The 113165-nt window shown below is 64.4% G+C and carries 107 protein-coding genes and 3 pseudogenes (2 of these 110 running past the window's edge); 59 read left to right on the top strand and 51 right to left on the bottom strand.

The features are described from left to right. The 3 genes from ACWV14_RS12130 to ACWV14_RS12120 all read left to right on the top strand — a co-directional run. A protein-coding gene (locus ACWV14_RS12130; RefSeq protein WP_454908846.1) for a LysM peptidoglycan-binding domain-containing protein crosses the window boundary here: on the top strand, positions 1-1318 show its 3' portion. 458 nt of this gene lie to the left of the window's left edge; 1318 of the gene's 1776 nt are visible here — the last part of the coding sequence; the start codon falls outside the window, past its left edge; the stop codon is at positions 1316-1318. A 67-nt stretch (positions 1319-1385) separates the two neighbouring features. Next, entirely contained in the window at positions 1386-1862 is a 477-nt protein-coding gene (locus ACWV14_RS12125; RefSeq protein ID WP_454908845.1) for a hypothetical protein, read from the top strand. 117 nt (positions 1863-1979) lie between these two features. Then, positions 1980-3797 carry an ATP-binding response regulator gene (locus tag ACWV14_RS12120; protein WP_454908844.1) on the top strand — a complete coding sequence of 606 codons (1818 nt, stop codon included), beginning with the start codon at positions 1980-1982 and terminating at the stop codon, positions 3795-3797. Positions 3798-3956: 159 nt separating this feature from the next. On the opposite strand, the gene ACWV14_RS12115 is transcribed toward ACWV14_RS12120, so the two are convergent. The 3 genes from ACWV14_RS12115 to ACWV14_RS12105 form a co-directional block, all read right to left on the bottom strand. Further along, positions 3957-4514 carry a hypothetical protein gene (locus ACWV14_RS12115; protein ID WP_454908843.1) on the bottom strand — a complete coding sequence of 186 codons (558 nt, stop codon included), beginning with the start codon at positions 4512-4514 and terminating at the stop codon, positions 3957-3959. Between the two features lie 106 nt (positions 4515-4620). Continuing rightward, entirely contained in the window at positions 4621-5268 is a 648-nt protein-coding gene (locus tag ACWV14_RS12110; protein ID WP_454908842.1) for a response regulator transcription factor, read from the bottom strand. A 53-nt stretch (positions 5269-5321) separates the two neighbouring features. Continuing rightward, on the bottom strand, positions 5322-5810 hold the full coding sequence (locus ACWV14_RS12105; protein WP_454908841.1) for a MarR family winged helix-turn-helix transcriptional regulator: 489 nt from the start codon (positions 5808-5810) through the stop codon (positions 5322-5324). Positions 5811-5856: 46 nt separating this feature from the next. On the opposite strand from ACWV14_RS12105, the gene ACWV14_RS12100 reads away from it, so the two are divergent. Together ACWV14_RS12100 and ACWV14_RS12095 are read left to right on the top strand one after the other, a co-directional pair. Continuing rightward, positions 5857-7362: an FAD-dependent oxidoreductase gene (locus tag ACWV14_RS12100; RefSeq protein ID WP_454908840.1), complete on the top strand. Its 1506-nt coding sequence runs from the start codon at positions 5857-5859 to the stop codon at positions 7360-7362. Positions 7363-7464: 102 nt separating this feature from the next. Continuing rightward, positions 7465-9117 (top strand): GMC family oxidoreductase, encoded by a 1653-nt coding sequence (locus ACWV14_RS12095; RefSeq protein ID WP_454908839.1) that lies wholly within the window; start codon positions 7465-7467, stop codon positions 9115-9117. 98 nt (positions 9118-9215) lie between these two features. On the opposite strand, the gene ACWV14_RS12090 is transcribed toward ACWV14_RS12095, so the two are convergent. From ACWV14_RS12090 to ACWV14_RS12045, 10 genes are all read right to left on the bottom strand, one after another. Beyond that, a complete protein-coding gene (locus ACWV14_RS12090; protein ID WP_454908838.1) occupies positions 9216-10238 on the bottom strand; it encodes a LacI family DNA-binding transcriptional regulator in 1023 nt (340 codons plus the stop codon). Positions 10239-10362: 124 nt separating this feature from the next. Next, positions 10363-11346 (bottom strand): 2-hydroxyacid dehydrogenase, encoded by a 984-nt coding sequence (locus ACWV14_RS12085; protein WP_454909624.1) that lies wholly within the window; start codon positions 11344-11346, stop codon positions 10363-10365. A 5-nt stretch (positions 11347-11351) separates the two neighbouring features. Continuing rightward, positions 11352-12305, bottom strand: a complete 954-nt coding sequence (locus ACWV14_RS12080) for a sugar kinase (protein WP_422085894.1) — start codon at positions 12303-12305, stop codon at positions 11352-11354. 10 nt (positions 12306-12315) lie between these two features. Beyond that, positions 12316-13065: a sugar phosphate isomerase/epimerase family protein gene (locus ACWV14_RS12075; RefSeq protein WP_454909623.1), complete on the bottom strand. Its 750-nt coding sequence runs from the start codon at positions 13063-13065 to the stop codon at positions 12316-12318. Then, positions 13065-13820, bottom strand: coding sequence for an amino acid ABC transporter ATP-binding protein (locus ACWV14_RS12070; RefSeq protein ID WP_422085892.1), 756 nt, complete (start codon positions 13818-13820; stop codon positions 13065-13067). The genes ACWV14_RS12075 and ACWV14_RS12070 overlap by 1 nt, the downstream gene beginning before the upstream one ends. A 25-nt stretch (positions 13821-13845) precedes the next feature. Continuing rightward, entirely contained in the window at positions 13846-14643 is a 798-nt protein-coding gene (locus ACWV14_RS12065; RefSeq protein WP_454909622.1) for a transporter substrate-binding domain-containing protein, read from the bottom strand. 61 nt (positions 14644-14704) lie between these two features. Next, positions 14705-15358 (bottom strand): amino acid ABC transporter permease, encoded by a 654-nt coding sequence (locus ACWV14_RS12060; protein WP_454909621.1) that lies wholly within the window; start codon positions 15356-15358, stop codon positions 14705-14707. A gap of 27 nt (positions 15359-15385) precedes the next feature. Continuing rightward, on the bottom strand, positions 15386-16057 hold the full coding sequence (locus ACWV14_RS12055; protein ID WP_013540636.1) for an amino acid ABC transporter permease: 672 nt from the start codon (positions 16055-16057) through the stop codon (positions 15386-15388). A 128-nt stretch (positions 16058-16185) separates the two neighbouring features. Beyond that, positions 16186-16722 (bottom strand): cysteine hydrolase family protein, encoded by a 537-nt coding sequence (locus tag ACWV14_RS12050; RefSeq protein ID WP_454909620.1) that lies wholly within the window; start codon positions 16720-16722, stop codon positions 16186-16188. Between the two features lie 22 nt (positions 16723-16744). Further along, entirely contained in the window at positions 16745-18337 is a 1593-nt protein-coding gene (locus ACWV14_RS12045; RefSeq protein WP_454909619.1) for an esterase/lipase family protein, read from the bottom strand. Positions 18338-18804: 467 nt separating this feature from the next. On the opposite strand from ACWV14_RS12045, the gene ACWV14_RS12040 reads away from it, so the two are divergent. After that, the gene (locus ACWV14_RS12040) at positions 18805-19926 is read left to right on the top strand and encodes an MBL fold metallo-hydrolase (protein WP_454909618.1); all 1122 of its coding nucleotides are present in this window, start codon (positions 18805-18807) and stop codon (positions 19924-19926) included. Between the two features lie 28 nt (positions 19927-19954). On the opposite strand, the gene ACWV14_RS12035 is transcribed toward ACWV14_RS12040, so the two are convergent. From ACWV14_RS12035 to ACWV14_RS12015, 5 genes are all read right to left on the bottom strand, one after another. Continuing rightward, positions 19955-20146 (bottom strand): hypothetical protein, encoded by a 192-nt coding sequence (locus tag ACWV14_RS12035; protein ID WP_422085881.1) that lies wholly within the window; start codon positions 20144-20146, stop codon positions 19955-19957. After that, positions 20146-22548 carry a DNA topoisomerase IV subunit A gene (gene parC / locus ACWV14_RS12030; RefSeq protein WP_454909617.1) on the bottom strand — a complete coding sequence of 801 codons (2403 nt, stop codon included), beginning with the start codon at positions 22546-22548 and terminating at the stop codon, positions 20146-20148. The genes ACWV14_RS12035 and parC overlap by 1 nt, the downstream gene beginning before the upstream one ends. A 44-nt stretch (positions 22549-22592) precedes the next feature. Beyond that, the gene (locus tag ACWV14_RS12025; RefSeq protein ID WP_454909616.1) at positions 22593-23495 is read right to left on the bottom strand and encodes a lytic transglycosylase domain-containing protein; all 903 of its coding nucleotides are present in this window, start codon (positions 23493-23495) and stop codon (positions 22593-22595) included. Between the two features lie 19 nt (positions 23496-23514). Continuing rightward, the gene (locus ACWV14_RS12020; protein WP_454909615.1) at positions 23515-23925 is read right to left on the bottom strand and encodes a hypothetical protein; all 411 of its coding nucleotides are present in this window, start codon (positions 23923-23925) and stop codon (positions 23515-23517) included. Between the two features lie 78 nt (positions 23926-24003). Continuing rightward, complete coding sequence (locus ACWV14_RS12015; RefSeq protein WP_422085878.1) at positions 24004-26001, bottom strand: DNA topoisomerase IV subunit B; 1998 nt, start codon at positions 25999-26001, stop codon at positions 24004-24006. 158 nt (positions 26002-26159) lie between these two features. Here ACWV14_RS12015 and ACWV14_RS12010 point away from each other — a divergent pair, with 158 nt between their 5' ends. The 6 genes from ACWV14_RS12010 (at position 26160) to ACWV14_RS11985 (ending at position 31127) form a co-directional block, all read left to right on the top strand. After that, the gene (locus ACWV14_RS12010) at positions 26160-27383 is read left to right on the top strand and encodes an MFS transporter (RefSeq protein ID WP_454909614.1); all 1224 of its coding nucleotides are present in this window, start codon (positions 26160-26162) and stop codon (positions 27381-27383) included. An 18-nt stretch (positions 27384-27401) separates the two neighbouring features. Continuing rightward, on the top strand, positions 27402-27542 hold the full coding sequence (locus tag ACWV14_RS12005) for a hypothetical protein (protein WP_301509025.1): 141 nt from the start codon (positions 27402-27404) through the stop codon (positions 27540-27542). Positions 27543-27570: 28 nt separating this feature from the next. Next, positions 27571-28140 carry a class I SAM-dependent methyltransferase gene (locus tag ACWV14_RS12000; protein ID WP_454909613.1) on the top strand — a complete coding sequence of 190 codons (570 nt, stop codon included), beginning with the start codon at positions 27571-27573 and terminating at the stop codon, positions 28138-28140. 78 nt (positions 28141-28218) lie between these two features. Continuing rightward, complete coding sequence (gene dapA, locus ACWV14_RS11995; protein ID WP_454909612.1) at positions 28219-29109, top strand: 4-hydroxy-tetrahydrodipicolinate synthase; 891 nt, start codon at positions 28219-28221, stop codon at positions 29107-29109. 144 nt (positions 29110-29253) lie between these two features. Beyond that, a complete protein-coding gene (gene bamC / locus ACWV14_RS11990) occupies positions 29254-30345 on the top strand; it encodes an outer membrane protein assembly factor BamC (protein WP_454909611.1) in 1092 nt (363 codons plus the stop codon). A 5-nt stretch (positions 30346-30350) separates the two neighbouring features. Further along, the gene (locus ACWV14_RS11985; RefSeq protein ID WP_454909610.1) at positions 30351-31127 is read left to right on the top strand and encodes an MBL fold metallo-hydrolase; all 777 of its coding nucleotides are present in this window, start codon (positions 30351-30353) and stop codon (positions 31125-31127) included. A gap of 86 nt (positions 31128-31213) precedes the next feature. On the opposite strand, the gene ACWV14_RS11980 is transcribed toward ACWV14_RS11985, so the two are convergent. The 4 genes from ACWV14_RS11980 to ACWV14_RS11965 all read right to left on the bottom strand — a co-directional run bounded on the left by ACWV14_RS11980 (position 31214) and on the right by ACWV14_RS11965 (position 34906). After that, the gene (locus ACWV14_RS11980) at positions 31214-31513 is read right to left on the bottom strand and encodes a hypothetical protein (RefSeq protein ID WP_454909609.1); all 300 of its coding nucleotides are present in this window, start codon (positions 31511-31513) and stop codon (positions 31214-31216) included. Between the two features lie 94 nt (positions 31514-31607). Next, positions 31608-32108 carry a hypothetical protein gene (locus tag ACWV14_RS11975; protein ID WP_454909608.1) on the bottom strand — a complete coding sequence of 167 codons (501 nt, stop codon included), beginning with the start codon at positions 32106-32108 and terminating at the stop codon, positions 31608-31610. Continuing rightward, positions 32105-33247, bottom strand: a complete 1143-nt coding sequence (locus ACWV14_RS11970) for a JmjC domain-containing protein (RefSeq protein WP_454909607.1) — start codon at positions 33245-33247, stop codon at positions 32105-32107. Before ACWV14_RS11970 ends, ACWV14_RS11975 begins: the two co-directional genes overlap by 4 nt. 348 nt (positions 33248-33595) lie before the next feature. Further along, positions 33596-34906 carry a hypothetical protein gene (locus tag ACWV14_RS11965; RefSeq protein WP_454909606.1) on the bottom strand — a complete coding sequence of 437 codons (1311 nt, stop codon included), beginning with the start codon at positions 34904-34906 and terminating at the stop codon, positions 33596-33598. A 409-nt stretch (positions 34907-35315) separates the two neighbouring features. Between ACWV14_RS11965 and ACWV14_RS11960 the strand changes: the two genes are divergently transcribed. The 6 genes from ACWV14_RS11960 (at position 35316) to ACWV14_RS11935 (ending at position 39691) form a co-directional block, all read left to right on the top strand. Further along, positions 35316-35921, top strand: coding sequence for a hypothetical protein (locus ACWV14_RS11960; RefSeq protein ID WP_454909605.1), 606 nt, complete (start codon positions 35316-35318; stop codon positions 35919-35921). A gap of 233 nt (positions 35922-36154) precedes the next feature. Continuing rightward, a complete protein-coding gene (locus ACWV14_RS11955) occupies positions 36155-37792 on the top strand; it encodes a UvrD-helicase domain-containing protein (RefSeq protein ID WP_454909604.1) in 1638 nt (545 codons plus the stop codon). A gap of 17 nt (positions 37793-37809) precedes the next feature. After that, on the top strand, positions 37810-38097 hold the full coding sequence (locus ACWV14_RS11950) for a hypothetical protein (RefSeq protein ID WP_454909603.1): 288 nt from the start codon (positions 37810-37812) through the stop codon (positions 38095-38097). Between the two features lie 21 nt (positions 38098-38118). Further along, entirely contained in the window at positions 38119-38520 is a 402-nt protein-coding gene (locus ACWV14_RS11945) for a hypothetical protein (RefSeq protein ID WP_454909602.1), read from the top strand. A 114-nt stretch (positions 38521-38634) separates the two neighbouring features. Beyond that, positions 38635-39048, top strand: a complete 414-nt coding sequence (locus ACWV14_RS11940) for a hypothetical protein (RefSeq protein ID WP_454909601.1) — start codon at positions 38635-38637, stop codon at positions 39046-39048. 244 nt (positions 39049-39292) lie between these two features. After that, entirely contained in the window at positions 39293-39691 is a 399-nt protein-coding gene (locus ACWV14_RS11935) for a response regulator (protein WP_454909600.1), read from the top strand. 468 nt (positions 39692-40159) lie between these two features. On the opposite strand, the gene ACWV14_RS11930 is transcribed toward ACWV14_RS11935, so the two are convergent. Continuing rightward, positions 40160-41179: a helix-turn-helix transcriptional regulator gene (locus ACWV14_RS11930; RefSeq protein ID WP_454909599.1), complete on the bottom strand. Its 1020-nt coding sequence runs from the start codon at positions 41177-41179 to the stop codon at positions 40160-40162. Positions 41180-41483: 304 nt separating this feature from the next. Here ACWV14_RS11930 and ACWV14_RS11925 point away from each other — a divergent pair. From ACWV14_RS11925 to ACWV14_RS11900, 6 genes and pseudogenes are all read left to right on the top strand, one after another. Further along, a pseudogene (locus tag ACWV14_RS11925) lies at positions 41484-49153 on the top strand (two-partner secretion domain-containing protein); the annotation flags it as partial. Positions 49154-50388: 1235 nt separating this feature from the next. Next, complete coding sequence (locus ACWV14_RS11920; RefSeq protein WP_454909597.1) at positions 50389-51369, top strand: hypothetical protein; 981 nt, start codon at positions 50389-50391, stop codon at positions 51367-51369. Between the two features lie 119 nt (positions 51370-51488). Next, a complete protein-coding gene (locus ACWV14_RS11915; RefSeq protein ID WP_454909596.1) occupies positions 51489-53219 on the top strand; it encodes a ShlB/FhaC/HecB family hemolysin secretion/activation protein in 1731 nt (576 codons plus the stop codon). Positions 53220-53236: 17 nt separating this feature from the next. Continuing rightward, complete coding sequence (locus ACWV14_RS11910) at positions 53237-53971, top strand: hypothetical protein (protein WP_454909595.1); 735 nt, start codon at positions 53237-53239, stop codon at positions 53969-53971. A gap of 64 nt (positions 53972-54035) precedes the next feature. Next, entirely contained in the window at positions 54036-54809 is a 774-nt protein-coding gene (locus ACWV14_RS11905; RefSeq protein WP_454912757.1) for an AP2/ERF family transcription factor, read from the top strand. Between the two features lie 159 nt (positions 54810-54968). Then, a complete protein-coding gene (locus ACWV14_RS11900) occupies positions 54969-55430 on the top strand; it encodes a PaaI family thioesterase (RefSeq protein WP_454909593.1) in 462 nt (153 codons plus the stop codon). Between the two features lie 217 nt (positions 55431-55647). On the opposite strand, the gene ACWV14_RS11895 is transcribed toward ACWV14_RS11900, so the two are convergent. The 4 genes from ACWV14_RS11895 to ACWV14_RS11880 form a co-directional block, all read right to left on the bottom strand. Continuing rightward, entirely contained in the window at positions 55648-55890 is a 243-nt protein-coding gene (locus tag ACWV14_RS11895) for a hypothetical protein (RefSeq protein WP_454909592.1), read from the bottom strand. Positions 55891-55967: 77 nt separating this feature from the next. After that, on the bottom strand, positions 55968-57281 hold the full coding sequence (locus ACWV14_RS11890) for a TrbI/VirB10 family protein (protein ID WP_454909591.1): 1314 nt from the start codon (positions 57279-57281) through the stop codon (positions 55968-55970). A 52-nt stretch (positions 57282-57333) separates the two neighbouring features. Further along, positions 57334-58209: a TrbG/VirB9 family P-type conjugative transfer protein gene (locus ACWV14_RS11885; RefSeq protein WP_454909590.1), complete on the bottom strand. Its 876-nt coding sequence runs from the start codon at positions 58207-58209 to the stop codon at positions 57334-57336. Further along, a complete protein-coding gene (locus ACWV14_RS11880) occupies positions 58206-58934 on the bottom strand; it encodes a type IV secretion system protein (RefSeq protein WP_454909589.1) in 729 nt (242 codons plus the stop codon). Before ACWV14_RS11880 ends, ACWV14_RS11885 begins: the two co-directional genes overlap by 4 nt. A 244-nt stretch (positions 58935-59178) precedes the next feature. On the opposite strand from ACWV14_RS11880, the gene ACWV14_RS11875 reads away from it, so the two are divergent. From ACWV14_RS11875 to ACWV14_RS11845, 7 genes are all read left to right on the top strand, one after another. Continuing rightward, complete coding sequence (locus ACWV14_RS11875; RefSeq protein ID WP_454909588.1) at positions 59179-59418, top strand: hypothetical protein; 240 nt, start codon at positions 59179-59181, stop codon at positions 59416-59418. Between the two features lie 52 nt (positions 59419-59470). Beyond that, a complete protein-coding gene (locus tag ACWV14_RS11870; RefSeq protein ID WP_454909587.1) occupies positions 59471-59971 on the top strand; it encodes a hypothetical protein in 501 nt (166 codons plus the stop codon). Between the two features lie 13 nt (positions 59972-59984). Next, positions 59985-60800 carry a DNA-methyltransferase gene (locus ACWV14_RS11865; RefSeq protein WP_454909586.1) on the top strand — a complete coding sequence of 272 codons (816 nt, stop codon included), beginning with the start codon at positions 59985-59987 and terminating at the stop codon, positions 60798-60800. Positions 60801-60887: 87 nt separating this feature from the next. Continuing rightward, entirely contained in the window at positions 60888-61568 is a 681-nt protein-coding gene (locus ACWV14_RS11860; protein ID WP_454909585.1) for a nuclease-related domain-containing protein, read from the top strand. Positions 61569-61675: 107 nt separating this feature from the next. Beyond that, positions 61676-61972 carry a hypothetical protein gene (locus ACWV14_RS11855; RefSeq protein WP_454909584.1) on the top strand — a complete coding sequence of 99 codons (297 nt, stop codon included), beginning with the start codon at positions 61676-61678 and terminating at the stop codon, positions 61970-61972. A 64-nt stretch (positions 61973-62036) separates the two neighbouring features. Next, positions 62037-62216 (top strand): hypothetical protein, encoded by a 180-nt coding sequence (locus tag ACWV14_RS11850; RefSeq protein WP_454909583.1) that lies wholly within the window; start codon positions 62037-62039, stop codon positions 62214-62216. Further along, a complete protein-coding gene (locus ACWV14_RS11845; RefSeq protein WP_454909582.1) occupies positions 62200-62337 on the top strand; it encodes a hypothetical protein in 138 nt (45 codons plus the stop codon). The genes ACWV14_RS11850 and ACWV14_RS11845 overlap by 17 nt, the downstream gene beginning before the upstream one ends. Positions 62338-62457: 120 nt before the next feature. On the opposite strand, the gene ACWV14_RS11840 is transcribed toward ACWV14_RS11845, so the two are convergent. After that, on the bottom strand, positions 62458-64119 hold the full coding sequence (locus ACWV14_RS11840; RefSeq protein WP_454909581.1) for a hypothetical protein: 1662 nt from the start codon (positions 64117-64119) through the stop codon (positions 62458-62460). Positions 64120-64388: 269 nt separating this feature from the next. Between ACWV14_RS11840 and ACWV14_RS11835 the strand changes: the two genes are divergently transcribed. The 5 genes from ACWV14_RS11835 to ACWV14_RS11815 all read left to right on the top strand — a co-directional run bounded on the left by ACWV14_RS11835 (position 64389) and on the right by ACWV14_RS11815 (position 69401). Then, positions 64389-66296, top strand: a complete 1908-nt coding sequence (locus tag ACWV14_RS11835) for a DNA cytosine methyltransferase (protein WP_454909580.1) — start codon at positions 64389-64391, stop codon at positions 66294-66296. Positions 66297-66468: 172 nt separating this feature from the next. Then, positions 66469-66816 (top strand): hypothetical protein, encoded by a 348-nt coding sequence (locus tag ACWV14_RS11830; protein WP_454909579.1) that lies wholly within the window; start codon positions 66469-66471, stop codon positions 66814-66816. A gap of 7 nt (positions 66817-66823) precedes the next feature. Next, positions 66824-67819, top strand: a complete 996-nt coding sequence (locus tag ACWV14_RS11825; protein WP_454909578.1) for a tetratricopeptide repeat protein — start codon at positions 66824-66826, stop codon at positions 67817-67819. A 137-nt stretch (positions 67820-67956) separates the two neighbouring features. Continuing rightward, positions 67957-68328 (top strand): hypothetical protein, encoded by a 372-nt coding sequence (locus ACWV14_RS11820; protein ID WP_454909577.1) that lies wholly within the window; start codon positions 67957-67959, stop codon positions 68326-68328. Positions 68329-68399: 71 nt separating this feature from the next. After that, complete coding sequence (locus tag ACWV14_RS11815) at positions 68400-69401, top strand: hypothetical protein (protein ID WP_454909576.1); 1002 nt, start codon at positions 68400-68402, stop codon at positions 69399-69401. A 92-nt stretch (positions 69402-69493) separates the two neighbouring features. Here the strand turns inward: ACWV14_RS11815 and ACWV14_RS11810 are convergent, their stop codons facing one another. Beyond that, positions 69494-69997, bottom strand: coding sequence for a hypothetical protein (locus ACWV14_RS11810; RefSeq protein ID WP_454909575.1), 504 nt, complete (start codon positions 69995-69997; stop codon positions 69494-69496). A 533-nt stretch (positions 69998-70530) separates the two neighbouring features. Between ACWV14_RS11810 and ACWV14_RS11805 the strand changes: the two genes are divergently transcribed. Beyond that, entirely contained in the window at positions 70531-70974 is a 444-nt protein-coding gene (locus tag ACWV14_RS11805; RefSeq protein WP_454912756.1) for a hypothetical protein, read from the top strand. A gap of 435 nt (positions 70975-71409) precedes the next feature. Here ACWV14_RS11805 and ACWV14_RS11800 read toward each other — a convergent pair whose 3' ends face one another. The 11 genes from ACWV14_RS11800 to ACWV14_RS11750 form a co-directional block, all read right to left on the bottom strand. Further along, entirely contained in the window at positions 71410-71826 is a 417-nt protein-coding gene (locus ACWV14_RS11800; protein WP_454909572.1) for a copper-binding protein, read from the bottom strand. Positions 71827-71964: 138 nt separating this feature from the next. Continuing rightward, the gene (locus ACWV14_RS11795) at positions 71965-72267 is read right to left on the bottom strand and encodes a hypothetical protein (RefSeq protein WP_454909571.1); all 303 of its coding nucleotides are present in this window, start codon (positions 72265-72267) and stop codon (positions 71965-71967) included. 53 nt (positions 72268-72320) lie between these two features. Further along, positions 72321-72704, bottom strand: a complete 384-nt coding sequence (locus ACWV14_RS11790) for a hypothetical protein (protein ID WP_454909570.1) — start codon at positions 72702-72704, stop codon at positions 72321-72323. Further along, positions 72691-75861 carry an efflux RND transporter permease subunit gene (locus ACWV14_RS11785; protein ID WP_454909569.1) on the bottom strand — a complete coding sequence of 1057 codons (3171 nt, stop codon included), beginning with the start codon at positions 75859-75861 and terminating at the stop codon, positions 72691-72693. The genes ACWV14_RS11790 and ACWV14_RS11785 overlap by 14 nt, the downstream gene beginning before the upstream one ends. Then, the gene (locus ACWV14_RS11780) at positions 75858-77540 is read right to left on the bottom strand and encodes an efflux RND transporter periplasmic adaptor subunit (protein ID WP_454909568.1); all 1683 of its coding nucleotides are present in this window, start codon (positions 77538-77540) and stop codon (positions 75858-75860) included. Before ACWV14_RS11780 ends, ACWV14_RS11785 begins: the two co-directional genes overlap by 4 nt. A gap of 20 nt (positions 77541-77560) precedes the next feature. Continuing rightward, positions 77561-78874: a TolC family protein gene (locus ACWV14_RS11775; protein WP_454909567.1), complete on the bottom strand. Its 1314-nt coding sequence runs from the start codon at positions 78872-78874 to the stop codon at positions 77561-77563. A 136-nt stretch (positions 78875-79010) separates the two neighbouring features. Beyond that, complete coding sequence (locus ACWV14_RS11770) at positions 79011-79442, bottom strand: hypothetical protein (protein WP_454914102.1); 432 nt, start codon at positions 79440-79442, stop codon at positions 79011-79013. A gap of 38 nt (positions 79443-79480) precedes the next feature. Beyond that, the gene (locus ACWV14_RS11765) at positions 79481-80002 is read right to left on the bottom strand and encodes a MerR family transcriptional regulator (RefSeq protein WP_454909565.1); all 522 of its coding nucleotides are present in this window, start codon (positions 80000-80002) and stop codon (positions 79481-79483) included. Positions 80003-80280: 278 nt separating this feature from the next. Continuing rightward, positions 80281-80511, bottom strand: a complete 231-nt coding sequence (locus tag ACWV14_RS11760; protein ID WP_454909564.1) for a GDCCVxC domain-containing (seleno)protein — start codon at positions 80509-80511, stop codon at positions 80281-80283. Beyond that, positions 80508-80786 (bottom strand): cation transporter, encoded by a 279-nt coding sequence (locus tag ACWV14_RS11755; protein WP_454909563.1) that lies wholly within the window; start codon positions 80784-80786, stop codon positions 80508-80510. The genes ACWV14_RS11760 and ACWV14_RS11755 overlap by 4 nt, the downstream gene beginning before the upstream one ends. Before the next feature lie 10 nt (positions 80787-80796). Beyond that, positions 80797-81144 carry a mercuric transporter MerT family protein gene (locus ACWV14_RS11750; RefSeq protein WP_454909562.1) on the bottom strand — a complete coding sequence of 116 codons (348 nt, stop codon included), beginning with the start codon at positions 81142-81144 and terminating at the stop codon, positions 80797-80799. Between the two features lie 74 nt (positions 81145-81218). Between ACWV14_RS11750 and merR the strand changes: the two genes are divergently transcribed. The 3 genes from merR (at position 81219) to ACWV14_RS11735 (ending at position 85316) form a co-directional block, all read left to right on the top strand. After that, positions 81219-81614 carry an Hg(II)-responsive transcriptional regulator gene (gene merR, locus ACWV14_RS11745; protein ID WP_454909561.1) on the top strand — a complete coding sequence of 132 codons (396 nt, stop codon included), beginning with the start codon at positions 81219-81221 and terminating at the stop codon, positions 81612-81614. Positions 81615-81632: 18 nt separating this feature from the next. Then, positions 81633-82844 carry an MFS transporter gene (locus ACWV14_RS11740; RefSeq protein ID WP_454909560.1) on the top strand — a complete coding sequence of 404 codons (1212 nt, stop codon included), beginning with the start codon at positions 81633-81635 and terminating at the stop codon, positions 82842-82844. Between the two features lie 540 nt (positions 82845-83384). Further along, entirely contained in the window at positions 83385-85316 is a 1932-nt protein-coding gene (locus ACWV14_RS11735) for an FTR1 family protein (RefSeq protein ID WP_454909559.1), read from the top strand. A gap of 30 nt (positions 85317-85346) precedes the next feature. On the opposite strand, the gene ACWV14_RS11730 is transcribed toward ACWV14_RS11735, so the two are convergent. Then, the gene (locus ACWV14_RS11730; RefSeq protein WP_454909491.1) at positions 85347-85982 is read right to left on the bottom strand and encodes a cation transporter; all 636 of its coding nucleotides are present in this window, start codon (positions 85980-85982) and stop codon (positions 85347-85349) included. A 185-nt stretch (positions 85983-86167) separates the two neighbouring features. Here ACWV14_RS11730 and ACWV14_RS11725 point away from each other — a divergent pair, with 185 nt between their 5' ends. Next, entirely contained in the window at positions 86168-87403 is a 1236-nt protein-coding gene (locus ACWV14_RS11725; RefSeq protein WP_454909492.1) for a sterol desaturase family protein, read from the top strand. Positions 87404-87415: 12 nt separating this feature from the next. On the opposite strand, the gene cadR is transcribed toward ACWV14_RS11725, so the two are convergent. Continuing rightward, a complete protein-coding gene (gene cadR / locus ACWV14_RS11720) occupies positions 87416-87814 on the bottom strand; it encodes a Cd(II)/Pb(II)-responsive transcriptional regulator (RefSeq protein ID WP_454909493.1) in 399 nt (132 codons plus the stop codon). A gap of 89 nt (positions 87815-87903) precedes the next feature. Between cadR and ACWV14_RS11715 the strand changes: the two genes are divergently transcribed. The 4 genes from ACWV14_RS11715 (at position 87904) to ACWV14_RS11700 (ending at position 93320) form a co-directional block, all read left to right on the top strand. Then, complete coding sequence (locus tag ACWV14_RS11715; RefSeq protein ID WP_454909494.1) at positions 87904-90816, top strand: heavy metal translocating P-type ATPase; 2913 nt, start codon at positions 87904-87906, stop codon at positions 90814-90816. A 7-nt stretch (positions 90817-90823) separates the two neighbouring features. Next, complete coding sequence (locus ACWV14_RS11710; RefSeq protein WP_454909558.1) at positions 90824-91438, top strand: phosphatase PAP2 family protein; 615 nt, start codon at positions 90824-90826, stop codon at positions 91436-91438. Positions 91439-91639: 201 nt separating this feature from the next. Further along, positions 91640-92116, top strand: coding sequence for a signal peptidase II (gene lspA, locus ACWV14_RS11705; RefSeq protein WP_013397107.1), 477 nt, complete (start codon positions 91640-91642; stop codon positions 92114-92116). A gap of 4 nt (positions 92117-92120) precedes the next feature. After that, a complete protein-coding gene (locus ACWV14_RS11700; protein ID WP_454909557.1) occupies positions 92121-93320 on the top strand; it encodes a glycerate kinase in 1200 nt (399 codons plus the stop codon). Between the two features lie 114 nt (positions 93321-93434). Here ACWV14_RS11700 and istB (ACWV14_RS11695) read toward each other — a convergent pair whose 3' ends face one another. Together istB (ACWV14_RS11695) and istA (ACWV14_RS11690) are read right to left on the bottom strand one after the other, a co-directional pair. Further along, entirely contained in the window at positions 93435-94223 is a 789-nt protein-coding gene (gene istB / locus ACWV14_RS11695) for an IS21-like element helper ATPase IstB (RefSeq protein WP_454909556.1), read from the bottom strand. Next, positions 94220-95772: pseudogene (gene istA, locus ACWV14_RS11690) on the bottom strand (IS21 family transposase). The gene istB (ACWV14_RS11695) and the pseudogene istA (ACWV14_RS11690) overlap by 4 nt, the downstream one beginning before the upstream one ends. A gap of 310 nt (positions 95773-96082) precedes the next feature. Between istA (ACWV14_RS11690) and ACWV14_RS11685 the strand changes: the two are divergent. From ACWV14_RS11685 to ACWV14_RS11640, 10 genes and pseudogenes are all read left to right on the top strand, one after another. Beyond that, positions 96083-96439 carry a hypothetical protein gene (locus ACWV14_RS11685; protein WP_454909555.1) on the top strand — a complete coding sequence of 119 codons (357 nt, stop codon included), beginning with the start codon at positions 96083-96085 and terminating at the stop codon, positions 96437-96439. 911 nt (positions 96440-97350) lie between these two features. Then, positions 97351-98868 (top strand): IS21 family transposase, encoded by a 1518-nt coding sequence (gene istA / locus ACWV14_RS11680; protein WP_301505348.1) that lies wholly within the window; start codon positions 97351-97353, stop codon positions 98866-98868. Further along, entirely contained in the window at positions 98861-99652 is a 792-nt protein-coding gene (gene istB, locus ACWV14_RS11675; protein WP_301505346.1) for an IS21-like element helper ATPase IstB, read from the top strand. The genes istA (ACWV14_RS11680) and istB (ACWV14_RS11675) overlap by 8 nt, the downstream gene beginning before the upstream one ends. Next, positions 99649-99846 carry a hypothetical protein gene (locus ACWV14_RS11670; RefSeq protein WP_301512338.1) on the top strand — a complete coding sequence of 66 codons (198 nt, stop codon included), beginning with the start codon at positions 99649-99651 and terminating at the stop codon, positions 99844-99846. Before istB (ACWV14_RS11675) ends, ACWV14_RS11670 begins: the two co-directional genes overlap by 4 nt. 253 nt (positions 99847-100099) lie before the next feature. Then, positions 100100-100801: a hypothetical protein gene (locus ACWV14_RS11665; RefSeq protein WP_454909554.1), complete on the top strand. Its 702-nt coding sequence runs from the start codon at positions 100100-100102 to the stop codon at positions 100799-100801. Positions 100802-101035: 234 nt separating this feature from the next. After that, positions 101036-102097 (top strand): annotated as a pseudogene (locus ACWV14_RS11660) (3-deoxy-7-phosphoheptulonate synthase); the annotation flags it as partial. A 133-nt stretch (positions 102098-102230) separates the two neighbouring features. Further along, a complete protein-coding gene (locus ACWV14_RS11655; protein ID WP_454909553.1) occupies positions 102231-102785 on the top strand; it encodes a hypothetical protein in 555 nt (184 codons plus the stop codon). Positions 102786-102809: 24 nt separating this feature from the next. After that, a complete protein-coding gene (locus ACWV14_RS11650; protein ID WP_454909552.1) occupies positions 102810-103646 on the top strand; it encodes an MqnA/MqnD/SBP family protein in 837 nt (278 codons plus the stop codon). 11 nt (positions 103647-103657) lie between these two features. After that, complete coding sequence (locus ACWV14_RS11645; RefSeq protein WP_454909551.1) at positions 103658-104170, top strand: hypothetical protein; 513 nt, start codon at positions 103658-103660, stop codon at positions 104168-104170. A gap of 126 nt (positions 104171-104296) precedes the next feature. Further along, on the top strand, positions 104297-105520 hold the full coding sequence (locus tag ACWV14_RS11640; protein WP_454909550.1) for a phage integrase N-terminal domain-containing protein: 1224 nt from the start codon (positions 104297-104299) through the stop codon (positions 105518-105520). Positions 105521-105532: 12 nt separating this feature from the next. On the opposite strand, the gene ACWV14_RS11635 is transcribed toward ACWV14_RS11640, so the two are convergent. The 3 genes from ACWV14_RS11635 to ACWV14_RS11625 all read right to left on the bottom strand — a co-directional run bounded on the left by ACWV14_RS11635 (position 105533) and on the right by ACWV14_RS11625 (position 107594). Continuing rightward, entirely contained in the window at positions 105533-106000 is a 468-nt protein-coding gene (locus tag ACWV14_RS11635; RefSeq protein ID WP_454909549.1) for an SET domain-containing protein, read from the bottom strand. A 728-nt stretch (positions 106001-106728) separates the two neighbouring features. Next, a complete protein-coding gene (locus tag ACWV14_RS11630; RefSeq protein ID WP_454909548.1) occupies positions 106729-107313 on the bottom strand; it encodes a hypothetical protein in 585 nt (194 codons plus the stop codon). Then, complete coding sequence (locus tag ACWV14_RS11625; RefSeq protein ID WP_454909547.1) at positions 107310-107594, bottom strand: hypothetical protein; 285 nt, start codon at positions 107592-107594, stop codon at positions 107310-107312. The genes ACWV14_RS11630 and ACWV14_RS11625 overlap by 4 nt, the downstream gene beginning before the upstream one ends. 88 nt (positions 107595-107682) lie before the next feature. Between ACWV14_RS11625 and ACWV14_RS11620 the strand changes: the two genes are divergently transcribed. Together ACWV14_RS11620 and ACWV14_RS11615 are read left to right on the top strand one after the other, a co-directional pair. Next, entirely contained in the window at positions 107683-107850 is a 168-nt protein-coding gene (locus ACWV14_RS11620; protein WP_454909546.1) for a hypothetical protein, read from the top strand. Between the two features lie 14 nt (positions 107851-107864). Next, the gene (locus ACWV14_RS11615) at positions 107865-108797 is read left to right on the top strand and encodes an IS5 family transposase (protein ID WP_454912748.1); all 933 of its coding nucleotides are present in this window, start codon (positions 107865-107867) and stop codon (positions 108795-108797) included. Here the strand turns inward: ACWV14_RS11615 and ACWV14_RS11610 are convergent. Continuing rightward, positions 108757-110415 carry an FTR1 family protein gene (locus ACWV14_RS11610; RefSeq protein ID WP_455342654.1) on the bottom strand — a complete coding sequence of 553 codons (1659 nt, stop codon included), beginning with the start codon at positions 110413-110415 and terminating at the stop codon, positions 108757-108759. The two genes, ACWV14_RS11615 and ACWV14_RS11610, sit on opposite strands and share 41 nt — an antisense overlap. An 80-nt stretch (positions 110416-110495) precedes the next feature. Between ACWV14_RS11610 and ACWV14_RS11605 the strand changes: the two genes are divergently transcribed. Beyond that, positions 110496-110855: a beta family protein gene (locus ACWV14_RS11605; RefSeq protein ID WP_454909489.1), complete on the top strand. Its 360-nt coding sequence runs from the start codon at positions 110496-110498 to the stop codon at positions 110853-110855. A gap of 112 nt (positions 110856-110967) precedes the next feature. Further along, positions 110968-111270: a hypothetical protein gene (locus tag ACWV14_RS11600; RefSeq protein WP_454909488.1), complete on the top strand. Its 303-nt coding sequence runs from the start codon at positions 110968-110970 to the stop codon at positions 111268-111270. 39 nt (positions 111271-111309) lie between these two features. Here ACWV14_RS11600 and ACWV14_RS11595 read toward each other — a convergent pair whose 3' ends face one another. The 3 genes in view from ACWV14_RS11595 to ACWV14_RS11585 are tightly spaced (at most 59 nt apart) and all read right to left on the bottom strand, a layout consistent with a single transcriptional unit that may run on beyond the window. Further along, on the bottom strand, positions 111310-111810 hold the full coding sequence (locus tag ACWV14_RS11595) for a cupredoxin domain-containing protein (RefSeq protein ID WP_454909487.1): 501 nt from the start codon (positions 111808-111810) through the stop codon (positions 111310-111312). 59 nt (positions 111811-111869) lie between these two features. After that, the gene (locus tag ACWV14_RS11590) at positions 111870-112604 is read right to left on the bottom strand and encodes an amino acid ABC transporter ATP-binding protein (RefSeq protein ID WP_454909486.1); all 735 of its coding nucleotides are present in this window, start codon (positions 112602-112604) and stop codon (positions 111870-111872) included. Between the two features lie 9 nt (positions 112605-112613). Beyond that, positions 112614-113165 carry the 3' portion of an amino acid ABC transporter permease gene (locus ACWV14_RS11585; RefSeq protein WP_454909485.1) on the bottom strand. Its footprint extends 138 nt past the window's final position, so the window shows 552 of its 690 coding nt (coding positions 139-690); the start codon falls outside the window, past its right edge; it ends in the stop codon at positions 112614-112616.

Here is a 113165-nt window from a genome sequence, read left to right as displayed (position 1 = left end):
AGGCTTTCACGCACGGCCGGGAACCCGCAAGGAGATATGGGTGGCCGTGAGCAGGATCAATGCGACGGATGGCAGCCAGCCCATACCTGATGCGGAAATCATTCTGCAGAGGGACGGCGGCGAGGAAAGATTGAAGTCGGACGCGACCGGGCGGTTTCCGCCGGTGATTCATCCGGCGGATAAATCAGCAATCCCCGTCAAGGTGATAAGCCCCAAAGCCAAAGAAGCCGTGCAGGTCGGATCAATCGGAGGTGAGACTGGCAAGGACTTCAACCTGCTGGCGAAATTCAAGAAGTGGAAAGGCGTTGCGGGCGCGGAAAAGATCAATAGCTCTTCGCCAGGCAATAAAAAACCGGTGAGCCACGTGATTCAACCAGGAGATAGCCTGGGAAAAATAGCAAAGCTATACCGGACAAGTATTTCATCAATCAAAGAGCGCAATGGATTGGAAAGCGATGTAATTTATACCGGTGATATTCTGATGATCTCCGGAAGCGGCAAGAAAAAATCGCCTGCGCGCAAGCCATCACCCCCTGCACCATCCAGCATCAGGCCATCCGATCAGGAACGATCCAAGGAAGGAACAGGAAAGGTTCTGGCGCTCATCAATCCAATGCCCGGGCGTGCGCCATGGATGCCTATTGCCATCGCAGAAGCGAAGCTCAGACGCGGAGAAGTCGAGACCACACTGCAAAACAAAATCAACTATCACACCGAAATCGGCGACGGTCTCAAATCATTGGAAGGCCGCAACAATGCCTGGTGCGCAGCATTCGTGAATTGGTGCCTGATGCGAGCAGGATATCCCATCGAAAACGCTGGCTATCCGGACCGCAAATCGGACAAGGCCCGGGCGCATGCATTCTACGAAGTGGATGGGCCGAAGGGAAAATCGAAAAAGGAGGTGTCGAAGATCAGGAATCCTTTGTTCGTGGAGCTTGAAAGGCCGATATATGGTGCTATTGCCGTAGAGACCACCAGGCAAGGTCACGGAATACATGTCGGATTCATTTACGCGATAAGCAAATCTGGCAACCCAATTCTGCTCGGGGGAAATCAAAATCAAAGAATAAATTTTTCCCCGTTCACTTCGACCACACCAGAAATTCAGACGCCGCAGGACAAGAAAAATAAAACCATAAAATCCCTGAAAATACCCAAAAATTTTAAATACTTCATTCCTATTTCCTACTTCGAACAATCAAAAAAGGATCTACTAGCACCGGGACTCGAGCTTCAAGACCCAGACAAACTCAACGAATCAATGAATATTGAAAATGAAAAACCCAAGAAATCCGAGAAGCCATCCATCGATTAGATCCAAAAAAATCAGGCCACCTCTGCATCGAATCGTCCGATTTGTTTTATTTTTTCTCTCAAGTGCCTTGAGCATTTCTCCGGCATTAGCGGGATACGTCTACGGCCCCTATGTCGTCTGGGTAAACCTAGACCAATCGGCCAAAGGAAAGTTGGTCGATCAGAAAATCAGAGAATTTTTCAGCGACGAATCAACAACTTGCAACGGCGACTGGATAGTAGGGCAGTCTTGGCTGTACATGAAGAAGCGCCCGAAGAACATCGACAATGATTTGGTGAAGAGAGTATTCCTGGAAAAGGATAGGGCTAGCCAAAAGGATCTGCACAAGATTCTTAGAAATTACAAAGACGAATTAATAGATGACGGCTTCGACGGAATAATCGTCTATCTTCGCAATAAGGGGGAGGCCAAAATGATGGAGATGACCGTTGGAAAGAATAAAATAACCTCGTACACCTTGGCCTTGAGTAATGAACAACCCGAGGACGAGATGATAAAAAATGTATTCTGTGGTTTGCTGCCTCCCAAAACTCGGGCGCCATAGGCCAAGTGCCAAATCAGCATCCGCAAGATTTAAAGCGGGGGGCGTCGAATTCGTTCCCTGCTACTTTTCGATCTCACTTGGACAAGCCCTAAAGTCCCAAGTCCAGGCGAATCCCACATGACCCCTTCCCTCCCCTCCCCCTCCGACACCCAACGCATCTTCGACGTCCAACTCTCCGTCCTGCTGCGCAGCTTCCCATTCGCGTTGGCTGGCTCGGTCATCTCGGCCTGCGTGGTGGCCTACGTGATGCTGGCGGTCGTGCCGCGCACGCAAGTGGTCACCTGGCTCGCGGCCACGCTGGTGGTCGCGGCCTTCCGGTTTGGCGCGATGCTTTACTACGCACGTGCACGCAACCATCCGGGTTCGGGCGAGCGTTGGCTGCGGCAGATGGTGATCGGCAACGTCGCCTCGGGCATTCTGTGGGGGCTGCCGTTCGCCTACTGGACCTTCTTCGTCCCGCTGGAGTACCAGCTCTTCTTCATCGTGGTGCTGTTCGGGTTGGGCACGGGCGCCATCTATTCGAACTACATGGTGCTGTCCGCCGTGTATGCGTTCGTGGTGCCGACTTTTGCGCCGACCTTCATTGCGCTGGCGGTCCAGCCCTCGGCGGTGAACCTGGCGCTGGTTTCCAGCGGCGCAGCCTACCTGGTCGCCACTGTCGCCTTCATCCATCGCATGAACCACACGCACCTGAACGCTCTGCGGCTGGGCTATGAAAACCTGGCGCTGCTGCAGCAGGTGCGGCTTGAAAAGGAAGCCGCCGAACGCAGCGACCTGGAGAAGTCGCGCTTTCTCGCGGCGGCCAGCCACGACCTGCGGCAGCCGGTTCATGCGATGAGCCTTTTCCTGGGCCTGCTGGCAAACGAGCGCCTGTCGGCGCATGGCCGCTACCTGCTGGACAACATCACCAAGGCGAGCGCCGCGATGGGGCATTTGTTCGATGCCTTGCTCAACATTTCGCGGCTGGATGCGGGCGTGATCCATCCGCGCATCCAGAGCTTTCCGCTCGACCGGCTGCTCGACCAGATCCGCACCGAATACACGCCGCAGGCCCAGCAGAAGGGACTGGCGCTGAAGGTGCGGCCCTGCGCCGCATTCGTCAGCTCGGACCCGATGCTGCTGGAACGCATCCTGCGCAACCTGGTGAGCAACGCCATCGCGCACACGCCGAGCGGGCGCGTGCTGATCGGCTGCCGCAGGCGCGGCGACGACGCGGTGCGCATCGAGGTCTGGGACACCGGCCCGGGCATTCCGAAGCACGAGCATGAGCGCGTCTTCTGGGAATTCCACCAGTTGCGAAACCCGGAGCGCGACCGCAGCAAGGGGCTGGGACTGGGCTTGGCCATCGTGCGCCGCACCGCCGCGCTGCTGGGACACTCGCTGTGGCTGCACTCGGCCGAGGGCCGCGGCACGGTCTTCATGCTGAGCGTCGATGCGCAGCAACATGCATCGGCGCCGGACATCACGGCCGAGGCCGGCGTGTTCGCCGCCACGCAAGCGCACACGCCCGTTGACGTCGCCTCGCATGCGAAGCCGGCCACGGGACAGCTGATCCTGGTGATCGACGACGACGCACAGAATCGCGAAGGGCTGAGGTTGCTGCTCGAAAGCTGGGGGCACCGCGTGATCGCGGCCGCGGGGCCGGACGAACTGGTCGAGCTGACTGCCGACGTACCCGGCAAGCCCGGGCTGATCGTGAGCGACTATCGCCTGCGCGATCACGAGACCGGCATCGAGGCCATCGACCGCGTGCACGAGGAATACAACGACTCTGCGATTCCCGCATTGCTGGTGAGTGGCGACACCGATCCCGCGCGCCTCATCGAGGCGGCTGCGCGTTCCATTCCGATCCTGCACAAGCCGGTGGAAGTGGACTCGCTGCGCGAGTGGGTCGACAGGCTGCTGCTCGCGGCCGACTGGAACGGACGGCCTTGAGAGGCCAAGTCGGGTTGACGCTGTTCTGGGTCACGAAGATCTCGACCACGAAAACAGCGTGCCGGTGGAGACCGCCGCGTTGATGATCTCGGCTCTTCGATCGAGCGTCGCGAGCAGGCGTCGATGTCTGTGCGCCTGGCGGGCAGGCGCCGCGCCCCTCTACCGCAAAGACGCCCGGGACACCACTCGCCGCCGGCGCACGCCCGGGCTCGCGTAGAGCCAGCGTGCGCGCGGTGCGCGGCCACGCGGCTTATCAGGCCGGGGATCTTCCGCGCCGTCGGCCTGCGGCCGGATCCGCCGCACGGCCAGTGCGCGAGTCCGCGAAGGCGCACCGGTCGGCTGCTGCTGCGGCACCTTGTGCCGCTCGAAGCGCAGTTCCTTCTGCTTCAGGTAGTGCATGAGCACATGCGAGACCATGTTGAGGCCGAAGGTGCCGAAGGCGGCCGGAAAGATGTAGAGCGCGATCGACAGCGCCGACGAGAACACCAGGTCGTCGGCCAGCGAAGGCGTGGCCCGGGCCAGGGAGGCCAGCGCGCGCAGCAGGAAGATGTCCACGCCCGCCAGCAGGATCAGCAGCAGGCCGAAGCCCAGCACGGTGACCTTCGAGAACTCGCGCCGCACGAAGAGCGTGATGAAGATGGCGGTGGGCAGCACCAGCGAGCAGAGCACCAGGCCCCAGAAGCGCATCTCCGTGAATACCGTTGCGTCCGAATGCATGATGGCGAATTGAGCCACGCCCGGTGCGGCGCAAGTTGTCTGCCGGGTGAACCGTGGGTAAAGGCGGCCGACAAAAAGTGACACCACGCCGGGCGCGGCGCGCTGCCTAACGTGGCTTGCCCAGCATGCCGACGCGGCGCGCCACGATCGTGGCCTGCGTGCGGTTGGACACGCCGAGCGCCGCGAAGATCGCGGAGATGTGGGCCTTCACGGTCTTCTCGGAGGTCTGCAGCCGCTCTGCGATCTGCGCATTGCGCAGGCCCTCGCACAGCAGGTGCAGCACCTCGGTCTGCCGCGCGGTCAAGTGGCTCAGGCTGTCGGTCGGTGTCGACAGCACCGGCAGCGGCGAAGCGCCCTGCGGCGACACATGCACCACGTTCTGCTCGCCACCGAACACGCGGCGCAGCGCATCCAGCAACTGCCGGCTGTCGGCCGACTTGTGGACGAAGCCGTGCGCGCCGGCTCCGAGCGCGGTCTCGACGTCATGCGGGTCTTCGGAGGCCGACAGCACCAGGATGCGCAGCCCGCCCCTGCGCCGGTGCAGTTGCTGCACCAGGGCGGCACCGCCGAGGTCGGGCAGGTAGTAGTCGGTCATGACCGCATCGAGCACGGGCAGCGTCGACAACGCCTGCAGCGCTTCGCTGCCGGTGCTGGCGGTTTCGATGGTCATCGACGGCTGCGCCTCTCGCAGCGCGAGGCGCAGGCCCTCGCGGAACATGGCGTGGTCGTCGATCAGCAGAATCGTGAAGGGCATCCGCCGATTCTGGCCGCAAGCCGAGAGCGATTCCGGCTCATCCCTGCGCGCAGTCACTTCCCGCTCGCGGGTGCGCCTTCGATGTCCGCCGCGAACTTCTGCAGCAGCCGCACCAAGTCCTCGAAATCCTGCGGCTCCCACTTGTCGAATATGGCGCGCGCAAGGCGTTCGCGCGCCGCATCGACGGCATCGGTCATCGCCTTGCCTTTAGGCGTGACGACCGCCTCGCGCACGCGCCGGTCGTGCGCGCCGCCCTGGCGCTCGACCAGGCCCAGGCTCTCCAGCTTCGCGACCTGCCGGCTGACCGTCGTGTGGTCGCGCCCGGCACGGTCGGCGAGTTCGACCACGCCGATGGGCCCGACCCGTTCGATGCCGACCAGCAGCGGGAACAACGCGCGGTCGAGCGAAATACCCGCTTCGCGCACCATCGCCTCGTCTCGCTGCGGACGGTTCATGACGCTCACCACGGTGAGCAGCGCACCGTGCAACGCACGCAGCTGCGCGGAGATATGTGCATCTTGCACATTTATTTTCTTTGGCATAGCATCCGCTCCTAATAGGTGCATATTACACACATTGGAGCTTGCCATGACCCAGAACCTTTCCACGGACGTACTCATTTGCGGCGCCGGCGCAGCCGGCCTCACGCTCGCCATCGACCTCGCGCGGCGGGGTGTTTCCTTCCGCCTCATCGAGAAGATGGACGCGCCTTTCCAGGGCTCGCGCGGCAAGGGAATCCAGCCGCGAACGCAGGAAGTCTTCGAGGACATGGGCATCCTCGACCGGATCGTCGCAGCCGGCGGCCTGTATCCGCCTTCGCGGGAATACCACCCCGACGGTAGCCATGTCGATTCGCCGGTGATGACGCACACGCCACCGACGCCAGCGGAGCCCTACGGCATTCCTTTGATGGTGCCGCAGTTCCTCACCGAAGGCGTGCTGCGCGAGCGGCTGGCCGAGCTCGGACACCAACCGGCATTCGGCCGCGAGCTTGTGGCGTTCGAGCAGGACGAAAGCGGCGTGACCGCGCGGCTGGCCAGTGCGGCAGGCGAAGAGACGCTTCGCGTGCGCTTTCTCGTCGGCGCCGACGGTGGCCGCAGCTTCGTTCGGCATGCGCTGGACATCGGCTTTCCTGGCAAGACGCTGGGCGTGCGCGCGGTGGTGGCCGATGTCGTGCTGTCCGGCCTGGAGCGCGAAGCCTGGCACCGCTTCAACGAGGGCTCGATGGATACGCAGATGTCCCTCTGCCCACTCGCCGGAACGCAGCTGTTCCAGCTGCAGGCGCCGATACCGCTGGAAGGCGACATCGATCTCTCTACGCAGGGCCTCTCTGCCATGGTTGCCGCGCGCACCGGCCGCAGCGACATCGAGATCCACTCGGTCTCGTGGGCCTCGGCCTTCCAGATGAACGCTCGCCTGGCCGACCGCTACCGGGCAGGCAACGTGCTGCTGGTCGGCGACGCCGCGCACGTCCATCCGCCAACGGGCGGCCAGGGACTGAACACCAGCGTGCAGGACGCCTACAACCTCGGCTGGAAACTGGCGGCCGTTGCAGCTGGCGCGCCCAAGACCTTGCTCGACAGCTACGAAGAAGAGCGTCGCCCGGTTGCGGCAGAAGTGCTCGGGCTCTCCACGAAGCTGCTCGTCGATGCGAAGCGCGGCGACATGCGGCGCGGACGCGAGGTGCATCAGCTCGACCTGGGCTACCCCGGGTCGTCGCTCGCGATGGAGCAGCCCGAACGCGCCGGCAGCCGCCTGTGCGCGGGCGACCGCGCGCCCGATGCGCCGGTGCGCGGCGCCGCCGGGCAACCGACGCGCCTGTTCCAGTTGTTCAAGGGTGCGCACTGGACCCTGCTGGGCTGGGAGACCGATCGCCGCGGCATCGCGCCACGGTCGGGCCTGCACATCCATACCTTCGGCGACGGGGGCGAGTTGCACGACGACGGCGGCCACTTCCGCGAAGCCTACGAACCCATGCCCGGCGATTGGGTGCTGGTGCGCCCCGACGGCTATGTCGGCGCCATCGTGGCCTCGGCCCGCATCGAGGCACTTGAGGCCTATCTGCAGGCCGTTGGCCTGGGCCTGCCGCACTGAGGGAAAACGCCAAGCTCCGCCCCCGTGTTCATTCCTACAGTCGAATTCGTCCGCTCCACCGACCGGACGCAGGCGGCAAATAACAAAAGGAAGAGACACGCCATGGAATTCGACTACGTGATCGTGGGCGGCGGGTCCGGCGGCGCCACGCTGGCCGCGCGGCTCAGCGAAGACCCCGCCGTGCAGGTCTGCCTGATCGAGGCCGGCGGCGACGGCCGCGGCGTGCTGGTGCGCGCACCAGCCGGCGCGGCGGCCATGCTGTCGGGGCGGCCGCGCATCAACAACTACGCCTACCAGACCGTGCCGCAGCCTGGCCTGAACGGACGCCGCGGCTACCAGCCGCGCGGGCGCTGCCTCGGCGGCTCGAGCGCCATCAACGCCATGCTCTACGTGCGCGGCCATCCCGGCGACTACGACGACTGGGAGCGCGCCGGCTGCTCGGGCTGGTCGTTCGCCGACGTGCTGCCGTGGTTCAAACATGCAGAGGGCAACCAGCGCGGCGAGAGCGCCATGCACGGCGCGCACGGCCCGCTGCAGGTGGCGGACCAGCAGTCGCCGCGCGAGATCAGCGAAGCTTTCGTGCGCGCCGCCGTGGAGTGCGGCATTCCACGCAACGACGACTTCAACGGCAGCGTGCAGGAAGGCGCCGGGCTCTACCAGGTCACGCAGTTCCACGGCGGCGACAGGAACGGCGAGCGCTGCTCGGCCGCGGCGGCCTACCTGCACCCGGTGATGAGCACGCGCCCCAACCTCACGGTGCTGACCGGCACGCAGGCGCAGCGCGTGCTGCTCGACGGGCGACGCGCCACCGGCGTCGAAGTGCGCCGGGGCGGCAACATCGACACGCTCTCGGCGCGGCGCGAGGTAGTGCTGTGCGGCGGCGCGTTCAACTCGCCGCAGCTGCTGATGCTCTCGGGCATCGGCGACCCGCAGGAACTGCAGCGCCACGGCATCGCGGTACGGCATGCGCTGCCGGGCGTGGGCCGCAATCTGCAGGACCATGTCGACTTCATCCTGTCCTATCGCACGAAGGCAAAGGGGCTGCCAGGACTGGGGCCTGCGGGGCTCTTCAATTTCGTGAAGGCCATTCCGCAGTGGCGGCGCACGGGCAAGGGCCTGATCTCGACGCCCTTTGCCGAGGGCGGCGCGTTCATCAAGTCATCGCCCGAGTTGCGCCGGCCCGACCTGCAACTGCATTTCGTGATCAGCCTGGTGGACGACCATGCGCGCAAGCTGCACGGAGGTTTCGGCTTCTCGTGCCACGCATGCGTGCTGCGGCCCAACGGGCGTGGCGACGTGCGGCTGCACGACGCCGACCCGGCATCCGCGCCGCGCATCGACCCGCGCTTCCTGTCCGACGCGCAGGACGTGGCTTTGCTGCTGCAGGGCGTGAAGAAGATGCGCGAAATACTCCGCGCGCCTGCCCTGGCGCCCTACCGACACAGCGAGCTCTACACCGCGAGCGTGCAGACCGACGAAGAGCTGGAGCGGCACATCCGCGCACGCGCCGACACCATTTATCACCCGGTGGGCACCTGCAAGATGGGAACGGACGCACTGGCCGTGGTCGACGCGAAGCTGCGGGTTCACGGCATCGCGAACCTGCGCGTGGTCGATGCCTCGGTGATGCCGACGCTGATAGGCGGGAACACGAACGCGCCGACGATCATGATTGCCGAGCGGGCGGCTGACTGGATGCGGGGGCCGATTACCTTTGACCGTGCTGTGCAGGATGCTCGGTCTCTTGTTGCTTGATGTTTGCGCGTTTTTCGGGGCACGTGCACAGGCCACCGGGTACTCCCCTCTGCGAATGTCCCCCGTCGGCGTGAGCGGGCCCCGAACAAGACGACAACCTAGGCGCGAGAAGACCCGCGAACAACCAGCTCACCAGGCAACAGCAACTGCCGAGGCGGTTCCTCCAGCCCCCGCAGCCGCTCGATGAGGCAGGTAGCTGCCGTGCGGCCGATGGCGTCGGTGGGCTGGGCCACGGTGCTCAGGCCGGGACCGATGAGCGAAGCCCATTCGGGATCGTCGAAGCCGACGAAGCCCAGGTCGCTGCCGAACTGCCAGCCCAGCCGCGCCATCGCCTGCGCCACGCGCAGCGTGACCACCGCATTGCCCGCGACCACCGCCGCGCGGCGGCCGCGCCTGGCGCGCTGGCGCAGGGCGCGCAAGGCCTCGTCGAGCGCATCGCTCTCACCCTCGACGCACTCGAAAATCTCGCCCGCCACGCGCGGCTCATGCGCCGCCACGCATGCACCGAAGGCGGCCGTGCGCTCGCGCCGCGAACTCACGCCCTTCTGCGGCTCGGTGACGTAGAGCAGCTCGCGGTAGCCGCCCTCGACCAGATGGCCGCAGGTGGCCGTCATCGCGGCATGGTTGTCGAGCGAGACGAAGTCGGTGTGCATGCCTGCATGCCGGCGATCGACCAGCACGGCGGGCTTGCCGTGCAGCGTGACCGCGTCGACCACGTTGCTGCCGCGCCCCAGCGTGTTGAGGATGAAGCCGTCGACCTGGTAGCCCGCGAGCGCATCGATGGCCTCGCGCTCGCGTTCGCTCTCGTTGCCGAGGTTGAACAGCATCACCAGGTAGCCGGCGTCCTGGCAGGCCTTCTCGGCGCCGCGCAGCACGGCGACGGAATACGGGTTGGTGATGTCGGCCACGATCAGGCCGATGAGGCGCGAGCGGCCATGGCTCAGCGCCTGCGCCATCGGGCTCGGCGAATAGGCCAGCTTGGCGATGGCCACTTCGACACGCGCGGCGATGTCGGGGCTCAGCAGTCGTTCGCGGTGGTTGAGGAAGCGCGAGACGGTGGCCTTGGAGACGCCGGCCGCTTCGGCGACGTCGGCGATGGTGGCGCGGCCGGTGGGCTTCATGGTCTTGCTCCTTCCCCTCCTGGGGGAAGGTCGGGATGGGGGCAGGCAGGGCGCCAAGCGGATACGCCGCCTGCCCCCACCCCTGCCCTCCCCAAGCGGGGGAGGGAGAAAAGCCTGGCACCGGTCATGCGCTTGCCGTGTCGTACGGCGCCGTCGGCTTATCGCCGGCCAGCACCTGCAGCAGGTTGGTCGTGGCCAGTTCGGCCATGGCATGGCGCGTCTCGTGCGTTGCCGAGCCGATGTGCGGCAGCGGCGTCACGCGCGGATGCGTGCGCAGCGGCGAATCGGCCGGCAGCGGCTCTTTCGCGAACACGTCGAGGCCGGCTGCGCGCAGCGTGCCGTGATCGAGTGCGTTCAGCAGCGCGTCTTCATTCACCGTGGCGCCGCGGCCACCGTTGATGAAGGCGGCGCCGGGCTTCATGCGCGCGAAGAAGGCGGCGTCGATCATGCCGCGCGTGGCGTCGGTCAGCGGCAGCATCGCGAGCACGATGTCGGCGCGCGCGAGCAGGTCGTCCAGCGGCGTGTGCGTGGCGCGGCCTTGCAGCTCGGGCGCCTGCGCGGCCAGGTCGACCGGGCGGCGCGCGTGGTAGAGCACCGGCATGCCGAAGCCCAGAGCGGCGCGGCGCGCCACCGCCTGCCCGATGCGGCCGAAGCCGAGGATGCCCAGCGTCTTGCCGTGCACGTCGGTGCCGAAGAGTTCTTCGCCGATGTTTTTGGTCCAGCGGCCTTCGCGCACCAGGTTCGACAGCTCGACCACACGGCGCTGCGTGGCCATGAGAATCGCGAACACAGTGTCGGCCACCGTCTCGGTCAGCACGTCGGGCGTGTGGCACAGCACGATGCCGCGCTTGTGCAGTTCGGCCAGCGGGTAGTTGTCGACACCGACCGACACGCTCGAAATCACCTGCAGCTGCGGCGCCGCATCGAGCAGCGCGGCATCGACCGGGTGGCTGGAGCCGATCAGGCCGTTCGCGGTGCGCAGCGCGGCGGCGAAGGCCTCGGGCTCCTTGCGCGGATCGGCCACCGTCACGTGATGCGCGGCCTGCAGGCGCGCGAGCTGGTCTTCAGGCAGCGGCCGGAAAACGAGGATGTTCTTCTGCTGCGTCATGGCGTTCAGAGCCCCGCTTCTTCGAGTTGCGCCCGCGTCGGCAAGCCTTCGGTATCACCCAGCACCTGCACGGCGCGCGCGCCGATCCAGGCGCCGCGGCGCACTGCGTCGGGCACGCTGCGGCCTTCGAGCAGCGCGCTCACCACGCCGGCCGCGAAGCCGTCGCCCGCGCCCACGGTGTCGATCACTTCCTTCACCGGAAAGCCGTCGATGCGGCCGGTGCCGGCCACGTCGCTGTCATAGTAGGCGCCTGCCGCGCCGAGCTTCACCACCACCAGCTTCGCGCCGCGCTCGCGGTAGAACCTGGCGACGTCTTCGGGCTTGTCGTGGCCCGTGAGCAGCAGGCCTTCCTCGATGCCGGGCAGCACCCAGTCGGCGCGCGAGGCGAGTTCGTTGACCCAGTGGCGCATGGTTTCGGTGGACGACCACAGCGTCGGGCGCAGGTTGGTGTCGAACGAGATGGTGCGGCCCGCGGCGCGCATCACGTCCATGCTCTTCAGCGCGGCCTGCAGGCTGGTGTCGGAGATGGCGGCAAACACGCCGGTGGCGTGCAGGTGACGCGCCGAGCGCAGCCATGTTTCGTCGACGTCGGCCGGGCCCATGTGGCTCGCGGCCGAGCCCTTGCGGTGGTATTCGATCGGCGGATCGCTGCCGTCGGTGACGCGGCCCTTGAACTGGAAGCCGGTGCGCTGCGTCGCGTCGGTGATCACATGCGAACAGTCGATGCCTTCGGCGCGCATCGCAGCCAGCAGTGCGCGGCCCATCGAGTCGGTGCCCAGCCGGCTGGCCCAGCCCACCTTCAGGCCCAGGCGCGAGAGGCCGATGGCCACGTTGGTCTCGGCGCCGGCGGTGCGCTTGTGGAACGACTGGGCGTCCTCCAGCGGCCCCGGCCGGTCGGCCACCAGCAGCAGCATGGCTTCGCCGAAGAGAGCGACGTCGAAGGCGGTAGGTTCTGTCATGTCTGTTGTTCTAGATCTGTGCGCGCGCGGCGCGGATGAAGTCGATCTGCGCGCGGGTGACGGCCTGCAGGTCGTAGCCCACGAGCGGGTATTCGATGGCATGCGGCACGTCGGCAGGCAGCGCGCGCAGCACGGCACGCCACGGCGCCACCGAATCGCCCAGCGGCACCGCCACCCACTTGTGCTGCAGGCGCTGCGCGCCCTTGCAATGCACGTAGCGCACGCGATGGCCGAGGGCCTGCGCGGCCTGCAGCGGACATTCGCCGACCCAGTGCCAGTTGCCCATGTCGAAGGTCATGCCGAGCGGCACGCCGGCGCGGTCGGCAACGTCGAAGAAGGTCTGCAGCGCGGCCAGCGTGCCGGCGCGCACGGTCTGGTCGTTCTCGATGACGAGTTCGACGCGTGTCTCCGCAAGCTCCACCTTCAGGCCCCAGAGCGAACCGTGCGACGAAGCCTGGAAGTCGCCGATGGACATCTTGAGCCGCTTCGCGCCCACGCGCGTGGCGGCGGCAATGCCGCGCTTGAGCGCGGCGCTGTCGAGCCAGCCGCCCTGGGCCCACAGGCCCTCGGGGCTGGAGTACACCGATGCCAGTCCGTTCAGCGCGGGCAGTTCCGCGTCGGCGTCGCGCAGCATCTCGCCGCGCACTTCGACCGAATCGGCACCTGCCGCGCGCGCAAGCTGCGAGCACCAGAGCTGGCCGTGCCGGCCCACCTCGGCCGCGCCGAAGGACGACAGAGAAATCAGGACCTCGAAGGACATCAGTGGCCTTGGTGTGAACTCAGGATCTGGCCGAGGAACTGGCGCGTGCGCTCGTCCTTGGGGTTGCCGAAGAACTCTTCGGGCGGTGCCTGCTCGACGATCTTGCCTTCGGCCATGAAGATCACGCGGTCGGCCACGCTGCGGGCAAAGCCCATTTCGTGGGTCACGCACAGCATGGTCATGCCGTCTTCGGCCAGGCCGATCATGGTGTCGAGCACTTCCTTGACCATCTCGGGGTCGAGCGCGGACGTGGGTTCGTCGAACAGCATGATCTTTGGCGTCATGCACAGCGCGCGCGCAATGGCCACCCGCTGCTGCTGGCCGCCCGAGAGCTGGCTCGGGTACTTGTTGGCCTGCTCGGGAATGCGCACCCGCGTGAGGTACTTCATGGCAATTTCCTCGGCCTGCGCCTTGGTCATGCCACGCGAGCGCATCGGTGCAAGCGTGCAGTTCTCCAGGATGGTGAGGTGCGGGAACAGGTTGAACTGCTGGAACACCATGCCGACCTCGGCACGCACCGCGTCGATGTTCTTGCCGCCGGCCGTGAGGTCGATGCCATCGACCACGATGCGGCCCTTCTGCACCGTCTCGAGCCGGTTGATGCAGCGGATCAGCGTCGACTTGCCCGAGCCCGAAGGCCCGCAGATCACGATGCGCTCGCCCTGGCGCACCGACAGGTCGATGCCGGTCAACACCTGGAATTCACCGTACCACTTGTTGACCGCTTCCATGCGGATGATCGATTCCGTCGTCATGCCAGGATTTCCTTCAGCTCGGGTCTCAGTTCATTTTCGGCAGATCGGCCTGCAGCCACTTCTGATACAGCTTGTTCAGCTCGCCGTTGGCGGTGTTCTTCTGCACGAACTCGTTCACGGCCTTGGCCAGCTCTTCCTGGCCGGGGCGCATCGCGATGCCCATCGACTGCTGCACCAGCGTGAACTTGTTTTCATAGGTGTTGGCAGGCACGCGCTTGGCGATCTGCGCAGCCACGGTCACCGAGCAGCCGATGGCGTCGACCTGGCCCGAGATCAGCGCCTGCATAGCCGATGCATCGTCGTCGAAGCGGCGGATTTCGGTGCCTTCCGGTGCGGCCTTGGTCACGGCCACGTCTTGCGTCGAAGCGCGAGCCACACCGACGCGCAGGCCCTTCAGGTCGGCGGCGGCCTTGATCGGCGTCTTGCTCGCGCCGTACAGCACGATGGTGGCGGCAGCGTAGGGCTGCGAGAACTGCACCTGCTTCGCGCGCTCGGGCGTGATGGCCAGCGATGCCACCAGCAGGTCGACCTTGTTGGTCAGCAGGAAGGGAATGCGGTTCGGGCCGGTCACCGGCACGATGTTGGCCTTGACGCCCCAGTCCTTGGCCAGCAGCTTGGCCACGTCGGCGTCGTAGCCGTCGGGCTGGTTCTTGGCGTCGGTGGTGCCATAGGGCGGAAAGTCGACCAGCATGCCGATGGTGATCTCGCCCTTCTTCTTGATGTCGGCCACGCTCTGGGCCGAGGCGAAAGGTGCGAACACGGTGAGGGCGGCGCCGAGGCCCAGGGCTGCGAGCGCTGCGCGGCGGGAGGTGATGACGGTCATTGGATGTGTCTCCTGAATAAAAGAAGGAAGCGACGAGAAAGAGAACGGAAAACGGAAAGGATCAACGCGCGAGCGCCCGGGCCCGGCGGCGCTCCATGCGCGCGGCCAGCAGCGAAAGCGGCCAGCAGATCACGAAGTAGATGGCGGCTACCACCGAGAACACGATGAGCGGCTGGAAGGTGGCGTTGTTGACGATCTGGCCGGCACGCGTCACCTCGACGAAGCCGATGATGGCCGCGAGCGAGGTGCCCTTGATGATCTGCACCACGTAGCCCACGGTGGGCGCGAGCGCGATCTTGAAGGCTTGCGGCAGCACCACGTCACGCATGCGGGATGTGTACTTGAGGCTCAGCGCCTCGGCCGCTTCCCACTGGCCGCGCGGAATGGCCTCGATGCAGCCGCGCCAGATTTCGCCGAGGAAGGCCGCGCTGTTCAGGATGAGCGCAACGCCCGCGGCCACCCACGGGTTGATGTCCAGCCCCAGCACCGGCGCTCCGAAGAACACCAGGAACAGCTGCAGCAGCAGCGGCGTTCCCTGGAAGATCTGGATGAAGGTGGTCGACACGGCCCGCGCCCACGTCGATTCCGACGTGCGCATCAGCGCAATGATGAGCCCCAGGATCGCGCCGCCCACGAAGGCAATGGCCGACAGCGCGAGCGTCCACTTGGCCGCTTCGAGGATGAAAAGGAATTCGGGGAAACCGAAGGTACGCATGGTGTTGTGCTCCGTCCGTCGTCTGGGTTACCGGCGGTCCGGGTAGTTGAGCGTGCGCTTGTAGATGAGCTTGAACATCGCCGAGAAGGCGAGCGCCAGCGCCAGGTAGATGGCGGCGACCACGATGTAGATCTCGAAGCTGCGGAAGGTCTGCGACTGCAGGTTGGCGGCCACCGAGGTCAGGTCGTCGGCCGAGATGACCGACACCACGGCCGAACTCAGCATCAGCAGGATGAACTGGCTGGTGAGCGCCGGATAGATGGCCTTGAGCGCCGGCTTGATGATGACGAAGCGGAAGATTTCCCAGGGCTTGAGGTTCAGCGCCCTGCCCGCTTCGATCTGCCCCTTGGGAATCGACTCGATGCCGGCGCGGATGATTTCCGTGGCGTAGGCGCCCAGGTTCACCACCATGGCCACCAGCGCGGCCGTCTGCGGCGACCAGCGCAGCCCGATGGCCGGCAGCGCGAAGAAGAAAAAGAACAGCTGCACGAGGAACGGCGTGTTGCGGATCACCTCGATGTAGGCGTTGACGATGAAGCGCAGCCAGCCCGGCCCCGAGGTCTTGCCCCAGGCGCAGAAGATGGCGACCACCAGGCCCAGCACGGTGGCGATGAGCGAGAGCTGGACCGTGATCCACGTGCCCTTGAGCAGCAGCGGCCAGGCGGCAAAGACGGCGTCGAATTGAAACTGGTAGTTCATGTTGGGCGAGCGCGTGCGAGCCTCGAAAGCAATGCTTGCAGCTTATATGAAACCGGTTTCAGACCCGATTAGGGATTCCCCTAGGTGGTCGTTTTGTCCTACCGGGGAGGAGCTCCCGAGGGAGCGGATCAGTCGCCGAAGGCGATGTCGGCGCTGGCCACCGCGCGGATCGGCACGCCGAAGCTGGTGATGTCCGACAGCGTGGCGTTGTGGTGCGCGCGGATCTGCGCGCCGGTGGCGTGCGGCTTGTCGTGCGAGGTGTGCGCATCGGCCGCGAGCACCACCTCGTAGCCCAGCGCGGCGGCGCGGCGCACGGTAGTGTCGACGCAGAACTCCGACGAATAACCGCAGATGACCACGCGCCTCACCGCATGCTCCGACAGCCATGCATCGAGCGGCGTGCGCAGGAACGAATCGGGCGTGGTCTTGCGCAGCTTGGCGTCGCGCGAGTCAGTGTCCAGCGCGCCGACGAGCTGCCAGCGCTCGGAGTCGAACACGAGATCGACCGCGTTCTCGTGCTGGATGAAGGCCACCGGCACGCCGGCCGCGCGCGCCCGGCCGGTGAGCGCGTTGATGCGCTGCACCACTTCTGCGGCTTCATGGGGACGCGGCGGGTCGTCGCAGAGACCGCGCTGCACATCGATGACGAGGATGGCTGTTTTCATGCCGCCATCGTAGCGGCGGGCCTCAACTCCAGGCGCTCACTTCGAGCCGTACTTTCCCGGTGATGCCGGGCGCGGCAGGTGCGGCCCCAAGGCTGGAAAGCGGCACGGTGAAGCGCAGCTTGCCGCTGGCCAGCTGCGTCGGGTTCATCGGCAGAGAGGCCTGCCCCGCCGTGTCGGTCTGCCAGCCGTACTTGACGTTCCAGTTCTGCGCGGGGTCGTCCGCGGCGGGCGGCGCGAGCTCGATCACCAGCGTGTCCCGGAACAGCGAGCTGCCCTCGTAGTGGCCGTCGAGCCAGAACTTGTTGTTGACCTGGTAGTCGGGCACGCGCACGCCCAGCGTCATGGCGTAGGCAAGCGTCGGGCGGTCCTGCTTCACGCGGGCCCTGTTGGCGAGGAACACGGTCGACAGGTAGACCGCGCGGCGGTCGGCCGTGGCGGGGTCGGTCAGCTCCTTGTGGGTGCGGCAGGCCGGCGAGTCTTCTTCCGCAACGCGCCGGCTCAGGTACCAGCGCTTGCCGCGCGGCGCGGCCAGCAGCTCGACCTGGTAGAGCGCATCGACATCGGCACCGGCGGGCAGGTCCGGCGGCAGGGTGACGCTATCGATGTCGAACCACAGGTCGACGCGCACGTCGCCGAACAGGAAGCGCGTGAGGTTCTGGTAGGCCTCTTCCGAGTTGACGATGCCGAAGAAGCCCGAGTGCGAGCGATAGGCAAAGGCAGTGGCCACCGGTTGCGTGTTGCCGGCATCGTCGAGCGACCAGAGAGAGGCGTTCTCGATGCGCACCAGCCCGTCGCTGCCGTGGCCCGCGAACATGCGCGACAGGCCCTTGGCGGTTTCGTAGTCGCCGCGGTTGGTGCCGACCATGCAGAAGAAGCGCTCGGCCGGAAAGGCCGAGGCCGGCAGGTAGTCCATGCGGCCGTTGACAGGCGCGGTGGCCATGAATTCCGACATCTTGTCGCGGTTGAAGGTGTTCATCTCGGCCAGCGAGAGCCACGCCGGCACGTTGATGCCGCCCATGTCGATGCCGTTGTGCGGCGTGGCGTAGGTGAACACCTTGTCGACGCAGGCGCGCGCGGCAGCGTCGCCGAGCGCGGGGTTCTGCAGGAAGGCGCGCACCACCAGGCCGCCCATCGAATGCGCGACGAGGTAGCAGCGGAAGTCGTTCTTCGAATAGCCCGGCCCTTCGCGCAGCGCCACGAGGTCGCGCACGCGCAGGATCAGCTGGCTCAGGCCTTGCGCATAGACCTTGACGTCGCGCGACTGGCCATCGCCGAGCAGCTCGGAGCCCGCGTCGTAGTAGCGGTAGATGATGAAGGAGGCGGCGGGAATGCCGTCCACGTCGTTGCCGTTCTCGTCGGGCGAGGGTTTCCAGTCGGGATCGATGATGTCGAGGCCGTTCTGGTAGACGCTCTGGTACTGAAAGTCGGCCAAGAGCCGCACCACCGGCGACTCGAAGACGAACTTCTGCGCGGGCGCTTCTTTCTTGACCGTGGCGCGGTAGACGGTGGAGCCGACGTTGAAGCCGCAGAACGGATCGGCGGCGGTGTCGTCGCGCTCGGCCTCGGTCATGGCGTAGCCGCGCACGTAGATGATGGGATAGCGATTGCTGCTCATGAACCTTGCCGCCTTGTCTTTGGTCGATGAAGCTTTTCAGTTTGACGAGGCGTGGTCTGGGGCGCCATATCGCGCATGGCATAGGACTGGACGTTTTTTTCGGGGTTCGATCACGCCGACGGGGTACCTTGCTCCGCGAATGTCCCCCGGGCTTCGCCCTCCTCCTTTATTTCGCTGCGCAAGGCACCCCATCGTCGTGATCGCTCAGAGCACTGGTTGATCGGCCAAGCACCAGCAGCGTGCCCTGGTGCACAGGGCGTCGGGTGCTCCCCGCAGCGAAATAAAGGAGGAGCCCGAAGGGCGGGGGACATTCGCGGAGGGGAGTACCCGGCGGCCTGTGCACGCGCCCCGAACAAGCGCACCGAACAATCCCCTGCTCCCCAAATGTTTCTACGGCTGAAACCATTGAAACGTGCTTAGTGACTAGTCTCGCGCCATCCGACAAACACAATCCAGAAGGCACTCCCATGGCTGACGATTCAGGTTCGCAGGGCTCCTACCTGCCTCAACTGCTGCGCCGCGGCACCGCACTCGCGGCCGCCGGCTGCGCCTTCGTCGCGGGATGCGGCGCCGCCGGAAGCGGCGAAACACGCTACGACAGCTCGCCCCAATTCCGCGACGGCGGCTTCCACAACATGGCGAACCCCGACCTGCCACAACAGGCCAGCGCATGGCGCATATGGTCCCGCTTCATCGTCGGCAGCAAAGTCGACAGCGTGCCGGTCGATGCCATTCCAGTCCGGGCCCTCGAACGCAGCGCACTAGATGCACTCGACACAAACACCAACCACATCGTGCGCCTCGGCCATTCGTCGCACCTGCTCAAGCTGCGCGGCAAATACTGGCTCATCGACCCCGTGTTCAGCGAGCGCGTATCGCCCGTGCAATGGGCCGGCCCCAAGCGCTTTCACAAGCCGCCGATCACGCTCGAGCAACTGCCGCCCATCGAAGGCGTCATTCTTTCGCACGACCACTACGACCACCTCGACCTCGCGACCATCGAATACCTGTCGAAAGGCGTGAAGCGCTACTTCGTGCCGCTGGGCGTGCGCACGCGTCTGGTGGTCATGGGTGTGCCCGCCGAGCGCGTGACTGAACTCGACTGGTGGCAAGACAGCGAACACGACGGCGTGAAACTCACAGCCACGCCGGCGCAACACTTCTCAGGCCGCACCCTCGGCGACCGCGACCGCACGCTCTGGGCTTCATGGGTGGTGCAAAGCGGCGACCAGCGCATCTTCTACAGCGGCGACTCCGGCTACTTCCCCGGCTTCAAGCAGATCGGCGAGCGCTTCGGCGGCTTCGACATCGCGCTGATGGAAAACGGCGCCTACGACGCCATGTGGCCCGCCGTGCACATGACGCCCGAACAAAGCGTGCAGGCCTTCGAAGACCTGCGCGGCAAGGTCTTCTTCTCGGTGCACAACAGCACCTTCGACCTCGCGTTCCACACCTGGCACGACCCGCTGGACCGCATCGCAGACCTGACGGCCGCGAAGAAGATCGAGCTGGCGACGCCGGTGATCGGGGAAGTGGTGACGGTGGGACAGGCGCGGACGAATACGCGGTGGTGGCAGGGGCTGCGCTGAGCGCTGCCCTGCCGAAGCCAAGCGGCAGCTATTCGCCGCGTTCCTTGCGCTCCCGCGCCCTGCGCACCTGCCGGCTCTCGCCGGCCTGCGAAGCAATACGGTCCTTCTCGCGCTTCTTGGCGGCCCGCTTCTCGCGCATGCGCTTGCCCAGCACATAGCTGCCAATGCCGGTCACCACGGCAATGAAGATGCCGATGACGCTGACGTCGATACCGCCCATCACTGCACCCGCACGATGCTCGACGGCTTGAAACCGAGGTCGGCCGCCTTGCCCTTGCGCGCGCGGCTGCCGCGGGCGTTGTTGAGCGTGCGGATCTCCAGGGTCTCTTCGCGTTCCTTGCCGCCGCGGCCGATGCCTTCGATCTTCACGCTGCGCGTGTAGGCGGCCGCACCGGCCAGGGTGTCCTTGGGCTCGAGGTCGATCAGCGTCAGGCCGCGGCCGCCCTTGGGCAGGCTCTTGAGTTCGATGATGTCGAAGGTCAGGATGCGGCCGCCGGTCGAGGCGCAGGCCACGTGCGTGGCTGCCGGCATCGGCTCGGCGCCGCTCGCGCCGCCGACCAGCGACGGACGGCACAGCTGCTCACCCTCGCCCACGTCGATGAAGGCCTTGCCGCCGCGCTGGCGCGACATCATGTTCTCGACGGTGGCGATGAAACCGTAGCCGCCGGTGTTGGCCAGCAGAACGCTGGCGCCCACCGGGCCGGCGAAGAAGTGCGTGACGTGCGTGCCGGCGTCCAGCTCGATGAGCGTGGTGACGGGCTGGCCGTCGCCGCGCGCGCCAGGCAGCGAAGCCACGGGCACGGTGTACACGCGCACACTCTTGTCCTTGGCGCTGCCGAACACCAGCAGCGTGTCGACGCTGCGGCATTCGAAGGCGCCGTACAGCGAGTCGCCCGACTTGAAGCTGTACTCGGGGGCCGAAGCGCCGTTGCCGCCGTTCGCGGCCGCCTTCTCGCTGGCCCAGCCCTTCTGCGCGCGGACCCAGCCCTTCTGCGACACGATGACGGTGACAGGTTCGTCGACCACCTTCACTTCGGCCACGGCGCGCTTCTCGGCCTGGATGAGCGTGCGGCGCGGGTCTTCGAAGGTCTTGGCGTCGGCCTCGATTTCCTTCACCAGCAGCCGGCGCAGCGCGGCGGGGCTGCCGAGGATGTCTTCGAGCTTCTTCTGCTCGTCGCGCAGGCCCGACAGTTCCTGTTCGATCTTGATGGCTTCGAGCCGCGCAAGCTGGCGCAGCCGGATTTCGAGGATGTCCTCGGCCTGGCGATCGCTGAGGTTGAAGCGCGCGATGAGCGCCGCCTTCGGGTCTTCCGCCGCGCGGATGATCGCGATCACCTCGTCGATGTTCAGCAGCACCAGCTGCCGGCCTTCGAGGATGTGGATGCGGTCCAGCACCTTGTTGAGGCGATGCCGCGAGCGCTTCTCGACGGTGACCTCGCGGAACGCGATCCACTCGTTGAGCATCTGGCGCAGCGACTTCTGCGTGGGCTTGCCGTCGATGCCGACCATCGTGAGGTTGATCGGCGACGAGGTCTCCAGCGAGGTCTGCGCGAGCAGCGTGGTGATGAACTCGTCCTGGCTGATGCGCGAGGTCTTGGGCTCGAACACCAGGCGCACGGCGGCGTCCTTGCTGGACTCGTCGCGCACCACGTCGAGCACCGACAGCATCGCGGCCTTCAGCTGGGTCTGGTCGGCGCTCAGGGCCTTCTTGCCGGCCTTGACCTTGGGGTTGGTGATTTCCTCGATTTCCTCGAGCACCTTCTGCGTGCTGACGCCCGGCGGCAGTTCGTTGACCACCAGTTGCCACTGGCCGCGCGCCAGTTCTTCGATCTTCCAGCGCGCGCGCACCTTGAGCGAGCCGCGGCCGGTGCGGTAGGCATCGGCGATGTCGCTGGCGTTGCTGATGATCTGCGCGCCGCCCGGGTAGTCGGGGCCGGGCACGATGGCGAAGAGTTCTTCCTCGCTGAGCTTGCCGTTCGACTTGATCAGCGCCACGCAGGCGTCGGCGATTTCGCGCAGGTTGTGGCTCGGGATCTCGGTGGCCAGGCCGACCGCGATGCCGCTGGCGCCATTGAGCAGCGTGAACGGCAGCCGCGCGGGCAGCAGGCGAGGTTCTTCGGTGCTGCCGTCGTAGTTGGGAATGAAGTCGACCGTGCCCTCGTCGATTTCGTCGAGCAGCAGGCTGGTGATGCGCGCCAGGCGCGCTTCGGTGTATCGCATGGCGGCCGCGCCGTCGCCGTCGCGGCTGCCGAAGTTGCCCTGTCCGTCGACCAGTGGATAGCGCTGCGAGAAATCTTGCGCCATGCGCACCAGCGCGTCGTAGGCCGCCTGGTCGCTGTGCGGGTGGAAACGGCCGAGCACGTCGCCGACCACGCGTGCGCTCTTGACCGGCTTGGCGCCCACGGTGCCGTTGGTGCCGCCGAAGCCCAGGCCCATGCGCGACATCGAATACAGGATGCGCCGCTGCACCGGCTTCTGGCCGTCGGACACATCGGGCAGCGCGCGGCCCTTGACCACGCTGAGCGCGTATTCGAGGTAGGCGGTCTGCGCGTAGTCGGCAAGGGTGAGGGTGGTGTCGCCGTCGGTGGGACCCTGGAGATCGAGCGGTGGTTGGGAGTCCATGAAGAAGAGAGAAAGAAAAACGATTGCAGGCTGTGCGTGCGCGCTCAGCCCGGATTGATTGCCTCGTGCGATGCGTCGGCCGCGCCGGTCGGCGTGGCTGGCGGCTCGGGAATGTCGGGCATGGCCGGCATGTTGCGCGGTACGTCCGACGGCATGTTGCCCCGGTTGATCGCACCGCCCTGCGGCACGGTCAGCTCCATGCGGATGCGCCCCGGCGTCTTGCCGCCGCGCACGCCGCCACCGGTTGCGACGGAGGGCTTCAGGTACGCATAGAGCTGCAGCACGGTCTGCACGTAGTTCTGCGTTTCCTTGTAGTTCGGGATCTTGTTGCCAGCGCGCTGCACGGCGCCCTCGCCCGCGTTGTAGGCGGCAAGGGCCAGTTCGATCTGGCCCGGGAACATGGCGATCAGGTCGCGCAGGTAGCGCGAACCGGCGGCGATGTTGATGCGTGGGTCGAACAGCTTCTTCTCGATGGTGGTGCGCTTGTCCGCCGACACGCCATAGCGCTGCGCGGTGGCGGGCATCAGCTGCATCAGGCCCATCGCGCCCTTGGGCGACACGGCCTGCGCGTCGAAGCCCGACTCGGTGGCGACCAGTGCTTGCAGCAGTTCGTAGTCGATGGCGTGCTTGCTCGATGCGTCGCGCAGCGCGGCCTTGGCGGTCTTGTAGCCGGGCGAGGCCTCGAACATGGCGAGCAGGGTTTGCGAGGCCTGCGGCACCTTGCCGTCGATGCCGCGCGCGCCGCGCCCGAGCGGAGAAATGCCGTTGGCGGTATCGAAGCTCTGCCCACCGCGAAAGAAGATCTGGTAGCGCTCGTCGATCTTCTCGGAAGCGAAATGCGCGACGCCCTTGCTGTCGACGTAGCCGTAGATGTCGGCGGCGCGCGCGCCCTGCAGCGACAGCACCAGGGCTGCACAAAGCAAGAGTGGACGGAACCAGCGTTTCATCGCGATGCGGTCTTGGTCGTCACAGCCGCCAGCCGTAGCGCTTGCGGCGCTCGGCATGGACCGCGGCGGCGTCGCCCATGCCGCGCGCGCGTCCGAAGCCCTTCAAGCCGGCCCACACGAGCATGCCGCCAACAAACACGGCGAAGAGAACGGCGGGCACCTGCCCCGGCTGGATGCCGTCGATGAGCATCGACGCGGCAATCAGCAAAGAAACGAACGCACCCGCCCAGCAGACGAGCCGGCGCATCCACAGCCAACCGGTGGCGACGGTTCGCTCGGCCCGGCTGGGCTTGGCGTCGTGGCTCGCCGCCTCGTCCCACCAGCCTGCCCAGAGGAACACGAACACGAAGAACAGGAACAGGCCGGCAAAGAACAGGTCCGGCGGCGCGATGGCCGGATGTGCGCGCGCCAGCATGGCAACTGCGCCCACGACGCAAGCCCCTGCCAGCGAACCACAAATGATCTTGTGCCTGTCCATGCCCTGTCTTGAGGAATATTCCGGTCGGAATCAGACGTCGATGTCGACGTCGTCGGCGCGCAGTTCCATGAGCTCGCGCCGCGCCGCCGCTTCGCCCTTGCCCATCAGCTTGGTGATCTCGCCCTGGGTGGACGTGAAGTCGAAACGGCCCAATTGGACCTGCATCAGGCGGCGGGTGTCTGGATTGAGCGTGGTTTCCCACAATTGTTCCGCGCTCATTTCGCCCAGTCCCTTGAAGCGGCTGATGCTCCAGGCGCCTTCGCGCACACCGTCTTTACGCAGTTTGTCGAGGGTGGCGGTCAGTTCGCCCTCGTCCAGCGCGTAGACCTTGGAGGCCGGTTTCTTGCCGCGCGCGGGGGCATCCACCCGGAACAATGGCGGCTTTGCGACATACACGTGGCCGGCTTCGATGAGCTTGGGGAAATGGCGGAAGAACAGCGTGAGCAGCAGCACCTGGATGTGCGAGCCGTCCACGTCGGCATCGCTCAGGATGCAGATCTTTCCGTAGCGCAGGCCGCTCATGTCGGGCGTGTCGTTGGGCCCATGGGGGTCGACGCCCACGGCCACCGAGATGTCGTGGATTTCGGTGTTGGCGAAGAGGCGGTCGCGCTCCACTTCCCAGGTGTTGAGCACCTTGCCGCGCAGCGGCAGGATGGCCTGGCTTTCCTTGTCGCGGCCCATCTTGGCGCTGCCGCCGGCGGAGTCGCCCTCGACCAGGAAGACTTCGTTGTGGCTGATGTCCTTGCTTTCGCAGTCGGTGAGCTTGCCGGGCAGCACGGCCACGCCGGAGCCCTTGCGCTTCTCGACCTTCTGGCCGGCGCGCTGGCGCGTCTGCGCGGCCTTGATGGCGAGCTCGGCCAGCTTCTTGCCGTAGTCGACGTGCTGGTTGAGCCACAGCTCGAGCGCGGGCCGCACGAAGCTCGACACCAGGCGCACGGCATCGCGCGAGTTCAGGCGTTCCTTGATCTGGCCCTGGAACTGGGGGTCGAGCACCTTGGCGCTGAGCACGTAGGAGGCGCGCGCGAACACGTCTTCTGGCAGCAGCTTCACGCCCTTGGGCAGCAGCGAATGCAGCTCGATGAAGCCCTTCACAGCGGTGAACAGGCCGTCGCGCAGGCCGCTTTCATGCGTGCCGCCGGCGCTGGTGGGAATCAGGTTGACGTAGCTCTCGCGCACCGGCTGGCCGTCTTCGGTGAAGGCCACGCACCAGTCGGCGCCCTCGCCTTCGGCGAAGTTGTCGGCGTTCTTGTCGGCATGGCCGCCGCCTTCGAACAGCGGAATGACGGGGTCGCCGTTGAGCGTCTGCATCAGGTAGTCGCTCAGGCCGCCCTTGTAGAGCCACTGCTGGCTTTCCTTGGTCTTTTCGTTCGTGAGCGTGACGCTCACGCCGGGCATAAGCACGGCCTTGCTGCGCAGCAGGTGCGTGAGTTCGCCCATGGGCAGCGCGGAGGTCTCGAAGTACTTGGCGTCTGGCCAGGCGCGCACGGTGGTGCCCTGCTTGCGTTCGCCGGCCTCGAGTTTGCGCACCTCGAGCTGTTCGATCACGTCGCCGCCGCTGAAGGCCAGCTTTGCGACCGAGCCCTCGCGGTGGGTCGACACTTCGAGCCGCTTGGACAGCGCGTTGGTCACCGACACGCCCACACCGTGCAGGCCGCCCGAGAAGCTGTAGGCGCCGCCCGAGCCCTTGTCGAACTTGCCGCCGGCATGCAGCCGGGTGTAGACCAGCTCGACCACGGGCGCTTTTTCTTCGGGGTGCAGGCCGAAGGGAATGCCGCGGCCGTCGTCCTCAATGCTGACCGAGCCGTCGGCATGCAGCGTGACCTTGATCTTCTTGCCGTGGCCCGCCAGCGCCTCGTCGGCGGCGTTGTCGATCACTTCCTGAATGATGTGCAGCGGGTTGTCGGTGCGGGTGTACATGCCCGGGCGCTGCTTGACGGGCTCCAGGCCCTTGAGCACGCGGATGGAGCCTTCCGAGTAGCCGGAAGACGCGGACGAAGAATTGGGGGGAGTCTTGGGGGGAGTCGCCATGGGGGCGGATTGTAGTCAGTCGCCGCCAAACAACTGGATACCCATACAGGAGACGCTTTGATGCCCAGCGCGCATCGAAACGGCGCCGATAAATCATCAATGGCTTTGGCCATCGGGGCGCCTGCCAAAGCAGCCAGGTCGCTACATTCGACGCCATCATGCAAACGCCAGCCCGCACTCTTTCGATCAAGCAAGTCCTCTTCTGCGGGGCGATGATCGTCACGCTTTCCATGGGCATCCGCCACGGCTTCGGCCTCTGGCTGCAGCCCATCACGCAGGCGCAGGACTGGAGCCGCGGCACCTTTTCGTTCGCGCTGGCGGTGCAGAACCTGTCGTGGGGCATCTTCGGCGTGTTCGCGGGCATGCTGGCCGACCGCTTCGGCGCGTTCAGGGTGCTGATTGCTGGCTCGGTGTTCTATGCGCTGGGGCTGTTCGGCATGGCGCATTCGCCGACGCCGCTGCTGTTCACGCTGAGCGCTGGCGTGCTGATCGGCGCCGCGCAGGCGGGCTCGACCTATGCGGTGATCTACGGCGTGATCGGGCGGCAGATTCCGGCGGAGCGGCGCTCCTGGGCCATGGGCGTGGCGGCGGCGGCCGGCTCGTTCGGGCAGTTCCTGATGGCGCCTGTCGAGGGCTGGCTGATCGGCCACCTGGGCTGGCAGACGGCGCTGGCCGTGGTGGCGGTGCTGGTTCTGGTCATCATTCCGCTGGCCTTCGGCCTGCGCGAGCCCAAGACCGAAGCCCTGGCCGGCCACCGCGACCAGTCGGTGCTGCAGGCCGTGGGCGAGGCTTTCCGCTATCCCAGTTTCGGGCTGCTGATGGCGGGGTACTTCGTCTGCGGCTTCCAGCTGGCGTTCATCGGCATCCACATGCCGACCTACCTGCGCGACAAGAGCCTGCCGGCCGACGTGGCGGGCTATGCGCTGGCGCTGATCGGGCTGTTCAACGTGTTCGGCACCTACACGGTCGGGCTGCTGGGGCAGACGCTGGCCAAGCGCAAGATCCTGGCGGCGATCTATTTCGCGCGGGCGGTGTCGATCGCGCTGTTCCTGCTGGCGCCCATTTCGCCGATGAGCGTGTATGTGTTCTCGGCGGCCATGGGCTTCCTGTGGCTGTCCACCGTGCCCGCGACCAACGCCATCGTGGCGGGCATCTTCGGGGTGGCGCATCTGTCGATGCTCAGCGGCTTCGTGTTCCTGAGCCACCAGGTCGGCTCGTTCCTGGGCGTGTGGCTGGGCGGCTACCTGTACGACACCACGGGCAGCTACGACGTCGTCTGGTACATCGCCATTGCGCTGGGCGTGTTCGCGGCGCTGATCAACCTGCCGGTGAAGGAAAACGCCATCGCGCGGGCGCCCCGGCCGTTGGGCGCGGCGGGCTGATTGCGTATAAAGAGCGCCATGACACCACGGATGCGCCACCACATCGTCCACGCCGGCTGGCTCGCCGCCGCGCTGGCAGTGCTGGGCGGCGTGTTCGCGATGTACGTGCATCCGGACTTCCTCGTGACGCTGGTGGACCAGATCTGGTCCTGCTTCTGACGCTTCCTCTCTTCTCCTCCGATCCGCCATGACAGTTGCAGCAACGGCGCACGGCACGGGCGCGCCTTCCGAGTGGATCGTCCGCTGGTCGCACCTGCTGGCGCCCGGTGCCACGGTGCTCGACGTGGCCTGCGGCTCCGGGCGGCACATGCGCTGGTTCGCCGGGCGCGGCCACGCCGTGACGGGCGTCGACCGTTCGCCCGAAGCCGTGGCGGCGGCAGGCGCCTTCGGCAGCGTGGTCGAGGCCGACATCGAATCGGGCCCGTGGCCGTTTGCCGGCCAGGTCTTCGGCGCGGTGGTCGTCACGCACTACCTCTGGCGGCCGCGCATGGCCGACATCGTGGCCGCAGTGGCGCCGGGCGGCTTGCTGCTCTACGAGACCTTCGCCGCGGGCAACGAGACCGTGGGCAAGCCCTCGCGGCCCGATTTCCTGCTGCAGCCCGGCGAGCTGCTCGCCGCCTGCACCGGACTGCGCGTGGTGGCCTACGAAGACGGTTTCGAGCCCGAGCCGGCCCGCTTTGTCCAGCGCATTGCCGCCGTCCGCGAGGCCGGGAACGCCCCCGGCCAGCCGCCCCGCCACCTCCTTAAGGGAAACTGAGGGGGTCGGGGGGCGTGTTTCCGCCGGCCCCGGAGTAAGTAGAATCGGCGCTTTCGTCCACCGACAAAGAGATTCCCCTTGGAGCAACTGACAGGCAGCATCGTCGCGCTCGTCACGCCGATGCACGACGACGGCAGTGTCGATTACCCCGCCCTGCGGCGGCTCATTGACTGGCACATCGAAGAAGGCACCGACTGCCTCGGCGTGGTCGGCACCACCGGCGAATCGCCGACGGTCGATGTCGAAGAGCACTGCGAAATCATCCGCGTCTCGGTCGAACAGGCCAAGGGCCGCGTCCCCGTGATGGCTGGCTGCGGCGCCAATTCCACCAAGGAAGCCATCGAGCTCGCCAAGTTCGCCAAGGGCGTGGGCGCCGACTCCCAGCTCCAGGTCGTGCCGTACTACAACAAGCCCACGCAAGAGGGCCAGTACCAGCACTTCAAGGCCATCGCCGAGTCCGTGGGCGACCTGCCCATCGTGCTTTACAACGTGCCCGGCCGCACCGTCGCCGATATGGCGCACGACACAGTGCTGCGCCTGGCACAGGTGCCCGGCATCATCGGCATCAAGGAAGCCACCGGCAACATCGAGCGGGCCCAGTGGCTCATCCGCGACGTGCCCAAGAACTTCGCCGTCTATTCCGGCGACGACCCGACCGCGGTCGCACTCATGCTGTGCGGCGGCCAGGGCAACATCAGCGTCACGGCCAACATCGCGCCGCGCAAGATGCACGAGCTGTGCGTCGCGGCGCTGGCAGGCGACGTCAAGCGCGCCATGCAGATCCAGTTCGAACTGATGCCGCTGCACCGCAACCTGTTCGTCGAGCCGAATCCGATCCCGCTCAAGTGGGCCATGGCCAGGCTCGGCCTGTGCGGCGGCGCGCTTCGGCTGCCGCTCACCGAACTGGGCGAAGCCAGCCGTCCGGCGGTCGAAGGCGCGTTGCGTGCCACCGGCCTGCTCAAGAACTGAGCCCCCCAAACCCATTTCCGACCTGCGATCTGCTTTTTCCCTGGCCGCAACAAGGTTAAGCAACCTTTTGCCCGAACCATGCTCTGAGATGGCGGGCATTGCGGCCCACAGATAGACCGAACCATTCCAACAAGGAAGACGACGTTGAAGAACCTTTCGCAAATTTCGCGATATGCATTGCTGGCCACCCTGGTTGCCAGCCTCGCCGCCTGCTCCGTCCTCGAGAGCGACAAGATCGACTACAAGAGCGCCGGCAAAGCCCCGACGCTCGAAGTCCCTCCCGATCTCTCCCAACTCTCGCGCGACAACCGCTACGCCATCCCCGGCGGCGCCGTGACCGCCAACGCCTACCAGGCCGGCATTGCCAACGCCCCGGGCGTGCCCACCGCCGTGAGCAACATCGGCGACGTCAAGATGGAGCGCTCTGGCACGCAGCGCTGGATCGTCGTCAACCGCACGCCCGACCAGCTCTGGGAGCCGGTTCGCGACTTCTGGCAGGAAAGCGGCTTCCTGCTGACCACCGACCAGCGCAACCTGGGCATCATGGAAACCGACTGGGCCGAGAACCGCGCCAAGCTGCCGCAGGACATCATCCGCGGCACGCTGGGCAAGCTGGTCGAATCGGTCTACTCGACCGGCGAGCTCGACCGCTTCCGCACCCGCCTGGAACGCACGCCCAACGGCACCGAGATCTTCATCAGCCATCGCGGCATGCAGGAGGTCTACAACAACTCCCGCCAGGACCAGACGGTGTGGCAGCCCCGCCCCAGCGACCCTGAGCTCGAGACCGAATTCCTGCGCCGCCTGATGGTCAAGCTCGGCGTCTCGCAAGAGCAGTCGAAGATCCTGGCCGCCACCACGGCACCGGCACGCACCGCCACCATCACCAAGATCGGCAACCAGCCAGCCGTGCAGATCAGCGAAGGCTTCGACCGCGCATGGCGTCGCGTCGGCCTGGCGCTCGACCGCACCGGCTTCACCGTGGAAGACCGCGACCGCAGCGCCGGCGTGTACTTCGTGCGCTACGTGCCGCCGAACCCCGACAAGAAGGAGCCTGGCTTCTTCGGCAAGCTGTTCAGCGGCTCGAGCAAGACCGAGGCACCTCTGAAGTTCCGCATCTCGGTCAAGAGCCAGGGCGAGAGCAGCACGGTCGTTGTGATGAACGAAGCCGGCGCGCCTGAAACGTCGGCCAACGCCGACCGCATCGTCAAGGTCATCGCCGACGACCTGAAGTAGCCCGCATGCTCCGCTTCCGAAGTCTCGGCAGCGGCAGCACGGGCAACGCCGCGCTGGTCGAAGCGACCAGCGGCGGCCGCACCTCCCGCATGTTGGTCGACTGCGGCTTCGGCCTCAAGCAGCTCGACCTGCGGCTGGCCCGCGCAGGCCTTGCCGCCAGCGACATCCATGCAGTCTTCGTCACGCACGAGCACGGAGACCACATCGGCTGCGCACATACGCTCTCGCGGCGCAACCGCATTCCCGTGTGGATGAGCGAAGGCACATGGTTAGCCACCGGCGGGCGCGATTTCGAAGGCCTGCTGAACATCGCGCGCGACGACACCGAGTTCGCGGTGGGCAACATCGGCGTGCAGCCCTTCACCGTTCCCCACGACGCGCGCGAGCCGCTGCAACTGCGCTGCACCGACGGCAATCGCACCCTCGGCGTGCTGACCGATCTCGGCCATGCAACAGCACATGTGCTCGCGCGGCTTAGCGGCGTGCATGCACTGCTGCTGGAGTTCAACCACGACAGCGACCTGCTGGCGGGCTCGGCCTACCCGGCCTTTCTCAAGCACCGTGTGGGCGGCAACTACGGGCACCTGTCGAACACGGCTGCGGCGGACATCGCACGCGCGGTGCTGCACGGCGGCCTGCGCCATGTGGTCGCTGCGCACCTGAGCGAGCAGAACAACCGGCCCGAGATCGTGCGCCGCTTGATGGCCGAGGCACTGGGCGGCGATGAGGCAGAGATGCTCACCGCCGACGCTGCAGAGGGCTCGCCCTGGCTCGACGTGTGAGCCTGCGCGCAGCCTTGCTCACGCTCCCTTAATAAAAAAAACCGCCTCATGGCGGTTTTTTTATCGCGCTGGCGCAAGTCCCTTGCTTATTGCTGCTTCGGCGCTTCGTTGTTCTTCTTCGCAGCCTCGGTGGCTGCATTCGCGGCATCGAGCGCAGACGAAGCACCAGGCGCCGGCGTAGCGGACGAGGTGCTCGAATCAGGCGTGGTGGCAGGCGCGGGAGTCGCGTCGGAAGACGGTGCGGGCGCAGGAGCGGGCGCGGGTTCGGTCACGGGCGCAGGAGGCGGCGTCACGACAGCCGGCGCTGCATCCTCCTTCTTTCCACAGGCGACGAGCGCGGCAGCGGCGATGAGCGAGGCGATCAGGACGGACGATGACTTCTTCATGGAATCTCCTTTGGCAATGAAGGTCTGGAACGAAAAAATTCTAGACCTGCATATCGCCTCGAATATGTCTGGCAGCCGCATTCGCGGCATTGGCTTACAAGCCCAGCGTGGAGGCAGGAAACGCGGGCCGCGCGATGCGCCAGCACTCGTCGATCGACTCGCGCAGCGCACGGCGCGCGCGTGCATCGGTGCCGCTCACGCCGCGGCTGCGCTCAGGGTCGATGCGATGCACGAACCATGTGGGCGTCCAGATGGCGCTGGGCACTTCGCAGCCCGCAGCCTTGCCGGTCGCGCGGCATTCGATGATGTGGTCCCACATGCGGCGCCACGGCACGAAGCGCGCGTGGCCGCGCTCGAGAATGTCGAAGCGCTGCGCGAGCAGCACGAAGCGGCGCCCGCTGGCCGACCATGCCTGCAGTGCCTCGATGCTCGCGCGCTCGCCTAGCGGCCAGTCGGCGAAGTCGGGATCGCTGAAGACGATCTCTCTCCAGCCCTCGCGCGCAGCGGCGGCCAGTGCCGTGCGCAGGATCGCTTCGAAGGCCTCGCGGCCGTCGAAGCGCCCTTCGCTCAGTGGTTGTGCGGCCTCGTCATTCATTCGGCATGGAGCCAGCCTGCTTCGGACCAATCGGCGAGCAGCGCGAGCGCGCCTTCGCTGGCGCGGCTCAGCTCGCGAGGGCCCAGCGCGCGCTGGTCGGCAAGGCGGCGCATCAACGTGGCGTCGGCCCCGCCGGCACGAAAGCTCTCGCCGTTGATGTAGATGTGCCGTGTGTCGTAGAGCATGCGCGTGCGGCGGTCCAGCGCCACGCGCTGCATGTTGCCGGGCGCCTGGCTGCCCTCGCCGAACCACACGTTGGCCTTGGGCTCGGTGAGCGACTCGCCGAGCGCGCGATCGACGGCGTCGGCATCGCGCAGCGCAGCTTCCACGGCCTTGCGCGCGAAGCCCTGCAATGCGGCGGGCATCTGCGCGGGATTGTCGACGGCCGGCTGCGTCGGGTCGCGGTAGCGCGCCAGTTCAGCGGGTCCGGCGTCTTCCAGGTCTTCCGAATAGGCCTGCGCCATTCGCGCAAGCAGGTCGGCGCCAAGCTCGCCCAATGCGGACGAACGCAGGCCGATCGAGCAGGTCATGCAGTCGTCGCCCACGGCCACGCCGTCATGCGCATAGCGTGGCGGCAGGTACAGCATGTCGCCGGGCTCGAGCACGAAGGTCTGCTCGGGTTCGAAGTTCTCGAGGATCTTGAGCGGCACGCCGGGCTGCAGCCGCAGGTCGCTCTGCTTGCCGATGGACCAGCGGCGCCGGCCCTGCGCCTGCAGCAGGAACACGTCGTAGCTGTCGAAATGCGCGCCGACGCCGCCGGTGTCGCTCGCGTAGCTGATCATCAGGTCGTCGAGGCGGGCATCCGGCAAAAAGCGAAACTGCCGCAACAGTTCGTGCACGCCCTCGTGGTGCAGGTCGACGCCCTGCACCAGCAGCGTCCAGGCCGGCTGCTTGAGCGGCGGCAAGGCACGGCGCGGCAGCGGGCCGTGCTTGAGCGACCAGCCGGCCTTGCCTTGCCGGATCAGGCGGGACTCGACTTCTTCCTTTTCGGCCAGCGCGAACAGCGCATTGCGCTCGATCGGTGGCACCATGGCGGGAATGGCCTGGCGAACCAGCAAGGGCTTTTTCTGCCAATACCGCCGCATGAACTGCGCGGCACTCAGGCCGCCGAGCAACGGCAGCGGTTGATTAATCTCCATGGGAGAATTCTGCAATGGAATCAAAATTTCTAGGATTGGCGCGGGTTTTCGGAGGCAGCCTACGCTAGAGCCTACGCCGAAAAGGGTGCCGTATTGCCCTGAAACCTCCCAACAACTGGACTGGCGGTGTCGCTTGTAGGGGGTGGTGAGCCGACTGATTCTAGGACGCGCGCCCTCGCAGGGTCGCACAAACGATTCAAGGTGGGCATTTGCTTGGTCAGCCGGGGAACCCCTCTTCGAAAGTTTTCCTCAAGGCCCTCACGCATGACCCTGCTAATAGCCGCGCAGCAATGCCGCTTGCCGATTGAGCGGATGCCGATCCAAGGCAGTCAAGACCTCGGCTCGGTCCTAGAACACCCCTTTTGGGGAATTTAGCGCCCACTTCGCCACGCAACTTTTCAGCAATTTCCCCGCATTCGCAGGATCACGAGCCCTCTCGTCTTCTATGAGTTCGTGGCCCGTCAATCGCTCCATTGTGCGCACCTTGCGCTCCCTATATTCCGCATCGTCCGAGCCCATGGTCTCGATCACCACGCAGTCTTCCGGCCGGCCGCGATGCGACACCACGAAATCCGGCCGTGCTCCAGTTCCGTTCCACGAAAAAAGTGGCTTGAGCATCCCCAGGTCCACGCCCTTGTCGTTGTGAAGCCAGCGCATCACGCCAACCAGATCCTGCACAGCATCGCGCTCCAGATCTGAATCGACCGGTAGCCACCAGTCCAGCGCCTGAATCGGGTGCGCGTAGGCCTGCATGATGCGCACGGCGCCGTCGGGTAACTGGCCGACCAGGGCGCACATGAGCATCGGGTAGCGAACGGCTGCACCGTCGCCGCCGAAGACGGCCAGCCGTCCGTCGATCTCGGTGTCTTCCTCAGCCCCTGTCAGCCTCACCCGCTTCTCCTTCTGGCTCGCGTGCTCGATTTCGGTCAACCACCAGACCTGCGGCTTCAACCCATGCGCTTCGCATTTGCGAAACCCCGTCTCCATCCAGCGCTCGCGCCAGGCTCGCGGATCGCAGTACAGAACGTCACGCAGGAAGAGCCCCTGCGCAAGCTCGACCGTCTGGGCGAGCTTCAGCAAAGCGCCACGGTCTGTTGACGCGTACGGTTTGGGCCACCGATTCACCCCCGCCTCGTGCAGCAGCCAGAACATGCGCCGCGCCAGCGGGTGCGCTCTGACGCTACGCTCCGAGGCGTCATGCTCCGGCGTCCCGCCCTCACGGGGCGCACGAACACGGGTTGCCTGCTGGAAGAGGAAATCCGGCCGCACCGCCTCGCCCACGCCGTCCGCGTCCTCCACGTCGGCTCCCTGCGCGTCATCATCGGCCGGCTCGCGTTGCTCGAAGACAAAGCGGCAGTCGGGCCGGTGCGCGTCGCGGTCCATCAATCGCCGAAGCGACAGCCCACCACCGTGGCCGCCCGTTCGCCGTGCCACCGCCAACAGGGGCGGATTGCCGCGGTCACCCGTGCACCCACAGGCCAGCCACGCACTGCCCGTATGCAGGCGATCAAGCAACGCAAGCACTCGGTCGTGATCCGACGCTGAGGCCGCGCCATCCCACCAGCGGCCCAAGGCTGAGACGTCCAGATGGTCGAGCGGGGTCACAGCCTGGGACAGGGCCTTTCCAACTGGGTGCTTGGGAATGCTCGCGAGGTTCATCGGATCTGATGGTCGGTCATGCGCTGTTCGGCGAATCGCGTTGCTGAAACGGGCCCTGGACAGTCTCTTACCAATGTTGCCATGCCCTGAAGGGATAACAGCCCTCCCAGAGCGTCTTTCGACCTCGTGGCGACACACTGGTATGTGAGGATTCTCACTGCTTCCTCTTCCCGATTTCAATGACAGCTACACGCAAGAAGACGCCCCCCGATTGGGCGCGACTGCCGCCCGATCCCGCGCGCCAACTCCCGTCGTCCGCCCAAGCCGTCGTCGACCGCACACGCCACCTCTGGCAGGCACAGCGAGTGCAAGAACGACTCCAGCGAACAGCTCCCTCGGCCCAGGAGCCCGGACCACATCGCAGATTCGAGTTCGATCACAGCATGTAGAGCCTCCCGGAGACTTGCCGATGAACAACATCTATCTGTTTCAGGTCCTTGCCGGCACGGCCTTCACGATGGTCCCCATCCTGTTCACGTTTTGCGTCTTTCTGTGCCTGCGCGGCTTGCCTGCGCTCGCTCATCGCCAGGCTGCTGCAGCGTCGAGTTCTTCCGATCCGCAACCGTCGTTGCGGATGCGTGCGGCGACGCCCGTCGCCATGCGCTCGTTCGGAAGTCTGGTCCATGCCGAGACGAACGAGCGGCGCGTCGAACCAATGTGGGTTCCGACCGATCTTCATGCAGCCCGAACTGGTGACGCCGGCCACCCGATCCGCTCGGACGCGGGAGAGCCGTTGGATGAACCGGAGTCGCCGCGTGCACGAGACGCGCGTCATCTCTGGCATCCCCTGCCAGGCATGTGTCTGGCGCTCGGGGCCACGGGCTTCGAGATTGGGCTCGAGACACAGGGCCCGATGACCGGTGCCTTCATCTTGTGGAGCCCCGAGGGCAAGGGATTGTTCGCCGGTCCGAACCTCGAGGAGCTCAAGCACATCGCGGAGCAACAAGCCGGCTACCGCGAACAGTTTCGCCACGCCCCCATGGCAACGCCCTGGCACAGAGCCGCAGACGATTGAGGCAGCGCCGCGACCCGCAATCAGAGTTGCGTCGGCTCAGCGGGTCGATACCGTCAACTGCATGACCGTCAGCCAAGCGCTTTTACTCTCGGCCCTTCCGGCTCGCCGCCGCGCCCATCGCGGTGACGGTGTCGCCAGCATGCGATCGCTCCGCCCCATGGTGCGGCAAAGGTTCCAGACCTCGGGACTCTCGCTCCCGCTCGCGGGCTGAACGCGACGAGCCGCCCTCCCCGATGCAAACGACCGCCGAACAAAGCGCCGTCGCCGACGCCCCTCTCTCGGGCGTGACGAAAGTCATCGCCTATGCCGGCACGGGCAAGACAACCGCCCTCGTGGCCTTGGCGCACCGCAACCGACATCTTCGCGGGCTGTACCTGGCCTTCAACAAGTCGGCCGAACTCGACGCCCGGCAGCGCTTCCCGCGCACCGTGCAATGCAAGACGGTCAATGCCCTCGCTTTCGGCTCCACCGGCAAGGTCTACTCGCACAAGCTCGGAACGTTGCGGCCGGTGAATGCGATCAAGCTCATGGGGCTTGCGTGGGACTGGAGCTTCGCCGGCCTGGTCGTGGACACCATCACGGCCTGGTGTGTGAGCGACCTCAAGACGTTTCCCGAACGCGCGATCGCCGTGGGACCCGCGCCGACCGGCCCGGAGCACCTGCTGCGCTATGCCGCGGAAGTGGCCGGCAAGCTTTGGCAGCGCATGTGCGATCCGCACGACGAAGCGCCGATGACGCATGACGGCTATCTGAAGTTGTTCCAGCTGCAGCACCCTGCTCTGCCTTGCGACTATCTGATGCTGGACGAAGGCCAGGACACGAATCCTGTGACCTGGGACATCGTGGGACGGCAAATCTGCCCCGTGGTGTTGGTCGGCGATGGCTACCAGTCGATCTACCAGTTCCGTGGGGCCGTGAACGCGATGGATGCGGCGAAGGCCAGCCGAACCCTGACCTTGACTCAGAGCTTTCGATTCGGAGCGAAGGTGGCCCGCATCGCGAATGCGCTGCTGTGGGGCTTTTTCGACGAGACGCTTCCGCTGGCTGGAGTCGGCCCGGACACCGTGGTCCGGCGCCTGCCGCCCACGGCGCCCCGACACGCAGTGCTCGCGCGAACCAACGCCCAGATCTTCGAGGAGGCGGTGCGCGGCGTGCGCGAGAAAAAGATCCTCGGCTTCGCCGGCGGCGTCAACGCGTACGGCTTCGAGAAGATCATCGACACATGGCACCTGGCCGACGGGCAGTTGGGGTTGGTGCGCGATCCGTTTTTGCGCAACTTCCCGTCCTTCGCCAACCTGGCCGACTACGCGGACAAGTCGCGCGATCAAGAGGTGCGTCGTCTGATCAAGATTGTGGAGACGTACGGTGAGCAGATCGTGCCACTGGTCGATGCGATCCGGGCCGCCAGCCACCCGTCGCTGAGTGAAGCAGATCTGGTGCTATCCACCGCGCACCGGTGCAAGGGGATGACGTTGCCCGTGGTACGGCTGGCCGAGGACTTTCCAGCGTTGATCGATGAGTCTGGCAGGCTGTTGCCACCCGAGAAACTCGACCGCCAGGAGGTCAACCTGTTGTACGTGGCCATCACCCGAGCTTCGCATCGGCTGATGCTGAACCTGACGACGCTGGACTTCCTTCGGGCCATGAGCCTGGGTGACCTGGCGGCGCAGCACGCGCTGGCAGATGACGTGCCCTTAATTGCACCAGCGGCACCTACCTGGGAGACGGACCTTCCCGATGACGCCGACGAAACAAGCGCGCAGTCAGCCAGCCACGCCTGCAACGAAACCTCTGCCTCGCTGCGACCTCAAGCCGCCGCGAAAACGCAGCCTCCGCAAATGGCGCAGGGCGACCTGTTCGGTCTGGCATGAATCCCAAGGAGTCTTCGATGATCAATGCCGAATTCGAGCACCTTCTGCGCAAGGCCCGCGATGCGCAACGCGGTGGGATCGAAGCCTGGCGAGTGCAGTCCACCGGCGAACGCGTGGCCGTTGCCCTTGTGCTCAACCGGGCCGACTGGCTCACCGAAATGGGCTACACGTTGGCGGAGGCGGTCGACCGCACGGGTGGCGAATGGTGTGCCCTCTTGTTGACGGTTGAGCGAGCGCTTCACCACGAACGGGAGGCCTCTGGAAGCGCCGATGCCGACACGAATCCTGCTTCTCGCCCAACATGACATCGACCACAGGAATTGCGCGTGACTACGAACACCATGCCTTTTGGCGACCCGCCCAACCTTGCGGGCCGCATCCCCGATGACTCCACATCAGCGCCGCCACCGGTCATTCTCGCGACTCGGCGCATGCTACCGATGGATGCCGACACTCACATGGTGCTGCACGCGCAGGTCTTCTTGGCCACCCACGCGCTGCCGCCGAGGGAGGACCGCGCTGCGCAGCAGCAGTGGCTCAAGGGGTTGTATCGCGTGATGGCATCTGCCGGCCCGGCTGCGATCCTCTCCGACGAGGACATGGTCCATGCACTCGCGTTCCATTGCGGACTGGCTCTGACCGAGGTGCGCGGCCAAATGCCGAACATAAGCCGGATGCGCGAGGCCTGTGAAAGTGCCTTGAGCGGCTTGCGGTTCTCCGGTGTTTGATGGGCCGACGGGCGCCAAATCGGACGTCGCTATCCCCCTTCCCCCTTCCCCCTTCCCCCTTCCCCCTTCCCCCGCCACAGTGCCATGCGCGCAGCTTGCTATCTTCCCGTCCGCTTGATCGATCTTGCGTCCGGCTGGCTCGTAGTTTCCAGACACTACCGGGGCCTGAATGTGAGAGCGCCCAGTCGTGAACAAGCCCTCGCGCAGGCCGCGACGCTGTTGCTCGATGGCGTACGCGAACTCTTGTCACTGCGGCGGCTGCCGCCCGGTCTGGGCGACGTCCTTTGCCCGGGCGAGACCGCGATTCACTTGCCGCTCGTGCTCGCAGCAAAGATTGCCCTCATGGAGGGACTGCACGCCGCAAACGCATCGAGCAACGCCCAAGCGGCCAGTCTGCTCGGCATCGGCGAGAAGCACCTGCGCACGCTGCTCGATCCCCGTCGCCCCAGCAAGATCACGAACATCGAAGAACAACTCGCGAAGCTCGGAGTCAGGCTCACCCTGGGCTTCGAAGTTGCAAAGCGCTGACCTGGCTCGATGCCCTTGCGATGATTCAGGCGGCATCACCACCTGGCAGCACCGAACACCCGGTCGCCCGAACAATGCTGTCGCAATTGAACCGGCAAGATTGCCCTTCTTTGGCGGTCAACTTGAGCAAGAGCGTCGAGCCGGACATGCTGCCGATGTAGTTGCTGCCGGCAAGGGGAGCCAAGCAAAGCTCGCGAGGATCAACTCGCCGACGAGCCCGAGTCATGCGCAAAGGCGAATCGGCATGAAAATTGACGTCCTCATCATCGAGCGTCGTGCCATCGTGGCAGACGTGATATCTGAGTTCGTTGCCGCAAATCCGCGGGTCAACTCCGTCGCCAAAGTCGGTTCCGTGAAGGAAGCGCTCAAGCTGTTCCTTCAAGACAGCAGGCAGTGGGGCTTGATTCTTTTGGATTTGAATGTGTCGGCGGGGTCCGGTGCCGAAGACCTGTCCCTCGCTCGAGAGATGCAATTCGTTGGGAAGGAAGGCACGACGTGCGTTCTGGCGCATGACCCTCAATTCCTTGAACAGGTTCGAGCTGACGGTTTTCATGGGTACATACAAAAAGCCCTGCCAACCCGTGATTTCACCCATGCATTGAACCGAGTCATATCCGGCGAGAAGATCTTCGTCATCGTCTGACGACGAATCAGAGATCGCGGCCGTAGGTAGGTTGATGTCAGGTGGACCCCGACATTTCGGCGCGAGACAACAGCACCGTCGATGCGCTCTGAACAAGCATCGTCAAGTCGATGTCCCTATCGCGCCTCTGACCGAGCGGCCAACTGCAACGCCCGCTGCCGACGTATGCCAGTCAGCCGTGGCTGCCCTTCATCTGCCTACTCACCTGCTCAGAGGGAGGGAGTGGAACGACTCTTGTCGAGTTGCGAAGGTTCGCCGATGTTGCCCACCACGCCGGCAACGACTGTGGGCGCTATGCCGACACACCGACACTTTGAGAAAGAAAAGCCCGCCGCGACGAGGGATCGGGCGGGCTGAAGGGTAGCCCTATTCAGGGAGAAGGGCGCAGTAGACCGGGCTACCGCCAACGATATTACGAAATGGGCCGCAGACATTCCGCCCAAATGTGAGCGATCTGATTCAAGACGGCTAATGCAGTGTGACGGATGTCGCGCCGTTCGCACTGTTTACCGGCGCAGCATCCACTTGCGGCAGGGCATGAGTGCTGGCATAGGTGCGCGGCGTGCACCCATAGCGGTTGCGAAACACCAGTCCGAAGTAGGCCGCATCGGCAAAGCCGCAGCGATACGCGATCTGCGCGACCAACATGGAGGCCGGTGCCGGCGCACGCAGCATGCGCGCCGCCGTTTCCAGCCGGACATGACGGACCGTATCCAGGAACGACATGCCGTGCCCCGCGCTCGCAAAGACCTTGTGCACGTGGCGCACAGATGCGTGGAACTGTTTCGCAAGCCTGGCGACGCTGATCTCCGGGTCCGCGTAGTTGTCCAGAATCCAGCGATGCATTTCGTCATGCTGCACTCGGTCTCGCTCGGGAATCGGATCGCGCACTGCGGGCAGCGCGTTTTGCGGCAGTGCGAACGAGAGCATGGAAAGAACGTGCTCCGCCATCAGTTCCTTCTCGAAGGGACTGCTGATGCTCTGCAACTGATGGAAGTCGAGGCCGTGCAGGTATGCCGACAACACAGCCGGCCAACCTGTATGTCCCTTGAGCAAGGTGGCGGCGGTGCCGCTGCCGCTCGGTAGCCAGCGCGATACCAACGACCTGGACAGACCGACAAACCACATGTCAGTGCAGTGCGGCGATTGCAGTCGCATGAAACGGTCCGCATCGACCAGCACCACGTCGTTGGTTTCGTTCGTGGTGAACGTATTGAGCTTCAACAGAAGATAGAGCGGATGCGACGCCGCGTCTTTGTGTTGCTCACGCACGATGCGGCCAACATCAATGGCGTTCCCGCGCACCCACATGAAGGCGAGGCCACCGATGTCGATGGCCTTGACGTCCTGCCACAGGGGCGCGGTCGTCGCGTCATCGAAGTGCTTGAGGCAGCAGTCCGCATCGGCCGCGCCGACGAAGAATGAGAACCGCCTTCTCGCTGGCAGAGGGCCGACGCCGCGGTGCTGAATGGCGGGTGGGGGTGTCATGGGGTGTCACAGCATTTTGTGACGTCGATTGCAGGACTGCAATCAGGTGGTTAGCCCACGCACCATTGCGCTGAGAACTTAATTGCTAATTCACGGCGAAGGGTGTTGTTTTGCCGTGTCTTTGAAGTGTGCGGTATGTGGCGCTCTCGATCCCAATTTGCGGGCACTTCGTTTTATTGACATTTCTGAATGCCTCGCAAATCGACAATCCGAGGTCTCTCTGACGCTGTGTCAGAGATTCCAGCATGTTGCCTCGCGCCGCGCATCGCTGTCAGGTTGCGCGATTCGAGAAGCATAGAACAAGATGAATAAAAATATTTTTAGGGTGATCTGGAGTGTTGCACGCGCGGCCCGCGTTGTTGTCCCCGAGGCCGCGACCAGCGCTGGGAAGGGAACGTCCAAGGCAACAAGCGGCGGTGGTGTTGCTGCGCCGACTTCGACAGCTCCGTCACCGCTGGTGGCGACCGCCGCGCTCTTTGGTCTGTTGGTGGCCATGCCGGGACAAGCGCAGATCGTTGCCAACCCGATGGCCCCCGGTGGCATGCGCCCGATCATCCTCGTGTCGCCGAACGGAATTCCCATCGCAAACATCGCGACGCCAAGCGCGGCCGGGGTCTCCAGAAATCAATTTTTGCAGTTCGACGTCAATGCGCGCGGCGTGGTGGTCAACAACTCACGAGTCAATGCACAGTCGGGCATCGGCGGGTGGATAGTTGGAAATCCCAACCTGGCAACTGGCCCCGCGAGAGTGATCTTGAGCGAGGTCAATTCGAGCAATCCATCGTACATCAACGGGCCTGTCGAGATTGCGGGTCAGCGTGCCGAATTCATCCTTGCGAACCCGTCAGGCATCGCAGTTTCAGGCGGCACGTTCATCAACTCATCTCGCGTGACGCTGACCACGGGCACGCCGCAATTCAACGCCTTCGGCGGCCTGGACAGCTACGTGGTGAGAGGCGGCACGGTCAGTATCAACGGCGCAGGCCTTGATCTGAGCAAAACGGACTACGCCGCCATTTTAGCGCGAGCGGTGCAGGTCAATGCCGCGATCAACGCGACGGACCTGAAGGTCGTGACCGGTGCCAACACTATCTCAGCGGACCACACGCAGATCACACCGACCACCGGCACGGGTGTTGTGCCGACCTTTGCCTTGGACGTCGCGCAAATCGGCGGGATGTTCGCAAATCACATTTTTCTGGTGGGCACCGAGGCTGGCCTTGGAGCGCGAAACGCCGGAAGTATCGGTGCCAGCAATGGCTCATCGTCACCGCAGCGGGCAGGCTCGAGAACACCGGCACGCTGGAAGGCACGCGCGTCGAGCTGGCCAGCGCGGGCGACATCGACAACCGGGGTGGCACGATACGCCAGACCAGCAGCGTGGGGCTCACGCTGGCGGCACCCGTTTTGTCCAATACGAGCGGCGGAGTCATCGGTGCTGAACCCGTGCCCGCGCCGACGGCTGGGACTGGCGGTGGTACGAGCACAGGAGGCGCTGGCATAGGCAGCACCCCCAGCCCGAGCACACCCGCCGCAGGAACAGGCTCCAGCCCGACTTCCAGCGGCACGACCGCACCAGCGCCGGCACCGTTCGTTCCCACATCGCCCGGCACGATCACGGCGGCAGGCTCGATCCTCAACGACGGCGGCCGAATCTACAGCGGTGGTCCGATTGCGCTGCAAACCCCGCAGATCAACAATGCAGGTGGCACACTTTCGGTGGCGAGCATGGCGGTCACGGGGCCCAACTTCTCCAATGCCCACGGCACCCTGAACGTCAGCCAGAGCTTCAGCGCCAACGTCGGCAGCTTCGACAACACAGGCGGCAAGCTGAACACGGGCAGCCTGAGCATCGCCACCAGCGGCGATCTCCTGAACACCGATGGAACGCTCACGAGCGCCACGGATGCCAATCTGACGGTTGGCGGCAAGGCCGAAAACACACGGGGTGTGATCGCCGCGACGGGCGCACTGACCGCCAACGTGACCGGCGCCACGATCAACAGCGCCGGCACCCTTGCGTCCAATCAAGGTCTGACGCTCAACACCAGCTCACTGGAAAACACCAAGGGCAGCTTGCAATCGGCGCAGGCCGGCGTGCAGCTCGCGGTGACCAATCAACTGGTCAACGGCAGTGGCGGCTCCATCAATGCGGGCACGGACCTGAACGTCCAGGCCGGTTCGCTTTCCAATGGCGGCAGCTTGCGCGGTGGCAACGATGCCAGCGTCGCGGTCGGTGGTGCTTTGACCAACGACGGGAGCATCACGGCAGGCCGGCATTTGACCGTTGCCGCCGGCAGTGTGCAAGGCAGCAGCGGTGTCCTGGGTGCCGGTATCCAGAGCGACGGCACGCTGGGCAGCGTTGGCGATCTGCGCGTCACCTCCTCCGGCGCACTCGTTGCCACCGGCAAAAACCTCGCCGCTGGCAACGCGACGCTACAAGGCACAAGCGTCGATTTGTCGAACAGCCAGACCAACGCCGCGAACATCGCCATCACCGCCACCCAAGGCAACGTCACCACGAACGCCGCCAAGGTCACCACAGCGGGCGCGCTCGCGGTGAAGGCCGCCGGTGCGGTCTCCAACGTCCAAGGCACCTTGGCCGCCAACGGGAACACGTCCATCGACGCTGCGAGCCTGGACTCCACGGGCGGCACGGTTGCAGCGGTCAAGGGCGACCTGACCGTCACGACCACAGGCCAGACCGTCAACGACGCCGGCACCCTGCAAGCTGGCGGGAAGACCACCTTGTCCAACGGCGGCATGAGCAACGTCGCGGGCAAAGTCTTCGGCGACAGCCTGACGGTCGACACGCACGACAATGCCCTGAACAACGCACAAGGCACCCTGGCAGCCACCACCACGGTGGCCCTGAGCTCGGGCGCTCTGTCCAACGACGCGGGCCTGATCCAGTCGGGCGCCGCGATGAAGATCGACACCCACGGTCAGAAGCTGACCAACACCAACGCCGCCAGCCACAGCACCAAGCAAGGCGGTATCGCCAGCGGCGATACGCTCGTGCTGATCACGGGCGACCTGACGAACAAGGCTGGTTTCATCGGCGCGAAGAACGCCCTGAGCGCCGAAACCCAGGCCTTTTCCAACACCGACAAGGGCGCTGTCTTCGGCCAGTCCACCGTTGCGATCAACGCCCACGGCGCCAAATACGACAACAGCGGTGGCCAAACGCAGGCGGTGGGCGACCTCGGGATCAACGCCGGCGACATCCAGAACGCGGGCGGCCTCGTGCGCTCGCTCGCCACGACGACCCTGAACGCCGCGACCATCGGCAACACCAACACCCAGGGCACCGATCAGGGCATCGAGGGCAAGAACGTCATCCTGACTGTTGGCGACCTGACCAACGACACGGGCGGTGCCATACGGGCCGATGTCAATGCCACCATCCGCAGCGGCGGCACGGTGAGCAACAAGAACGGACTGATTTCTGCCGGCGACACGCTGAGCATCGTGGACCCCAACGCGGCGAACCCCGCTGCCAAGACGCTGAGCGTCGTGAACACAGGCGGAACCCTGGTGGCCGGCACTGCCGCCGTGCTCGGCGCAGACGGCAAGGTCCAGACCGCAGCCTTCGGCAAACTGGAAATCGACGCCAAGGGTTTCAGCGGCGACGGCACGACCGTCGGCGTCAACGACCTGAGCATTGCGCTGGCGCAGGACGTGACGAACAACGTCGACGTCAAGGCCGGCGGCAACCTGACCTACTCGACCACCGGCAAGCTGACCAACAACGGCAAGCTGCTCGCGAGCGGCACCGTCACGGCCAGCGGCAACGAGGTCGAGAACACCGCCAACGCGGAGATCACGGGCAACACCACCGTGGTCAGTGCGACCGGGACGCTGACCAACCGCGGCCTGATCGACGGACACAACACGCAAATCAATGGCGCCACGGTCACCAATGTGGGCACCGGCCGCATCTACGGCGACATCGTCTCGGTCGCAGCCAGCAGCACCCTGAACAACATCAGCGAGACCGTTGGCGGCGCGGGCGGAGTCACCAAGGCGGGCACCATCGCCGCGCGCGACACCCTGGACATCGGCGCGCAGACCATCAACAACCGAGACCATGCGCTGCTCTTCAGTTCCGGTGGCATGTACATCGGCGGCGCTCTGGATTTCAAGCGCCAGGCCACCAGCAAAGGCGGCACGCTCAACAACGAAAGCGCCAGCATCGAATCGCTGGGTGACATGTCCATTGCCATGGGCGGCATCAACAACGTCGACACGCATCTGAAGGTTGCGACCACCAGCAGCACGGTGCTGGTTCCCAGCATCATCACGATGGACGGGAAATCCTGGGAGCCTTTCGATGCGCAAGGCAATCCCATCACGTGGGGCGATCCCGGCACGCGCTTGGTCTACCACAAGGCCGCTGATGGCACTGTCAGCGTCATCGGCAAAGGCTGGACCAATGCCGTCACCAACACCACGGTCACCGAAGACTCGGTAGCTCCCGGGACGGCCGATCCGTCGCGCATCGTCTCTGGCGGCAACATGACCCTTGACGGGCATGTCTACAACCACGACAGCCAGATCATGGCGGGCGGCGCGTTGAACGCGTCCGACGTCGACAACCAGGCGACACCCGGCAAGCGCGACACCTCCGTGAGCGCGGTATGGATTGGCTACAACCCCAATCGCCCTGGTAAGCCGCCAGAGGACCCACTCTACATCCCCCCGACAACGACGACCGAGACGTACAAGCTCACCGACTACACGCCGCAGGAGCATCTGAACGCCACCAAGGGCTACAACGCCGGTGTCGCGGGCCGTACCTCTGTGGGCGACGCGGCGGGCGGCGCAGGCGGCGTCACCGTCGGCGGGCGCCAAGGTGCTGTTGTGGAGGTCGCGTCCAACGTCAATGGCGTCAAGACCGCCGGGGCCGGCCAGTCCACCCCGATGGTGGTTCGCACCAGCCTGCCCAACACCGCCGTTCCTCAGGCCAGCCTGTTCAGCGTGAACACCGGCGGTCGGTATCTCATCGAGACGGACCCGCGCTTTGCAAACTATCGCCAGTGGCTCAGCAGCGACTACCTCCTGAACAACCTGGGCCTTGATCCGAACAACACCCTCAAGCGCCTGGGCGACGGCTTCTACGAGCAGAAACTGATTCGTGAACAAGTGGCCCAACTGACGGGCTACCGCTATCTGGACGGCTACTCCAGCGACGAAGACCAGTACACCGCGCTGATGAACGCGGGCGTCACCTTCGCGAAGGAATACGGCCTGCGGCCCGGCATCGCCCTGACACCGGCGCAGATGGCGCAGCTCACCAGCGACATCGTCTGGCTGGTCGAGCAAACCGTGACGCTTCCCGATGGGAGTACGCAGCAGGTTCTGGTTCCGCAGGTTTACGTTCGCGTGCGACCAGGGGACATCAACGGCAACGGCGCTGTGCTCAGTGCCGACAGGCTCAATATCAAGGGCAGCGGCGACCTCGTCAACACGGGCACCATCGCCGGGCGCACCCTCGTCAAGATCGATGCCGACAACATCAACAATCTGGGCGGGCGCATCAGCGGCGGCAGCGTGGACCTGAAGGCCAGGACCGATCTGAACAACATCGGCGGGACCATTGACGCCCGCGACAGCCTCAAGATCGACGCGGGGCGCGACATCAACGTGCGCAGCACGACCCAGACAAACGGATTCAACACGAACGTGGACCGCGTCGCGGGCCTCTATGTGACGAACCCGGGCGGCCGGCTGGTTGCCAGCGCAGGCCACGACGTGAACCTGATCGGCGGGATCATCTCCGATCAAGGCGCCGGTGGCTACACGTCGATCACGGCGAAGAACGACATCAACCTGGGCACCGTGACCGAGACCCGGGCGATGATGGGCGCCAGTTCCAGCACGTCGATGGCGATGGCACGCTCCCAGGAACTCGGGAGCACCATCTCCACCAACGGCACCACGCTGCTGAACGCCGGCCGGGATGTCAACGCCCGTCAGGCCACCGTGAACGCAGGCGATGGCCTGCTGAGCGTGCATGCAGATCGTGACATCAATATCGAATCGGGCCAGACCAAGGTCACGGGCAACTATTCCGCGCAGTGGAAAGACAAGGGGACTTTCAAGCGCACGGAAAACAAGCTCTCCGGCAGCTTCGACAGCAGCACCAGCGTGGGCAGCAGTTTCACGGGAGGTGCCGTTGCGCTGGATGCGGGCAACAACCTCAACATTGAGGGCGCTCGCATCGCCGGGCGCGATGGGGTTGCGCTCCATGGCGGCAACAGCGTGAACATCTACGAGGCGCGAAACACTTCCAGCGCGAGCGCCGAGTTTGACAAGAAGACCTCCGGCCTCAACTTCAACCCCACGCTTGGCGCGATCATCGGCCCCAAAGCGAGCGGAAAGACCGTCGAGATCAAGACCGACGTTGCCGCGCCGACCAGCATCAGCAGCGCAAACGGCGGTGTCCTGATCGAGGGCGGCGTGGTCAACATGCGTGGCGTGCAGGTCGATGCAGCCAAGGACATCAGGATCACGGGCACGGACGTCAATATCGCAGCGGCGGAGAACCGGATAGAGGTCAACGGCTCCGAATCGAGCCGTGGCGGCAGCTTCAACGCCCTCGGCTTCCATTCCTTCGGCAAGGGCATCAACGCCAAGCTGACCGACAAGATGGAGAGTTCCAGCACCTCACTGACGAACACCACGCTCAGTGGTGCGAACGTCAACATTGCCGCTAATGGCGCCCCCGGCAGCGCAGGCGGGACGCTGAATCTTGCGGGTACCGCGGTCAACACGCCCGGCACGCTGACGCTGAAAGGTGATCAGGTCAACCTGCTGCCCCAGATCACGGAGACCAGCCTGCGCAACACCAGCCAGGGCGGCGACGTGGCCTGGCAAAAGACCACCGACAAGGGCACCACCGACCAGAAGCTGAACTACAACCAACTCAACGTCGGGCAACTGGCGATCAATGCCAACCACATCCAGGCGGGCCTGGGTGCCAAGGACAGCGTCGCCGCACTGGGCAAGCAGCCCGGCATGGACTGGGTCAACCAGTTGCAGAACGACCCCAAGCTCAAGGACAAGGTCGATTGGGTCAAGGTCGAGGAAGCGCACGAGAACTGGGACTACCGCCAGCAGGGGCTGACGCCCGCTGCGGCGGCGGTGATAACGGTGGTGGTGGCCTACTTCACGGCGGGGGCGGCCTCAGGCATCGGTGGCGCGGCTGGTGAAGCGGCGGCAACGACGGCGACTGGGGGCGGTGTGGCCGTTTTGGGTGAAGGAGGATTCATAGCGGCAGGCGGGGTAACCATTTCCAGCGTGGTGGGTGGAGCTGTTACAGCAGGCATTTCCGCGCTGGCCAGTCAAGCCGCAGTGGCTGCGATCAATAACCAGGGTGACCTCGGCAGAACGTTGCATGACCTGGGCAGCAGCGCGAGCGTCAAGAACCTGTTGACGGCCATCGTCACTGGTGGTGTGCTTGGCGGACTCAACATGAATCCGAACGGCTTGCCCACGGCCGGTGGGGGCAGCCAAGAGTTCTTTACTCAGCTTGGGCAGAACTTGCAGGCTGGTGCGGCTCGAGCGGTAATCGGTACGGCCATCAATGGCGGCAGCTTCGAGAAGAACCTGAAGGACAACCTGAAGAATGCCATTCTTGACACCGTTGCCGCGCAAGCCGCCAATGCGATTGGGGACCTGACCAAGAAGGACGGGGTTCTCAATGATTTCACCAACAAGGTAGCGCACGCGATTGCAGGTTGCATGGTCGGGGCTGTGCGGGCCGACAACGCGGCGGGATGCGGCGCCGGGGCTTTGGGGGCCGCCATCGGGGAGCTTGCTGCGGAGGCGTATGGTCGTCAGACCGATACGGTGCAGTTTGCAGCGATGATTTCCGGCCTTGCCGTGGCCATCGCTGGAGGGGACGCATCGCAGATCAATCTCGGCAGTCAGGCGGGTGGGAATGCGGCGGCGAACAACTTCCTGAATCACGATCAGTGGGACGAACTCGCCACGAGGTTTGCTGCGTGCAAGCAGAAGCCCGGCGGCTGCTCGACATCGGACGAGCGAGCGCTGCGTGAGGAGTATCAGAGCAAGAGTGCTGCGCAGGACAAGGAACTGGCTGCGGTCTGTGCTGATCCGGGTTCCAGTGCCTGTCGCACGATGCTGGAAACGGCGCAGCAAGGCTCTGCTCGCCAGCAGGCCTTGGTGAGTGCCGGCCAGCTCCCGGAATACTACTTCGCCCTGCCTGGTTCGGACTTCAACGCGAATGTGCGCCTGACACAGCAGCGCGTGGACGCCTACGACGTTATTGCTGCCTGCGCGGCCAACCCGGCACAGTGCGACCAGCAACGCTTGCAGGGGTCTGCGCGGTTGTTGTTCACCGGGGTGAGCGTCGCGGCGATGACGGTGCTTGCCGCAGAAATCGGCATCGTCGGACTTGGGGTCACGGGCGAAGGGCTTTACACCTTTTGCGGCAGCAACCCGCAGCGGTGCCTGAATCTGGTCAACGCCGTGGCGGAGGTCACGACAGGCGCTGCCAATCCGACCAGCCCGACGCTTGGCGGGACCAGACCGGGTGCGACAACGCAGGCGCGTGGTTTTGGGCAGTATGGCGTGACGCGCTATATCGACGCGAACGGCAAAGCCATTGAAGTGGGCAACGTGATTCCCGGCGGGCTGGGCAATGCGGGGCTGACCATCGGCTCAGCCGAGGCCATCGCCAGAGCGCCGTTGAACCTGAGCCAGGTGAGCGCCGAGGCTTCGTTCGTGACTCGCGTCAGCGTGACGAACCTCGTGCGCAATGACGGAAAATTGGGCGAATCGCTGGCGCAGGAGCTGATGCAAAATGCGACCGGAATTTCCTTCCGATCCATCCAGAACAATTCCGGGCATGGCGTCGACTTGCTCGGAATCGATGAAACTGCCAAGATCATCTGGGCGCCGGAGGTCAAATCGTCGATCAATGGGGCGTTTCCAGATCCGAATACGCTCAATTTGATGCAGCGGACTCAAAGCTGGATCAATCAGGCGGCTGACGGTAGGATTACCAATCAGCAAATTAGTGCCGTAGATATTGAGTACGCGCAGCGAGTCCAAAGACTTTTAGAGAGTGGTGGTTATCAACTCAAACCGCTTGTCATCAATGTCAGCATTCCAAGACAGAACACCAGCGGCTTGGCTAGTGCAACCGTCATCCCGATTAACTGAAACCGTATTTCGGCATCATGAGCTACGAACCAAAACGAATTGGAATTCACAAGGGCTGGGAGAGATTTTGGCGATCTGCCTGCAAAGGGAGCGATGCCGAGTTGGCCTCTGTGCATGACGCGAACTGGAAAGCCAGACTTACCGAATTTGCAGATACCGGGAATATAGTGCTCCCCGACGATATCCCCCTGCATCCTGTTGATCCGCCTTTCGCTCCATGGGAAAATTCTTATCTAAGCTCAAACCTCAGTGGCTATGCCGCCAACATGGAGTTTTCCTTCGAGCAAATGTTAGTTGGGGGGACACCTGATCTGACTTCGGTAGGAAATGCGTTTGCGGCGCACTATCTCTCTCGTGTTTATAAGCTGAACACCGAGCTCTGGTATCCCACACGATTCGGCCGCCAGTTCAACAACCTGTCGGTGCTTGACATTCCTTTTACAGCGCTAGGCATGGTGCTGGATGCGCAACCGCGAGCTGAAAAGCTAGCACTCGCGCAGCTCGCTGCATATCGGGATGGTAGGTTTAGCGATACGCAATATCGCCCCCTCTTCATCTATATCTTCCGCATCTTTGCCAGTTACTTCGGCCAGCCGGATATTGAAGTGACTGGGGATGCGCAGAAGGACGAAGTGACCCAAGCCCTCTTCGCGCTTTGGCGAACTCCGGATGCAGATGAGTTGGTCGATGTGTGCCTGGACACGCTGGATCAGCACACGCATCGCTGTCATGTGGGCGATGCACGCCACTTCTACGAATTCGAGAGTTGCAATTGGATCCGCCTGCCCATCGAAATCTGGCTGACGTTTTGCCTTCGCGAAAAGCTGGGGCTACAGAACCCAGTGCTGGATCATCCGTTGATGCCGAAGATGGACTACCGGGAACTTCGACAGGTTGGCTGGCGACCGAGTGATCTCATTCAGCGCGTATACGACCGCATGCTGCAAGAAGGCATGGATGAAGATCAGGTGCTGAGCAGCATCATGAAGAGCGAGTAGACCCATCGTGGCCGATCAGATTCGAGGAACGTCGAGCTGAGTGACGAAGGAAGCGGTCGCGGTCCGCTGATTACGTGAGTCTTGGCCATCACCTTGGCCAAGTAAAAAGGGAGCCTGATTTGAAGCGCAACTTGTTGGCCGCTGCCGTGGCGGCCGTTCCGTGGCTGGCCTTGGCACAGCAATCCCCGACCACACCGCAACCCTTCGTCGAACAGCAGCGCCAGCAAGAACGCGAGCGCGCCTTGCGCGAGCAGAACGAGCGAACCGTCGACCAGCGCCCGCAGGCTGCGCCACCGGCTCCGCCCCAACGCATTCCCGAATCCGAATCGCCGTGCTTTCGCATCGACCGTGTGCTGCTGGTCGGTGAGCAGTCCGAGTCCTTCCAATGGGCCGTCGCCGATCTGTCGGGCCCCGATGGCAACGACTCCCCGATCGGCCGATGCCTCGGCACAGCCGGCGTCAACACAGTCCTCGCCCGCGCCCAACAAGCCGCCATCGCCCGCGGCTACGTCACGACCCGCGTCCTCGCCGCACCACAGGATCTTTCAACCGGCACCTTGACGCTGTCACTCGTGCCCGGCCGCATCGCCGCCATCCGCACGAACGCTGACTCTTCATCAACCTTGCTCGGCAGCCCCGCCTTGCTCGCCACAGCCATCCCCGCGCGCCCCGGCGATCTGCTGAACCTGCGCGACATCGAGCAGGGCCTGGAAAACCTCAAGCGCGCCCCCACTGCCGAAGCCGACATCCAGATCGAACCTTCGACAGCCGCAGACGCCAAGCCCGGCGACAGCGACCTCGTCGTCAAGTACGTGCAGTCCAAAAAATGGCGCCTCACCTTCAGCCTGGACGACAGCGGCACCGAGGCCACGGGCCGCTACCAATCCGGCGCCACGCTGTCGCTGGACAACCCCTTCGGCCTGAACGATCTGCTCTACGTTAGCGCCAACCACAGCATCAACAACCACGTCTTTGGCGACCCGGCCAAGGGCACCGAAGGCCAGACGGTTCACTACTCGCTGCCGTACGGCTACTGGCTGCTCGCCTTCACTGCCTCCAACAGCCAGTACCACCAGAGCGTGGCGGGCCTGAACCAGGACTACGTGTACGCAGGCAAAAGCAACAACGCCGAGATCAAGCTCTCGCGCCTGCTGTATCGCGACCAGCAGCGCAAGACGACGGTGGCCATCAAGGGCTGGCGCCGCGAGTCGCGCAACTTCGTGGACGACACCGAGGTCGAGGTGCAGCATCGCGTGGTCGGGGGCCTGGAGTTCAGCCTGAACCACAAGGAGTTCATCGGCGACGCGACGCTCGAAGGCACGCTGGCCTACAAGCGTGGCACTGGCGGCTTCGGTTCACGCGTCGCGCCGGAAGAAGAATTCGGCGAGGGCACCTCGCGCCTGAAGCTGTACACGGCGGACATCAGCCTCAATGCGCCGTTCAAGCTCGGCGAGCAGAAGATGCGCTACTCCGGCCTGATCCGGGCCCAGTGGAACCGCACACCACTCACGCCGCAAGACCGCTTCTCCATCGGCGGGCGCTACACGGTGCGCGGCTTCGATGGCGAGACGAGCCTGATGGGCGAACGCGGCTGGCTGCTGCGCAACGACATCGGTTGGGCGATGGGGCAGAGCGGTGCGGAGCTCTATGCGGGCATGGACTACGGTCACGTCGGTGGCCGCTCCACGGTCGATCTTCTGGGCCGCAGCCTGGCGGGCGCCGTCGTCGGCGTGCGAGGCCAGTGGAGCAAGCTGAGCTACGACTTCTTCGTCGGTGCACCCATCCGCAAACCTGAGGGCTACCGCACCGCCACGGTCACGCTCGGCTTCAATCTCAATGCCAGCTTTTGAATCGCAGGAAGAAAAAAATGAGTCATCGTATTTCCTTCGGCGTCGACCACTTCCGTCGAATCTACGCACTTCTCTCGACCGTCTCCGTGCTGGCTTTGAGCGGCTGCGCATCGCATGTGACAACGCCCCGACCGACTTTCAAAGAGATCGCCGTCATTCCCGTCACGTCACCAACTTCGATCTATACCGAAAACCGGATGCTTGCGGCGCCACTCATTCCAGCGATGATCGCGTCGTCCGTCGCCAATCGCCTCAAGACCAACGAGTTCAACGAACGGATGGCGAGGGCACGTGATGCGCTCGGCCCCAGATTCACCCAGATGCTGGTTGAAGAACTGCGCGCTCAAGGATTTTCGGCCCATGTCTTCGATACCTTCACGCGCAGCAGCAAAGCGCCGGACGATATCAACTACGACAAGCTGCCAACGCAGGATGCAGTGCTTCACATCTGGTTCACCGACGTCAGCATGGATTCGCCGCGAACATCCAGCGACTACGTGCCGCGCGTCAACATCGAGGCCGGCTTTTACCCGAAGCGCAATGTGCCTTATGAACATCAGCTGTATCTGTACTACCGCTATGGCACCGATGCAAATGGCGAGAAGTCCTGGAGCATTCCGAGCGATCCGAAGTACCGCTACGCAAATTTTGATTCGCTGATGCGCGGCGCTGACAGCGTCGCCGAAAGCTGGGAGATGGCCATGCGGGAGATGGCAAGGCGCATCGCGCACGATCTGCCCAAAGCCGAATGATCAATCCCTTCACTATCCGACTTTGGAGCGGGTCGTGGCGAGAGTGACTCTTAAACCAGCCGCGATGTACGGCATCCGCCTCCGGGTCGGGCATTGGGCTGTGGCTATCCAGCGCGATGGCGTGACCTTGGGCAAGATATTCAGCTTCACGGTGTATGGCAGCAAGGCTGCGGCGCTGCGCCAAGCCCAAGCCTGGCGCGACGAGATCATCAGACAGCACCCTCCGGCCACGCGACAACAGTTTGCGGCCACCCCACGGCGCAACAACACCAGTGGCTACACAGGGGTCAAGCTCTTCAAGGACAAAGATGGCACGCCCAGATACTGGGAAGCTTCCACCCGCCTGGGGCCGGGCAATACGGTGCGCAAGTTTTTTTCGATCAAGCTCTACGGCGATGCCCACGCCAAGGACCTGGCCATTGCCGAGAGGCAGAGGCAATTGGAGTTGATAGACGGTCGGATACAAACGCATCCCGACGAGGCCAAGCTGCGAGAGATCCCCGTGCCACGTCTGTTGCCGTCCGATAACAAGCGACCGAAGCGACTGCCGCAGGAAGCACTCAATACGACCAACACCAGCGGATATCCGGGCGTTTCATTTCGCGTGGACAAGAATTGGAACATTCCCTACTGGATGGCCGTGACTCGTGTCGGGGGCAAGACGATGACCAAATCGTTTTCCATCAAGCGATATGGCGATGCTCAGGCCAAGCAGTTGGCTATTGCAGAGCGGCAAAAGCAGATGGAACAGGTGCGCAAACTGGCCGATGAGGGTAAAACGCCCAAGCGTGGGCCCCGCAGGCGCATAGAGCAAATGACGGGGGCTGCATCAGCGTGAGCCGCCCTCCTCTTACCGCAGTGTCGTGGAACTTGGTTGCCCTCGACCCCGGCTGGGCAGCCCCACAAGAATCGGGAAAAATGTCGATGCGGCTCGCGACTTCGTCGGCGACCGATCGATGAACTCAAGAAGACAAGGTTCTTTCTCGTTTCAAGCCACATGACCGACAGCAAACCCAGATCTCTCTCGCCTGACGCCTACCTCGAAATGGGCCGCGCAATTCTGGCCGCACAACCCTTCAGTGTGTTGATCAGCGCCGAACTCCACGCGTTCTCTCCTGGCCACGCCGAGATACAACTTCCGCTCTCCGAACGCCTCACGCAGCAGAACGGCTTCGCTCACGGCGGCGTCGTCAGCTACCTGGCCGACAACGCTCTGACGTTTGTCGGCGGCTCCGCACTGCGCGCACCGGTGGTGACCTGCGAATACAAGATCAACTACGTCCGGCCCGCGATGGGCGAACGTCTGGTTGTGCGCGCCAAAGCCGTTCACAGCGGCAATTCGCAAGCCGTTTGTACCTGCGAGATCTTCGCGCTCAACGACGGTGTCGAGAAGCTCTGCGCGCTGGCGCAGGGCACCATTGCAAAACTGCCCGACCCTCCGACGAAGCCGGTATCGTGAACTTGTGCCCCCTTCGACCTTCCTTTCTAGGACTGACTCGAAGGGCAGTCGCGGGACGTTAGCCAGCGCATTGACGGGCGCATTCGTCGACGGCCTCAAGCATCTTTTGTCACGACGTCCGGGCATTCCTGTGCACCCGTCCGAGGATGCTTGAATCGCAGCCGAGGACCTCTACACGAACGGGCGCGGCAGCTTCGTTCCCCATGCGCCGCGCTCCTCAGGGCACGGCCAAGGTTTCCAAACGCCCGTCGATGTCCAGCGTGAACGTCTTCGAGGGCGACACGATGCGAAGATAGGAGCCGGCCGCCTCGAGTCGTACGGGGTTGCCCTGCGCGTCCGTCACGGCTCGAATGAATGTGCGCCGCGCCGGCACAAGCCAGACGGCCTCCTCCTCGCGCCAGGCCGAGGACACGCTGGACGGAACGTCGACCGCGAATCGCAGCGCAGGGTCGGACGCCATGCCATGACCGGCACACCCGGCGACACATGCCACCGCGGCGACAAGCGCAAGGATGCCCAAGGTCCTGAGCCCCGATGTCATTGCGCCGGCCCCTTGTATTCCTCCATCACGATGTCTCTCGACAAGGTGAAGGTGAAGGTCTCCCCCAGGTCGACGGTCCCCGTGGGCTTGATGTTCAGATTGCGCTGCATGATCGACTTGATGGTGTCCTGCAGCGTGCTGGAGAACACCGTCCCGCCCGTCTGGGTGCCGCCGGAAGCATTGGTGTTGATGGTGATGTTCTGCTGCGACTTCGGCTGCAACAGCGACGCCGCACCAATCAGCATCGACGCCCCGAGCATCTTCAGAAAATGATTGTCGACGTCGGCCGACAGGCCAGACACGCCCTGCCCGTCCTCGGCCGGCGCCCCGAGCAGGCTGACGCTCTTGCCGTTCGGCAGGATCATGCGGGTGAGAGCCACGAGCACCCGCTCCTGCCCGACGACCAGGCCGGTCGAGTACTCGCCGATCACCACCGAGCCGCGCGGAATCAGAAGCCGCGTGCCGAAGATCGAGTCGAAGACGTCGCTCGTGACGTGCGCGCGGATGCTGCCCGGCAAGTCGGTGTTGATGGCCTTGTCGAGGACCGTGCGCACGATCGTGCCCTGATACAGCGCCAGGCCTGCCCTGGCCGAGGTCATGTACTGCGCCGGCTCCCCCCCTTTGGCGCCCGCGCGTGCCATGAAGTCTTCGTTGGGATTTGAGGCCGACGCTGGGACGCCGCTCGCTCCAGATCGCTGCCCACCGAAGTTGCCGTTCGCGATCGTCTCCAGCAGCTTCATCTGCTGGTCGCTCGCGGCCTTGCTGCGCTCAGCCGCCTCGCGCGCGACCTGATCCGACCGCGATTCCCGAGGCACGCCGTTCGCGGCCGGCAGCGACACCTCATTGGCCTCGGTGCCTGAAGCGATGATGGATTCGCGCCGCGCCTGCTCCAATTGCTCGGGTGTCAGTTGGGGAGCCCCACCCGCGCTGCCGTTGCCGAAGAGCGCACCAGCGGCCGTGCCGTTGTTGGGGCCGACATTGGGGTCGTACGCCGTGCCGCCGGTCGGACGCGCGATGCCCGTGGACTTCCGATCGTCGGCGTCGCTCTTGAGCGCGGCCACCACCGCCGCGCCGGGCTGCTGGTCGTTGGGCCCCCGCACGGCGTCGGCCGCCGGAGCCCTGCCGATCAGCGGCTGGGTCGGCCAGGCCAGCATGCCCGCAACGGCCACGGCGCCGATGGCAACGCCCCACATCTTGTAGTTGCGCGCCGGCATGCCCTTGTTGATGTCGTCGTGCTGCGGATCGTTGAGGTCCACATCGCTGATGTCGTCCGGGTCGGGACGTAGCGGATCCGTAATGGGTTTTGCCATGTTGTCGTCTCGGTCGGTTCTCGGGTCTTTCCCTGGGGTTCCTGTGAACCGCTTACTTGCCGTCGCGCAGCACGCGCACTTCAGCCTTGCCCAGCTTCAAGACCCAGCGGTCCGAGGTGCGCTCGATGATGATCTGGTCGCGGTCGTCGCGGCCCCTTCGCTCGGGCACGGTGTAGTTCACCGGCATGAGCTTCTTGTCCGCGCCCTCCATGAAAACTGCCGGCAGGTCCTGCGTCCTGGGCAACCGCATCCAGGTCAGGGTGCCGTTGTCATACACGGCCGTCGGCTTGAACTCGGCGTCCCCCTCGACCCGGTAGCTGAAATTGAGTTGCGCCGGATCGATCGCCGCCGGCGACAGCTCCTGTTCCTTGCGACGGTTCGTCTCCTGCTGCACCACGGCGGCAGCCGCGCTCGCCTGCGCCTTGCGCTCGAAGGCGAACTTCTCTTCTTCCTCGGGATACGTGAAATACGCCTTCTGGACACGGCTGGCCGGCGAGGTGGTGGACACCATCTCGAACTGGTACGACCGCTTGTTCGTCACCAGCGTCAGCGACGTGACGGCGCCGGGCTTGAGCGCCTTCACGTAGAGGTTCTTCTCGTTGCCGGCGACACGCCACTGCACGGTCTCGCCCAGGCGCGGCTTTTCCGTCAGTTGCTCGTCCGCCCCGAGCTGGATGTGGGTGTTCATCCCCACCGTGACGGGCAGCGTGTAAACGATGTCTTCGTTGTAGGCATACACGCGGATCCGCGGGTCGAGCTGCCCGGCCAGCGGCACCGACATGGCGCTCCCGGTGGTCTGCTCTGCAGCGGCAACGCCGGGAGTCAGCCACGCGGCGGCGATCGCGCCTGCGAATGCCAGGACAGCCAGGGCACGCACGCGGCTGGGGTTGTGCCGGTCTTTTCGGCCGTTGGAAGGAGTGCGGATCATTTCAAGGTGTCCTCGGCAATATTGAAATTCGAGACGACGAGTCCCGTGGGATTGGCCACCGCTTGGGCGCGGGTTTCGGGCTTGACGGTGGCCAACGTCGCGGTGAGCGCAAAGGCGCCCACCGCCTTGGGAGAGCCAGGGCCGGGCCGACTGGTCAGCGTGAAGCGCAGCAGGACCACGTTGCTGGCAACGTTGTTGACCGACAGCAACTTGTATTCACGGACGTAGGCGGGCTTTTCCTTCAGCAGCACCGCTGGCTGGTTGCCCTCCTGGCGGAGGTAGTCGCGGATCTGGTCTCGGGCGGTGCCGACCGCCTGCGAGGTCACGCGCGCCACGTTGCGCTCCCATGTCGCGGCGTTCACCTCGGTCAGCGCCATCGCCCAGTCGCTCAGCCAGGCCGCCTTCATGTCGGTGTCCGGTGTCCAGGTGCCACCGACAAACTCGACCTGGGCACGGTTGCTCGCATCCTTTGACACCAAGGCGGTCTCCACGGTCTTGAGCGGAATCAGCTGCCAGAAGCCGACGCCGCTCAACACCAGGGCGCTGGCCAGAACGAACGCGATGGCTCGCCATTTGTTGCCCTCCAGCACCGGTTTGCTGCCACGCTCGAAGTACTGCTGCAGCGCCGCCTGTTCATAGGGACCCGGCACATCGCCGGTGACGACCGAAGAGGCAGGTGCACGCTGGCGTGGCTGCGCTTTTCGCGATGCGGATTGGATGGGCATGGCGTCGATTCTTCGGGCGCCATGGGGCAAGGGCCGTTGGAATGACGCGCCGTCGTGTGTGCGTTTTCAGGATTCGTGCGCTGACTTGGGCGCGTTCATCTCGGTTTTCGCCCGACGCCGGGCAAGCGGCCAAATTTGGCCGCTCGACACTTTCGGGTTCGTTTCTTGAACCCGCACCGAGAACGACATGCCCGGCGACGTCATTCGAACTTGCGGCGCCAGACCCGCATGCGAGGCTGATGCCATGAAGCCCACAGCCCCTGCCAAACACTCAGAATCGCCCCGGCCGGCCAGCGACAGCATGGCGTCGTCCGCCCACCTCGTGCAGCCCATCGTTGGGGATTTCAGCCTACCCGCCGGGTCCGTTGACGCAGCGCAGCCGATCTGCGGCATCGAGCCGCCTCCGCTCGATTGGCAGGGCCTGATCGTCGGCGGCGCATTTGTCCTGGCCTGCCTAGGCGTTCTTGCCAGCCTGGTGCGCTGACCGCTCGGCTCATCCGATCCCTACTTCGCTGTCCCGAGACCGACTGGCTGTCATGATGCATCGCCCCTCGTCGATCGAGATGCTCCCGGCGCCGGCCGGACGGGTGCAGTCCAATACCGCGGCCCACCTGCTCGCACTCTCGGAACAACTCGCCTGCGTGCAGTCGGCCATCGGCGAAGCACTCCATCATGGGTTGGACGCCTTCCAATCGGAAGCCCCGTGGGGAACGCACCGCGATGCGCTCAGTCGGGGGCTGATGGCCGTGCAGGCGTCGACAAGGGCGCTTGCCGAGACTGGTGACCTGGTGTGCAACCCCGCGAAATCGGATGGGAAAATCTCCACCAGCCGACCTCGCGCCCGAATTGCCAAACTGCTGTCGAGCCCGGGTGCCTCGCACTGGCTGAAGGCTGCGCTGTCGGCTGCGTTGGCGCGCGACCCCGTTGACGCGGCGGGCGATGCCGAAGTACTGGCCGATCTGCTCGACCTGCACGCGCAGGCGGCACTGCGTGAAGCGGTCCGCGGCGCAGCCACCGGTCCCGCGGCAGCACATTGATTGCAGTGACCCTATGTCCGATGCTGTGCCTGGGCTTCCGAAGCCTTACTTCGAAGACGGCACGGTCACGCTGTTCCACGGTGACGCGCTACAGTTGCTGCCCCTGCTCCCGCGGGCCGACGCCATCATTTGCGATCCGCCCTACGCGCAGACGAGTCTCGACTGGGATCGCTGGCCCGCCGGCTGGCCGGCCGCGGCTGCGCTCGTTTCGGACCAGATGTGGTGCTTCGGGTCGCTGCGCATGTTCCTCGATCGGGCAGAAGAACTCACCGATTGGAAGATGGCGCAGGACATCGTCTGGGAGAAACACAACGGCAGCAATGCGTCGAACGATCGATTCCGCCGCGTACACGAGCTGGCTGTCCACTTTTACCGCGGTGATTGGGCCTCGCTGCATCACGAGCCCCAGTACACCCACGACGCGACAGCCCGCACTGTCCGGCGCAAGCAACGCACGCCGCACTGGGGAGCCATCGAGAACTCTGGCTACAGCAGCGAAGACGGCGGTCCCCGCCTCGCGACCAGCGTCATGTACGCGCGCAGCTGCCACGGCCACGCGGTCAACGAAACCCAGAAGCCCGAAGCGATCGTCGCACCGCTTCTGCTGTACAGCGTGCCGGAAGGCGGACTGGTCGTGGACTGCTTCGCGGGCAGCGGCACCACGCTGGATGTCGCCCGCAAGACCGGGCGTCGGGGGATCGGGATCGAGAAGCGAGAGAGCCAGTGCGAAGCGATTGCACACCGCTTGTCCCAGCGACCGCTCTTCGAAGTGGTGCGTGAGATCACCTTCGCGAGCCGGCAACGGCCGCGTGTCGAAGCCGGGTGCTGACGACGATTCCAGAACGACATTTGCAACTTGCCAGAGACCCAGCACGTGCCAGAGTGATCTCAACGAACAGGTCACCACAAGAACATCATGTCCGCCACCGCATCAGCTCCTTGCGCCAATGAATCCGAGACGATTGGCATCCGGCAGATCGTCAGCGCCTTCAGCCCTGTCTTCCCCCATTTCCGGATTCTCCAGAACCTGGTGATTCCGCTGCCCGCGGACTCCCCGGTGCCGACGGCGGAATTCGATGCTGTGGTGATCTGCGAGGCGGGTCTGTACCTGTTCGAGATCAAGGGGTGGCGCGATGCGTACGTCTACCGCGAGAAGCGTGCCGACGACAACACGCAGTGGTTCCTTCGCCCGCATGGCGGCAAAGCGACCATCGAGGTACAGAATCCGGGCGCACAGGGCGGGCGGAAGATGGTCCAGTTGCGCACGCTGCTGCCCGAGCGCATGCGCGTGCACTATTACGTTCTGCTGCCGTGCGGCGGCATCGAGCTCGAGCCGGCAATGCCCGCCGGCATCCTTACCAGTGCGGATCTTCCCTATGTGGCGCGCGTGATCCGAAGCAGCAGCCGCTCCAGCAAGATATCGGTGCCACTCGATGCGCAAGCGATCGAGCTCACCGCCCAGATGCTGTTCGAACTGCAGGGAGACCTGACCGTTGCGCAGCACATCCGCAACTGCCAGGTCTCGCGCGAGCGGCAAGCAGTCCACGCTGCGCACGGCGGGGCCGCCGCTTCGCCATCGCAATGTCGCGCAGCGTAGCGCGTGGCTGCGTGATCCACACCATGCCGCGACGCCTGTTAGTCCTGCTGCACCTTCCCTCTTGCGCGCGAGCCCGGCATCCGTTCAAGGCCATTGCCTGACTCCCGATGTCCGTCTTCAATCGATTGTTGTCGCGGCGAACGAAGGCACTCAACGACGCTTCCGAGAAACCCACATCGGCTCCCAAGGCAAGCACCGATGCATCGGCCAGATTCCAGGACAACCAGCTCTACCCCGACCTGGTTCCCGAAGGCGTCGAGTTGATCGATCCTGAAGAAATCGAAGCGTTTTTCTTGGCGCTGGACGAGCCCGCCATGCTGATGGCGCCTGGCGTCCCGGCTGCGAGGTCGCCGTCTCGTTTGGCGACCGATTCCAGTCCCGCCCCAGCCAACACGTCCGAGTGAAATCTTTCCTGCTGCCGCGAGCACTTGGACTTGCGCCCGCGCCCATCCGTGAGAGCTGGAGGTCATGAACACACCTCAATTCACCACTTTCACGGGCGCCGATGACGACACCTGCATCGACGAGATGCAAGCCCTCTCGCGCGACTATCCGGTCGAGTTCGGCATTCTCTTTTCTCCAACCCGGCAAGGCAGCGGCAAGTACCCTTACATCTCGGGAGGCCCGCCGCATGCAGGGCACTCCTGATTGGGCGAGCCACCGTCCGAACTGGAAGAACGAGACGGGTCGAGCCGGAAACGCTGTCGCGGTCAGCGTCGCTCGTGAGCTTGGACGACAGATCGCGGCATGCTTGGCCCGCCGATCCTGATCGGGCGCGCGTAGGCCGTTCGCCGAAGCTCCGCCAGGAGCTCAGCCAGGCGCCACTTCTGGAGTTGACGGGTTGAGCAGCGTGGGGACTTTGCTTTCTGCGAACAGCGTGCGCAGGAGCCTAAAGAGCCGCGACTCCGGCTCTTCGGCGCCGATCCCTGCGGCATGCCTCCAAGAAACGGTGGCGCGCTTCGCCGAAGTGCCCGTCGTAGCTCTCACCGTGTTCGAGGATATCGAGGTTTTTTAGCAGGAAGAACTTCAAGTCATGCCCATCCAGCGTGCGAATCGCGTCGAGGTATTCCTCGACTGTCGATCGCTTCATCACGGCCTCCTCGCGACGCCCCCAGCCATCATGGGTCACGAGGTTCGCAACGACTTCAGTCAGCGAACCGTCCTCGATTCGCGAGGCACGCATTGTGTTCATCGCCTCCTTGATTCGCGGCAGGAGCGGCCGGTTGAAAGGAAAGCCATCGACGTCGGAGGCCGTCGACCGCGATTTGAATTTGTCCAGCCATTCGTCCACCATGCGATCCGCGATGACCAAGCCACCGTCCAGCTCCGCCATCTGACCGTGGAGGCTTGTGATGAAGAACGCGTCGAGATCGCCGGCGCGCTCGGCCACGATCTTGGCTTCGGCCAACAACTCGTCGCCAGACAGACGGTGATACCAATTGAAGTGCTCGAAGAAGCGGTGCGCGATCGCCGTCGTCTCCATTCGGTCGGCATTGGCGCAGTAGCCGTCGATCACCTTCGATATCTCAGCCACGTCGTGCTTGCCCTCTTTCAAGTAGGCGATCACAAGCTCTTCGAACTCGTCGACCGAATTGATGTTCAGCTTGGACATAAGCAGCGTCCATCCCGCTGGCGGCTTCGCCGCTTCAGCCGCAGCCTCATCTGGACGTTTGCCCGCTAAATAGCGATCCAGCCATTCGTCTCCGCGCCTGTTGAAGTTCTCCACGAAGTCGAAATCGGGGCCATCCTTGATCGCGTTGTGGTGGGTCGCGGCAAGCAGGACGATCGAGGGAATGGTTCTGGCTTGGACGGCGACGGGCAGATCCGCTCGCGATCCCAACAGGCGCTCGACCACGCGAAACACCTTCCTGATGATCCGGATGTTCGTCAGCCCGCATGCCTCCGCCGCTTGACGGACCGCCTCCCGAAACGGGAAGCTGCTCCCGAGCACTGCGATGTCGAATGCCTCGGCGGGCGTGGGGCAAAAGCGCAGCTCTTCGTCGACAACCTTCTCTCGGAAGGTCGCCCACAGCGCGTCGTCGCCATCGCCGGAGAGCTTCCCCGAATTGAGGATCAGCAGCATCCGCGTCCCGAAGCGCTGCGTGTATTCATCCACGAAACCGAGTATCTCGTCGACGCTCAGCGCTGCGTGCTTGCGCTCGATATCGTCGATCACGACGAACTTCCCGCTCAGGGCTGCCGGCACCGCGATGAGCGCCAGTTCGTCCATCGCGCCCCAAGCGGGATGCACTTTCTTCAACACCTCCAAGCCCGTGCGGTAGGCTTTGCTGAGGCCTTCGGTCACGGTGCTGCTCTCGCCGCCCATCGGAAACGCGCTCTGCACGACTTTCAGTTTGAGCTGATTGATGTCCTTGACGCCGAATAGGGACACATAGAGCGCCGACTGGATCTTCGGGGCCTCCGACGTTCCCCGAATTTCGTGCCAGAGATGCGTCTTTCCGGTGCCCCATGGCCCGGACAGGGCCACCACTTTGTTGGACTCGTCCGCCAGCAGACGAACGAGCTCTGTCTTTGCGCTTTCGATGGTCATGGGGCAAATACTACCCGCTGACCCCACGATGTTCACGGAGCTATCGCAGCACGCGTGTCACCACCACACAAGGCGGCGTGGTCATCGCTGAGGCGCGAAGTCAACTCCGCGCCCGGACCTCTCTCCGAACGATGCTCGGTTGCCGAACACGCACTGGCGCGCGGCTTGAGCCCGCAGTTGCGCCGCTCTCTTCGTGCCGTAGCTTGGGTTGCATCAATCACTCCAGTGACAGGCGCAACCGAAAGGCGCTGCGCTGCACACCACCGCGCATGCAAACCTACACTGAAATCCGCCACGGGCACCTCTACTGCGGCCTCGGCGGTGGCGCCAAGGGCTTCAACAAGGCACGGCCCACGCTCGGCCACCGGCGCGCACGCTTTCGCTGTGTCGGTGGCATCGACAACGACACAGCGGCGATCCGAGACTTCACCCGCGCTGCAGGCGTGCAGGGCACCGTGCTCGACCTGTTCGATCGTGAACAGTACCGCGCGTTCCACGGCAAAGAGCCACCGGCGGGATGGCGCGAAGCCAGCACCGCCGACATTCACGCGGCGTTCCACTACGAACGCCCTCACATCGGATTCCTCAGCGCCCCATGCAAGGGATTCAGCGGACTGCTGGCCGAAGGCAAGAGCCTCACGGACAAGTACCAGGCACTCAACCGACTCACACTTCGCGGCATCTGGCTCTTGCTTGAAGCGTACAAGGATGACCCGATCGAACTCCTGCTGTTCGAGAACGTGCCGCTCATTCGCACGCGCGGTCGACATCTCCTCGATCAGATCGTCAGCCTGTTGCGCAGCTACGGGTACGCCGTGGCCGAAACGACGCACGACTGCGGGGTGATCGGCGGTTTGGCTCAAAGCCGCAAGCGCTTCCTGCTCGTGGCTCGGCACATGGAAAAGGTGCCTCCGTTCCTTTACGAACCGCCCAAGCGCAGCCTGCGGGCAGTAGGCGACGTGCTCGGGCGCATGCCGATGCCGGGCGACCTGCGCGCCGGCCCCATGCACCGCATCCCGGCCCTGCAATGGAAGACCTGGATCCGGCTGGCGTTCGTCGAAGCCGGCAGCGACTGGCGCAGCCTCAACAAGCTTGCCGTGGAGAACGGGCATCTGCGCGACTACCTGGTCCTGCCCGAGATGCACCATGGCACGCTGGGCGTGCGGCACTGGCATGAACCGAGCGGCACGGTGACCGGCAATGGGCGGCCGATGACCGGCAGCTTCTCGATCGCCGATCCGCGGGCCGCGGCAAACGCGCTGCAGTACCAGCAATATGGCGTGCTCGAGTGGGGTGAACCGTCTGGCGCAATCATCGGCGTGAAATCGCCGGGCCAGGGAACCTTCAGCGTCGCCGACCCCCGACCGCCCGAGCGCCGAGTGTTCTCGAAGTACGCCGTGTCCAACTGGGAGGGACGTACTGGAACGGTGATCGCGGGTGACGACAGCGGCGCGTACGCGGTGGCCGATCCCCGACACGGGGGACCAGCGAAGCACAACAACGAATTCCGCATCGTGCCCTGGGAGCAGGCGGGCGGCGCGGTCACCAGCGCCCACGGCACGGGTCAGTGCGTGGCAGATCCCCGGCGTGATGGTCCAGCCTTCGGCAAATACGCCGTGACGGCATACGACCAGTTCGCCGGCACCGTGATCAGCGGCAGTACCACGGGTCAAGGCGCCTTCGCCGTCGCCGATCCGCGCAGCAAGGGTAGCTTGACGGCTTCTGCAGGAGATACCACCGCCTCCCCTACTCGCCTCGATACCCCTTGGGAAGCAGCGCTGCCCAAATCCAATCAGCAATTGGTCTGTCGCATCCAGGCCCTGGACGGAACATGGCATCGGCCATTCACAACGCTGGAACTGGCCGCCCTGCAATCCCTCTACGATCCTGATGAGCACTGGTCGGCCGATCCGCGCACGCAGGCGGAGATCATCCGGTTCGACGAAGGTTCGTCGGCACAGTCCCTTGGCGTATTCAAGCTCGACGGCGAGAGCGACCAGGCCTGGCGAGAGCGAATCGGCAATGCCGTGCCGCCCGATGCGGCGACCGCAATCGCTGAAGAGATGGGGCGAACGCTCATGCTCGCATGGGGCGGAGAGACATTCTCCCTGCATGACACGCCGGTCTGGGTTCGTCCCATTGCCATGGGCCTCAGTGTAGCCAGCGCCGGGCTGTAGACATGCCCTCACTCCGCGGGCCAGCAATTCCTTGCATCGGCAGCACGCCAATCGCATTTGCGCTTCCTGCGCACGCGGGGATATTGGATGAGCCAGCGCATTCACATCAACCTGGGGCCCGAACCGACTCGACAATTCGTCGGCCCGGCCCTCACCCCAAAGTGGAAAACGTATGAAGAGTTCCTCCCTTGCCGCAGCGCTCGCCATCGCGCTCGCGGCTCCCAACTTCTCACAGGCTTCGGTCGATCTGACGAAGCTGCCCGCCGTCGTTGCGTTCTACAAGCAACCGGACTTCTGCATGTACATGGCCGACATCCCCGAGACCCAGAGCGAGGCGTTCGAACGGGAGTTTTCGCGGGCGGTGGAAGCCGCCGTGGACGCCATGCGAAAGCGCCAGCCCTCCCTCACCCAGAACAACGCCATCCTGAAGCTCAAGGCCGGTTGCGAAAGGAGCCTCGGCTGGCCCAGTCCCGCTTCTGGCCGGATGCGCAAGTCCGGCATGGCCGGTGAAAAGGTCTGACTCTGGCATGAACAGCCTGCGCTCGCCGAGCCGGCGAGCTCAGCCCCTCTGGCTTCGCCGTCAACGGGATCCGAACACCCTGTTCACTGCCTCGAAAGGAAAGACCATGCTCGGAAAACGTTCTGCCGCTCTGGCGGTGACCTTGGTGCTGAGCGCATCTTCGTTCGCCCAGACCGCGTCGAGTGCACAAGCCACCCGTACCCCCGCATCGAGCGAGCCAACCATCCACCAGATCTACGAGGCGGCGAACAGCGGCGAGCTCGCACAGGCCAACGCGTTGATGGCGACAGTCCTTGCGGCTCACCCAGGCAGCGCGAAGGCGCATTTCGTCCACGCGGAGTTGCTGGTCCGTGAAGGCAACCTCGCTGCGGCAAAAAGCGAACTGGCCACGGCCAAGGAACTTGCACCGGGTCTTCCCTTCGCCAAACCCGAGGCGATCGAGCAACTGATGCGGTCGCTTGAACCGGTGGCCGCATCGCCGGCCACCCAGCCCATCACTGGTGTGGCTGCCGCGAACCCGTTCATGCGCGCTCTCCAAGGGCCGCGGATGCTGCTCATCCTGCTCGGCGTCTGCGCCATCGGCCTCCTGGTCCGTCGGTCTATCGCGTCGCCAGCAGCCCCGCCCGCTCCTCGGCCAACTCCGTCTTCCGCGGCCTGGCAGGGGGCCTTCGGGGCAGGCCGCAGCACAGTGCCCCCCGTCGCTCCCGCGGCGCCCCACAGCATCGGCCTCGGCTCCGCGCTGGCTACCGGCGCCGTGATGGGGATTGGCGCTGTTGTCGCCGAAGAAGCATGGCGCCGAATGACACGCGAACGCCCGGCCCATGAGGATCAATCCGCTTCGGACGAAGGCAACACGTGGATCGGGCGCGGCCTTTGGCCCGCCGCCGCATCCGACGCCAGTCAGGCCATGGGCGGCACAGACTTCGGAATCAAAGATTCCAGTTCCTGGGGCGGCGGAGCCAGCGGGACTGATGGCGGCAGCGATTGGAGCAGCGACTCATAGCTGACCCCTTGCGATCCCGGCACCCCGAACATCTGCATCTCGATTGAAGCGGGCCTTTGGGCCCGTTTCGCGTTTGCGCACAAGAGAACGGATGCGACGCTATTCCATCTAACAACTTCCACGCGGGAAGGTTCGAAATGGAACTCGAAGTCGCCTTCACACCCGGCCCCTTTGTGGTCAACCGCCGGCACACGGCTCGCAGCAACGACAGCGAGATCGTCATCGAAATGGAAGGCGGCAGCAGCCCCATTGCGATCGTCTGCCCCATCAACACCTACGCTGCAGCCGGTGCCCGACAACAAGCGGCCAACGCCCGTCTGTTCGCCGCGTCGAACCGGCTTCTTTTCAGCGCAGGCGGGGTCACCGAGATCCCTTGGAACCCATCAGATTTTGTCGGCTATTCCGACCAACAGGTCGCGCTGATCCGCAAGGGTTTCGAACATGCCCTTGGCCTGGCCACGCAGATGCTTCGCCCAGCCATCGAGGCGGCGGTGGGAGCCCCCCAGTGACCAAGGTGGAGATTCGGCGCACCCCGACGAGGACGCGGTGCAGAGCCCGCTCGCGCTGGGAGGCATGGGGCTTGTCCGCACTTTCCGCATTCGTGCTGACCGTGGCCACGGCACAGACGACACCGGCATTGCCGCCATCCGATACGGCGAGGCCGGAGAACATGCAGGTCGATCTGCGCGCGCTCGGCCTCGAGCAGATCGCGGCGACCGCTGCCACCATCAGCCCCACCGTCTACGTCCTTCAGGTCGACGCAGACGTCGCCCCCTCTCAGCTGGGGGCGATTGTTCGTGGCTTCCTCAATGCCCAGCGGGTCCTCGCCCCCCTCAACGGCGGTTTGCCGCACGCAGAAGCGGTTCTGACCATGCAGTCGGTTCGCGGTACCGCGCCAGCCGCGTGGACGTATGCCGGCGTCGCGCCAAACCAGGTCGGCTGCGTGATCTTCGTCAGCGACAGGTATGCGGCCGCAATTCTGGACGTTGCGCGCGCAACCGGCCTGTCGTTTCAGGTGGCAAGGGATTTCGCGCTCCTTCACGAAATGGCTCACTGCGCGCAAGCAAACGAAACCATTGCTGCGGTCGCCGACCTTGTCCGAACCGGTCGGGTATCGCGAGAACGCGTCGCCGGCGGAATGCTTGGCGCCGGGGCCGAAGCCCTCATCCGCGCCGGACGTGATTCGGACATCTTCTCGGAGGCTCCGGTGCTGGCCGCCGAACGAGAGCTCTCGACCGAGCGGTATGCCGACGGGTTCGCCATCCTGGCGTTGCTGGGAGCCGGCCGCATCGAGCCCCACGACATCTCGCGATTCCAGTCCTGGCGGCATCAGAACGCGAGGCACCACGACACCTCGACGTTCCTGCGCTACCTTGCCAGCGAGATCGCGATGAACAACTCCGCCGCAGAGCGTCTTCGCTCGGAGAGCCTGCCCGGGGGATTCGATGCCTCGCGGGTCACCGCCTTCCTGCTGCCGCGCTGGAAGACGTTCGAAGCCACGGAGTTGGAGCTTCGAAATGGTTTCACGCTGCGCGCTGGCGGGGGCATGCAGCCCTTGCCCACCCCTGTGGCATCTCGCTAGCAATCCGCGAGCCCCTGGCCGGTCCAAAGACATCGTCACCCGACGCGCAGCGAGCCGCGACCACTCGCGCGTCAACCCGAGCAAGCCTGCGATCAAGATTCCCCCACGAGAACCGCATGTCCCCAACTCTTCGCTATCTGCTGGTAGCAATCACGTTTGCCGCAGGCCTGTACATCATGTTCCTTGCAGGCGCCGATTCCAAGATCACTCGATTCATCCAGCACTGGGGAGACAGGCGTCTGCAGCCGCATCCATTCAAACGAGGCCTCATGCTCGCGATAACGACATGGTTTCTGACGACATGTGCCATCCGGCCGGATCTCATCACCGGCAAAACGCGTTGGGCGGAAGCTGTCAGCGATGCCGCCGCGATCTTGTTGCTCTTGTTCGCAGCCGCAATCTGGACTGACGGGTTCGTCATATGGCGCAAGTGGAAACGGGAAACCGATCGAGAGTGATGCGCCTGCCTCTTCTTTGGGCTTCCGCTGCAGGCGCAGCACTGGTCCGCAAACCGGAACGGCCAGACGCAGATACAACAAAAGCGCGGGATCGAAAAAATTCCGCGCTTCTGTGCTCGCATCCGACAATGTCCTCATTTAATGTCCCGGTGCAACCATGAGTCTTGGGTACTACGTCGGTCCTGTCTTCAGTTTCGATGCCGACACGGGCAAGCCCGTCGTTCAGGGATGGGCAGTGTTCTGCTCAGGCGGAATAGTGGGCGGCCGGGTCTTCGGGAGCTTCGCGGAAGCCTTCTCCGCGTTGCAGTATCTCGTGGCGAACGCCGACAACAAGCTGGAGGTCGTGCAGAGACCGCTTGTTGAGCTTTTCCCCTCTGAATACTCAAGCCATTCGGACGAACAGTTGAAGTGCCTACCGATCGACCACGTTGAAGTACTGGAAGATTCAGAGGAGCCATCCGAGACGACAGCCCCTCGCGGGTAGCGCACAGGTTGCGGCTCCTGGCTGCCCCTTCTAAAGAGGGCGGGCTTTTGACGATCGAGAGCGGCGCGGTGGACAGCACGGCGTATGGGAACGAGTCGGTCCCGTGCCGCCAGTCCGACGCCCTGGGGAATCGTCACAACAGCCCCGAGTCATTTGCGGCGCCCCCGCCCTGCCGTACTTTGGATTCATGTCCAAAGGCGCAATCGCATTCAGTCCAAATCACCTGCGTGCCGACCCTTCGCGTACCGCCAAGGTCATTCCGATCACACCGGAGACCGGTTCGCGAACTGGGCACATCCTCACCGCCGTCCAGAAGGCTGCGCTGATTCAAGCGCTCGCTGGCAAGCCCATCGCGCTGTCGTTCGGCGCCGGTGTGGACTCCACGGCGATGCTGGTCGCTCTGCATGAAGCGGGCATCAAGCCCCATCTGATCACCTTCGCCGACACCGGTGGAGAAAAGCCCGAGACGCTCGCGCACCTGGACAAGATCAACGCCGTGCTTCGCAGCTGGGACTGGCCGCTCATCGATGTCGTTCGCCATCTTCCGAAGAAGTCATGTCCACGCCTTACGTTGACTTGTACGGCAACTGCATGGCGAACGAAACACTTCCCTCTCTTGCCTTCGGCATGAAGTCGTGCTCGATCAGATGTAGTCAAGCGATTTCTCAGTGAAAGTGAGCCGAGTAATCGCAGCGGCCCGTTTCACTTCGATTGAGTTCTCGACGTACGGCCCATCCGGCCCGGAGGTGCCGAATTTCTGTGCAGGAGGAGGCCGACTGATCGACTTGACTTTTTTTTGTGCCTTCAGGCCCCTGCCAGGCCGCTGGGGGGCACCCCGGTTGAGCGATGTACTCGTCGCTCAACCTTGCACACAGAATGCGGGACAGGCTCTTGCAGCTCGCTCATCGCAATCAACTGCCAGCCCGCGCTTGGCAACGAGCGTGAACATGAAGAACGATGGCGACCGCACGGGCACCTGGAGGAACCTTTTGGAGCGCGGCTACAGCAAGCACTCGCGATCGCCAGCTTGCCGTAGTCGCGGATTCACATCGATGTCTTCGGCGCTCTATTTGACCGAGGTCACGACGTAGCCGTCACCCTCTTTCTTGAACCCGACATGGACTTTCGCGCCCACGGCGAGCTTGTCGAACAGCGCCTTGTCCTTGACGCCAAACGCCATGGTCATCGCGGGCCACCCCAGGCTCTTGACGGGGCCATGCGCAAGGGTCACCTTGCCCTGGGTCGCATCGAATTCCTTCACCACTGCATCGGCCTCATGGGCCGTGGACTTGGCGGTGCCTTTGGTGTCCATGCCTTTCATCATGTCCTGGCACTTCTTGGCATCCATGTCCTTCATGTCCATGCCCTTCATTCCCTTCATATCCATGCAGTTCTGCGTGCCCTTGTCCCCCATCTTCATGCCGCCCATGTCGCCGGACTGGGCGAACGTGGCGGCGGAGAAAGACAAGGCAGCGATCAGCATTGCGGTTGAGACGAGTTTCATGATGAGTTTCCTTTTCTGAGCTTAAAAATGGGCCTGCCTTCTGACAGGCCCCGGGTTGAAAGCGATCACCTGCGATGACCGCCTCTGAAAGTCATGCGCTGATGTACGGACAGGCATTCACAGCGCAGGGTTCGTGCATGCCTTCACCTGGGCCTCGTAGCGCGCCCTGCGCATTCGGTTTTCTCCGGGGGTCGTTTGAGCACGCGGGCCGTGGTCCAGCGGCAGCACCAGGGGTTCGGGCGGGCAGTTCACCCGCTGGCCGGTGGCGCTGTCGACTCTGGTGGTGGTCGCTTGCGCCGCCACGGCCGCTTGCCGGTCCGCGCGTGCTTTCTCGATGACCTGGAAGTCGGGGCCGGCAAATGCGGGCCATGCAGCGCCCAGCGTCAAGGTGGTGGCAAGGGAAATGAGCAGTTTCTTCATGATGTTCTCCTAAGGTTGGTCTGATCTGACAGTTCGAGAGGAACCTCATCGGATCAATCCAGCCACCGGCAGAACGCGATGCGCACAGGCCATCGCAGTCGCCCGTCTCCGGCATCAAAAAACCAGGTTGGCGCCGGCGCCGCCGTCGCGTGCGCGAGCCAAGCCAACGGAGCCTGTTCTCGCGATTCACCCTCGCCGGTGAATGAATGGGCCGCCGGCGCCGGGGCGATGGCACAAGCCGCGCAGGTCTGACAATCCTCGGCGCTGGTGGGCATCGGGCGCGAGGCCGTCGATGCGGTCATCACCGGACCGGCGTGCTGAATCTCCTGGACGGAAACGGCCGCGCGTGCCGCCGTCCCGAGCAGCAGTGACAGGCACAGGCAAAGCACCACCGCACCCCACGCGCGCCAGCCGTTGGAGTGTTCAATTGGGCGCACGACGACTCCTCCAGAACGCCCACCGGGAGACCTTGAGCTCGCGCGGCCGGCGCATCAACAGGTAGGCAGCGGGAATGACGAACATCGAGAGCAACGGCGCGGTGACCATCCCGCCCACCATCGGTGCGGCGATGCGCTGCATCACTTCGGAGCCGGTGCCCGTGCCCCACATGATCGGCAGCAGGCCGGCCAGGATGACGGCCACCGTCATCGCCTTGGGCCGCACGCGCAGCACGGCGCCTTCACGAATGGCATCCAGCAGATCGACCTCGCTGGTCTTGCCCTGGTCGACACGCTCATGCCAGGCGTTCTTGAGGTAGAGCAGCATGATCACGCCGAATTCGGCAGACACGCCGGCCAGCGCGATGAAGCCCACCGCGCCCGCGATCGACAGGTTGTAGCTCAGCAGGTACAGCAGCCAGATGCCGCCCACCAACGCGAACGGGAGCGCCGCCATGATCAGGAGCGCCTCACCAAATGCGCCGAACGTCAGGTACAGCAGCACGAAGATAATGAGCAGCGTGAAAGGCACCACCACCTTGAGCTTGGCGGTGGCCCGCTCCAGGAACTCGAACTGTCCTGACCAGGAGATCGAGTAGCCCGGCGGCAGCTTCACCTGCTTGGCAACGGCCTGCTGCATGTCCTGCACAGCGGAGCGAAGGTCCCGATCCCGGATGTCGACGTACACCCAGCCCGACAGCCGCGCGTTCTCGCTGCGCAGCATCGGTGGCCCATCGGCAACCTGGATGTCGGCCACATCGGAGAGCACCAGGCGCTGGCCTCGCTCGGTCACCACAGGCAGCGTGCGCAGTTTCTCCAGTGAATCGCGCATCTCGCGCGGGTACCTCAGGTTGATCGGGAAGCGCTGCAAGCCTTCCACTGTCTCGCCGATGTTCTCGCCGCCCACGGCGGATGAAATCACCGACTGCACGTCGGCGATGTTCAACCCGTAGCGCGCCGCGTCGTCACGCCGGATGTTCACGTCCACATAGCGCCCACCCGTGAGCCGCTCGGCCAAGGCGCTGCTGACGCCGGGCACGTCCTTGAGCGTGCGCTCGATCTCTCCGGTGATGCGATCGATGGTCGCCAGGTCCGTGCCCGCCACCTTGACACCCACCGGGCTCTTGATGCCCGTGGCCAGCATGTCGATGCGATTTCGGATCGGCGGCACCCAGATGTTGGACAAGCCCGGCACCTTGACGATGCGGTCGAGTTCCTCGACCAGTTTGTCGGTCGTCATGCCAGCGCGCCACTGATCGCGCGGCTTGAACTGGATCGTCGTCTCGAACATCTCCAGCGGCGCGGGGTCGGTTGCGCTCTCCGCGCGACCCGCCTTGCCGTACACGCTCGCGACCTCCGGCACCGTCTTGATCAGGCGATCGGTCTGCTGGAGCAGTTCCCCCGCTTTCCCTGCCGATAGTCCAGGCAGTGCCGAAGGCATGTACAGCAGGTCGCCTTCATCCAGCCGCGGCATGAACTCGCCGCCGATGTGCTGCAGCGGCCACAGGCTGGTGGCCAGCACCACGACCGCCACCACGAGCGTGAGCTTCGGGGCACGGAGCACCACGTCGAGCAGCGGCCGGTAGACCGCGATCAGCAGACGATTGAGCGGATTGCTTTTCTCGTCGGGGATGCGGCCACGGATCAGGTAGCCCATGAGCACCGGGATCAAGGTCACCGACAGGCCCGCCGCGGCCGCCATGGCGTAGGTCTTGGTGAACGCCAGCGGGGAGAACAGCCGTCCTTCCTGCGCCTCCAGCGTGAACACAGGCACGAAGGACAGCGTGATGATCAGCAACGAGAAAAACAGCGCCGGCCCCACCTCGGCTGCCGAGTCACCGATGACGCGCCACCGGGCGGCTCCTTCGAGCGCCTGGCCAGGATGCTCATGGCTCCATTGCTCCAGATGCTTGTGGGCGTTCTCGATCATCACCACTGCCGCGTCGACCATCGCGCCGATGGCGATCGCTATGCCCCCAAGCGACATGATGTTGGCATTGACGCCCTGGTAGTGCATCACGATGAACGCCGCCAGGATGCCCAGAGGCAAAGAGATGATCGCGACCAGCGCCGAGCGCAGGTGGAACAGGAAGATGAAGCAGACCACCGCAACGACGACGAATTCCTCAATCAGCTTGTGCGTGAGATTCTCGACGGCCCGTTCAATCAGCCCGGAGCGCTCGTACACCGGCACGATCTCCACGCCTCGCGGCAGGCTGGATTTCAGACCCTTGAGCTTGTCCTTGACGGCAGCAATGGTCTGCAGCGCGTTCTTCCCCGAGCGCATCACGATCACGCCGCCGACGGCCTCGCCTTCGCCGTTGAGCTCGCCGATGCCGCGCCGCATTTCCGGACCGATCTGCACCCGGGCCACGTCGCCCAGGCGCACCGACACGCCGGCGGCGGTGGTCATGAGCGGCACCTTGCGAAAGTCGTCGAGGTTCTGCAGGTAGCCCGAGGCGCGCACCATGTACTCGGCTTCTCCGAGCTCGAGCACCGAACCGCCGGTCTCCTGGTTCGCGCGCTGGATCGCCTCCACGACCTTGGTGTGCGGGATGCCGTAGGCCGCGAGCTTGTCCGGATCGAGCACGATCTGGTACTGGCGCACCATGCCGCCCACCGACGCGACTTCGGCCACGTCAGGCACGGTCTTGAGCTCGTACTTGAGGAACCAGTCCTGCAGCGCGCGCAGTTGCGAAATGTCCATCTTGCCGCTGCGGTCGACCAGCGCGTACTCGTAGATCCAGCCCACGCCGGAAGCGTCTGGACCGAGCGAGGCCTTGGCCTGAGCCGGCAGCCGCGACTGCACCTGGTTCAGGTATTCGAGCACCCGGGAGCGTGCCCAGTACTGGTCGGTACCGTCTTCAAACAGCACATAGACAAAGGAGTCGCCGAAGAACGAGTAGCCGCGCACCGCCTTTGCGCCGGGCACCGAGAGCATCGTCGTCGTCAACGGATACGTGACCTGGTTCTCGACGATGCGCGGCGCCTGGCCCGGATAGGTGGTACGGATGATGACCTGCACGTCCGACAGGTCGGGCAGCGCATCCAGCGGCGTTCGCAACACCGAGTAGACGCCCCAGGCGCTGAGCATCAAGGTGGCCAGCAGCACGAGGAAGCGGTTGGCGATGGACCAGCGGATCAGCTTGGCGATCATGGCTTGCTTCCCGACGTGGTTGCGGGTGCTGCCGCCTTGGCCTCGGCTGTCATCGGCGTGACGCGAGTGAGCTGCGGCAGATCGTCCGCGCCCATGAAGAACTCGAAGCTCACGCGATCCCCGACCTGAACGTTGCGCGCCGCACCGTCGGGCGGCAGCTTGAAGTCCATCGTCATCGGGCCCCACTTCAGCGTGGGAATGGCGCCGTGCGACAGGGTCAACGCGTCCTTGCCGACACCGACGACCTTGGCTTCACCGACATGCCGTGGCGCGCTGGCGGTCATCGGGGCCGCGGCCGAAGCCGCAGGAACAGGTGCGGCACCTGCGGTCGGCTCACTGTTCAAGCGGGCCTCGACGCCCTTGAGGCTGGCCTCCGAGTCGATCAGGAACTGCGACGACACGACGACGCGCTTGCCAGCCGAGAGGCCGCGCTTGATCTCGGTCTGGCCGCCGCTCTCGAGGCCCGCCTCGACATCCACCGGACGGAAGCGCCCGTTGTCTTCTGCCACGATCACGACCGTGCGTTTGCCGGTCTGGATCACAGCCTCGGTGGGCACGAGCAGCGTCTTGTCGGCACGCATGTCCACGAAGTTCATGGTCACGAACATCCCCGGCACCAGCCGACTGCCTGGATTGGCGAGCTCCAGGCGTGCCTTCAGCGTGCGCGTGCTCGGATTCACCTCGGGCAGGATCGCCTGCACCTTGCCGTCGAAGGTGCTGCCGGGCGCAGCCGGGCTTCTGGCCTGAACCTTGGCGCCCGGGCGCAGCAGCGCGGCTTGGCTCTCAGGCACCTCGGCGTTGGCCCACACGGTGGACAAGCCATTGATTCGGAACAGCGTGGCGCCCGGCATCACCGTCATGCCTTCGCGCGCCAACAGCTCGACGACGACCCCGCCCAGAGGCGCGGTCAGGGTGATGCGCGGCTGGGTCTTGCCGCTGCGCTCGACCAGCGCGATCTGGCCGTCATCCATGCCGACCTGGCGCATGCGCTGGCGTGCGCCGTCAACGAGTCCACCCAGGTCTGTGCCTTTCATGCGTCGCACCGACAGGAATTCTTCTTGGGCAGCGATCCAGTCCGGGACATAGAGGCTGACCAAAGGTTGCCCCTGGGCGACCGGATCCAGCGTGGCGCGCACGTACAGGTGCTCGATGTACCCGGTGGCGCGCGCCTGCACGATCGCCTGGTCACGCTCGTTGAAGGCGATGCTGCCCACCGCCGACACCTGCGGAGACAGCGTGCCTTCGGTCACTTCGGCGGTGCGTACGCCCAGGTTCTGCTGAACGCGCGAGCTGACGGTGACGTTGCCCCGGTCCGCATCGCCGTCGACGTAGACCGGCGACATCATCATGTCCATGAAGGGTGACTTGCCTGGCTTGTCGAACTTGTTCGCCGGCGCCATGGGGTCGTTGTAGTACAGGATCTTCTTGCCATTGGCGGGATCGACATCGCCGGCCTTGAGGCCGGCTGCGATATGCCGCCGAGTGGCGTCCTCGCCCGACTCGTTGGCGGGCGCGGCAACAGCGGGAGTCGCAGCTTGCGGCGATGTCATTCCACTGGAGTTCGAAGGCATGGCCGGCATGCTGGCGCCGTGGCGCATGCCCAAGGTGTAGAGGCCGTAGCCGGCGGCACCCAGCACGCCGGCAGTGACGAGGGCCATCACGAGGTTTTTGGTTTTCATGGGAGGTCTCTCGGTGGTGGTCACGGCTGGGGTGCGGCCGTGTCGTGGCCGACCGGTACCAGGTAGTTCAGTTGTGCCCACAGGCGCGCCGCGCCCATTTCCAGGCGCAGGCGCTCGACGCGTGTGTCAATCTCCGCGCGGCGTGCTTCCAGCACCGCCGTCAGGGTGCCCGCGTTGCCGCGATAGGCGGCGATCGTGGCGCGCGTGCGCTCGGTGGCCAGTGGCAGCAGCGAGTTGTCGTAGCGGGTCAGGCGCTCGCGGTCGCTGCGCCATTCCTGCAGCATCGCCAGTGCTTCGGCCACGTGTGCGCGTGTGGCCTCTTCGCGTTCGGCGCGCTTCTGCTCGACGCCGGCCAGCTTGGCCGACAGCTCGCGGTCCTGGCGGTTCTTCTGGTCCCACTGCAGCGGGATCGAAACATTGAGCGAGACCATGTTCGAGTAGGCCGACCCGCGTTGGCTGTACATCAGCTCGACGCTCACATCGGTTTTCTTGTTGGCTCGCGCGAGGTCCGCTTCGGCCTGTGCGACCTCTTCCTGCTTTTGCATCACCGCGATTTCAGGGTGATGGGCGAGCTGGGTCTCCAGATCCTGCGGACTCAAGCGAACCGCATCCAACGCTGGCGCCGGGCCAAGGGAATCACTCGCGGCGGAACCGATCCAGCGCGCCAGTTGCGTGCGGGCCGTGGCGACCTGACGCTCGGCCTGCTCGATACGGTCGTCGATCTGGGCAACCGCCGATCGGGCAGCGAACACGTCGGCTTGCGTGCCCCGCCCGCCCCGGTAGGCAGCAGCGGCGGCGTCGATCTGCAGGCGCGCTTCGTCGCGCTGGGACACCAGCACGTCGCGCACACGCTCTTGGTAAAGACGGTCCAGCCAGGCCATGGCGGTGTCGCGCTGCAGGTTGGCAAGCGCAAGGCTGCGCCCAGCCTCGGCAACTTCGGCCTCGCGCTCGAAGCGCCCGGCGCGGGCCTTGAGCTTGTCGTCGCGCGTGAACTCCTGCATCACGCCGACCGAGCGCATGGTCATGAAGTCGCGCGTCAGGCTGAATCGATCGGCCCCGTTGACAGGCAGGTTGTTGATACCGAGCTTGAGGGTGGGGTCGGGTCGCTGTCCGGCGGCGACCGCCATGTCCCGTGCGGCCGAAGCCGTCGCATCCTGGGCTACGAGCGCGCGAGAACGGTTCTGCGCCATGCGCAGCGCCTGGTCAAGCGTCAGGGTGTCGGCGGCATGGACTGCACCGGCGCCCATGGCAAGCGCCGCCGCGATGCCGACGGCGAGCCTGCGCCATGGCACAGCACCGCCGGGCGTGCGGAAAGAAAAAGAGTCGATGAACATGAGATCTCCGGTTGACGAACGCAATCAGGTCGAACGGAGCTTGTGCGGGTGCGAGCGGAAGCTCGCGGGCACGCGCAAGCGCGACCGATAGGTCTGGTGCAAGCCGGCTCAGGCCGGCCGCACCAGCGTCAGGAGATCAAATGCGAAAACAGCAGTGCAGGATGGCGTGCGGTGGAGAGGCCGCGACGCGCTTGAATTTCCAGTCGGCCGAAGGCCAACCATGCCCGAGAGGCTCGGGCTGCACAGGGAGGGTGTAGAGGGTCGTCAGCAGCGCCGCGGGTACGGTCGGGGCCGATGCATGGTCGGCACTTTGCTGGCCGAAACGACAGTGCTCGGCGCACAGGTTGGCGGCGCTGTCGTCGATCTGGTCGCAGCCCGTCATGGCGGCCATGTCTGACATCGCGGACGTGTCGGGCGACACGGCCATCGAAGCACCTGCCTCGTCATCAGGCATCGTTGCGACCGACCCGTTCATGGGCATCGTCGGGAGAGACTGCGGCGCGCCCGACAGTGCGGGGCAGGCATAGGCAGCGATGGCCATCTGGCCAAAGACCAGCACGCCGAGCATCAGCCGGCAAACGAATCGCCTGAACGCACGCGTCATTGTCATGCGGCCACCCCGCCGGCGCGGCGCTGTGTTTCTGTTCCCGCATGCACTGGCGAACGTCGACGGGAGGTGTTTCCCCGCGCAACCACGCCAGCATCGACCGAGGTCAGATCCGCATCTTGTCCCCCAGCCAGTGCTGCGATGATTGGACATGCCGAGCCCTTGGGGGCCCGAGCACAACAGTCGGCGAGATCCTCCAGCGCCGAGGCCATCGATTCCAGATCGGCCATGCGCTCCCGAATCTCCGCGACTCGTTGGCGTGTGATCTCCTGAACACGCAGCTGATCACGTGTGGTGCTCAACGACAGCAACTGCGCGATGTCTTCCAACGAGTACCCCAAGGCCTGGGAACGCTTGATGAAGCGCAGACGGCGGACATCGTCACTCGAGTACTGCCGAAAACCACCGTCCACGCGATTCGGTGCTGCCAGCAATCCACTGCGCTGGTAGTAGCGCACAGCCTCCACGCCCACGCCTGCCGTGTCGGCGAGTTTGCGTATGGTGAATGCGTGGGTAGGCATGGCGAAGTGCAAAAGAGGCGCAGACGATCAAGCGAAGGAAAAACTCAAAGTCCGTTGTTGGGTACGAAGTTTAGATTAACTCGCCAATGCGTGTCAAATCCGGTCGGGTGAGTTTTTGCCGCGGTGCGATTTCTCACTCCGCATCCTCGCCCAGCATCGGGCTGGCCCACGCACAGATGCGCTTGTTCGACCGCTGCTTCACAGGCAGAGTCAGCTTGAGCCGATGAATGGCGAAACCCTGCTCGCCGCGATCCGCAAAGGCGCAGTGCTGCTCCTTCTCAACCGCCGCAACATTGACACGCTCCTTGTGCCTGGATTGGCGGGCACTTGACCGAGCCATACGAACAGAACACGCAGCAGTCCCCAGCCTTGGGACTCAGCACCACCTTGCACTGCTTGCATTCGTAGAAGAACTGGCAAGCATCGGTAGGCATGCGCTCACGGCTGACGTGGCCGCACCGGGGGCATGTCAGGACAGAGTCCAGTATGGGCGCGGTCGTGGCCGTCACTTGCGCACCGTCGAGGGATAGCCTGCTTCGGTGGCGGCCTTGACCAACGCCGGGACGGTGGCCTTGTCTGCGTCGAACGAGACCGTGGCCGTCTTCCTCTCGAAATCGATCCGCGCCTTGCTCACGCCAGGCACGTTCTCCAGTGACTTCCTGACGGTGACGGGGCACAGGTTGCAGGTCATGTTCTGAACGTCGAGGACCGTAGTTCGCGGCGTGGTCGCGAGTGCCGCAAGCGGCGCCAACCCGATCGTCAAGGTGATGAGCGATTTGCGCATAGGAGTCCCTTCAGAGGAAGAGCGGTACCAACCAGGGCACCGACAGCAACGCGAGCAGCACAAGCGCGACGGCCCAGAAGATCCATCGTTGACGCCTGAGCACCATCGGTTCGGCACACGGTGCGCCTGGCTCGCAGACCTGCGGCAGCAGATACAGGCGGCGGAATGCCAGACCAAGAAACAACACCGTTGCACCGATGAGCCAGGGCCGCAGCGGCTCCAATGCCGTGAGATTGGCAACCCAGGCACCGCCGATGCCGAGCATCAGCAGCACGAGCGGCCCCACGCAGCAGACCGAAGCACCGATCGCGGCCAGTGCGCCGGCAAAGAGCGAGCCTTTGACGTTGAGTGTTGACATCACGCAGAGTGAATTTGTTCGACAATCGGTAGTCTAGAGTCCGTACCATGGTACGGAGTCAAGAGGAGCGCGTGATGGCTGAGCTGACGATAGGGCGACTGGCCGACCAGGCCGGCGTGAACGTGGAAACAATCCGCTACTACCAGCGGCGTGGATTGATGACTGAGCCGGACAAGCCGACCCATGGGCACCGGCGCTACGTCGTCGATAACGTCAGGCGTGTGAGGTTCATCAAGCGGGCGCAGGTGCTGGGCTTTACTCTGGAAGAGATCGGAAGCCTGCTGGACCTCGATGAGACGCATGCCTGTGCCGAAACACGCGAGCTTGCCGCGCACAAGCTGCAGGTCATCGAGACCAAGCTCGCCGACCTGAAGGCGATGCGCAAGGCCTTGACGTCGCTCCTGCGCGAGTGCGACACGGGAGCGGTACGGGGACGCTGCCCGATCCTCCACGCACTGATTGCAGACTAGCGATGAGGTGAGACCGCGATGAGCACCAAAAGCAGCAGCACTACGCTAGGCCAAATTCCAGCTGGCATCTGGGTGCTCGGCTTTGTCAGCATGCTGATGGACATCTCTTCGGAAATGATCCACAGCCTGCTGCCACTGTTCATGGTCTCGACCCTGGGAGCGAGCGCCTTGGCGGTCGGTCTGATCGAAGGGCTGGCCGAGTCCACGGCGCTGATCGTCAAGGTTTTTTCTGGGACGCTGAGCGACTATCTGGGCAAACGCAAAGGACTCGCCGTGCTGGGCTACGGCTTGGGCGCGTTGTCGAAGCCGCTGTTCGCGCTGGCCCCGAGCATCGGTGTGGTGCTGACAGCCCGACTGCTGGATCGGGTCGGCAAGGGCGTGCGTGGTGCCCCACGTGATGCGCTGGTTGCCGACATCGCGCCACCCCATCTTCGCGGTGCAGCGTTCGGGTTGCGCCAGTCGATCGACACCATCGGGGCCTTCCTCGGCCCGCTGCTGGCAGTGGGCTTGATGCTGCTATGGGCCAACGATTTTCGAGCCGTATTCTGGGTCGCAACGATCCCGGGCTTCCTGGCGGTTGCGCTTCTCATGTTCGGCCTTCGCGAGCCAAAACATTCGCCGGCCGCGAAGCGCATCAATCCGATCCGCCGGGAGAACCTGAGACGCCTTGGCGGGCCGTATTGGTGGGTGGTCGGCATCGGTGCAGCGTTCACCCTGGCGCGGTTCAGCGAGGCGTTCCTGGTACTGCGCGCGCAGCAAAGCGGCATCGCGGTCGCGCTGGTGCCGCTCGTGATGGTGGCGATGAACCTGATCTATGCGATGTCGGCCTACCCTTTTGGCAAACTTTCCGATCGCATGAGCCACACCAAACTGCTGGCATTTGGCCTTGGCGTGCTGATTGCCGCCGACCTCGTCCTGGCAATCAGCGACCACTGGGCCGTCGTGCTGGCCGGCGTTGCCCTGTGGGGAATGCACATGGGCATCACACAGGGTCTGCTGGCCACCATGGTGGCGGATACCGCACCCGCTGACCTGCGAGGCACGGCCTACGGTTTCTTCAACCTGGTGAGCGGCGCGGCCATGCTTGTCGCCAGCGTATTGGCGGGATTGCTCTGGGATCGGTTCGGGGCCTCGACCACGTTTGGGGCTGGCGCTGTCTTTTGTCTTCTCGCTCTGGCCGGGCTAGCGTTGCAAGCGTTCGTGCGCGGCGCCAAAGCAACCAGCGCTTGACGGGACCTCCAGCGCCAAGACGTGCCGTCGCACTGCATCGATGGTCTCGTCGGTGGGCAGCATTCGGCCGACGACGACCGACTGAATCGGCGTCGGGGTGAGCCTCGCCGGCATGGCGATCATTTATGTTCGGCCCGAGGCCTGCGAGCTAGGCTACCTCCGGCGCATCAGTGACTGTGCCGCCTGCTCGAGACGTTCACCTAGGCCAGAGATCGCCTTCAAGTCCTTCCTCATCCATCAACGCTCTGGATGCATCGCCCTTCACCCAGAAGGTCGTCCTGAGGTCGATCCCCCGCCGCCGCCCAGGGACGCTGGGTTTGCGAAGAGCGCGCTTGACGCGGCAATCGCGGCAGGCGGCCGCCCAGCCGCGATCCCCTCAGTAGAAGCCGAAACCTCCAGCCATTTGGGGCCCACGCCGGTGGCCAGCCACCTGGTATTCACTCCAAAGCGTGAAAAAGGTAGGCACTCCCAGCAGGCTGGCCTAAAGCACGGCCGAATGAACGAAAATGGTAGTCGTTCTTATTTGAGGCTGATTGAAGAATGAAGCGCTTGCTATTGATTCTGTGGGTTGGGCTGTGTTTCATGGGCTCTGCCGCCGCGCAGAACCCTCCTGCTGGAGCCGACGAAGGACCGCGTCAGCTATGGCAGCTCCTGGACTATGTTGCCGTGGACTACGGTGGTGCGGTCGACAAGGGCGCCATCGTCAGGGAATCGGAATATGCGGAAATGCGCGATTTCACCGCCAATGCGGTGACCCAGGCGCGCAGCCTTCCTGCGCATGCCTCCAAGGACGCGGTAGTCACTGCTGCCACCAAACTGCAGGCGGCCGTGTCCGGCAAGGCAGATGGCGCAGAGGTGGCACGCCTGGCGCATGAAGCGGAGGCGCTGCTGGTGGCCGCCTATCCCATTCCCGTGGCACCGAAGGCCCTGCCTGACCTCAAGCGAGGCGCGGCGCTCTTCCAAGCCCAGTGCGCATCCTGTCACGGCACCGCGGGCGCAGGCGACGGACCACTCGCAGCCAAACTGGAGCCACCGCCGATCGCCTTCACAGACCGGGAACGTGCTCGCTCGCGAAGCCTCATGGCGCTCTATCAAGTCGTCTCCCAGGGCGTTACCGGCACGGCGATGCCGAATTTTGCTGCGCTTCCCGATGAGGACCGATGGGCACTTGCGTTCTTTGCCGGCACGCTTTCCCATGACGCCGGCATGCGCGAACGAGGTGAGCAGCTGTGGAAACATGATGCCGCTGCCCGCAAGGAGTTTGCCGACCTGGCCGCGGTGACCACGGTCACCGAGGCTGCAGCGGCCGGCCGCATCGGACCCGACGCGGCCCGTGATCTGACGGCCTACGTGCGCAGCCAACCCGAGGTGGCATCGGCAGCCGGCAACGCCGGCGCGCTGACCCTGTCCCGCACGCGCTTGGGTGAGAGCCTGGCCGCAATTCGCAAGGGCGACAAGCCTGCGGCAACCCGACTGGCGCTCTCTGCCTATCTTGATGGCTTCGAGCCGCTGGAGCCGTCCCTGGGTGCGCGCAACAAGGCACTCCTGACCGAGGTGGAGAGCGGCATGCTGGCCTATCGCTCGGCCATCAACAACGGCACGCTGGCCCAAGCCGAGGCCGCGGCTCAAAAGCTGGACTACCTCTTTGCCGAGGTAGAAAAGGAACTGGGCGGCGAATCGGCGGACCCGCTCACCACCTTCCTGGGCTCGCTGACCATCTTGCTGAGAGAAGGCCTCGAGGCCCTGCTGATCGTTGTGGGCATGGTGGCTTTCCTGAAGAAAGCCAATCGCCCAGACGTCCTGCGCTACGTGCATGGCGGCTGGATCGTGGCCCTGGCCGCCGGCGGGCTGACCTGGGCCGTGGCAACCTATTTCGTGAACATCAGCGGGGCAAGCCGGGAGGTGACCGAAGGACTTTCGTCCCTCTTTGCCGCGCTCGTTCTGCTGAGCGTGGGCTTGTGGATGCATCAGAAGAGCGCCGCCGGCCGCTGGCAGGCCTACCTCAAGGAAAAGCTCTCCTCGGCCATGTCAAAGCGCTCGGCTTGGGCCCTGTTTGGCCTGTCGTTCATCGCGGTTTACCGCGAGGTATTCGAAACCGTGCTCTTCTACTCCGCGCTGTCGGCAGACGGCAACGGCAATGCCCTGCTGGGTGGGTTCGGCTTGGGCATGGGCCTGCTGGCGATCCTTGCCTGGGTGATGCTGCGCACAAGCGCCCGGATGCCCATCGGGAAGTTCTTCAGCATCAGCTCGATCCTGGTCGCTGTGCTCGCCGTTGTCCTGGCGGGCAAAGGCGTGGCGGGACTGCAGGAGGCTGGCTGGCTGGGGGCCAGCCCCATCATGGCGCCGCGGATCGAATTGCTGGGCATGTACCCGTCGGCCGAGACCGTGGTGGCGCAGATCATTGTTCTGCTGATCGCTGTTTCGGGTTTCGCGTTGAATGCATACAGAGGCCGGCGGTTGCAGCCGGCATGACCTTCGGGAGGCACGGGGCGACGGCGGGCCTCATGCGCTGGCGTTGCGCCGCGCCGTTTGCGACGCCTCGCGCAGGATTTCCCGGCCGCCGTTCGCAGCGATCCCGGCCACGATGACGCCCAGCACCAGGTCCGGGATGTTCGATCCGAACCCCATCACCAGCACGCCGGACAGCACAACCGCGCCATTGACGATGGAGTCGTTGCTGGTGAAGATCGCGGACGCCTTGAAGTTCACATCTTCCCCGCGATGGCGGCGCAGCAGTCTGAGGCACACCAGGTTCAAAGCCGCGTTCGCCGCGGCCATGGCCATCATCGCCAAGCCGACAGGTTCCTCTCCGCCAGCGAAGCGGCGCAGGACCTCCACCAGCAGCAGCGCGGCCAGGCCGATGAGCAATAAGCCCGATAGGCGCGCCGCCCTCACCTTGACCATTGCCGCCCGGCCGACGGCGTACAGGCTGACCGCATAGACCGACGCGTCGGCGAGATTGTCCAGCCCGGCGCCCATCAACGCCGTCGAGGCAGCCCACAGGCCAATGCCGATTCCCGCGGCGGACTGGGCCAGGTTGATCAGCAACACGGACCGCAGAATCTTGCGGTCTGCCGCGTTGCTCGCATCGAGGCCGCCGAGCTCGTCGTCTTTGTCATTCTTGTCGTTTTCAGGCATGCGTTGTTCCTCCCACGTTGCAGGATCCTGAGGCCTGCAGCGGCTGGAGAGTCAAGCGCAGATACACGCAAGTTGCGATGGCGCCGACACCAGGCGAGGCCTGCCGCGTCCGTTCTAAGACCTGCTTGACTCTACATCAGCTAGAGGGTTTCCAATCTTGGCCAGACCCTTCTGAGGACAGAATGATGAGCACGACAAAACGCCCGTTCCTGGACACTGTGATCCGGTATGGCAGCTACCCGCTGATCCTTGGCGCCACCGCCGTGGTGCTCTTCGGTGGGCTCGCGGCCGGCTGGCCATATTTCCCGACGGTGCCGCTCACGGTGGCTGCCGCGCTCGCTTGCGTCGCCCTGCTGGAGCGGCGGCAGCCCTTTCATGCGGCCTGGAGTCGCGACCACCGCGACAGCAAGTGCGACGCCATCCACGCAGCGGTCAACCTCCTTGTTCTCCTCGCCGTGCACGGCGTGGTGGCGGCCTTGGCGCCGCTGTGGTCAACCGGGACATGGTGGCCGGACCAGTGGCCGCTTTGGGCGCAAGCTCTTGCCGTCGGTGCGGTACTCGATCTGAGCCTCTACAGCGTCCATTGGCTGAGTCACCGCGTGGCTCGGCTCTGGCGGTTCCACGCGATCCACCACAGCTCGGAGCGCCTGTATTGGCTCAACGGGGAGCGCCGGCATCCCTTGCATGCCGGGATGATGGCCGCGCCTGGTGTGCTCGCGGTGGTCCTGATGGGAGCACCGGCACTGGCCATCGGCGCATGGCTCGGCTTGTTGGCCGTGCACCTGGCCTTCCAGCACTCCAACCTGGACTACCGGGTCGGGCCGCTGCGATTCGTGATCGGAGCGGCTGAAGTCCACCGCTGGCATCACAAGCGAGAGTATGAAGACGCCCAGGTCAACTACGGCGAGTTCTGGATGCTCTGGGACCACTTGTTCGGCACTTTCCGGCTGCCAAAGCACACGCTCGGCGCCAACGAAGTGGGACTCAAGGAGGCGGATTTTCCGATGGAGTACGGCCCGCAGCTGGTCTATCCCTTCCGCCGCCGGCCGGCGGCGGCAGACGTTTCTGCAGATGACCATGGGCTTGCCCGCGCCGCCTTCCTGCGCGAGACGGGCATTGCCGCTTCTCGCGAGGCCGCCAGCGATCTGCGCGCCGCGTGGCGTGCCCATGAATTGGGCCATATCGTGGCGCAGCCTTACCTTGGCCTGCACCTGCGCAGCCACGCCGCGATGCTCGGGCTGGCTTGGAGAACCCGCAACGTTGCGGAGGTAGCGGCGCAGCTCGCCCGGCTCGCGCTGGCTCCTGTGGGCCACGCCCTCGGCCGCACACCGCCTCAGAACGCCGGCACCGGGCGCTTTGGCGTGATGGAGCACGGCGCATGGCCGCCGGAACTGGACCCGATCACCTTCCAGCGGCGATGACACCCTCGAGCTTCAGGCATGCTCGGCCAAGCTGTTGAGAACGCCGCACTCGCGCGAGGTTCGGGCGGTATCGCAGGAGCGCCGCAAATCCATCAAATCGCGCTCCAACTCGCGCAATTCCTTCATCTTGGTCCGTACCTGGGCGATATGAGAGTCAACCAGCGCATTCACCTCGCCGCAGTCCCGCTCGGGCCGATCCCGGAAGCTCAGCAGTTGACGGATCTCCTCCAGCGTCATGTCCTTGGCCCGGCAGTGGCGGATGAACAGCAGGCGCTGAAGGTGCGCATCGTCGTACAGCCTGAAGTTGCCCTGGCTGCGCGCAGGCTCAGGCAGCAAGCCTTCGGACTCGTAGAAGCGCACGGTCTGCACTGGGCAGTCCGCCTTTTTGCCCAGTTCACCGATCCGCATCATGGTTGTTCCTCCGGAAAAGCTTGACTTTATACCTACTAGAGGTTGTTCAATAACGGAATGTAGGCAAATCCCTGCCAATGGAAGCTTCTATGAACAAAGAATCCCCCAACACATGCGGCTGCTCCGGCGGCAGTGGCCAACAGACAGGCTGCGCCAGTGAGAAGCCGAGCACAGAGATCACCGTTTTCCACGTGAGCAACATGGATTGCCGTAACGAGGAAGCACTGGTGCGGCGAACGCTGGAGGGCATGCCCGGCATCGAGCGGCTGCTGTTCGACCTTCCGCAACGCCAACTGATCGTTTCGCACCGTGAGGTCTCGGCGGATGCCCTGGCGCAGGCGCTGAACGCGGTGGGCATGAAGGCCCAGGCCGTCCGGGAAGCCGCTGTGCTGACGACCTACCGCATCGAGAACATGGACTGCCCAAGCGAGGAAAAGCTGATTCGTTCGCACCTCGGGGCCGTGGAGGGGGTCCAGGACCTGGACTTCAACCTGGTCGAGCGCACCTTGGCGGTGAAGCACCTCGCACAGGCGCGGGAGCAGATGGAGCAGGTCCTGGCTTCGATCGGCATGCGCGCCAAGGAGCAGACCGCCAGCCAAACACAGCCCACTGCCGCTGTGGCCGCGGTTGAACCCACGGCTTTGCAAGACCAGCCGGTGCCCCCGGTTTCCACTCCGCCAGCCGGGGAGCGCGTGACGTACCGGATCGAGAACATGGATTGCCCGACGGAAGAAGCGCTGATCCGCGGCCGGCTGGGCAAGGAGCCGGGCGTGACCGCGCTGGACTTCAACCTGATGCAACGCGTGCTGGGCGTCCACCACACCCTGGCCTCCACGGCGCCGATCGAGAAGGCGCTGGCTTCCATCGGGATGCGCGCCTCGCGGCAGGACCTCCAGGCGGTCACCACCGTGCTGCGCATTGACAAGATGGACTGCCCAACTGAAGAGGGCCTGATTCGCGGCAAGCTGCAAGGCATGCCGGGCGTGCAGGGCATGGATTTCAACTTGATGCAGCGCACGCTCACTGTCCGGCACACGCCTGACGCGATCAAGCCCGCAGTCAAGGCCATCGAGTCGCTGGGCATGGAAACGCAGGTGCAGACAACGGATGAACCGCACGCCTCCCAGGCGCCCGCACCGAAGACCAACTGGTGGCCCATGGCGGTTTCGGGCGTTGCGGCGGTGGCCGCCGAGGGCGTGTACTGGGTCAACGACGGCAACCACTGGGCCGTGATCGTGCTGGCCCTGGTCTCGATCTTCACTGGCGGCCTCAGCACCTACAAGAAGGGCTGGATCGCGCTGAAAAACCGCAACCTGAACATGAATGCCCTGATGTCCATCGCGGTCACGGGCGGCATGGCGATCGGCCACTGGCCCGAGGCGGCCATGGTCATGTTCCTCTTTGCGTTGGCCGAGGTGATCGAGGCGAAGTCGCTGGACCGTGCCCGCAATGCCATTCGCGGGCTGATGGACTTGGCACCCGAGACCGCGACCGTGCGGCAGCCCGACGGCTCGTGGACGGAACTGCCGGCCAAGGGGGTCGCCAAGGGCGGTGTGGTTCGCGTGCGACCAGGCGAGCGCATCGCACTGGACGGCGTGATCACGGCGGGTCAATCCACCATCAACCAGGCGCCCATCACCGGCGAGAGCCTGCCCGTCGAGAAGGCCGAAGGTGATCAGGTCTTCGCCGGAACCATCAACGAGACCGGCTCTTTCGAGTACAAGGTGACCGCAGGCGCCAGCGATTCAACACTCGCGCGCATCATTCATGCCGTGGAGTCCGCGCAGGGCAGCCGCGCGCCCACGCAGCGCTTCGTCGACCAGTTCGCCCGTGTCTACACCCCGGCCGTGTTCGCGGTGGCCGTGCTGGTCGCGGTCGTTCCACCGCTGGCCTTCGGCGGCGCCTGGTTCGACTGGGTCTACAAGGCGCTCGTGCTGCTGGTGATCGCTTGCCCCTGCGCTCTGGTCATCTCCACGCCCGTCACCATCGTCAGTGGCCTGGCCGCCGCCGCCCGACGCGGCATCCTGATCAAAGGGGGCGTCTATCTGGAGGGCGGTCGCAAGCTCAAGGCACTCGCATTGGACAAGACCGGCACGCTCACGCACGGCAAGCCCGAGCAGACCGACTACGTGCCCCTGATCGGTGATGCGCAGGAGGTTGCCGCCTGGGCGGCAAGTCTTGCCGCGCGCTCGGACCATCCCGTGTCCCAGGCCATCGCCCGCAAGGCGAAGCGGGACGGCATCGCACTGCACGAAGTCGACGAGTTCGCGGCATTGCCGGGACGCGGCGTGCGCGGACGCATCGCCGGCCGTCTGCTGCACATGGGGAATCACAGGCTCGCGAAGGAGTTGGGACTGAGCGAAGAGGCGCTTCAGTCCCTGCTCGAAGCGCTGGAGCGCCAAGGCAAGACCGCGATCCTGCTGATGGACGATAAGACCGTGCTCGGCGTCTTCGCCGTGGCCGACACGGTCAAGGAAACCAGCCGTGCGGCGGTGGCCGACCTGCAGGCGCTGGGCGTGCGCACGCTGATGCTGACCGGCGACAACCAGCACACGGCGGCTGCGATCGCCGCCCAGGTCGGGATCTCGGAAGCCCGCGGCGACCAGTTGCCCGAGGACAAGCTCAAGACCATCGAGAGTCTTGTTGGCGGCGAGGGCCAGGTGGGGATGGTGGGCGACGGCATCAACGATTCGCCCGCGCTCGCACGTGCCGACATCGGCTTCGCCATGGGCGCGGCCGGCACCGACACTGCCATCGAAACAGCCGACGTCGCCCTCATGGACGACGACCTGCGCAAGATCCCGGTCTTCATCCGGCTGTCGCGCAGCACCGCGGCGATCCTCACGCAGAACATCGTTCTGGCCCTGGGCATCAAGGCGGTGTTCCTTGCGTTGACGTTCACCGGGCATGCCACCATGTGGATGGCCGTGTTCGCCGACATGGGGGCGAGCTTGCTGGTGGTTTTCAATGGTCTGAGGCTACTCAAGACCCAGAAGGCCTGATCCCCCAGTGCACGCAACGTTGACCTCTGCTGCGTGGCTCAAGCAATGGCTCTACGACTGGGGCGGAGCGAACCTGAACCTGTTCATGTTTTTGAATCAGGCCGTCCCCGATCAGCTGCTGTGGCTGCCTGAAGCTTTGAGCTGGGTCGGTAGCTATTGGGGTGCTCCGGCGATCGCCGCAGTCCTTCTAGTCTGGCGCCGAAGCCACGCGCCAGATGCAGCCCGTTCTGCGAACCTGGCCCTGCGAAGGTTTGTCTTTGGCCTGGTGCTCACGATGTCATCGGCAGCCCTCTTGAAAGCGGCATTTGCTTTCCCACGTCCTGCGGTGGTCTTGGGTGAAGGCTTTTTTCGAGTCGTCGGGATGCCGGACAGCCGCTATTCGTTTCCAAGCGGTCATGCCGCCTACGTGGCGGTTCTGGCTGCGGCGATCTGGCCAGTTCTGGGCTGGCCCGGTCGAATCGGCCTTCTGGCCTTCGCTATCGCTGTAGGTTGGTCGCGCATTGCGCTTGGCGCGCACTTCCCAGCGGATGTCGTTGCCAGCTTCGTCTTGGGCTGGGCATGCGTCGAGATCTCGGCCGCCCTGATCTGGCTCCTTGTGTCTCGCTCGCGAGCGACGCGGTGACTGTCGGACTATGTAGTCCGATAGATCGATACGCCTGGCCGGCTTTTTCGGTGCGCGACATGCCCGACGTCGAAGACAAAACACACACCTTCTCTCAACCATCAGCAGCGGGCCCGATCTTTTCCAAATGGGCATCGAGGAGATGTTTCGGCAATCCCCGCGACCTGCCCCAGCGTGGCCTGCACGAATAAAGAAGAATTGATGCACTACACGTATTCAACCCACTGGTACTACCTGGCATTTGTAGTGTTTGCTGGCGACCAAGCCGTCAAGAGCTACATTGACATGACGACGCCGCTAGGTTGGTCCCATGAGGTGACCTCCTTTTTCAACTTGGTCCACGTCCTGAATCCCGGGGCTGCGTTCAGCTTTCTGGCGCACGCCGGTGGATGGCAACGATGGTTCCTACTTGCTGTCGCCGTTGGTGCCGCGATATGGCTGGTTTGGCTACTGGCAAGGCCAGCGCGACGACTTGAGGCCTTGGCGTACAGCCTCATCCTCGGCGGTGCGTTGGGCAATGCCTTCGATCGGGCTATTCGCGGGCAGGTTATCGACTATCTCGACTTCCATCTGCGTCAATGGCACTGGCCAGCGTTCAACGTTGCTGACATGGCGATCGTGGGAGGTGCGATAAGCCTGATCGTCGCGTCGTTGTCCAGACCTGCCGGCCAGCAGTGAATACATGACTGCCGAAGCAAGGCGAAAAAATCTGCGTCCGCGAATCCTGCTTGCACCATGTGGCTTTAAGGAGAGCCTGAGCGTAGCTGAATTGATCGAGAGCATGGCGCGAGGAGTAAGAGCGGCCGCCCCTGACGCCGAGATCCTGTGTGCGCCCATGGCAGACGGTGGCGAAGGTTTTGTTCAGACGCTTGTGCAGCTGACAGGTGGCCGTCTGCGTCCGGTGCAAGTGACTGGTCCTGTGGGCCAGCCGCTGGAGGCGCATCTCGGTCTGCTCGGCGGAGTCCATGTTGGAACTGTAGCGATTGAGATCGCGGCGGCTGCAGGTCTACGGCACGTACCTGTGGACCAACGAGATCCCCTCTGGACCACCAGTTACGGTGTAGGTGACCTGGTGCGCGAAGCCTTGGATTTGGGTGCCCAGCGATTGCTCATCGGTTGCGGCGACAGCGGCGTAAACGATGGCGGCGCCGGTCTTGCCCAAGCGCTAGGCATCAGGCTTTCTGATCGTAGAGGGCGAACCATCGGCCGCGGCTGCAGGGCATTGGACGGCCTCGCTCACATCGACCTCTCCGGGCGCGACCCGCGCCTCAGCAATGTCAGCATCGACGTGGCGGTGAACTGGGACAACGTGCTGCTGGGACGACGCGGAGTTTCGCGAATTTTCGGTCCGCAGAAGGGAGCGTTGCCCAAAGATCTCGCCACATTGGAGATTGGCCTCGGGACTCTGGCAGCAGTTATCCAACGCGATCTCGGGATCGACGTTCGCACCATGCAAGGGGGAGGTGCATCGGGAGGGCTGGGTGCAGGTCTGCACGCATTTCTGGGGGCGCGCCTCTACCCCCGGTTCGCGATTCTTTCGCGCTTCTTGGACTTTGACGCACTCCTCGAGCGCGCCGATCTCGTATTGACCGCGGAAGGAAGCATCGATGGACTCACGCCGCTCGGCAAGCTGCCGGCGGAGGTGGCGCGCCGTGCGAAACAGGCCGGCATTCCCGTCGTCGCGATCGTTGGGTCAGTCGGAGATGGAGCAGACACAGTGCACGAAATCGGCATCGATGCCTACTTCAGTATTGTCGACCGGCCCGGTTCGATGGCCGACGCAATGTCGAGGGCGCCTGAATTGGTAGCAAGAGCTACAGAGCAAGTCGTTCGCTTAGCGCTTCTTGACTGCCAATCGACGCGCAAGCGGAAACGAAAATAGTGCGAGGAGTCTGCGCGGCAGAACCCGGTGACGTATAGATTGTAGGAAGTGAAGATTTTTTGGGGTTGTTGAGCGGCTCCTTGGTTGATGTTTCTACCGGCGTGTGCGATTGCGCTATATGGCTGTGTTGGGCTCTTGAATTTCTATTCGACCGTCTTCGGCGTGCGCAGCGGCTGCCTTGCCTGGGCGCAGCGACTGGCCCTTGAGATTGAGGCGATGACTGCGCGACAGCAACCTGTCCAGGATGGCGTCGGCGATCGTGGCATCGCCGATCCACGCATGCCAGTGCTCGACTGGCAACTGGCTGGTCACGATCGTCGGGCGCGATCCCGCGCGGTCGTCGATCACCTCCATAAGGTCGGCGCGCGTCGGGCCGTCCAATGCTGCCAACCCCCAGTCATCCAGCAGCAGCACGTCGGTGCGTGCAACAGCGGCGAGCCAACGACCGAAGCCACCGTTGCCATGCAGAACGCGCAGATCTTCAGCCAGACGCGGCACACGCAGGTAGAGTGCTGAGCGCCCGCGTCGGCAGGCGTACTGTGCCAACGCGCAGGCCAGCCAGGACTTGCCCGAACCCGTCGGGCCGGTGACCAGGATCGCGGCGGCGTCCTCCACCCAGCGCGACAGCGTCAGGCTCATCAACGAACTACGCTCGAAGCCCCGTCCCGGTTTGCTGTCGACATCTTCAATGCAGGCTTGTGGGTACTTCAGGCTTGCCCTCTTCAACAGCGCCGCGCGGCGCTTGTCGTTACGGTGGTGTACCTCGCGGTCGACCATCAACGCCAGGCGCTCTTCGAAGCTCAGACCCGTACTGGCTGCGCTGGAGAGCTGCTCCTCGACGGCCGAGGCCATGCCCACGAGCTTGAGGTCACGCAACTGTGTGAGGGTGTTGTTCATCATCATGGTGGAAGTCCTTCAGTGCGTGTTCGGTGGAAGTAGGAAGCGCCGCGCAGGTTGTCGTGCTCCGGGGAGACCCATTCGGGTGCGGGCGCACGGCGCTCGATCAGATCCCGCCCGTGGGCCAGGATGTCGCGCACATGGCGGTACTGCCCGGCGCCGAGTTCGAGTGCCAGCATGCATGCCGCCTCCACGCGCTGCGGCCCGTAGCGCTTGGCCAGGCTGAGCAGCCCAAGGCAACTGCGGTAGCCGTGTTCGGGATGACGGAAGCCTTGCAGCAACTGCGTGACGAAGCGCCCGGTGTTCACGCCGATGTCTGCGCCCCAGTGGATCAACCGTTCGGGCGTCCACTCCTTGCGCGCCCGGTGCGCTGCCGGCATGTGCGCATCCAGTGTCGTGAAGCCGCCGCGCCGTGCGCTGCGGGCGTGGCACGCTACGCGCTCGCCACGGTGCAGCACCTCCACCAGCGCGTCGGTGATGCTTGCCTCCAGCTTCAGCCCGACCAACGAGTGCGACACGCTGTAGCGGTGGCCTTCGACCTCGACGTGGTAGTCGATGTGCACCGTGACGGTCTTGAAGGTCGCCCACTGCCAGCTCTGGGCGGGCAAGGCCGCCAGCGTCGGTGCATCGAGCGAGGCGAACAAGCTGGCGCGGCTGCCTTCGATCTTCTGGAACCGGCGCTCATTGAGCGAGGGCAGCAGTGCCGCCAAGGCCGCGTCGGCCGCGCGAACATCGGCCATCATCGTATGCCGCAGCCGTGCCATAAGCCATCGTTCGACGACTTGCACCGCCGACTCGGCGCTCGCCTTATCCTTCGGAGAGTACGGGCGCGCTGGAAGAATCGAGACGCCGTAGTGGCGTGCGAAGTCGTGCACCGTCTGGTTGAGCTTGGGTTCGTAGCGACAGGCCTCGCTGACCAGCGCCCGGGGTTGTCCGGCACGATCAACTAAGGCACGCCACCGTAGAACGTCAAAGCTCGGGCCATCGCGCCCAACCAGGAGCGCATGCTCTGGTCAGCCGTCGCGCAGGCGAAGGTGTAGCTGGACGCGCCCATGGCGGCCACGAAGACCTGGGCGCGGGAACCGTCGGCCAACGCGAGGGTCGGCCCGGCGTAGTCGATGAAGAGCTTCTCGCCAGCGCGACGCTGCTGACGCATCGAGCGTTTGAGGGTCTTGGCGAACGCCTTGTAGTGCCCGCAAAACTGGGTGTACGCCCAAGTTCTGCGCCCTTCGTTGGCGGCGCGGTATTCACCCCACAAAAGCATCAGTGTGACGCCTTTGCGGCGCAGTTCGATGTGCACCTGAGCGTAGTCGGGCTCCATCACGCGGCTGAGCGCCGCACCGCCGCCCATCAGCCTACGTTCCAGCGATGCCTCGTCGAGTTCGGCCGTCGATGCCCAATCGAGCCCGGCGCCGCCCGCCAGACTGAGGTACTTGGCCACGGCCCCCTTGGAGATAGAGAGCCTCTGGGCGATGCGCTCGTGCGACAGGTTGCCCTGGAACTTGAGTCGGAGTATGTCCTTGATCATGCGTATGTCCATGCGTTGCTGTGGCATCAGGCCCGGCCCTCAAAGGGCGCGAGGCTATGCCCCAGCGGTTGGTTCATACGCAACGTCAGCACCGACCGGAAAACCGGTCAGATCCGGCTCAAAACATCTTCGGTCACGTTCCCGAAATCACCGGTCACGATGCCGAAACCACCGGTCACGCTCTTCCGAAATACGCAGTCTTGATGGCCGCCCCGTCGTGGCATGGGAACCGTCAGCCAGATCGCTATCATCGGATCATGCCCCCATGCTTGCGTCCAGGTCCGCCTGAGGAGCGGGCTCGTGACTTCGTCGTGAAAGGTCCGAGAACAGGATTCAAATGCCCGTTGATCTCTTTACGACGCTGAAGAAGAAGGGGGAGGATCTGCATCCGCAGTTCCGGCTGCTTCGCGACCTGGATGAGTACGCGCCGGCGCGCAACATGCTTCGTGAGTTGCAGGCGGCCTTTGAGGACGTTGACGGCAATCTCGTCGAGCAATTCCAGACGACAGGGTTCGATTCGCGAGCGTTCGAGCTGTATTTGTTCGAGCTTTTTCGAGAGCGCGGGTTCGTGATCGACCGATCCCACAGCAGTCCAGACTTCCTGGTCGCGCGGGATGGCCTCACGGCGGCGGTCGAAGCCGTGACGGCCAACCCATGTGAACGGCGGTCAGGAAGCGCGCTTATTCGGCGGTGAGAAGGCGCTTTTGTTCATCGGCGGTGAGAAGGCGCTTTTGTTCATCGGCGGTGAGGTGCCGTTTCCGTGACCGGCGGCGAGGCGGCGGTTTTGCAGTGATCGTTCGTGTGGGATGGGTCGCGCAGCAGGCCGCCCTGCAGGGCGGCCTGCTGCGCGGCGGCGCGTCGTGACGGCCACGGTCCTCTGGGAGGGTGGGCTGCGAGTGCGGTAGAACTCGGGGCATGCCCGAGTCGTAGGCGGGCACGGCGGCGGCCGTTGGCCTGGCAGCTTCATTCCGCACGCCGTGCCCTACAACACGCCGAAGCGGATGCAGCGCCAGTGTATTGCGAACGGGCCGGGCCCGCTCGCAGCAGCGGGGCGCCGCTCTGAGCGGCGAGGTCCTCGGGAGTGACCCCGAGGAGCCTGGCAACTGGTCGACCATCCCGCCCGCCTGTTCGTGTGCGCGCGCTGCCGTGCACAGGTGCTGCTGTGCAGTCGCTGCGATCGCGGCCAGCGCTATTGCGGCCCGGCGTGCTCTCGCGCAGCACGCCAGGACTCGCAGCGCGAGGCCGCACGGCGCTACCAGGCAGGCCGCGCCGGACGCATGGCGCATGCCGAGCGCGCACGCCGCTGGCGCCAGCGACGCCGCGAACGCGAGCGGCCGTGCCACTCAGTGGCCGCGTTGGACACTGCCGCCACCAACATCGTGACGCATCAGGGTTCCCCGATCCCGGCCCTCGGTGCTCCACTGGCCGCGCCTGAGCAAGCCCACGTGCGCGCGCCCTCCGTGTCCGATGCGACGCCGATCGCCTGGCGCTGCCGGCGCTGTGCCGCGGCGCTGTCGCCCTGGACTCGCCAGGGCTTCCTGCGTCACGCCCGCGCTTCACGCTGGCCTGCTCGCCTCATCGATCCCTGTCCGTGAAGGAGACACCTTGGTTATCCATGCCGATCTGAGTGCGCAGATCCTGCGTCTGTACCGCGCCGAGCGCTGGCGCGTAGGCACCATCGCCCGCCAGTTGCATGTGCATCGCGATACCGTGCGGCGCGTGCTCGCGCAGGCCGGCGATCCCGCGCCGGCTTCGCCGCTGCGGCCCAGTCGCATCGATCCGTACCGCGACTTCGTCCTCGCGACCTTGGTCAAGTTCCCCACGCTCACCGCCGCGCGGCTGTTCACGATGGTCCACGAACGCGGCTACCGCGGCAGCCCTGAGCACTTCCGCCATGTCATTGCCGGCATGCGCCCGCGCCCAGCGGCCGAGGCCTTCCTGCGGCTGCGCACCCTTGCGGGTGAGGCCGCCCAAGTTGACTGGGCTCATTTCGGTCACCTGCAGATCGGCCGTGCACGCCGACCGCTGATGGCCTTCGTGATGGTGCTGAGCTACTCGCGGCGTATCTTCCTGAGGTTCTTCCTCGATGCCCGGATGGACAGCTTCCTGCGCGGCCATGCCGAGGCCTTTATCGCCTATGGCGGGTGCGCGAGGGTCCTGCTCTACGACAACCTCAAGAGCGCCGTACTCGAGCGCGTAGGCGACGCCGTGCGCTTCAACCCCGAGCTGCTCAAGTTCGCCGCCCATCATTGCTTCGAGCCGCGCCCGGTGGCCATCGCGCGCGGGAACGAGAAGGGCCGGGTCGAGCGCGCCATACGCTACGTTCGCGACAGCTTCTTCGCCGCCCGTGCCTTCATCGACCTGGACGATCTGAACGCTCAGGCGCGCGCCTGGTGCGAGGGCCAGGCGTCGCAGCGGCGCTGGCCGGAGGATTCACGCCTGAGCGTGAACGATGCCTTCGAGGTCGAGCGATCGAGCCTGCTGGCGTTGCCCGAGCGCGAGTACCCGCTGGGCGAGCGCGTGGCCGTGCAGGTGGGCAAGACACCCTACGTGCGGTTCGACCTGAACGACTACACGGTGCCGCACACCCATGTGCGGCGCACGCTGTCGGTGCTTGCCGATGACCGGCGCATGCGCGTCTTCGACGGGGCACAGGAAGTCGCCTCGCACCCGCGCAGCTATGACAGCGGCCAACAGATCGAGGATCTGGCCCATATCCAGGCGCTGGTGGAGCGCAAGCGCGCCGCCCATGCGCATCGCGGCACCGATCGGCTCGCCCATGCTGCGCCGGGGGCGCTCGCGTTGCTCAAGGCGGCGGCCGCGCGCGGCCACAACCTGGGCACCATCACGGCCGCGCTGCTGCGCTTGCTCGATCGCTATGGCGCCGCGCCCCTGCAGGCGGCCATCGGCGAAGCGCTCAAACGCGATGTGCCACACCCCAACGCCGTGCGCCTGGCACTGGAGCGCGCCCGCGAGGAGCAGGGCCTGCCGCCGCCCACCGAGCTGCGCCTGAGCGAGGAGGTCGCCCGGCGCGACGCGCCGGTGCGCTCGCACGCGCTGGCGTCGTACGACCAGATCGTGCAGGCCTCACAGCCCGACCAAGGAGATCGCCGCGATGAGTGAGACACCGATGAACGCCGCCGAGTTGCGCGAACAGGCCCAGGGCCTCCGTCTGCATGGGCTTCTGGCCCATTGGTCCGAGGTGATGGCCGACGCCGATGCGGCGCAGCGCATCGCGCAGTGGCTGCGCTGGGAGCTCCAGGAACGCGGCCGACGAAGCCTGGAGCGGCGCCTTCGCGATGCGCACATCGGGCAATTCAAGCCCGTCGCCGACTTCGACTGGAGCTGGCCCACGCAGATCGATCGCGCAGCCATCGAGGAGCTCATGACGCTGCAGTTCCTCGCCGATGCCACCAACGTCGTGTTCGCCGGCCCCAACGGCGTGGGCAAGACGATGTGCGCCTGCAACCTGGGCTACCAGGCCGTGCTGGCAGGACATACGGTGCTGTTCGTCACCGCCGGGCAGTTGCTCGGCGACCTCGCGGCGCTGGACAGCGACTCGGCCCTGCGCAGCAGGCTGCGCCGCTATGCCGCGCCCGATCTGCTGCTCATCGACGAGGTCGGCTACCTGTCCTACTCCAACCGCCACGCCGACTTGCTCTTCGAGCTGGTCAGCCGCCGCTACCAGCACAAGAGCACCGTGGTCACAACGAACAAGGCGTTTGCCGACTGGGGCGAGGTCTTCCCCAACGCAGGGTGCGTCGTCTCGCTCGTGGACCGCCTCATGCACCGCGCCGAGGTCGTGCGCATCGAGGGCCAGTCCTATCGCGCCAAGGAAGCTCAGGAGCGCCTGGCTGCGCGTTCCAGGCAGCGCGCAGGCAAACCTGTCAGGAGCAAGAAGTCATGATGTCCGAGCGCGAACAACCACCAACGCTTCCCACCAACTGGACTGCCGAGCAGGCCCTGGCCGTCTTCGAGTGCCTGCGCGTGCTGCGCGAGCAGCTGTGGAGAATCTACGGCCGCGACGTCCAGCAGGCCTGGTACGACCAGCTCGTGCACGACGAGCCGCCTGCGTCCTTCGATCCGGACGAGCCGTTCTGAACCCCGCTCACCCAACCAGGGCCCCGCAAGGGGCCCTCTTCCATTGCGCCTCAACCACCTGCAAAACCGCATCCTCACCGCCGAATAGCAGCGGATTTACACCGCCGCCAACAACCCATCTACCGCTGAGCCCTACAACACATTCAAAGGAGAGGAGGGCGTTGAGATCGATCCCCTCGAGTATGCGCGGCACGAGGCGGCGGTCAAGTTGGGGAGCCCCCTTTATAGCAAGCTGAAGAAGAAGTACTGGGAGTTGCCGCACGTCACTGGAAAGCCATTGATACTGGCGATCCAAGATTTCAACAGCAACGGCTCGCTGCTTCAGACCTCGGCAGCGCTGGTCCAGTATTTGTACGGCTCCGAGCAGCGGTGGTACCACGATGCGCAGGGGCAGTTGGTGACCAGCGAGCACCCGATTGCCTTCCATCTCAAGAGGAACCTGACTCCTATTCCCTCTGGATTCTTCAATCAGCCCGGTGCTGAAAACGTTTCTGGTGTGCTGTTCTCGAACTCAGGAACGATTGCGAAGTTCCTTCGGATGGGTCAACAGGCGTTGGGGCCCGCACGCATATTGAAGATTTTGCGGTTCGGTCTTGCGCAGGATTTCGATCCCAATTCGACGCTGCCGGAAATCTTCATTCATGAGGTTGGCAAGCCCGGAAGTCCTGTGGAAACCTGGCATGAAGGGACTGCCTTGATGCTCAATCCCAATGCAAAGCATCCCGTTCCCCAGCATTGGCTCGGTGCGGCAGTCGAACTGCGATGGGAGGGCGACACGATCGTCTCGATTGCCACCGATCGATTCCTGCCGCTTTCATCGTTAACGGTCACCCTTCCAGTCGGGACATCACGCGCTCAGATGCGAGCGGAGATCGAGCGCCAGCGGGGCCTTCTCCGGGACATTCTGAAGAAGCTCGAGCCGACTTTGCAGCACGTTGGTCGTCGACCTCTCTGAAATCCGGCGTCGTTAGCGCGACGCCTTCAGTGTCGATGCATCTGTGCCCTCCGACGGGCCAGAGGCGCGTTCAATCGAAACGCTACCTCAATCGTCCGTCTATCGCGCACGTAATTCCTCGCGCGTGTTCTCAAATCGTGATTCATGCCAAAGCTTTTCGCGCGGCCTCGTGTCATTGGCATGCCTGGCCCCTTGGTGCAGGCTCATTCAACGATCAGAGAAAGGACAACCTTTGTGAACCCAGCGCGAGAGCCCGGCGTGAAGAGCATCCACGAGCTGCCCCCTCCCGAACACCTGATCCGCTTCTTCCCGATCCGCGGCACGCCGGTCGAGACGCTGATCGAGGGCACCCGCCGCAGCATCCACAACATCATGGCGGGCAAGGACGACCGGCTGCTGGTGGTCATGGGCCCGTGCTCGATCCACGACCCGGCCGCGGCGCTCGAATACGCCCGCCGCCTCAAGGTGGAGCGCGAAAAGTACGCCGGCACGCTCGAGATCGTGATGCGCGTGTACTTCGAGAAGCCGCGCACCACGGTCGGCTGGAAGGGCCTCATCAACGACCCGTACCTCGACGAGAGCTTCCGTATCGACGAAGGCCTGCGCATGGCGCGCCAGCTCCTGATCGACATCAACCGGCTCGGCCTGCCGGCGGGCAGCGAGTTCCTCGACGTGATCTCGCCGCAGTACATCGGCGACCTGATCGCCTGGGGCGCGATCGGCGCGCGCACCACTGAAAGCCAGGTGCACCGCGAGCTGGCCTCGGGCCTCTCGGCGCCCATCGGCTTCAAGAACGGCACCGACGGCAACATCCGCATCGCCACCGACGCCATCCAGGCGGCGGCGCGCGGCCACCACTTTCTCTCGGTGCACAAGAACGGTCAGGTCGCCATCGTGCAGACCAACGGCAACCGTGACTGCCACGTGATCCTGCGCGGTGGCAAGGCGCCGAACTACGACGCCGCCAGCGTCGAAGCTGCCTGCAATGATCTCGAAGCCGCCAAGCTGCCGCCCACGCTGATGGTCGACTGCAGCCATGCCAACAGCTCCAAGCAGCACCAGAAGCAGATCGACGTGGCGAAGGACATCGCGAACCAGATCGCTGGCGGTTCGAACCGCGTCTTCGGCGTGATGGTCGAAAGCCACCTGCAGGCCGGCGCCCAGAAGTTCACGCCGGGCAAGGACCAGCTCTCGGGCCTCGAATACGGCAAGAGCATCACCGATGCATGCATCGGCTGGGACGATTCGGTGCAGGTGCTCGATGCGCTTTCCCAGGCGGTCAAGCGTCGTCGCGCTGTGAATCGAACCGAGGGCGCTGCCGCAGCCGACGGGCTGATCGTCGCGTCTGCGCCCGTTCTTCTCCAGGTTCGAGTTGTCGATGGATCCTGCCTGGCCGCCTTGCTGGGCCAGGAAATTTTGGGAGGGGTCCATGCGATTCGCCACACCGCCTGAGGAGACCCGCATCTACGCGGCCGAGGCAAAGCAGCTGATTCTTCGCTACCAGGTGGAACCGCTTGCAGAGTCTGACCGAGACTTTGACGCCCTGGAGCTTGTGATCGATATCTCGAGCATGGGCATTGGCCCCTACCGGAAGAAGCATGTGCCGGTTGCCGTCAGGCTCGACCGCCGAGATTGCGAAATCCTGACAGCCTATCTGGCTCGCTCCGGAGACGGTTCGCAAGAGGCGCTGAGACTCGGCGGTGCTGCGGGCGTTGCCTTGGCGGCCTACCACGGAGTCGAGCGCTGGACGCAGCCGCGACCTTACATCGCAATTGAATTCGAAGGGCTTGATCTGTGGCGAGAGTTCAAGGGCTGGACACCCGACTATCGGACGTACGTCTGGCTCTATCCAGAAAACGTCGCGCGCATGGTCGATGCACTGCGCGACTTGCTGCGCCCCCCAGAACTCAGGCGCATTGCGGTGCCACGCCCACGGCCGACCACGATTGAGTTCGATCCCACCGAGTATTTTCCGGGCAGCTGACAGCTGCCTTGTGAAGGAACAGGCATGCAGACCAGCGCTTCGCAAGCCCCGCGGGCAGCACTGGATATCAACGTGGGCCATTTCACTTCGGTGCCGTGGATTTCGAACTACGTGTTCAGCGAGACTTGGCCTGTGAACCTGATTCGCTGCGAGTCCAGCGGGGTTCGTCATCTGGCAGAAAGCGGGCAGTTGGATTTCACGCCGATGGCTGCGACCGACTGGTTCTCCCTTGAACACCGCTGGATGCGCCTGAGGAACTGGGGCATCGCCATTCGCCAACGGGCGGACAGTGTCATGCTCTTCTCGCAGAAGCCGCTGCACGAGCTCGATGGCGAGGACATTGCGATCTGCGGTGAGACCACGAACTCAGTGCGCACGCTGCAAGCCTTGCTCAAGGACAGGTACGGGCTGCGAATCGGGCGTTGGAGCCGCAACGTCGACGCAGCCGACGACACGACACCCCGGCTCCTGATCCAGAATCAAGCCGTTGAGGAGCGTGCCCGCGGCCGATTCCCGTACCAGATCGACATCGGGCAAGAGTGGTTCGACTGGCAGGGAGCGCCGTTGGTGTCTGCGGTCTGGGTCCATCGCGTCGATGCCCGGCCGGCGGCCATCGAGGTGATGGAGAACCTGCTGGCGTCGTCGATGCAGCGCTTCCGCGAGAACCCGACTGCTGCCGTCCAGGCACACAAGCGTGAGCATCACTGGCCCATGTTGGTCGAGGAGATCGAGCGGCTGCACGCGAACTTCGAATACGAGCTGGGCGATGCTGCGGAACTCGGGCTCGAGCGGATGCGCCGGGTACTGCCTGCCGAGGTCGAGGGCTTCAAGAACGCCAGGGAAGCGTCCCTGGCGGCATAGCGGACGCGCGCGTGAACGCCGAGAAAACCGTGATTTCCCCGTTGATCGGGTCATCCGTGGCGGGGTATCCATTTCCAGCCAGCCTCCGCGACGCGGGTGATCACCAGAATGTGGAGACTGGCAGCCGATCGGTGACCATGAGAGCCACTAGCCGCGCCGAAACCAGGTGGGCCTTTGAAGTCGAATTCCGGATCGACCAGCGTTTCATGGAGAGGCTTCAGCAGCTTCGCTCGCTGGTTCCGCCGCCGAATGCGCTCACCTTGCGCCGCGATCTCGTGATCGACAAAGTGCGTCTGCGGCTCCCTACCGCGAGGTGGCGCAACGATCTGCACGAAGACCTCCCTGTTGAGGGATCGTGCCTGGTGGTCGCCTCGGATGGCACGCTCAGCTGCGCGGCGAAATGCCCTGGCACGCGAGATCGTCTGCAGACGCCCGCGCTTCCGATCGCCGAGCTTGTCGAACTGCATCAACTGGCATCCCCAGGCATGGCACTCCACATCGGCGCAGACCTTGCCGGTCGGTGAGCCACCGCGGATCAGACTGGAGAAATTGAGCGGACAGCAAGTCACGCACTCAAGGAGAGGGAATGCAAGGGGAATGCCGCGCCGATTCGCTCCGGAAGATTCGGACCCCGCTGCAACCATCATGCGATGTCAAATCCCATCCATGCTGATCGCCTTGCGGCATTCAAGGCTTCCGCGCGCGAACTCGTGCTGCGCCATGGCAAGCACCGGCTCAACGGCAACTACGCATCTGACCGGACCGTGGAGCTCACAATCGAAACGGTGAGCGCCGCGTGCGAACGCCTGTGGCGTTTGAACTTCGAAGTCCGCGACATTGCCAACCTTGAAGAGCGTCATGTCAGAGCCCTGATCCGCGACTGGCACGGCAGCGGCCTGAAGCCCAAGACCATCCAGAACAACGTCAGCCGCCTGCGGCAGATCTGCCGCTGGATCGGCAAGCCCAACCTCATCCCGAGGCGCGACGGTGCGGCCCATTTCCTGCCGGAGCTCGACCCCAAGTCGTTTCGGGTGTCGACGATCACCGAGCGCAGCAAAAGCTGGAGCGAGAACGGCATCGACGTGACCGCGAAGATCATCGAGGCCGACGGCATCGATATTCGCTTCGGCGCCATGCTGCGTCTGGGAGTCGCTTTCGGCCTTCGCAAGAAGGAACAGCTGCGCATCGTGCCCACGAAAGCTGACGCCGTTGGTTGCCTGCAGCTGCGAGACAACGTCGCGAAGTCCGGCAAGAATCGTGACATCCTGATCGAGCACCCGTTCCAGCGGGCCATGCTCGAGCACGCAAAACGTGTCGCCGGCAAGGGGCGCTACCTGGGCTGGCCTGGCCGAACCTTTGCGCAGAACGAAGCGAAGTACGCCTACCACCTGAGAAAGATCGGAATCACGGGGCGCGACGCCGACGTGGTCGGGCATGGGCTGAGGGCGGAGTATGCGGAGAACAGCGCCTTGATGCTGGGGCTGCTGCCGCCGACGCTTGGAGGCCGAGCCGACCAGATGGAGGAGGGGGTTCGCAAGGCGATTCAGTTGAAGGTGAGCGAAGCGATGGGGCACCATCGTATCGACGTGACCGGGGCCTACTACGGAAGCTTCCGTCCACGGGCCATCGTTCCTCGCTCGGATGAAGGCGACATGGCATACAACGGATTCCAGGCCCGTACCCATGTGGACATGAAGGCGAACTGTCTTCACGGGGTGATCGTCGGGGAAGGCGAGAACATCGAGTTCACGGGGGCCAACACGGATGAACTGCGGGTTGAGTTTCACCGCCTGGTCGACAAGATCCTGGCCGACATCGCGGATCAGAATCAAAGAGGTGGTGGAGGAAGCACCACGGCAGCAGATGCAGGCTGAGGTGTCGCGCAATCAGTTGCTGCTGGCGCCAGCAAGCATGGTCCCGCGGCATCGCGCCGAGCCGCAGGAGCACATGTAGTCGGCAGGGCTGGCTTCGTCATCTACCGTCAGGGCATAGTCAATGCTGAGCTCGCCGCCCGCGGCGATGGGTCGCATGGTTTCGATCCTCAGAACAATCTTTCCGCTTCCATCACGCTCTTCGACCGCTTCGCAGTTCGGATCGCAGGCGTGGTTCAGATGCCGCGTGGCGTTGCCGCCGCGGGCGCCATCGAGAATCGTTCCGTCCGAAAGGCCGAAGAGGTAGGTCAATCGGTTGTCCCACGAGATACGGTTGGCTTGCGCTTCGGAAAACCGCTGCCCCTCATAGTGGCCGATGAACGCGCCGGCCGGCAGATCGCACAGGGCGAACACGCCGAGGCCATGGACATTGGAGATTCTGACTTCGATGCCGGGAAGGGAATTCACAAGGAGATTGAGCATAGGTGAGGGACCGTGCTTCCGCGCATTGGCATGATGCAATTTGCGTTCCCGATCCACGTGCGTCGAGCCAGGTTCCAGCAAGTCAGTATCCATGATGCGTCAACGACGAATGCGTCGTCCTGAGTGCTGTTGTGAGGAATGCCGTACGCGGCAGCTCCGCCAGCACTTGTGGTCCATTGGGAGCAGAAATTCACGGGCAGGGCCTCTGGTCGGGCGTTGATTGATTGAGGCGATGGTCGAGCCCGCTTGTTCGGGCGAGTGCGCATGGATCGGGACTGCAGCACTGGCGTGGCGGCGCAAGAAAAAGGCCTGCACGAAGCAGGCCGAAGGACCTGTGCGCGATTTGCAGTTAGGGAGGGTGCACAGGCCGGCGGCGATTGTGCCAGACGGGTGCACGCCGGCTCGATGAGGTGCACCAATATGCCGTTTCTGCCGGCGCATCGCCGGCAATTGCAAAGGCACCGTCCCTCAGGAGCCGCCGTACCGAGCGGTCGATATTCAATGCGTGAACGCAACACGAAAGCGGCCAAATTTGGCCGCTTGAACAAGGCTTCGAGTGTCCCGCCCGATCAGCAAGCTTCACTCGCGATGCGGCGTCTCTCCATGTGCGCGCGCAGCCACTGCACGGCATCGTGCGGACTCCCATGCAGGAGTCGGGTCCTCGAGGGCGGCGCGGGCTATTGCTTCATCGATCTCCGTCGTCAACCCTACATAGGGCTTGGAACGCTTCATGCCTGAATATCTCCCGTGCGCGAATTGATGACGCCGTTGGCGCACGCGCGCCACAACACCACGTCTACCGTGGCTGCGCGCAAACCAACCTCTCCAGCGAGGCGGTCGCACAACGCCTGGGCTGTGCATCCCTCGCGATCGGCTAGACGCTGAAGATGAACATCCGGTTTGGCAACGTCGACACCGAAGTTTTTGGCCAGGTGGTACTTGGTGATGCTGCCGATCCACGGCAGGGCCGCCAGCATCTCGATGCGGTCGGCATCCGTTTTTCGCGACAGGTACGTGGATAGTAGTCCGTCGCGATCGGCCCAGATCTTCTCGATAGCCGCCGCCTTGCCCTTGTGGCGAAAGACCTCGAACACCGGCCGGCCATCGAAAAGCGCGCCCAGGCACCGGCTGAAGATCAGACGCGCGACGGTGTTCTTCATGCCGCTGTTGCAGATGACAAAGATCGCCTTCTGCGCAAAGTCATCGGCATTGGCCGGAGCTCGCAGCGCCTCCGACCACGCCACGTCCTCGATACCTTGTTCGCCCAGCGCCGCCAGGACGGCGCGGAACTGCTCCGGGGTGATCACAGTCATTGGCTGGCCTCGATGCGCGTGATGACTGTCGCCAGCGTGCAGCCCTTGTGCGTGGCGCAGAACATGGCGACCCAGGGCCCGGGCGCGTGGTAATCGGGATGCCTCGCGAAGCCCTCCCGGCGAACTTCCTCGAAGCCGTAGTCGAGGTCGTCGGTCATCATCCGCAGCGGCTCGCGTCGGACATTCAGAACCCGGATCGGGTCACGGAGCACCGAGATCTTCTCGCCAGGGCGCAGGCCCATGCACTTGCGCACCGGCCGAAGAAAGTCGCCGACCTTCAAGAATTCGCTGCACTCTTGCTCATTGTCCGAACTGTAAATCCGCGCAAGCCCAGTCGCGTCGACTCTCGCTCTGTCCAGGGCTGACGCCATGTTTCGCATCGACTCGTCAGCCAATCGAATCATGAAGCTCAGCGAGGTGCGCTTCGCCGAGTTGGGGTATAGCGAACTGCGCGAGAACTGGCCGGCCATGAATGCATGGCTGATCGACGGGGCGTTGTTGCATAACCCTGCGGGAGTGGCCTCCGATCGTGGTTAGGCTAGGCTAGACAGATGAGCAAGCCACCGCGGGCGAAGTACCGCACGACGAACTGGAGTGAGTACAACGCGGCGCTCAAGCGCAGGGGATCATTGATGGTTTGGCTCGATGCCGACCTTCAATGGCAGGCTCCTGCCAGTGGTCGCTCAGGCCGGCCCGCTGTGTTCAGCGATGCTGCGATCCAGTTCTGCCTGACCTTGAAGTGCATGTTCGGGCTGGGCCTGCGCCAGGCGACGGGCCTGGCCGAGAGCCTGATCAAGTTGGCCCACTTGGACTGGGCCGTGCCCGACTACAGCACCTTGTCGCGGCGTCAGAAGACATTGAGTGTGGCCATTGCCACGCGCCGCAGCAGCGCGGGCCTACACCTGCTGATCGACAGCACCGGCGTGAAGATGCTGGGCGAAGGCGAATGGAAGACGAAGAAGCACGGTGCCGACTACCGCCGGCAGTGGCGCAAGGTGCACCTGGGCATTGATGCACAGACGCTGGAGATCCGCGCCATCGAGATCACGGACAACGCCATTGGCGATGCGCCGATGCTGCCGGAGTTGCTGGCGCAGATTCCTGCGGACGAACAACTGCATTCGGTGAGCGCCGATGGTGCCTATGAAACCAAAGCGTGCCACGAGGCCATCGCCAGTCGGCAGGCTGCGGCGATCATCCCCACACGCAAGAACGCCAAGCCTTGGGCGGATGGCAAAGCTGGGGCGCAGGCAAGAAACGAAATCCTGAGGGCGACACGCAAGCTTGGTCGTTCAATCTGGAAGAAGTGGAGCGGTTATCACCGCCGCAGCTTGGTGGAGACCAAGATGGGGTGCTTCAAGAGACTGGGCGAGCGCGTGATGGCACGGGACTTCCAGAGGCAGGTGACCGAGCTACAGGTACGGGCATCGATCCTCAACAGGTTCACCAGTCTGGGAACGCCTGAGACTGTGCGCGTGGCATAGCTGCGTCTGGGGTAAGGGGAGCCTCGCCCTGAATTCGGGTTATGCAACAGCGCCAGAGCACGGTTTCGAATACCTCGCGGTAAACCGCGATGAACGACAGGCCAAACAGGGCCCAAGCCGAGCGCTTTGACATGGCCGAGGAGAGCTTTTCCTTGAGGTAGGCCTGCCAGCGGCCGGCGGCGCTCTTCTGATGCATCCACAAGCCCACGCTCAGCAGAACGAGCGCGGCAAAGAGGGACGAAAGTCCTTCGGTCACCTCCCGGCTTGCCCCGCTGATGTTCACGAAATAGGTTGCCACGGCCCAGGTCAGCCCGCCGGCGGCCAGGGCCACGATCCAGCCGCCATGCACGTAGCGCAGGACGTCTGGGCGATTGGCTTTCTTCAGGAAAGCCACCATGCCCACAACGATCAGCAGGGCCTCGAGGCCTTCTCTCAGCAAGATGGTCAGCGAGCCCAGGAAGGTGGTGAGCGGGTCCGCCGATTCGCCGCCCAGTTCCTTTTCTACCTCGGCAAAGAGGTAGTCCAGCTTTTGAGCCGCGGCCTCGGCTTGGGCCAGCGTGCCGTTGTTGATGGCCGAGCGATAGGCCAGCATGCCGCTCTCCACCTCGGTCAGGAGTGCCTTGTTGCGCGCACCCAGGGACGGCTCCAGCGGCTCGAAGCCATCAAGATAGGCAGAGAGCGCCAGTCGGGTTGCCGCAGGCTTGTCGCCCTTGCGAATTGCGGCCAGGCTCTCACCCAAGCGCGTGCGGGACAGGGTCAGCCCGCCGGCGTTGCCGGCTGCCGATGCCACCTCGGGTCGGCTGCGCACGAAGGCCGTCAGATCACGGGCCGCTTCGGATCCGATGCGACCGGCCGCTGCAGCCTCGGTGCCCGTGGTCACCGCGGCCAGGTCGGCGAACTCCTTGCGGGCAGCGGCATCATGTTTCCACAGCTGCTCGCCACGTTCGCGCATGCCGGCGTCATGAGAAAGTGTGCCGGCAAAGAACGCGAGCGCCCATCGGTCCTCATCGGACAGCGCAGCAAAACTCGGCATCGCCGTGCCGGTAACGCCCTGGGAGACGACTTGATAGAGCGCCATGAGGCTTCGCGAGCGAGCACGTTCCCGGTCCGTGAAAGCGATCGGCGGTGGCTCCAGTTTGGCTGCGAGTGGTCCGTCGCCTGCGCCCGCGGTGCCGTGACAGGATGCGCACTGGGCTTGGAAGAGCGCTGCGCCTCGCTTGAGGTCAGGCAAGGCCTTCGGTGCCACGGGAATGGGATAGGCGGCCACCAGCAGCGCCTCCGCTTCATGCGCCAGGCGCGCGACCTCTGCGCCATCTGCCTTGCTGGAGACAGCCTCCTGCAGTTTGGTGGCAGCAGTGACTACCGCGTCCTTGGAGGCATGCGCAGGAAGGCCGCGCGCCTGGGTCACCGCATTGGCAGTGAAATCGCGCATTTCCGCATATTCCGATTCCCTGACGATGGCGCCCTTGTCGACCGCACCACCGTAGTCCACGGCAACATAGTCCAGGAGTTGCCATAGCTGACGCGGTCCTTCGTCAGTTCCAGCAGGAGGGGTCTGCGCGACTGCAGAACCACCAAAACACAGTCCAACCCACAGAATCAACAACAAGCGCTTCATTCTTCAATCCAAATAAGAACGACTACCATTTTCGTTCATTGATCCACGTTTTTGCTTGAGGCCAATCCATTCGCCTCGAAATGCTTTCGACAAACTGGCGGCAATGGCGCTGGCCGGCCGGGACCGACGGCCGGGACAGGCTTCGTCAGCTTTTGCTTGATTCCCTCCGAAGGTGGACTATTGCGGCCGGGTGCAGCAGCACCACGCTCGCCGGTGGCTCCTTTCCACTGAACCTCGTGGGCCGCAAGCAAGGGCTGCACGACATTGAGCGCGTTGAATGGAAAGTGTGGAAGGCGTTGATTTCCAAACCTGCATACGCGAAAGTGCTCTTCAGCGACTACACCGTGAGCAATCCGGCCCCGGCGCCCGATATCGATCCCACTATGATGAATCCCTCGGTGGCTAGCCACCACCTGGTGTTCACGTCGTCGGCCATATGAGACAGCAGAACTGATTTGGCAGCCTCCTTTTTTCCTAGTGCAGTGCTCGCGCTCGCGCCCAACAGAGCAACGTGCAGTCTCATCCCTACAGAACCAACTTCCAAGGAACAACATGCCCCAACTTGCAAAAGCCGATTTGCACTACACGGACTACAGCTGGACGGTCGTTCCCGGAGATGATCCGACCAAGGTCAAGGCAGATGCGGATCGGTTGAGCCGCAAGGAGGGTTACGAAGTCCTTGCCTACCTCAACTCGTTTGTCGGACCGGAGAAGGCCGACCTGTCGAAAGCAACACGGCTCATCATCGAATGGATCGTGCATGAAAAATTGCCGTCGGATGTTCAAGGAAGAACCAAGGTCACGGCGTGGATCGTTGAAAACTTTCCCACTCTCAGACCCAGCTATCCGCGGTAGTGACGGCCTCTCGCGACGGCATGTCCACCCGCGTCGCCCTCAAGATCCTGTGGCGGCCGCGACCTTGACCTTGCCGACCATGCCGGCTTGGTAGTGCCCCGCGATAAGACAGGCGAAATCAAACTCGCCCGCACGGTTGAAGGTCCAGACGATCTCGCCGGTCTTGCCAGGAGCGACATGCGCCATGTAGGGTTCGGCATGCTCCATGCCCGGGAACTTCATCATGAGTGCGGCATGGTCGTCGAGTTCCTTCTTCGTGCCCAGGACAAACTCGTGCATGACCTGTCCTTCATTGCGAATGGACAGCCGGACGGTCTCGCCCTGCTTGACCTGGATGCGATCGGGTGTGAAGCGCATGCTGTCGCTCATCTTGAATTCCAGCGTTCGCTTGGCCGCGCTCGCATCGCCCGCGATGCCCCAATTCTTTTGCTCCTTGCGTATCGGTCCGCTCGATGCGCTGTGATCCTCGTCGCCGTGTGCAAGGGCCCAGCCCGAGAACACCAGGGTGCTGACGAGCAGCAATGTCTTGATCGATTTCATATGATTCCTTGGGAGGTGGTTGGGCTTGTCTGGAAATGGGGTCGATGGTTCGTCGACCCTCAGTGCGCGAGGACCTTGGAGAGGAAGTCTTGTGCGCGCGCTGCCCTGCTCTCGGGACGCCCGAAGAACTCATCGCTCGAGCAGTCCTCGACGATGCGCCCTTGATCCATGAAGATCACCCGATCGCTGACCTGCCGAGCAAACCCCATCTCGTGGGTCACCACCATCATCGTCATGCCTTCGCGTGCGAGCTTCACCATGACGTCGAGCACCTCGCCCACCATCTCCGGGTCGAGCGCCGAGGTCGGTTCGTCGAACAGCATGACGATCGGGTCCATCGACAGCGCCCGCGCGATCGCGACGCGCTGTTGCTGGCCACCAGAGAGCTGGCCCGGGAACTTGTCCTTGTGGATCGACAAGCCCACGCGATCGAGCATGCGCAGCCCGCGTTCGACCGCTTCTGCACGCGAGCGTTTGAGCACCTGAACTTGCGCCAGTACGAGGTTCTCCATCACGCTCAGGTGTGGGAAGAGCTCGAAGTGCTGGAACACCATGCCGACCCGGGAGCGCAGCTTCGGCAGGTCGGTCTTGGGATCGCAGACCTGGATGCCATTGACCGTGATGCTGCCCCGTTGAATGGGCTCCAGGGCGTTGACCGTCTTGATGAGCGTGGACTTGCCGGAGCCGGAAGGGCCGCAGACCACGACCACCTCACCCTCGCGAACATGGGTGCTGCAATCCGTGAGCACCGCGAACTGGCCATACCACTTGGAGACGTCGTTGATTTCGATCATTGCGTTCATTCAGATCGCCGCTGCGGCCTTGCGTCGCTGCAGCCATGTGACCCACCAGGCGCCTGCCGTGCACAGCACCAGGTAGACGACGGCGACCAGGATGTAGACCTCGACCACGCGCCCGTCGCGTTGCCCCACCTTGCTGGCGGCGCCGAGGAAGTCGTTCAGGCTGATCACGTAGACCAGCGAGGTGTCCTTGAGAAGGGCGATGGTCTGGTTGATGAGCGAGGGCGTCATGTTGCGAAACGCCTGCGGCAGGATCACGTGCCGCATGGCCTGCCATGGCGACATCCCCAAGGACTGGGCTGCCTGCATCTGGCCTGCGCGCACGCTGCCGATGCCGGCGCGGATGATCTCGCAGTAGTAGGCGGATTCCGCGAGCACGAACGCCACGAGCGCGGCATAGATCGGTCCGACGCTGAGGTTCGGATCCCCTGTCACGGTCCTGAGCACCACCGGCATCAGGAAATAGATCCACAGGATCGTGAGGATCAGCGGGATCGAGCGGAACAGGTTCACATACCCTGCCACCAGGGCCGCTACCGGCCGTGGCGCAAAGAT

This window comes from Variovorax durovernensis, from assembly GCF_977011995.1.
The sequence above is the reverse complement of the archived record's forward strand: the minus strand, read 5'-3'. Positions and strand labels throughout refer to the sequence as shown.

Excerpts from the sequence above, each read along its gene's own strand:
- ACWV14_RS11985 (WP_454909610.1), top strand. The coding sequence starts at position 30,351 with ATGCTCCGCTTCCGAAGTCTCGGCAGCGGCAGCACGGGCAACGCCGCG.
- ACWV14_RS11950 (WP_454909603.1), top strand. The coding sequence starts at position 37,810 with ATGATCAATGCCGAATTCGAGCACCTTCTGCGCAAGGCCCGCGATGCG.
- ACWV14_RS12085 (WP_454909624.1), bottom strand. The coding sequence starts at position 11,346 with ATGACGCAGCAGAAGAACATCCTCGTTTTCCGGCCGCTGCCTGAAGAC.
- ACWV14_RS11870 (WP_454909587.1), top strand. The coding sequence starts at position 59,471 with ATGATGCATCGCCCCTCGTCGATCGAGATGCTCCCGGCGCCGGCCGGA.
- ACWV14_RS12000 (WP_454909613.1), top strand. The coding sequence starts at position 27,571 with ATGACAGTTGCAGCAACGGCGCACGGCACGGGCGCGCCTTCCGAGTGG.
- ACWV14_RS11865 (WP_454909586.1), top strand. The coding sequence starts at position 59,985 with ATGTCCGATGCTGTGCCTGGGCTTCCGAAGCCTTACTTCGAAGACGGC.
- ACWV14_RS11725 (WP_454909492.1), top strand. The coding sequence starts at position 86,168 with ATGAGCACGACAAAACGCCCGTTCCTGGACACTGTGATCCGGTATGGC.
- istB (WP_454909556.1), bottom strand. The coding sequence starts at position 94,223 with ATGATGATGAACAACACCCTCACACAGTTGCGTGACCTCAAGCTCGTG.
- ACWV14_RS12025 (WP_454909616.1), bottom strand. The coding sequence starts at position 23,495 with ATGAAACGCTGGTTCCGTCCACTCTTGCTTTGTGCAGCCCTGGTGCTG.
- ACWV14_RS11670 (WP_301512338.1), top strand. The coding sequence starts at position 99,649 with ATGATGTCCGAGCGCGAACAACCACCAACGCTTCCCACCAACTGGACT.
- ACWV14_RS11640 (WP_454909550.1), top strand. The coding sequence starts at position 104,297 with ATGTCAAATCCCATCCATGCTGATCGCCTTGCGGCATTCAAGGCTTCC.
- ACWV14_RS11600 (WP_454909488.1), top strand. The coding sequence starts at position 110,968 with ATGCCCCAACTTGCAAAAGCCGATTTGCACTACACGGACTACAGCTGG.
- parC (WP_454909617.1), bottom strand. The coding sequence starts at position 22,548 with ATGGACTCCCAACCACCGCTCGATCTCCAGGGTCCCACCGACGGCGAC.
- ACWV14_RS11850 (WP_454909583.1), top strand. The coding sequence starts at position 62,037 with ATGAACACACCTCAATTCACCACTTTCACGGGCGCCGATGACGACACC.
- ACWV14_RS11765 (WP_454909565.1), bottom strand. The coding sequence starts at position 80,002 with ATGCCTACCCACGCATTCACCATACGCAAACTCGCCGACACGGCAGGC.
- ACWV14_RS11635 (WP_454909549.1), bottom strand. The coding sequence starts at position 106,000 with ATGCTCAATCTCCTTGTGAATTCCCTTCCCGGCATCGAAGTCAGAATC.
- ACWV14_RS11880 (WP_454909589.1), bottom strand. The coding sequence starts at position 58,934 with ATGCCCATCCAATCCGCATCGCGAAAAGCGCAGCCACGCCAGCGTGCA.
- ACWV14_RS12015 (WP_422085878.1), bottom strand. The coding sequence starts at position 26,001 with ATGGCGACTCCCCCCAAGACTCCCCCCAATTCTTCGTCCGCGTCTTCC.
- ACWV14_RS11785 (WP_454909569.1), bottom strand. The coding sequence starts at position 75,861 with ATGATCGCCAAGCTGATCCGCTGGTCCATCGCCAACCGCTTCCTCGTG.
- ACWV14_RS11805 (WP_454912756.1), top strand. The coding sequence starts at position 70,531 with ATGTCCAAAGGCGCAATCGCATTCAGTCCAAATCACCTGCGTGCCGAC.
- ACWV14_RS11825 (WP_454909578.1), top strand. The coding sequence starts at position 66,824 with ATGAACAGCCTGCGCTCGCCGAGCCGGCGAGCTCAGCCCCTCTGGCTT.
- ACWV14_RS11630 (WP_454909548.1), bottom strand. The coding sequence starts at position 107,313 with ATGACTGTGATCACCCCGGAGCAGTTCCGCGCCGTCCTGGCGGCGCTG.
- ACWV14_RS11935 (WP_454909600.1), top strand. The coding sequence starts at position 39,293 with ATGAAAATTGACGTCCTCATCATCGAGCGTCGTGCCATCGTGGCAGAC.
- ACWV14_RS11620 (WP_454909546.1), top strand. The coding sequence starts at position 107,683 with ATGTTTCGCATCGACTCGTCAGCCAATCGAATCATGAAGCTCAGCGAG.
- cadR (WP_454909493.1), bottom strand. The coding sequence starts at position 87,814 with ATGATGCGGATCGGTGAACTGGGCAAAAAGGCGGACTGCCCAGTGCAG.
- ACWV14_RS12035 (WP_422085881.1), bottom strand. The coding sequence starts at position 20,146 with ATGGGCGGTATCGACGTCAGCGTCATCGGCATCTTCATTGCCGTGGTG.
- ACWV14_RS12045 (WP_454909619.1), bottom strand. The coding sequence starts at position 18,337 with ATGAGCAGCAATCGCTATCCCATCATCTACGTGCGCGGCTACGCCATG.
- ACWV14_RS11590 (WP_454909486.1), bottom strand. The coding sequence starts at position 112,604 with ATGATCGAAATCAACGACGTCTCCAAGTGGTATGGCCAGTTCGCGGTG.
- ACWV14_RS12110 (WP_454908842.1), bottom strand. The coding sequence starts at position 5,268 with ATGCCCTTCACGATTCTGCTGATCGACGACCACGCCATGTTCCGCGAG.
- ACWV14_RS11700 (WP_454909557.1), top strand. The coding sequence starts at position 92,121 with ATGACTGCCGAAGCAAGGCGAAAAAATCTGCGTCCGCGAATCCTGCTT.
- ACWV14_RS11595 (WP_454909487.1), bottom strand. The coding sequence starts at position 111,810 with ATGAAATCGATCAAGACATTGCTGCTCGTCAGCACCCTGGTGTTCTCG.
- ACWV14_RS11920 (WP_454909597.1), top strand. The coding sequence starts at position 50,389 with ATGAGCTACGAACCAAAACGAATTGGAATTCACAAGGGCTGGGAGAGA.
- ACWV14_RS11610 (WP_455342654.1), bottom strand. The coding sequence starts at position 110,415 with ATGAAGCGCTTGTTGTTGATTCTGTGGGTTGGACTGTGTTTTGGTGGT.
- ACWV14_RS11910 (WP_454909595.1), top strand. The coding sequence starts at position 53,237 with ATGAGTCATCGTATTTCCTTCGGCGTCGACCACTTCCGTCGAATCTAC.
- ACWV14_RS11900 (WP_454909593.1), top strand. The coding sequence starts at position 54,969 with ATGACCGACAGCAAACCCAGATCTCTCTCGCCTGACGCCTACCTCGAA.
- ACWV14_RS11885 (WP_454909590.1), bottom strand. The coding sequence starts at position 58,209 with ATGATCCGCACTCCTTCCAACGGCCGAAAAGACCGGCACAACCCCAGC.
- ACWV14_RS11875 (WP_454909588.1), top strand. The coding sequence starts at position 59,179 with ATGAAGCCCACAGCCCCTGCCAAACACTCAGAATCGCCCCGGCCGGCC.
- ACWV14_RS12010 (WP_454909614.1), top strand. The coding sequence starts at position 26,160 with ATGCAAACGCCAGCCCGCACTCTTTCGATCAAGCAAGTCCTCTTCTGC.
- ACWV14_RS12005 (WP_301509025.1), top strand. The coding sequence starts at position 27,402 with ATGACACCACGGATGCGCCACCACATCGTCCACGCCGGCTGGCTCGCC.
- ACWV14_RS11740 (WP_454909560.1), top strand. The coding sequence starts at position 81,633 with ATGAGCACCAAAAGCAGCAGCACTACGCTAGGCCAAATTCCAGCTGGC.
- lspA (WP_013397107.1), top strand. The coding sequence starts at position 91,640 with ATGCACTACACGTATTCAACCCACTGGTACTACCTGGCATTTGTAGTG.
- ACWV14_RS12075 (WP_454909623.1), bottom strand. The coding sequence starts at position 13,065 with ATGTCCTTCGAGGTCCTGATTTCTCTGTCGTCCTTCGGCGCGGCCGAG.
- istB (WP_301505346.1), top strand. The coding sequence starts at position 98,861 with ATGAGTGAGACACCGATGAACGCCGCCGAGTTGCGCGAACAGGCCCAG.
- ACWV14_RS11860 (WP_454909585.1), top strand. The coding sequence starts at position 60,888 with ATGTCCGCCACCGCATCAGCTCCTTGCGCCAATGAATCCGAGACGATT.
- ACWV14_RS12040 (WP_454909618.1), top strand. The coding sequence starts at position 18,805 with ATGGCTGACGATTCAGGTTCGCAGGGCTCCTACCTGCCTCAACTGCTG.
- ACWV14_RS11775 (WP_454909567.1), bottom strand. The coding sequence starts at position 78,874 with ATGTTCATCGACTCTTTTTCTTTCCGCACGCCCGGCGGTGCTGTGCCA.
- ACWV14_RS11755 (WP_454909563.1), bottom strand. The coding sequence starts at position 80,786 with ATGCGCAAATCGCTCATCACCTTGACGATCGGGTTGGCGCCGCTTGCG.
- ACWV14_RS11930 (WP_454909599.1), bottom strand. The coding sequence starts at position 41,179 with ATGACACCCCCACCCGCCATTCAGCACCGCGGCGTCGGCCCTCTGCCA.
- ACWV14_RS11830 (WP_454909579.1), top strand. The coding sequence starts at position 66,469 with ATGAAGAGTTCCTCCCTTGCCGCAGCGCTCGCCATCGCGCTCGCGGCT.
- ACWV14_RS11975 (WP_454909608.1), bottom strand. The coding sequence starts at position 32,108 with ATGAATGACGAGGCCGCACAACCACTGAGCGAAGGGCGCTTCGACGGC.
- ACWV14_RS11980 (WP_454909609.1), bottom strand. The coding sequence starts at position 31,513 with ATGAAGAAGTCATCGTCCGTCCTGATCGCCTCGCTCATCGCCGCTGCC.
- ACWV14_RS11855 (WP_454909584.1), top strand. The coding sequence starts at position 61,676 with ATGTCCGTCTTCAATCGATTGTTGTCGCGGCGAACGAAGGCACTCAAC.
- ACWV14_RS11890 (WP_454909591.1), bottom strand. The coding sequence starts at position 57,281 with ATGGCAAAACCCATTACGGATCCGCTACGTCCCGACCCGGACGACATC.
- ACWV14_RS12090 (WP_454908838.1), bottom strand. The coding sequence starts at position 10,238 with ATGAAGCCCACCGGCCGCGCCACCATCGCCGACGTCGCCGAAGCGGCC.
- ACWV14_RS11655 (WP_454909553.1), top strand. The coding sequence starts at position 102,231 with ATGCGATTCGCCACACCGCCTGAGGAGACCCGCATCTACGCGGCCGAG.
- merR (WP_454909561.1), top strand. The coding sequence starts at position 81,219 with ATGGCTGAGCTGACGATAGGGCGACTGGCCGACCAGGCCGGCGTGAAC.
- ACWV14_RS11795 (WP_454909571.1), bottom strand. The coding sequence starts at position 72,267 with ATGAAGAAACTGCTCATTTCCCTTGCCACCACCTTGACGCTGGGCGCT.
- ACWV14_RS11835 (WP_454909580.1), top strand. The coding sequence starts at position 64,389 with ATGCAAACCTACACTGAAATCCGCCACGGGCACCTCTACTGCGGCCTC.
- ACWV14_RS12115 (WP_454908843.1), bottom strand. The coding sequence starts at position 4,514 with ATGCATTCGGACGCAACGGTATTCACGGAGATGCGCTTCTGGGGCCTG.
- ACWV14_RS12055 (WP_013540636.1), bottom strand. The coding sequence starts at position 16,057 with ATGAACTACCAGTTTCAATTCGACGCCGTCTTTGCCGCCTGGCCGCTG.
- ACWV14_RS12105 (WP_454908841.1), bottom strand. The coding sequence starts at position 5,810 with ATGCCAAAGAAAATAAATGTGCAAGATGCACATATCTCCGCGCAGCTG.
- ACWV14_RS11770 (WP_454914102.1), bottom strand. The coding sequence starts at position 79,442 with ATGCTCGGCGTGCTGGTCTTTGGCCAGATGGCCATCGCTGCCTATGCC.
- ACWV14_RS11960 (WP_454909605.1), top strand. The coding sequence starts at position 35,316 with ATGAACAACATCTATCTGTTTCAGGTCCTTGCCGGCACGGCCTTCACG.
- ACWV14_RS11840 (WP_454909581.1), bottom strand. The coding sequence starts at position 64,119 with ATGACCATCGAAAGCGCAAAGACAGAGCTCGTTCGTCTGCTGGCGGAC.
- ACWV14_RS12080 (WP_422085894.1), bottom strand. The coding sequence starts at position 12,305 with ATGACAGAACCTACCGCCTTCGACGTCGCTCTCTTCGGCGAAGCCATG.
- ACWV14_RS11895 (WP_454909592.1), bottom strand. The coding sequence starts at position 55,890 with ATGGCGTCCGACCCTGCGCTGCGATTCGCGGTCGACGTTCCGTCCAGC.
- ACWV14_RS12065 (WP_454909622.1), bottom strand. The coding sequence starts at position 14,643 with ATGACCGTCATCACCTCCCGCCGCGCAGCGCTCGCAGCCCTGGGCCTC.
- ACWV14_RS11605 (WP_454909489.1), top strand. The coding sequence starts at position 110,496 with ATGCTTTCGACAAACTGGCGGCAATGGCGCTGGCCGGCCGGGACCGAC.
- ACWV14_RS11970 (WP_454909607.1), bottom strand. The coding sequence starts at position 33,247 with ATGGAGATTAATCAACCGCTGCCGTTGCTCGGCGGCCTGAGTGCCGCG.
- ACWV14_RS12095 (WP_454908839.1), top strand. The coding sequence starts at position 7,465 with ATGGAATTCGACTACGTGATCGTGGGCGGCGGGTCCGGCGGCGCCACG.
- ACWV14_RS12070 (WP_422085892.1), bottom strand. The coding sequence starts at position 13,820 with ATGACGACGGAATCGATCATCCGCATGGAAGCGGTCAACAAGTGGTAC.
- ACWV14_RS11735 (WP_454909559.1), top strand. The coding sequence starts at position 83,385 with ATGAAGCGCTTGCTATTGATTCTGTGGGTTGGGCTGTGTTTCATGGGC.
- ACWV14_RS11800 (WP_454909572.1), bottom strand. The coding sequence starts at position 71,826 with ATGCTGATCGCTGCCTTGTCTTTCTCCGCCGCCACGTTCGCCCAGTCC.
- ACWV14_RS11780 (WP_454909568.1), bottom strand. The coding sequence starts at position 77,540 with ATGAAAACCAAAAACCTCGTGATGGCCCTCGTCACTGCCGGCGTGCTG.
- ACWV14_RS11650 (WP_454909552.1), top strand. The coding sequence starts at position 102,810 with ATGCAGACCAGCGCTTCGCAAGCCCCGCGGGCAGCACTGGATATCAAC.
- ACWV14_RS11965 (WP_454909606.1), bottom strand. The coding sequence starts at position 34,906 with ATGAACCTCGCGAGCATTCCCAAGCACCCAGTTGGAAAGGCCCTGTCC.
- ACWV14_RS11955 (WP_454909604.1), top strand. The coding sequence starts at position 36,155 with ATGCAAACGACCGCCGAACAAAGCGCCGTCGCCGACGCCCCTCTCTCG.
- ACWV14_RS11820 (WP_454909577.1), top strand. The coding sequence starts at position 67,957 with ATGGAACTCGAAGTCGCCTTCACACCCGGCCCCTTTGTGGTCAACCGC.
- ACWV14_RS11905 (WP_454912757.1), top strand. The coding sequence starts at position 54,036 with ATGTACGGCATCCGCCTCCGGGTCGGGCATTGGGCTGTGGCTATCCAG.
- ACWV14_RS11750 (WP_454909562.1), bottom strand. The coding sequence starts at position 81,144 with ATGTCAACACTCAACGTCAAAGGCTCGCTCTTTGCCGGCGCACTGGCC.
- ACWV14_RS11615 (WP_454912748.1), top strand. The coding sequence starts at position 107,865 with ATGAGCAAGCCACCGCGGGCGAAGTACCGCACGACGAACTGGAGTGAG.
- ACWV14_RS11685 (WP_454909555.1), top strand. The coding sequence starts at position 96,083 with ATGCCCGTTGATCTCTTTACGACGCTGAAGAAGAAGGGGGAGGATCTG.
- ACWV14_RS12100 (WP_454908840.1), top strand. The coding sequence starts at position 5,857 with ATGACCCAGAACCTTTCCACGGACGTACTCATTTGCGGCGCCGGCGCA.
- ACWV14_RS11730 (WP_454909491.1), bottom strand. The coding sequence starts at position 85,982 with ATGCCTGAAAACGACAAGAATGACAAAGACGACGAGCTCGGCGGCCTC.
- ACWV14_RS11845 (WP_454909582.1), top strand. The coding sequence starts at position 62,200 with ATGCAGGGCACTCCTGATTGGGCGAGCCACCGTCCGAACTGGAAGAAC.
- ACWV14_RS12060 (WP_454909621.1), bottom strand. The coding sequence starts at position 15,358 with ATGCGTACCTTCGGTTTCCCCGAATTCCTTTTCATCCTCGAAGCGGCC.
- ACWV14_RS12050 (WP_454909620.1), bottom strand. The coding sequence starts at position 16,722 with ATGAAAACAGCCATCCTCGTCATCGATGTGCAGCGCGGTCTCTGCGAC.
- ACWV14_RS12120 (WP_454908844.1), top strand. The coding sequence starts at position 1,980 with ATGACCCCTTCCCTCCCCTCCCCCTCCGACACCCAACGCATCTTCGAC.
- ACWV14_RS11810 (WP_454909575.1), bottom strand. The coding sequence starts at position 69,997 with ATGAGGACATTGTCGGATGCGAGCACAGAAGCGCGGAATTTTTTCGAT.
- ACWV14_RS11715 (WP_454909494.1), top strand. The coding sequence starts at position 87,904 with ATGAACAAAGAATCCCCCAACACATGCGGCTGCTCCGGCGGCAGTGGC.